We start from the raw sequence: 115343 nt of genomic DNA on the forward strand, positions 1-115343 counted from the left end.
CGACAAGCGTGGGTTGATACGTTTAGAATAGTGGCGAAAGTAATGAAGGATAAAGCTTACGGGTGAAGACAATAGACTTTAGGTGGCTTACACACTTCCGCAATAGAGACCCATAACCTAGCGATCCCTACCGACAGTACTAACGTTTAAGACTAACAACCAATACGATCACCTCCTCCGGCCCACTATCTTTTCTTTTCATAGTAATTCTAGAAAGTTAGAACCTAGAATATTGAAAAAGCAGTTGTCCCATATTACCTCAATGTATTCGCCTCACTCACACGCCTTATTAGCTACTCATTTTGTCAGTAAACTTATTTCTAACACCTTCAGTTTTTACCGGCTTTCCGTCTTCAAAACGTTGGGCATAAAGGAATTTTTTAGCGGCCTCTATAGAGGGTTCAAAAACACGTTTCGCACCCTCCCATTCAACTAAGGTAACATCTTGCGTGAATCCGAACTCATCGACACTATATTCAACAATTACGTAGCCTTTACGTCGACCATCTATCGCGGAACGTGGATATTTAGGTGATTTTGTGTATAGAGGGTAATAATCTTCAACGGCCGTTAGCGACGTAGCCAAATTATAGGTTAGCGCGGCAATATTTTTACCCTCCAGTTTAAAAACTGCCGAACCATGATTAAACGCTAACTGCGCATTGATGAGGGTACAATCTACATCGCCACTGTGAACGCATTCTGTATGGGCAGCATAGGCTTCTTTGAACGCCTCTAAGTCGTCTACAGCCTGCTCTGAATGAGCGAAGGTAATGGGTAACACGCCAACAACTATGGCTAAAACTATTTTTTTATCGTCGGGTACATCGTGCAATTCTTTCTCTATTAGTAATATTCATACGCTGCATGGCATTGTAGTTTTCTACTCAAAAATATGTCGATTTAAATCCTGTTCGAGCCAAAATGGCGACAACCCCAGAAAGCTCGGAACATACCTCTATAAAACGGCGTATTGAGTTCTTAAAGCGGCTAACACTCAACCCTTAACTCACTCCTCATTGGAGGATGTTCGCTCCCCTTAGAAAGGGTTTTTTGACGTTAAAACACTCTATATCCACACTTCACACCGACAATCAAAAACAGACAACTTTCAAACAAGTTCAACATAAAGATGATTCGGCGCTTTTTTTAGGGTGGCTGTGTTATTGCTTTGCTTTCGCAACTATTGTTCAGCCTATTGCACAATATAGATCACATCATCGTTCAATAAGGTCAGATTCTAGTTTTTCGACTTTATTGTTATCGGTTAGGCCATAATTCGATACAATTCAGCAATCAGATTCCTCCCAACTCCATCGCCATCATGCTTGCGGTTGAGCACTAAATAAACATTGAATCCGGCAAGTAAAACGGGATACAACATGATCGACCGAGCAAAAACCATCTCCCATCCGAAACATTCATTTTCCGTGCGGTCCACCGCATTATTTTTGCTGATACTCCTCTCCTCACTCTACCCACACGCTCTACGCGCGCAGAGTGCGATGACTAACATCGAATCTAGAAATACCACCAGCCTAAATGGTGAATGGAGCGCAATTATCGACCCCACCGGCACTGGCGATTGGCGGCAGGTTTGGCTGGAAAAGAAGCCAGAGAAGAAAACAGATTTCTTTGAGTACTCTTTTGAAGGCGGTCCGAAGCTACAAGTGCCCGGTGACTTCAACACTCAAATACCTGAATTAACCTATCTTGAAGGGGTAGTTTGGTATAAAAAGACGTTTGCTCTCACCCCAAGCTCAAACAAAAGGACATTTATTCACTTTGGCGCTGTTAACTATATTGCCACTGTTTACCTAAACGGTCAGTTGCTAGGCAAGCATGAAGGTGGCTTTACCCCATTTCAGTTTGAAATGACCAACAAAATTAAGAGCGGGCTCAACACACTGATCGTAAAGGTCGACAACAAACGCCTAAAAGATGGGTTACCGGGGCTTGGTTATGATTGGTTTAATTACGGAGGCATAACGCGAGACGTCAACCTTGTTGAAACGAACAACACCTATATTGAGGATTACCATATACAGCTGAAAAAACACTCAGCCAACGAAGTGCTAGGCTGGGTGCAATTAAACGGAAAGCTCAAATCGCAAAAAGTAACCGTTAGAATACCAGAACTCGGTATTAGCCACACTACAGCGACCAACAAAGATGGAATAGCCGAAATCAGCTTTGCTTCGACATTTGAACTTTGGTCACCAGACAGCCCGAAGCTGTACGATGTCATTATTGAGAGCAACACCGACCGCATTGAAGATGAGATAGGTTTTAGAAATATTGAAGTGAGAGGCAGTGAAATATTTCTAAACGACGCCCCCATAGTGCTGAAGGGAGTTAATATTCACGAAGAAAACCCACTCAAAGCCGCTAAGGCCTATTCCAAGGAAGACGCGCAAGTGCTTTTGGATTGGGCAAAAGATATGAATTGTAACCTCGTACGCCTTGCTCATTATCCGCACAGCGAACATATGGTAAAACTTGCAGAGAAAATGGGCATAATGGTTTGGAGTGAACTTCCAATCTACCAACACATTCAATTCTCAGCAGCTGACGTTCCCGACAAAATGGACCTAATGCTGAAAGAAATGGTGAGGAGAGATAGAAATAGAGCAGCGGTGATAATTTGGAGCCTCTCCAACGAAACCTATTCATTTACCGATCATCGCGATAAAGCGCTAACCGATTTAACCGCGAAATCAAGGCAGTTAGATTCAACAAGGCTGCTTACCCACGTGATAAACAATCAGGGGTACGACGACAATACATTTAACGTGTGGGACCCGTTATACAAACACGTAGACATACTATCGCTAAACGAATACTTGGGATGGTATGTTCCTTGGCAAGGAAAACCCGCCGAGACAAAATGGAAGATGATCGACAACGAAAAGCCGGTATTTATTTCCGAATTTGGCGGCGAATCTTTATACGGTAATAACGACGGCCCTATAAATGAAGCGGCGTCTTGGAGTGAGGAATACCAAAATCAAATTTATAAAGATCAAATCGAAATGTTTACCACGGTTCCAAACTTAGTTGGCGTTGCGCCATGGCTTCTTGTTGATTACCGTTCACTAGGTCGAATGCACCCAACCTATCAAAAGGGCTACAACAGGAAAGGCTTGCTTTCGGAAAAAGGTGAGAAGAAAAAAGCATGGTACACAATGCAAAAGTACTTCGAACAACACCCAACCAACAGCCCAGCATCCAAACTGGAAAATACGCATTAACGCTCCACCAGCCTGAGTTCATAATGAAAAAGCTATTGCGCCTACACGAGAATGACAACGTTGGTTTAGTACTGGAAGAAATCCTAGCTGGCGAGACCTGCTGCGAAAGTGATGGTGCCAGTTGGCAAGCCGTTGAGCCTATTCCCAGGCTCCACAAAATCGCTATTGTACAAATACCGCAAGGCGCTGCCATACTAAAATACGGGCAAACCATTGGCTATGCCATAAAACCAATTACAACCGGTGAACATGTACATTCTCACAACTGTAGTATTGGTGCGGTTAATAAAGATTACGGCTTCTGCCGCAATGCGCACGCCACCAACTTACTTCCGCTTTCGCAGCAACGCAGTTTTCATGGTTTTCGCCGCAGCAACGGTCGCGCCGGCACGCGTAACTATGTGGGCATACTAACAACGGTGAATTGTTCAGCCACAGTCGCAAAGCAGATTGCTGCACACTTCGCGTCAGACCAAATCATGGCCGAATGGCCGAATGTGGATGGCGTTGTAGCCCTAACCCACGACTCGGGTTGTGGTATGCAAGGGCAAGGAGAAGGCTATGACACCTTACGGCGCACATTTGAAGGATACTTACGCCACCCAAACTTTGGCAGCATTATGTTAGTTGGGCTTGGTTGCGAGACTATGCAAATTAACAAAGTGCTTCACGAATCTGGTTTCAATAGTGCCGACACAGTCTTTGCCTACAACATCCAAGACACCGGCGGCACTCGGCTGGCAATTGAAAAAGGTATCGCACACTTACAATCAATTTTACCCATCGCCAACAAATCTACACGTGAGCCTATTCCAGCCAGCGAACTGTCCCTAGCTGTTCAATGCGGAGGTTCGGATGCATTATCTGGTGTTAGCGCCAACCCCGCGCTGGGTATCGCTGGCGACATGTTAATTGAAAACGGCGGCACCGTGATTTATTCCGAAACTCCCGAAATTTATGGCGCCGAGCACTTGTTAACCCAACGCGCGAGCACACCCGAAGTTGCTGAAAATCTACTAGCCCGTGTTCGATGGTGGGAAAACTACACAAGTAAAAATGGTTTCGAATTGGACAACAACCCCTCCCCCGGTAACAAGCAAGGCGGGCTCACCACTATTCTAGAAAAATCCCTAGGCGCCCAAGCGAAAAGTGGATCGACCACTATGAAGGGTGTTTTCCTTTATGCTGAGCCGATAGTAACCAAGGGCCTCGTCTTTATGGATAGCCCTGGATTTGACCCCGTATCCGTTACTGGTCAGGTCGCCTCCGGCGCTAACATAATCTGCTTCACCACCGGACGAGGCTCAGCCTTTGGTTACAAACCCGTGCCCAGTATTAAGCTCGCCAGTAACTCTAGTCTGTTTACCGCAATGCAAGAAGATATCGATATCAACTGTGGAACCGTTGTAGATGGAAACCAAACCATGGAACAATGTGGCACTGAGATATTCGAGAGAATATTGTCCATTGCCTCCGGAGAAAAAACTAAAAGCGAACAACTCGGCTACGGCGACACTGAATTTACCCCTTGGAAAATTGGTGCGGTAATGTAGCTCTTGGCCTTTTCACATCGCTTGCTTAACTAACAGCCGTAAGGGTGGCTGTCTTATTACCTCCCCCCCACCCTCCAATAAACTCTACCTTTCTCGAGGCTAGAGTCGTCTGAAATGCAGAAGCAAAAATAATCGAAAAATAATCGGACACCCATGTTAACGCCGAGTTAAAACTAAGAGGCCTAATAAAAGAACATAACGGGCAATGGGGTCGCAGTTAAAAAGTGTGGCGTTTACCACATAAAGTAGTGCGTAAACTTGGTTTAGAGCACAAAGTGGTACTAGGCTTAAACGCGCCCTCAATTCACGAACTTTGACGTCGTACTGACATATATCCACGCTGTATAAATACTATTGCTATATGCCTAGATTTAGGTATATAAGTATAAGTGTTGTGGAAATGCGTCTTAACGACGTTGAATAAACTGTTATACGTAATTATGGATATCGAAGCAAAAATAATAGGTGGAGGAAGATCCGGAAGTGGTGAAAGTGAAATATCAGAAATATCGGATTCGCCTGCTGGATTGATTGTTATCGTCGAAGCTTATACGAAAGGTAAGGCTACTCAACGTCAAAAAATCACGTTTTCTTCTCATCGTGGTTATCGTGTATTGGATGAAGGTGATTTGATGCGGTATGAAAAATGTGAAACATTTCATCAGCCGTATTGCCTCTACCAAATAATTAAAGGTGGCTGGTCCAACGGGGAGATTACCGAACCAGATATACTTAATGTGTCCAAAGCAACTAGCGTAAGAGAATGGTTTATCGCTACTACAAATATGAGCATAAATGTCTTGTCAGATTGTAAACCTACCCTTGAAAACGTATAACAAACAAATCATGGCGCAGCAAAGCTGCTGGGACCTCCGTTCCGTCGCTTCGCTCCTCCACTACGGCCCCATATTTGGGCGTTAACTGTACTATGAAAATAATTGCCAAAATTCTAGCCGCACTTTTATTGATCACCGTTATTGGTGTTGTGTCGGGCTATACCTACTATGTTAGGGGGCAAAAAATTGAAATTGATTTTATGCCCCGCGAGTTTAATTATTGCGGTAGAGTTATTGCAGATATTGATCCTGAGTTCAAGGAAATCGTAAACTGGCTAAGAGAAAATAGCGAGGGCTGGTCTAGAGACTGGAATACTCAAATAGCGGGTCTCGTATATGGTTATCCCGCATTCTCAGTTGTTGTGTTTGAAGGGGGCGTCTCGGTAAGCTATAAAACTGATTCAGGCTATCCGAGATTTATAAAGTCTATTAAACATAGTCTTAAAACTTCTTGCGAGGGTAGCAGTTAACAAGGCAGTCAAATTGACGGCTATTTCGTCGCTTGTTTTTAGTGGCGGTCGCTACGCTGCCACCAAAAACAACCAACTACATAGCCGCAATTTACTGCGGCGTTAAATGCCTATGAAGAAAATCATCGCTAATATTTTTACCAGCGCCATTTATTCCTCGTTCTTGGGTAGAGTGGTGGTCTTTGTTGGTATGGTTGCATCGTTCTTGGCTGGTGGGTGGGATTTTATAGGTGACGCAATTGGTGGAGCTATACTGTTTTACTTTATTACAGCTATTGTTTCATGTGTTATAGCAACAGTTGTTGCTGGTCCAATTTACGTTGTACTCACTAAATATAAGCTTGCCAACTATTACACGGCATTTTTGCTGGGTCTTACTGTTACATTCTTTTGCTTTGGGTTTTCCACCTCGCTAGAGAATCTATATTGGAATTTGGCCGGTGGTATTACTGGTTTGCTGTTCCACTACCACTATATTAATAAGCCTAGTTGGGTGGGTAGTCCGCATTTAACAAAGCCATCAAATTGACGTCTTTTCCGTCGCTTTTTTGGTGGTTTAACGCTACGCTACCACAAAAAAATCAACTACAAAGCCGCAATTTATGGCGGCGTTATACGTAGGTAAAGAATGGAAGCAAAGTTCTACATCGAGTGTGGCGAGCCAAAAGTCCAGATTAATGGTGAATGGAACGCGTTGTCATTGTTTTTGGAGTCAGATTCTTCTTTTCCAGATGCAATTAAACACATTGAACTCAGAAAGCAAAAACAATGGATGGGTAATACATCAGTATTACGTATAGTATCGGGTAGTCTTTACGAGGTTTCTACTGAGCTGGATATATCACTTAAACCAGTACAGCTTTATCAGAAACAGTTACTTAAACTAGTTAGTGCTTGGTTCGCATTTGAGAAAGACAATGTGCCAAAAGTCATCAGCGTATAACCAGGCAATCAAAGATCGCCCACAAAGAACGTGGGCTGGACCGTCGCTGCGCTCCGGCCCTTTATTGCGGCGTTAGAAATAGGCCATGAAATTACTTACTAGCGTACTTTTTCTACTTGTTTTATCTGCGTGCGGTCCTATGTGGGAAGACGGTGAGTATGAAGTCTACTATATCGACGGTAATATTAATCTCGGGATAAAAATAGATGATTCTGGATCGTATCACGGTAGAGTAGATCACAAAGTTGTAGCCGTAGGTGCCGACGAAAAATATGTGGTCGCAAAGCAACTGGAGCCAGGAGTAACAGTGCCTTCGTATTTTTATATTGTAAGAGAAAAGGATAATATGTACCTCAACTCAGATGAAATTACGCAAGGGCCATTTTCCGAAGTTCGGTTTAACGAACTAAGCCAGAAGCTTGGGCTACCCAGCTTTAGCAAGGAGTTCTAGAAATTTCTAACAAGTGTGTCATAAGGACATTTTTTACTTCGCTTCGTTTTGGGGTGGCTACGCCACTTTACCCCAAAACTACACTACATAAAAAATGCCTCATACACAGGCGTTAGGCATAAAGCATGAAATGGATTATTTGCATATTATTGATATTTCCTCTTTTTACTTATGCTGACGACTTGGAATCTAATTGGAAGTCGTGGCAATCTAAAGATATTACAACGTATAAGTACAATCTGATTACTGGCGCAGGCCCATTCGGATATAGTCGATATAAAGTAAAGGTCGTAGATGGCGTTTGTAAGGCTAAAACGAAATACATTTTTAGGCGAACACCCTGGTTCTGGAAAAAGACCAGCTGTGAAAATATAATGTTTGCTGATCTCTATATGGCCATTCGACAGCAGATTGAAGCTGGTGTTCATAGTATGGATATTACGTATGATCAAAAATACAATTTTGTATCCAGTTTTTCAGTGGTGCCAGATACAAAAGAAGAAGATACAGATTGGTACTTTAAAGTAACTGATTTTAAAAATGAGTAAAATGCCTAACAAAGCCCATCAGGCTCGCCCGCAAGCGGGCTGGACCTCCGTTCCGGCGCTTGTTTTGCAGTTGTCGCTAACGCTACTGCAAAACATTCGCCTCCACTGCGGCCCCTGTGGGCGGCGTTAGGAGGCAAGTTCGAGTGTTGCTGATGTTCATATTTTCTCTCTGCTTCGTAGTTATCGGTTGGTCTGGAATATTGACGGCCAGATACTATTCTGCTGTAAAGAAGCATGAGCCCGAAATTTGGAAGAAAATTGGTGAACCCAATATCATAACTATGAGAGCGACATTTTATGGTTTAGAAAATTCACCCCTCTTTCTGGAAATAGCGAGTAAAGAAGTTTTGTCGCTAGCTAAGCGAAGTAAGCAATCTCAGAAAGTAGTATTGGTTTCCTTTTTTGTGCTTTTCTTAACAATAGGCTGGAGCGTACTAAATGTCTCCTAACAAGTTACTCCACCCGACGTTTTGGTCTACGCTCCATGTTGTACATGGCCTTCGGCCATTTTGCACAACATTCCACTTCAACCAAAACGCGGCTGAGTAAGGCGTTATACGCTATCAATATTTCCAAAATTGGGATGGTGTTTTGGATTATTTGGTTAAAGATCTCGTTTCTACAGATAAGCTTTATGAATGGGGGGCTGTTTGCTCCGAGGTAAAAGGGAAGGAGCGAAGCAAAGCATATAATCTAGCGGTTCCCTTATGGTTAGAGCGGATGGTTAACGAAGGAAAAATATTGCTTAATCCTGCAATTATTAAAGAATTGAAGTCCCTAAATTGGAGGCCAACAGATCTCCATAAAAAAATGATCTGGGCGAGTATTGTTTGTAAGCTTGACGCTAAAGTACAAAAGGAAGAAAAGGCTCGTATTAGAACTCTAATCCAGAAAAAATATGGAAACGATTGGTGGGAAGAGGTTTATTCTCGGGCAGGAAAAGTTTGGCCTGCATGGGATCGATATAGAAAGAACGTTTTATCTATGGGCCCAGGAGCGCAGATGTTAGCTATGCATTCAACAGTGTTTGGCGAAGCTATGCTGCACGAGCTAGACTCTGTATTAAATATGGTGCCGAAAACCTAAAAGGTGCGTATAACAATTCGCTCAAACACCGTTCCGGCCTTCGGCCTCCACTGGACGCCCAAAGCTCCGCTGGTTTGTGCATTTGCTTCGCAAATTATTGCACAAACCAGCTCCACTTTGTGCGCCGTTTAGCTATGCGTTAAATGGCAACCATGAATATCGAAGCAATTAAACAACAATTGAAAGACTGGATTAATGAAGGCTTTATCGAGGGTGAGCTTTCGGTGGAGCCAGAATGGTATATTTTGTGGCGTCCGGAAGAAATCGAAGAATTTAATCGCGACTATCAGTTGCCAGAATTTGCTCCAGGTTTCATAACTTTTGGAGGAAATGGTGGCGGTGAGCTTTTAGTGGTTAACGAGCAAGGTGAGGTGTTTTACATGCCGGCTATAGGCATGGCACCAGATACAGCAATAAAAATCGCAGGTAGCTTGCAAGAATTTAAAGGCTACATGCATCAATGAGAAAAGCATTTAACAAGGCCAGTCAATCTGACCTCCGTAAACTGTCTTCTTTTTTGCAAAAAGACGCAAAAAATCAGCCAATTCACTCCGGCAGTTGCTGGCGGCGTTATGCAAATGAGGATCTATGATCGAATACACGAATAAACTATATATTCGACAGCTGTGCGCAGTGATAGCAGTACTGCTCGTTTTCAATTTATATTTATTAGCTTTTAAGATTCAGCTTCTTGTGATAATTCCTATTTTACTTCAATCGCTAATGATTACTATGATAGTGAAACGTAGTAAACACATGATATTGCTAATAAAAATATGGGCGATACTCATGCTTATTGGTGGGGGATTCGGATTAATACAAGTATTAGCAGAATGGGGCCTTTACGCTCTTGGTGAAGAAGGTACACCGGGTGTTCTCTCAATATGGAATGTTCTAACTAAGGGTGTTCTAGTTGCGTATCCTATATACGTACTTATCGATTTGAAATCAATATTGGTTACGTTGTCACCAGAAGAGGTCGTAGTTTAGGCTATGCATAACAAGGGTAATCACGCTCGCCCTTCGGGCTGGACGTCGTCGCTGACGCTCCTCCGCCCGTGTTACCGGCGTTATGGCGGGTTTAAATAATTTGTAAATCGTTCCAGAATACTGTCCAATTTGAAAACTAGCAGTTTAGTAAGTGCAAACGTCGAGAAAGAGCAAATAGTTTCACTCGGCACAAGAATGTAGTGAAGTGGTTACAATAGAAAGCATTGGAATAAGGTGAGCGCAAACCTGTTCGTTCTTTGGTTTACCGTTTAAAAACCCACTGCGAAATGAAACAGGTAGTTCGCATCTTCAAGGCTCCATCAAGAAGGTGCGAATTGTTAGAATAGTGGATTAAACTGGTTGGGTTTTTAATAGGCTAAAGTTCCGCGTTCGCTCCACAAAGAGCGCTGTAGAAAGTAAGTGCTACCCAGCTCATAACAAATCGCTGCACTCGGACGCATATTGCTACGCTCGTTTTTATGTATGTCGCGGTGCTCCATTTTACATAAAAACGCTCTCCGCAATATGCGCCGGTGAGCTCGGCGTTAGATTTCAGTGAGGTATAGATTGCAGCCTATAAAATCAGGATCGATATGCCTTGCAATCAGTTTTATCGCATCGATTATTGGCTTTATTCTATCTTTTGTACTGTTAGGTGTATTACCAGTAATTGCAAAGTTGTACTACTGGCCTGCGTTAATAGTAAATATTGGCTTGAGCGGTGAGTGGCGTGAACAAATTTTGTGGCTGGCTAGAGCGTCAGGCGGCGGGCCTCACTTACTTGAAATATTCGTAGTCGTGGTATTTTGGTGGCCTTTGTACTACTTCCTAATTAGGCTTATATTTAAAAAGTATCGAAAAATCTAACAAGGCTATCATGCATCGCCAGCAAGCTGGCTGGACAAACTTTCCGGTGCTCGATTTTGTGGCGGAAAAAATGCCACAAAACAATCACCAAAAAGTTTGCCGCATATAGCGGCGTTATGCATAAGGAGGAGGTGTGAGTAACGAGAAGTTAGTATTGCATGGGTATATATGGTTTAAGCTTTGTCAATTTTTCATAATGCTATGGCAGGAGTCTTTAGGATTTTCGGTCTTCTTAAGGTTTGAGTTTATAGAATTATTATCTTCACTTCCGCTTTACATTATGTTTCTGTGTTACTTGTTTGAATTTAAGCTTAAGTTTAAATTAGTGTGGATAGCTCTATTTGTGATTGCTGTTTCTCATGAGCTCCTACTTTCATTAGAGCGATATGTGGGTGTAATGACATTTACTTCGGATGATTTTTATTTCGAATTTCTCATACTTGCCATTTTAGCGCCGTTATATCTCGTGGCATATAACTATTTATTTCGTAGCAAGGGTATTTGGAATAATGCATAACAAAGCTGTAAACCTGACCCAAATTACTACGCGATTTTATGCAATACGCTACGCGTATTTTCGCAAAAATGCTCCATAATTTGGGCCGGTTACAGCGGCGTTAAGTGTCACAAGGATTCAAAGCTCATATGATTGAAACTGTATCAAAAAACAACTTGGCCGAAGTGCTCCCTCTAATCCGAGCGTACCAAGAGTTTTATAAAGTTTCAGAAATATCCGATGATCGAAATTCGGAATTTTTTGCACAGTTCGGTGAATCTAGTCCTTCTGGTTGTCAGTTCATTTATAGAGAGGCAGGAAATGTTGTTGGGTTCGCTACAGTTTATTTTTCATTTGCATCAACTATTACAGAAAAGGTTGCGGTCCTGAATGACCTATATACTTTGCCAAATAGTCGCGGTAAGGGGATAGGCCGCCAGCTCATAGAACATTGCCGAGCCTATGCAGCTAATAATGGGGCTGCTCGCCTACAGTGGGTTACGGCTCCAGAAAACGAACAGGCTCAAAAGCTCTATGATTCAATGAATACGGGTAAAAGTAAGTGGCATTTTTATACATACAACACTTAACAAACATGTCAACCGGACAATTTTTTGCTACGCTCTTTTGTGAATTTCGCTGCGCTACATTTTTTCACAAAAGCTCTCCACAAAAAATCGCGCGGTTACATGGGCGTTAGATTAAAGGAGATAGTAAGTGCCAGACGTTTTTATTAGTTACTCAGTAAAAGATGAAAAGCTAGCAAAATTTGTCAGGGAGCACCTATTACAAAAGGAGCTTGATGTCTTTCTTGCATCGATTAGTCTAAATCCCGGGGAACATTGGACTCCTCAAATATTCGATGCTCTAAAGTCTTCTGATTGGGTATTTCTCTTAGCTAGTAAAAACGCAATGGAGTCTCCAAATGTCCAGCAAGAGTTGGGTGCGGCTTTATCGCATGGTAAAAAGGTAGTTCCGATAATGTGGGACCTTCAGCCTAGCGATCTGCCTCGTTGGGTTGCCGATTTTCAAGGCCTAATTCTTTCAGGAGCGACGATGGAGAATATAAATTTACAAATGTCACAACTCGCGGAGAGAGTAAAGTCAAATAAAGTTAAAGGTCAATTGGTCGCAGGCGCTGTATTTGCAGGCCTGCTTTACTTTTTGGCAAATTAATCTAACAAGGCGCACCAATCTGACAGTTTGCTCCGTAGTTTTTTTGTATTTCCGCTACGCTATAACACAAAAAAACCACTCCACAAACTGCAATTGTGCTTGGCGTTAAGTTCCATCAGTTGGAAGAGAAAATGAAGAAAATACATGCAGTAATTGCAAGCCTTAGGATAGATGGATTAACTAAATATTTTTTCATAAATTGCGGAGTGTTGTTCGTCATTCTAAATCTTAAGGCTTTGTATTGGCCTTCGGAAAAAGAGATTCTTAGTGGTTTTTATGGGCAATTGTTCCTCGCCTTGGTTCTTGCGATATCCGCCACGTATTTTTCAGGAAATAAATCAGAATCAAGCGGCTCAGGTGAAGGGAGTGATGCAAAAACTTAACAAGGCAATCTTGCCTCGTTCGCTTCGCTCACTGGACCTCCGTTTCGGCGCTTCGCGCCTACACTTCAGCCGCAAATTGCAACGTTATATTTCGGGAGTGGCGAATACTTGGAAGACATAAAATTTATTATATTTGGTTTGGTGTTCTTCCTTGTAGGAGGTGCCTTCGAATATTTTAGGCGTAATAAGCCATGTGAGAAGTGTGGCGGGAAGATGAAAGTTGTTGGCGTAAAAGATCCGCTAGGTAAGAATATTACAAAGACGACTACAATTGGGATTTCGCTGGGGTTCCCACATGATAAATTAGTCAAATTAAAGTGCAATAAATGTGGTCAAATCAAGAATGAAAAATGGAAGTCATAGTTAGCTGTTAACGCCAATGTAAAAATGACCCACTAACGCCAAACGAAAATTGACCCACCTGAGGCACTATAGCCGCCGGATTAATAGCTAGGCGGTGACATGATTACTCAGGAGATATTAGTGGATATTCACGTATTACATAGGCAAGGGCTTGGCATTCGCGCGATTGCAAAAAAGCTCAACCTTTCCAGAAATACCGTGCGAAGCTACCTTCGTGCACCAGCTAAAACACCAACATATTCGGAGCGAGAGCAGCGCCCTTCGATCCTAGATCCTTACAAGCCGTATTTGCTCGAACGTATTGAGGCAGCTAAGCCGCACTGGATACCTGCGACTGTTTTGCATAGAGAGATTCGTGAACGAGGGTACACGGGTGGCGTATCAACGATTAAGGTGTTTGTTCATGCGTTCAAACCCTCGGTTAATGACCCTGTCGTGCGATTCGAAACCGAACCTGGCGAGCAAATGCAGGTCGACTTTACGATCATTCGCCGAGGCCGAAATGCGCTTAAAGCCTTTGTCGCTACAATGGGGTTTAGCCGAGGCACTTACGTAAAGTTCTCTAGTTCTGAAAACCAGCAAGATTGGCTTGAAGGCATCAAGGGTGCGCTAGAATACTTTGGTGGTGTACCAAAGGAGATACTCTTCGATAACGCCAAGTCCATCATGATTCAGCGCGATGCGTACGGCAACGGTAAGCACCAATGGAATGCTCAATTACTAGATCAGGCAAACACCTATGGTTACCGACCTCGGGCTTGCCGACCGTACAGAGCTAAAACCAAAGGTAAGGTTGAACGCTTCAACTCTTATCTTAAGCAGTGTTTTGTCACACCGTTGTCTGCCACATTAAAGCAAGCTGGCCTGACTCTGAATGTTGAGGCCGCAAATGCCCATATAGGCACTTGGCTAAATGACGTAGCTCATCAGCGGACGCACGGCACAACTAATGTTAAACCCCAAATACGTATGGATAAAGAGCTGCAATATCTACAGCCGCTGCCATCTGAATACAAGACAGTAGATTCACCGGTTATTACAACTATACGACCACTTCCGGTAGAAAGCTTCCAGCACCCGCTGGACGTCTACGATCAACTGCTTGAGGTGGCTCAATGAACATTCAACACGAACGCATACGCAGTGCTTGCACGCAGCTAAAGTTGGAATCAATGGCCAGAGAGTGGTCGGCGCTAGCCGATAAAGCCAGCTCAACTGAGCAAACCCTAGCAGACTTCTTTGAGCAATTACTGCGCACCGAGCTAGATGCAAAAGCTGAACGTACGCAAGCGACATTACTAAAGTTTGCTGGTTTGCCAGCCCAAAAGCGCATAGAAGATTACGACTTCAAGTTTGCCTCAGGAGCCCCCAAAAAACAGATTCAGGAACTTGCTGGATTAGGTTTTTTAGAGCGGACAGAGAATGTGGTGTTACTTGGTCCAAGTGGTGTAGGAAAGAGCCATCTTGCAATCGCTTTGGCCTATAAAGCCATTTTGACGGGTCACAAAACGCGCTTTATAACCGCTGCCGACTTAATGTTGCAGCTTTCCACAGCAAAAGCGCAAGGCCGACTTGATGGTTATCTTAAGCGAAATATTATTGGGCCGAAATTAATGATCATTGATGAGATTGGCTATCTACCCTTTGGGCGAGAGGAGGCGAATTTATTCTTCAATGTCATAGCAAAACGTTACGAAAAAGGCAGCATTATCGTCACCAGCAATCTGCCGTTCTCACAATGGTCAAATGCCTTTGCTGACGATACAACACTAACCGCAGCACTACTCGATCGGCTACTGCATCACGCACACATTGTACAAATATCGGGAGAAAGCTATCGGCTAAAAAACAAAAAGCATGCGGGCATCGCCCCGCCACAATCGATCAATAATTAAACGGGGTGGGTCAGTTTTACTTTGGCGATAATCGGTAAAAGTGGGTCAGTTTTAAGCTGGCGTTGACAGTTAGCAATATTTTAAGAGTTAAATATAACAAATCCAGCCAAGCTCAGCCACTGCGTGGCTTGGACTTCCGTTACGGCGCTTCGCGCCTTCACTCCAGCCCTTGCTGGCGACGTTATGTTCTTGCACTGAATGGAAGTTGTCGATTGACTATGGAAAAGTAGAATGACAAAATTTAATGTAGTAAGAGAAGTTCGAGAGTTGAAAAATCAACTTTCTTATGCGAAACGATTTGGTTTCTTTTTTGGGGCAGGCACTTCATGTGCACTCGGGGTTCCGAATATTGCTATATTAACAACACAAGTCGAAAACACTTTAGATGAAAATTATAAGATTGATTTTATTAAGATCAAAAATGATCTGGAGACTACTCACCCCGAAAGATCGATTAATATCGAAGATATTCTAAATCAAGTTCGTCAAATTAGGTCAATAACTGGCGAACGAGAGGATAAGAATTATTTAGAAATATGCGGACAGTCTGCAAGTAAACTTGACAATGAAATCTGCAAAAAAATCTATACTATAATATCTGAAAGTGAATCTGGTACTGATTTATCGAATACCAAAAAGTTTTTAGCTTGGCTGAATATACAGAATAAAGACTTTACAAAAGAAATATTTACTACTAATTATGACTTAATAATTGAGAAATCATTAGAAGAAATAAGAGTGCCTTATTTTGATGGATTTGTTGGTTCATATGAACCATTTTTTTTACAAGAAAGTATAGAACGATTTGTCGACAAATCAGATTTGACGCAAAACTGGATTAGATTGTGGAAAATTCACGGTTCACTAAATTGGTTTTGGAAAGATAATAATACCACTAGTTCGCACAGCATTGTACGCGGGAGTAAAATCACTGATATTGAAAATATAAGCAACGAGTTAGTTATTTATCCTTCGAAAGAAAAGTATGATTCTTCAAAAAAACAACCATTTGTTGCATATTTTGATCGCTTAAAAAACACATTGCAAAATGGCGAGTTGCTCTTTATATTTTCTGGTTATTCGTTTTCAGATCAACATATTAACGAAATAATTTTCAATTCGCTTAGGCAAAATAATCGACTATCTATCGTAGTGTTTTTCTTTAACGATAAAGAAGTTGAGGACCTATACAGTGAATCATCGTCTTATCTCAATTTAACAGCCTTCGGCCCCACCAAAGCAATAATCAACGGTACGCTTTCAGATTGGGAATATAATACCGATGACTTAAAGCCTAATGAAAGTTCGGTTACATATTGGGACAGTGAAAAGAATGAGTTATTGCTTGGAGATTTCAATAAGCTATCTAATTTCTTTATAACAAACTCTGGTAGAAAAGAGCACATTGAGGTTCTCGCCAATGGATAGCGATATAACATACTTAGGAACAGTTATAAGAGTCGATTCTAGTACTGTTGAAGTGGAAATTTCAGATGAAATTCCCTCTTCAGCACCAATCATAAATGGACGTTTATATAAAATAGGACAGATTGGTACTTTTGTTAAGATGCCCATGGGGAATATAACAATATATGGAATCGTATCTTCTGTTAGCAATACCTCAAGTAAAGAGATGGATTCACAAATAAAGCAACTAGTTGGATCACGATTTTTGAGTGTTCAACTAGTCGGTGAAAAGGTTGGTGATGATGAGTTTGAAAAAGGGATTGGTACTTACCCGACAATAAATGATGAAGTACATATTGTAATTGAACGTGATCTTTTTGATATATATGGTGAGAAGAATGCTGGCTCTATAGAGGTTGGAAAACACTCATCATCCGATAATTTGAGTGTATACGTTGATATACATAAATTGGTATTGCGGCATTGTGCAATTTTGGGCTCTACAGGGAGTGGGAAATCTAATACAACCGTTAGCATACTGAAATCGATTTTGGGGGGGTATAATGGTTCGCGCGTGATGCTGATTGATCCTCATGGCGAATATTCATCGGCATTTCCAGATGCAATAACATTTAAAATAAATGATAAAGGCAAACCGCTGTACGTTCCTTTTTGGTTAATGAATTTTGATGAACTTGCTTTTTTTCTAGTTGGAGCAAAACCCGCTGATGATCAAAGACCCGAATATAGGTTGCTGAGAGAATGGATAACGAATTACAAAAAGAAAAATTTCAAGTTAAAGGCTGGTGATGTAAATCCAGATTTTATAACTGCCGATTCTCCAATTCCTTTTAGTGCGAGAGAATTGTGGTACGACATGAATTGTTGGCTAAATGCTAGTTTTAGTTCGACAAAAAAAGATGAACAAACGGATGTTAAAGAATTTCAAACTGATGAAGGCAACTTTGAGAATCTAAAGGGAGCAACTTTTACTTCCCATAAAACTACTACGAACGCCAATCCACCACATGTAAGTAAGCATCAAGAGTTCTACTCTTATGAAAAAAAGATTCTATCCAGACTTAAAGATTCAAGGTTTGACTTTATGTTTAACTCTGGTGAATACAAGGATGCGAGTTCATCAAAAGACTTACATGATTTATTAAAAGATTGGATTGGTAGTATTAATCAGCTAGCGATACTTGACCTAAGCGGTGTGCCATTTGAGGTTCTTGATATAGCAATAGGCCTAATCACAAGGTTTGTCTATGACAGTATGTTCTGGGGACGAAATGAAACTTATACTGGAAAAAACAGGCCGCTTTTACTTGCCTATGAAGAAGCTCATACATATCTAAGTAAAAACGATAGTAGTAGTTATTCAAAAACCGCTGTTGAGAGAATCTTTAAGGAAGGCAGGAAGTTTGGCATTGGTGCTTTGATTATATCCCAAAGACCATCCGAAATATCGGAGACAATTCTAGCACAACTAGGAACTTTAATTGCATTACGTCTAACAAATTCGAGTGATCAATCCATCGTTAAATCATCATCACCTGATAACTTGAATAGCTTAATCGATTTATTACCATCCTTAAGAATTGGTGAGGCAGTTATAGTGGGTGAGGCAATAAAAATACCGTCGAGAGTTAGAATAAAATTAAATAATCCGAGACCAGCCAGTGAAGATCCAAAACTTGTAGAGTGCTGGGAAAAGAAATATGAAGAATCTGATGAAAATTATAAATCAGTTGTCACAAAAATAAGAGAACAGCGAATTTAACTTTAATGAGGGATATCATGGATAGAAAAATTATAGAGTCATCAATGATCCGAAGTATTGGACATGACGCTGACAGTGCGATACTTGAAATAGAATTCAACAGCGGAGCTGTTTGGCAATATTTTGATTTTCCAGAATCAACTTGGTATGAGTTTGAAGGAGCAGTTTCACAAGGTAAATTCTTCCATAGTGATATTAAAAATCAGTATTCTGAGGCGCAGGTTGGATAAAACACATAACAAGTTTGTGAACTCGGACTTGGGCACGCTGTCACTTATTTTGCAAAAAGCACGCAAAAAAACCGCCAACATACCCAAGCCGGTTACAAAGACGTTACACCCGATGGGGGATATTGTGCCATATAGAAATAAAACATTCGTAAGTTTTGCAAGCGAAGATATTCACGCGTATAGATTGATGTGTGCATGGCGTAATAATCAAAACATTGCCTTCGACTTTCATGATGCGCACGATTTGAATACCGCCCGCGACACCAGCGCGCCGCAAACTATAAATAGACGGCTGAGGGAGCGACTCAACAATACAAAACAAGTCGTTATGCTCATTGGTGATGAAACACGAAGGAAAGCTGCAAGAAATTCATCTTTCATTAGTTATGAAGTTCGAGCTATACATGACCTAAACCTTCCTGTTGTGTTCGTAAATCTAAATAGTTCTCGTGCCTCTCAAAAGAATCGATTACCTACTATGCTTTCGGATCAGTTTTCTGTGTGCGTCTCGTTTCAGCCGAAGATAATCCAATACGCATTAGATAATTTTGTAGCTGAATTCTCATCAAGTCGAAGCAAACGAACTGCTGGCCCTCACTACTATAGAGCTGAGATTTACAGAGGTCTTGGTCTATGAAACAAGAGTTGCAACCTAAAGTAGGGAGATTTTGACGTGAGATATTTTATCGATACCGTAACGAGTTTTGCCTATTGGAGGTATGTTCTTTTTTCTCGACTAGGCCTTCAGTCAGCACTTGCAATTTTTGGCGCTCTGTATCTGTTTATCGGAGCGTTGGACTTCTTCAGTATCTACACAAAGGATAAATACTCGATCTGGGCTTTTCCTTTGGTCATTGGCATATCTATTTTTGTATCAATCCTTACTCGGAGGCCCATTACCTCAATCTCGGTAAGCTTGCCTAACCAAGATTCCTGTGTGGAGGTGAAAATTGGTGATATTTTTGATGAAGAAGGCGCGGTGATGATAAGCACGAATACCCTATTTGAGTCAGACGTCGCTGGCGGAAAAATTGCTCCTACTAGTCTTCAAGGGCAGTTTACTGGACGTTATTTCACGGGTAATCAAAATGAGTTGATAAGTTCAATCAATAGCCAATTCGGAGGAAGAAAGCCGCCTTTCAAAATGGGGACTACTTTTCCAGTAACAACACACGGAAAAACATTCTACTTCACAGCTATGGCGAAGCTTAATGAGTCTGGGAACGCATATACAACCCAATCAGATTTAAAAGAGGCTCTTATTGGACTTTGGGAGCACGTAAAAAATACAGGCGAACTCCAGAGACTGACTGTCCCACTGATAGGGACTGGGCGAGGGAGAGTCTCATTGACTCGAAGAAAAATTATTAGGCTAATTGTAGAATCATTTGTTGAGGCATCAAAAAACGGCCCAATCACGGACCATCTTATTGTCATCATTCGGCCTGAAGATGCCCGTAAATTTAAAGTAAATTTGTATGATATTAAGGACCATCTAAATCACATACTTTTCGGTTAGGTGTGTAACAAGCGTTTCCATTTGAGCGCTTTTAACTCCGGCCAAAAAAGACCGGCCTACATTAAAACCGCCAAATGAAACGGGCGTTACATGGCTAAAGGAGAATTCAGTGAGAATCTATGGTGATACCCAGTCTGGAAACTGCTACAAAATCAAATTACTCGCTTCTTTACTTGGTATCGAACATGAATGGATTCATATAGATATTCTCAATGGTGAAACTCACACGGCAGAATTTCTTGAGAAAAATCCGAACGCTAAAATCCCTGTTTTAGAGTTAGAGGATGGTCGCTATCTATCTGAGTCAAATGCAATCTTGAATTATTTAGCAACGGGTACTGAACTCCTATCAAGCGACCCCTATGAATACGGTAAAATTCAGCAGTGGCAGTTTTTTGAGCAGTACAGCCATGAACCATACATTGCAGTAGCAAGATTTATCGCAAAGTATCTGGGGTTGCCCGACGACCGAAGAGCAGACTATGAATCCAAACAGCAAGGTGGTCATAAAGCTCTTCAAGTTATGGAGCAGCAGCTGCAACAAACACCTTATCTCACAGGTTATAAGATGAGTACGGCAGATATATCATTGTACGGATATACTCACGTTGCAGACGAAGGTGGTTTTGATTTAGGCAAGTATCCAGCCATCATACAATGGATAGATCGAATTCAATCGCAACCCCAATACGTAGGCATGGCATAATCGCCGTGTAACAAGGCAATGGTGCGGGACTGCCTACACGCCGCTTCGCTTTGTTGCGGCAGCCCCACATTGCGGCGTTATGCACTGGAGCTATAACGGAATATAAATGGAAATATTCAACAATAGAAAAATGCTGTTTCATATGATTGAGCACGGGAGACCATTTATTGGGCTCTTAGGCACCTTTAATTTGGTATTTTTCAGCATCCCACTAAGCTCATCGAAAAGCACCTATGAAATAGTATGTCTTTGTCTTACTGCATCTACAACAATTTGGCTTTTAATTTCTTTTTGCTATTTAACGTTTATTTCGTTTGTTGAGGGCGCAGAAGAAATCGAAGATGAAGGGGATGATTTCTATGACCTTCCTTATCTTTCTGCAAAGGAAAAATTTGTATCGTTTGCGGTTAGTTCATACGGAGTATTAATGTTCTTTATTAGCTTGATCTGCAATTGTTTTAGAATGCATGTAGCTATAGGATACACCGCTATAGGAACTATCTTTTTAGTTTCATTTGTGGCTGGTGCAGCAGAGTTAGCGTTCAAGAAAATTAATAAAAATGCCCAGGTTATCAACTGAAGTGCAATGAAAGTGATTAACGAACATAGACGGCCTCCGGTGTTTCCATATTTAAACATTTTCTAGGTCGTCGGTTAAGTTTCATTGCAATTTTATCGCAATCCTTTTGAGTTATGCTCTTCATTGATTCTCCTTTAGGTAAATATTGTCGTATGAGACCGTTGGTATTTTCGTTTAACCCTCTTTCCCATGAGTGGTAGGGGTTGGCAAAGTAAAATGTTGAGTTAGTGACGTCTTCAATTTTTTTGTATTGATGAAACTCGGTACCGTTATCAGCGGTAATTGTTTTTACCTGATTAACCTGTTTTTTGATTAGCTGAATAACTTTTCGATTTAACTCGTCAGTAGTACGGTTCCTAATTTTGCCAATGATCGTGTATTTACTTTTTCGATCAACTAACGTGACAATTGAATGTTGATCGCGTGAACCATGAACGGTATCAATTTCGAAATGACCGATTCGGCTCTTATTTTCTGCCCCTAGAGGTCGCTCAGAGATATGGGCCTTATTGGCTAAAACGCCTCTAGAGTCAGGGCTTCTATATCTTTTTCGGCGTTTCTTGCTTGATTGACGTAAGTGCTTATAGAGATCCCCTGAATAAAACATGTTGTACCAAATATAGCGATAAATGGTCGAATGGCTGATCGATAATATATTGCACTTCTTAAGCCACAAGGAAACTTGTTCTGGGCTCCAATCGAGGCGTATTAAGGCGATGACCATCTGAAGCTCGGTATCATTGAATTGCCATTTACGACGAGACTCCCTCCGTATTCGAGAGGTACGTTTTACTGCTCGCGCTGCGCAGTATTTACCGTCTGGGCGACGATTTCGTTTTAACTCTCTGGAGATCGTGCAAGGATCGCGGCCTAAGGCCCGTGCAATATAGGCTTGAGATTTACGTTGCTTTAAATAGGCCGCTATAGTATATCTTTCATCAGTGGTGAGCTGGTGGTACATCATGAGGTTCCTCTTCTTGCCGGTCGAGAAAAACCATGAGTATCCCAGTTCACCCTATATAAAGGAAGATGCAGGCGTGTTGCACTTACTTTGCGAATTCGGCAATTGAACAAGGCCAGCCAGAGGGCCACAAAAACCGCCGCTTCGCTTTGGTTTTGGTGCCCCTGCTGGCGGCGTTATGTACCGTTGAGCTATGGAAAATATAAAAATGCGGATTCTATGTCTAGTTTTACTTCTACCAAGCCTCTGCTTTGCAACGGAAACTATAAATTGTCATTTTGACAAATTTCATCAAGCTAACCATGCAGCACCAGAGATGTCAGGCTATGTTTCGATTAGCCAAAGTTTAGAAATTATCAACGGTAAAACGTCTGATTCTACTCTTAGATTGGATGGAAAAAAACGTGCTGCTAATAGTAGCATTTGGATACTTCTAGAGCCTGATGGTTGGGATACATACTCTACAACCTATGCGGGCGATTTTGGTGAGGTTTTAACTGTTGAGCATGAATTAGGTGACAACAAAACTAAGTTAGATGGTTGGTTTAAGTCCCGTCTGGTAAGTTCAAATATTCATGCTACTCAAACTCAATTTGGTAAATGTTTAATAAGACGAAATACATAACAAACAGCGCAACTCTGACTTGCTAGATTTACAAACCAGACAGAAAATATGAGATATAGAAAAAATAATCGGACACCCATGTTAACGCCGCTGGGCTTCGCTATCTTGTGCTAGCTCGCCCCCGGAATAGGCCTTATATGATGTTTCTGTTCGTCAGCTCGTAGTTTTGCTAGCGGCTTCCTCTGCACCAAACCTCGCGGTTTCGCACTTGCCATTCGATAGTAGTTAACTGGTTATAGCGATATACTTTATCCATAACCGGTGATCCTCCTACAGGGGACTTTCACCCCATTAGTTCGCGCCCATGCCGGGCGTATACAATTTTGTCCAGCCGACGTTTTGGTCTACGCTCCTTTTTGTGCATGGCCTTCGGCCTTTTTTGCACAAAAAGGAGCGTAGACCAAAACGCGGCTGACAAAGGCGTTATAAGCTCTTGAGACGATGAAATATTTATTCCTAATTATTAGTTTATTAGCAATAGAATCTTGGGGAGAGGAAGATCTTTCATGTGATTATTCGCATGAGGGATCTGTTCCTATATTCGGAGATCATGATGTAATCCTTCTGGCTTCTGTAAAAGGTCGTAAATGCTATGAGGCAGCGCTGGATATCAAGCTTACGTATAAAGAGCGAGTCATATACAGCTATAGCGCTCCATTTAAACCTCACGTTGCGACCCATTGGGAAGATCTCGAATTGCGGGATGTTCAGGAGTATGTAGATAGTTTATTTGAGGGGTATAGGTTTACTTCGTGTGCGGAATTGTTGCCACAGAAACTAAGCCCAATAGACGGCTGGAACTACAATAATCTGCTGGTATCTGAAATTGAATATAGTAAGTATAAAGCAATGCCTTGCAAGTCATATACCCATCAAACTCACTACGAAGTGCATCGCCTAATTGTCTTCCCTATATCAAATAAAATAGGCGTTCCGGTTAGCGAGTATGGCTTATAACGCTAAGTGCAGCTGCATTTTGGTTGGTGTGAAGTTTTGTGTAACATGGCGTAGCCATACACAAAACGAAGCGCCGACCAAAATGTCAGCTGGCACGCCTTGTTATGGCTGGCAGGCAATTTCAATACTCTTAATTTTATCTTTACCACCAATACGATACCAACAACTGAATTCACCAGGTTTATAGAATTCCAAATATTCTTTTCCCTGCATAATTTTAGGGTAAGCTTTACCCCACACCTCACTAGCTGATCCCATCCTAACGCCAACGCATATATTGTTGTTGGCACACACACCTTCTTTTTCTGAGTATGCACCAATCAAACTTTCGCCTGAAAAATAAAAATCTATATCTATGTATTTGAATATGTCAGTTATCAAATCTGCCTGCTCGATTCTTTCGATAGGCTCCCCTTTTTTATCGAGAACCTGATCTTTACTCATCGAAAGAGTAAAATCGCCCAATCGAAGCTCTTCCGAATAAGAGCCATGAGAAAAAAAAGCGACGATTATAAATAGTAAATTCTTCATACTAGAGCCATAACAAACAGCTCAAACCGACCTCCATTGCGTTGCTCGTTTTGTGCTTTTCCGCTACGCTAGCACAAAACAATCAACTCCACTCCGGCGGCTTAGCTGGGCGTTACAACCTACTCACGAATCACGCTTAATCTCACGGTAAAAATTTTCGTGGGAGCCAAGCGCTATTAATTCAAGAGTAAGTGTACTACCGTCAAAGCTATAACCAAGTAGGGTTAATTGTTTATTCATCTTGAATTTATGCACACGAAGAAACGTGAGGTCGCCTTTCTTTTGGGTGCCGAGTGCTGGATTGGAAATAAGCGCCTTAACGATGGTATCAAGCTCCGCTTTTTGGTTTGCTTTAAGTTTTTTAACCGCTTTTCTAAAGGTAGGGGTCTGTAAAACGATCTTTGCCTTAGCCAAAGTCGTATGCCTCTAGCTTTCCTGCATCGCGTTCGGCCTGTGAAATAATGGCTTGTTTTACAAACTCATAAGGTAGGTCGGGGTTGTCTTCCATTATCTCCCCAATTTTTGCCCAGTGTTCTATTTGTTTAGGTGGTGTACGGTTAAGGGCTTTAGCCATAATAGTGGCTTTTTCAATAAGGTATTGGTCTAATCGTATGCTGGTTGTGGCCATTTCAGTGTCCTTGTGGCAGTTTGCGTCAATTGTAGCAATCCGCTACACCTGAGGCAAGTTGTAACAATGCTTAGGTTCGGACACCCATTTTAAGGGAAGTATGGTCAATTGATTGGATTTTGGCAGGACTAAATCTCTCGCAAAGAAAAGCAGAGTTAGACGTTACTGGCGGGTTGGTATGTCAGCGGTAGAAGGCTCCACAAAAGAGGAGGCCGATTTAATTTTTTATACAAGCGCTTTCGCAGCGCGCATAAGTGCTGCTTTGTTATCCAGGCTTAGGCGAAACTGGAAAGAGGTTGTCTTAAGCGCACAAAAAAAGCAGCCGAAGCTGCTTTTGGGTATAGAGCCTGTATTCTATTTTAACGTGCGCGCTTACGAATAGCCTGTAAGGTGCGCAGTTGAGCTGCAGCTTGTGCGAGCTGGGCGGCGGCTTTGGAGTAGTCCATGCCTTCGCCTTGATTCTGCAGGGTTTGCTCAGCTTCTTTTTTCGCGGCTTCAGCAGAGGCTTCGTCCATGTCGCCTTCGCGTAATGCGGTGTCGGCCAGTATGGTGACGGAATCGGGTTGTACTTCTAGGTAACCACCCGAAACGTAAAATACTTCTTCATCACCGTTTTGCTTTTTAAGGCGTACTGGACCAGGCTGCAAACCGGTTAGCAAGGGCGCGTGGCCGTAGCCAACACCTACATCACCTTCACTACCCGCGGCCACTAGCAGCTCGACTAAACCGGAGAATATCTCCTGTTCGGCGCTGACGATGTCGCAATGTATGGTTAATGCCATGTTTTTTGCCTTTTCACTTTGTCATTTCTGTGTGAACAGAAATTGTCTTTTATACTTGTATCCCCCGTTTTCACGGGGATGACGAAAGTATAATTAAGCGGCTTTTTCAGCCATTTTTGCTGCACGCTCTACGGCTTCTTCGATGCTGCCAACCATGTAGAAGGCTTGCTCTGGAAGGCTGTCGTAGTCACCCGCTAACAAGCCTTTAAAGCCTGCAATGGTGTCTTTCAAGCTTACGTATTTACCCGGTGAACCGGTGAATACTTCTGCAACGTGGAAGGGCTGTGATAAGAAGCGTTCGATTTTGCGTGCACGCGATACGGTTTGTTTGTCTTCTTCTGACAATTCATCCATACCCAAGATGGCAATAATATCTTTCAGCTCTTTGTAGCGTTGGAGTACAGACTGTACGCCACGGGCAACGTCGTAGTGTTCTTGACCGATAACCAATGGATCCAACTGACGTGACGTACTGTCGAGTGGGTCGATGGCGGGGTAGATACCTTTAGAAGCGATATCACGACTCAGTACAACGGTGGAATCCAAGTGAGCAAAGGTGGTTGCTGGCGATGGATCGGTCAAGTCATCTGCAGGTACGTATACGGCTTGAACAGAGGTAATAGAACCTGACTTGGTTGAGGTAATACGCTCTTGGAGTACACCCATTTCTTCAGCCAGTGTTGGCTGGTAGCCAACGGCTGATGGCATACGGCCGAGTAGGGCGGATACTTCGGTTCCCGCAAGGGTGTAACGGTAGATGTTATCAACGAACAACAGTACGTCACGGCCTTCGTCACGGAATTTTTCGGCCATTGTGAGACCGGTTAGGGCTACGCGTAGACGGTTTCCGGGAGGCTCGTTCATCTGGCCGTAAACCATAGCCACTTTGTCGAGTACGTTGGAATCTTTCATTTCGTGGTAGAAGTCGTTTCCTTCACGAGTACGCTCACCAACACCGGCGAACACAGACAAACCACTGTGCTCTTTGGCGATGTTGTTGATTAATTCCATCATGTTGACGGTTTTACCAACACCGGCACCACCGAACAAACCTACTTTACCACCCTTAGCAAACGGGCAGACTAGGTCGATAACTTTTACGCCAGTTTCGAGAAGGTCTGAAGAGGCTGACAGTTCGTCGTAAGCAGGTGCCTTACGGTGAATTGGCATGCGCTCTTTTTCACCGATATCACCCGCTTCGTCGATTGGGTTACCCAATACGTCCATGATGCGACCCAAGGTTTCGATACCAACCGGTACTGAAATAGGGGTGTTGGTGTTGGTTACTTCCAAACCACGACTAATACCTTCGGAACCACCCATGGCGATTGCGCGCACGACGCCGTCACCTAGTTGTTGTTGCACTTCGAGTGTTAGGCCTTTGCCTTCCACGTTTAGTGCGTCGTAAATACCGGGTACTGAATCGCGTGGGAATTCCACGTCGATTACGGCTCCGATGATCTGTACGATACGTCCGCTACTCATTTTCGCTTCCTCGTATTCCAAATTTTCAATTTTTGAATTCTGTTCTAGCCTGTGTTTTTCTACGGAGGTAGAAATGGCACATTGCCGTCATGCCCGCTTGCGCGGGTAACCCTGTGTTATACCGCTGCTGCACCGCTCACAATTTCAGATAGTTCTTGTGTAATCGCGGCTTGTCGCGCCTTGTTGTAGACCAGTTGAAGGTCGTCAATAAGGTCGCCAGCATTATCGGTGGCACTTTTCATGGCTATCATTCGGGCGGCTTGCTCACATGCTCCGTTTTCTACAACGGCTTGGTACACCTGTGATTCTATGTAGCGAATCATTAAACCGTCGAGCAATGTTTGTGCTTCTGGTTCGTAGATGTAGTCCCATGTGTGCTTATGGCTTTCGTCATTTTCAGCTGGTTGCAAAGGCAATAGCTGTTCGATAGCGGGGTTTTGCGTCATGGTGTTGACGAATTCATTACCCACTAGGTACAGCTTATCTAATTTGCCATTGGCAAAGGCATCGAGCATCACCTTTACGCTACCGATTAGGTCGGTAACGGAAGGTTTTTCACCAATATCGCGGACACTGGCAACAATGTTGCCGCCTACGCTATTGAAGAAGGATGCGCCTTTGGCACCGATAAGGCAGAGGTCTACACCTACGCCTTGATCAGCCCACTCTTTACTGTGACGAACAACGGCCTTGAACAGGTTGATGTTCAAACCACCACACAAACCACGGTCGGAGGAAACCACAATGTAACCCACGCGCTTCACTTCACGTTCGCTAAGGAACATGTGCTTATACTCGGGGTTACCGTTGGCAATATGGCCTACAACATTGCGAATTCGCTTTGCGTAGGGTTTGCCTGTTTCCATGCGGTCCTGCGCTCTACGCATTTTGGAAGCCGCAACCATTTCCATGGCGCTGGTGATCTTTTGAGTGTTTTTGATACTACCAATTTTGGTCCGTATCTCTTTTCCGCTCGCCATTTTTTATCTCACTTAACCTATGAAATTACCAGGTTTGGGTGGCTTTAAAGTTATCCAGTGCTGCTTTCAGCTTGGTCGCAATGTCGTCGCTGTAAGTACCGGTATTCATTTCGGCCATCAAATCGACTTCGCTGCTGCTCATGTAGGACAACAAGGACGATTCGAACGAACCAATTTTGGCAACGTCAACGTCTTGCAGATAGCCTTCGTTTGCAGCGTAAACCACAACACCCATCTCTGCTACAGACAGCGGAGAATATTGCTTTTGCTTCATAAGCTCGGTTACGCGGGCACCGTGATCTAGCTGTGCTTTGGTGGCGTCGTCTAGGTCGGAAGCAAACTGTGAGAATGCAGCCAATTCACGATACTGAGCCAAGGCTGTACGAATACCGCCAGACAGTTTTTTGATCACTTTAGTTTGCGCAGCACCACCAACACGCGATACCGATACACCGGCGTTCATCGCTGGGCGAACGCCCGCGTTAAACAGGTCAGTTTCTAAGAAGATCTGGCCATCGGTAATAGAGATAACGTTTGTGGGTACGAATGCCGAAACATCACCAGCTTGGGTTTCAATAATAGGTAGCGCGGTTAAAGAACCGGTTTTGCCTTTTACTTCACCATTGGTGAGTTTTTCGATGTGCTCAGCGTTTACACGGGCAGCACGCTCTAGTAAGCGGGAGTGCAAGTAGAATACGTCGCCAGGGTAGGCTTCACGGCCTGGTGGACGACGTAATAACAAGGAGATTTGACGGTAAGCCCACGCTTGTTTGGTGAGGTCATCATAGATAATAAGCGCATCTTCGCCACGATCGCGGAAATATTCGCCCATGGTACAACCACCAAACGGTGCAAGGAACTGCATAGACGCGGGGTCGGATGCGGTTGCTGCCACTACGATGGTGTGTTCCATTGCGCCGTGCTCTTCAAGCTTTCGCACAACAGCTGCAACCGACGCGGCTTTCTGGCCTATGGCCACATAAACACACTTAATACCGGTGCCTTTTTGGTTGATGATAGCATCAACGGCTACGGCTGTTTTACCGGTTTGACGGTCGCCAATAATCAGCTCACGCTGACCACGGCCGATTGGCACCATGGTATCAACCGCCTTCAAACCAATTTGGACTGGTTCATCTACGGATTGACGTGCAATTACGCCCGGTGCAATTTTTTCAATCGCATCAGTCGCTTTAGCGTTAATAGGACCTTTACCGTCGATTGGGTTACCCAAAGCATCGACAACGCGGCCTAGCAATTCGGTACCTACCGGTACTTCGAGAATTTTACCGGTACATTTACACGTTTGGCCTTCGGCCACGCCTTGATAGTCGCCCAATACGACCGCACCAACGGAGTCTCGCTCCAAGTTCAAAGCAATACCGTAAATACCGCCTTCAAATTCGATCATTTCGCCGTACATAACTTCGGCAAGACCATGGATACGAATAATACCGTCGGTTACGGAAACCACGGTGCCTTCGTTTTGTGCTTCAGTCGATACCGACAAAGAGTCGATACGCTGTTTAATAATTTCACTGATTTCAGAAGGATTCAGCTGTTGCATACTGTTCTTCCCTACCTGTTAGGGGTTAAATACGCCGCGAAAAGTGCAGCGGCCATTTAGAGTCTCGAATTTATACCTAGTTAGCCTTGCATGGCTTCAGCCAGCTTAGCTAATTTGCCACGAACTGAACCGTCGATAACGGTATCACCAGCGCGAATAATGGCACCACCCAACAAGCTCTTATCTACAGAGGTTTGAAGGGTTACCTTACGGTCTAGCTTGGCGGTTAGAGTTTTCGCCAATTTTTCTTCAATCTCTGAAGTCATCTCAAAAGCAGATTGAATATCAACATCAACCGCCTTTTCTTGATTGGCTTTGTAGAGTTCGAACAATTGCTGGACCTGCGGTAGCAAGCTCAAACGACCATTTTCAGCCAATACACTGATAAAGTTTTGTTGTGCGTCGTTTAAGGTGTCGCCACAGAGTTCAACCAAAGAGGCTGATTTCTGTTCCGCGGTTAGGTTAGGCGAGGATAAAAGTGACTTCACCTTATCTTGCCCGGTAACATTCGCCGCCAGAGTAAGCGCTTCAGACCACTCGGTTAACGCTTTCGCGTTGCGAGCTGCTTCGAAAGCGGCTTTGGCATAGGGTCGAGCGAGTGTTGTTAATTCAGCCATGATGCGCTCCGCTTATAGCTCTGCTGCGAGTTTGTCGAGCATGGCGTTGTGCTTGCCAGCGTCGATCGTGTCGCCCAGTACTTTTTCAGCACCAGTAAGCGCCAAAGCAGCAACCTTACCACGCAATTCTTCACGGGCTTGGCTAACTTCACGCTCAATTTCAGCTTCAGCGGCCGCTTTAATGCGCTCACCTTCACCACGTGCTTGCTCTTTTGCTTCTTCAACAATTTGGCTGGCACGCTTATTCGCTTGATCGATAATCACGGCAGCTTGCTCTTTCGCTTCGTGGATTTGTTGAGTGGCTTTTTTCTGGGCCAGTTCTAAATCCTTGTCGGCGCGAGTCGCAGCGTCCAAACCATCTGCAATGCGCTTCTCACGATCGGCCATAATACCGATCAGCGCTGGCCACACGTACTTCATGCAAAACAAAACGAATGCAATGAAAGTCAGTGATTGACCTATGAGAGTCAGGTTGATATTCACACCTACACCTCTTAATTTAGTTGCGGGTTAAAAGGGCGTACCGATTGATTGTTTTACGCATCAACCGGCAAATAGTTTTCGACTTAAGCGCCCAAACCTGGAGCAACAGCAAAGATTAAGTACATGCCGATACCTACACCGATCATTGGAACCGCATCCAACAGACCCGCCATAAGGAACATTTTGCCCTGAAGTGCAGGACCTTGCTCAGGTTGACGTGCAGAACCTTCTAAAAGCTTGCCACCCAAAGTACCGAAACCAATTGCAGTACCCAGTGCGCCCAAACCAATTAAAATAGCGGCTGCGATATAGACTAAAGCTTGTGCTTCCATTTGTTATCTCCTAATAAAAAGTATTTAAAGTTAAAAAGAAAAAATAATTGTGTGTTTCTGTCCTATCCGGATAGCCGAATAGCCAACTACTTGGATACCCGCCGGAGCGGGAATGACGAATTAGGTGTGTTAGTGGTCTTCCTCAACATCGTGAGCCATAGCCATATAAACTGTGGTTAAAACCATAAAGATGAACGCTTGCAGTGTGATAACCAATATATGGAATACTGCCCAAGCCCATTGAAGTACGCCACCAATTAGGCCTAGAACTAAACCGGTGCTAAACAATAACGCAATAAGAATAAAGATCATTTCACCAGCGTACATGTTGCCGAATAATCGCAGGCCCAATGAAATAGGCTTGGCAATAAGCGCAATACTTTCAAGTACAAAGTTGATTGGCACCAACAGAATATTCACGTACCAAATATGCTTGGGCGCAAAGAAGGGGTGGCAAGTAAGCTCTTTAATAAAGCCCCAAATACCTTTTTCTTTAATACTAAAGCCGATCATCAACAAGAAGACGGTAATGGACATACCCAACGTAACGTTTGGATCAGTTGTGGGCACTACTTTGAAGTAGATATGACTATCGCCGGAAATTAGTGCGGCCACTTGTGGTAACCAATCAACCGGAAGGAGATCCATGAAGTTCATCATAAAGACCCACGTAAAAATAGTGAGTGCCATGGGGGCTATCATGCGGTTTTTATGATGGAAAATATCGCTTACGGTGTTATTAACAAAGTCGAATACCAGTTCGATAAAACTCTGTAGGCCACGAGGCGTATCGGATGTGGCTGTAGTGGCCACTTTTCGGAAGATAAAACCGAGAAGTAAGGCTAGCGCGATACCCCAACCGAGGGAATCTACGTGTACCGCATTAAAGCCCATATCTTTGGCTTCTTGCGAGCTATGCGCCATAGTCCATGTATCGGCTTCTAGCACAACGTTTGTACCATCGGCATTGTGGCGTTCATAGCCAGCAGGCAATTTGCCGTAAGCCATATTCTGAAGATGGTGTTGGATATAGTCTGTCGCGGTAATTTTTTCGCTGCTTGCCATTAGAAGCTCTTACACCTTTCGATCAAAGATTTGCTTGCTTAGCTGCCCCCTACTGTTAATTAAACAGGGTTCAACTCCGTATAAAAGGCTGCAACTTACGGGTGTTCCTATCGTTTACGCCAATGTTTCTGAACGTAATAGGCAATCCACCACTGCAGTGCAACCATAGTACAAAAACCCACAAACAGCAGTGGTACATGCAACGGCGTAACAAAACGAAACGCCAACGCAAAACCTACTGCAACGAGTGCGAATTTTCCAGATTCTCCCCAACTGAAAGATTTAGCGGTCCACTGTGCAAAGCGGGCACCACTATAGCGAAAGGCGTAAAGGGTAAAGTAGGTGTTGGGCACTATAAATAGTAATGCACCGAGACCGAACGAATAAGCCGGCACTAACCCGTAGACGAGCATTATTAGGCACAGAGGTAAAGTGATACCCAGCTGCACTGTAATACCGAACAGCGCTGGAGATTTCATAACAATACCTATTCATACCAAACAAAAGCCGCCAGGCTAGAGTCGTAAAGCGAAGCCAACGCCAACAAATAGTTCTAAAGACCATTTTATGTTGGATTTCAGGGCCTTCCACTCTATTCGTAAACCATTTTCCTTCATCAAAACGCAAAAAAGCACAGCCGGCTAATATAGGACTGTGTTAATGATGATTTTGAGAAAGAATTCAGGCTGAACAGTGGAATCCTGAGATGCCTGCCCTGTGAGTGCCCCGGAGGGGAAAACTCGATTCTTTACACCAGTTACACCCCATTTCGCGCAAATTTTCAGCACAAATCGGGCGAAATGGATTATAGGGAGTCTATATCTCTTGATCAACCTCAAGTATTCGTTATTAAAGAGAATTCAACAGAAAAACAGTTATCTTAGTCACTAACCTCCCAATTCGTTTTTTTTGGCGGCAAAATTTGCTCTTTTTTCATACTGGACCTGTCGTGGTCTAGAGTTGCCGTCAAAAAACCGTCGAATCTCGCGTTAGTGAACACGACCGTGGAGCCGTTTCACAATTGCGGTTAATTTCTAAGGTATACTCGATGTAAACTCGCATGATAATTAATCAAAAGACTCAAATAGTGAAATTCTCCCCACTTCATCGCTGGTGTGTCACCGCTACACTCGTATCACTGTTAAGTGCTTGTGGCGGTGAAGACAACAACACAACACACGTACCATCACTTAACGGTGATATTCAGGCCACGCCGCACAAACCCGCACTGCCCTCGGACAGCGCTTTAACAGTTGTTCAACAGGTACTACAAGCTCAACACTCATTATTGGCTAATCGTGCATCTTATTTGGAAACCTTACTTCTCACTGATGGATCGCACACCAAAACGGTAAATTTGGGTGCGATTATTGGCTACACTGTTGATCTTGTTGCTCCTATTGGACAATACGCGTATACCCAAACAATTGGCTGTAATGGGGGCGGAATGGTTTCACTGGAACCATTCCTCGCTAACCCCGAAAACGGCTTGATGCCGGGTGATTATGCTCAAGTGCGTTTTGAAAATTGTACCGACCCGCAAGGTGTAAGTTTAACGGGTGGTGTTACAGCAATTTTCTCTTTCGTTTTGGGAGAGCTACGAGTAAGCCCGCAATACAGCTTTACTGCAGATATCGAGTTTTCAGACCTTCAAATAAGTGATTCTGCCAATTTTAATGCCCTTATTACTGGCGACTTAAGCCTCACTCAATACGTGTCTTCTTCAACGGTGACACAAGACATTATTAATAATTGGGTTGAGATTTCAGGTGGGCAACAACTTCAAATGAACGCCATCGATACCGCGCGTACAATTGAAAGGGAGAGAAACCAGTTTGTCTCCGAAGCCGCTGGACGCTTGGCCACCGGCCGCTTAAATCATGCGGTTACGTATGATACGAGTATTCCTTTTGAGGGAGGGATAAACCAACCCCCTGTAAGCGGTGCGATGGAAGTACTAACGGCCGATAATCAGAAAATCACCTTCTCAATACTCGAAAACAATAAGGTGGCTATTCGAAGAGAAGATAGACAAACGGGGATCACAGAAGAGGCTATTTCCGTCGACTGGGCTACGCTCCTAAATACATCTTCTGGCCCTTACTAACCTTTAGGGCGCATAGGGCGAAAGTTTGGTAGCTTTTCAATGCTATTAATCCAACGTTGAATATTGGGGTAATGAGTTAGCGTCAACCCCGCTTCATGTGCACGATGCGTATAGGCAAATAGCGATATATCTGCCACGGTGGGGCTATCGCTCACTAGAAATGCTGTGTGCGCTAACTGTTGCTCCATTACTTTTAACGCTTTTTCAGACCCCGCTTTTTTACTCTCATATTCGGCTTTTCTCGTTTCTGGTAACCCTTGATATAACTGAATAAACCGGCGAACGGCAATATAGGGTTCATGACTATATTGCTCGAAAAATTGCCATTGCTGGGTTTTAGCTAAGAGAAAAGCATCTTCGGGTAATAAGGCTGAGCCGGCTGCAAGAAAATTTACAATGGCGTTGGATTCCGAAAGACATCGGCCATCGCCTAGCACTAACAGTGGAATTTTGCCGTTGGGTGTTTTCTCTAAAAACTCCGGAGCCTGAGCCTCCCCTTTAAGAATATTAAGGGGAACCCACGTATAAGGAATATCTAAAAGGGCGCACACTAATTGTATTTTGTAGCAATTGCCCGAGATAGAATCTCCGTAAACTTTCATTTCCACTCCTTACCGTACGGACAGAATGTGCTTAGACAAACACGTTAGGGCTCATACCCCATGTGCGCCAAAATACCATCTAGCTCATCTAAACTGTTGTATTTCAACACTAATTTACCTTTACCTTTAGCCGTGTGCTGCACCATTACCGGTACGCCTACTTTTTCACCTAAACGCTCTTCCAGCTTTTTAATATCATGGTCGACAGTAGCTTCTGGTGCCTCGGGCGCGGTTTCTTGCTGTAAGGTTTTACGCGCTAACGCTTCAGCTTGGCGAACGGTCATGCCTTTAGACACAATTTGTCTGGCGACCCGTTTTTGCGGTGCACTTTCCAACGACAACAAGCATCGCGCGTGTCCCATTTCTAAATCGCCATGCTCCAGCAAAGTACGCACTTCTTCACTCAGGTTGAGCAGGCGCATTAGGTTGGTGACGGCAGTGCGAGATTTCCCCACCGCGTCGGCTACTTCTTGTTGGGTAAGTTCGAATTCATCCTGGAAACGTTTAAGAGCCATCGCTTCCTCAACAGGGTTTAAATCTTCGCGTTGAATATTCTCGATAAGCGCTAAAGCAATCGCAGTTTCGTCTGGAACCTCACGAATGACGGCCGGAATAGTATCTATTCCGGCTTGCTGAGTTGCTCGCCAACGACGTTCACCCGCTATAATTTCGTAGCGGTCATCACCAATGGGGCGCACAACTATTGGCTGCATAACCCCTTGCGCTTTAATAGATTCAGCCAGCTCTTCGAGAGCTTCTGGGTGCATATCTCGACGTGGCTGATATTTACCGCGTTGCAAAAGTTCTACCGGCAACACTTTAAGCATGCCGTCTTTACTGGTATTTGCTGAGGTTAGTTCGGCGGCAACTTCAGTTGCCGCTTTAATCGCTTCAGCCGGTGTTGAGTTGCTGGAGGAGCCCGATAAGAGCGCGTCTAGACCTCGGCCCAGTCCTTTACGTTTTGCCATGTTCGTATGTGCCTCAGAAACAGGGGTAAAAATTGAAGAATAGGAGGTTTGCCGGCCATTATATCGGTTACGGTAAATGAAAGGCTAAGTGTTGGTGTTATTTGACGATGAAAATCCACCATGATGAACACGACAAGCCGTGTCACCAATGGTTAGTGGTTTTAACTTGCGGTGGCTAACGTTGTATCGCTAACTTCATTGCGGCGTAATATCTCACCTGCAAGTGCAATGTAGGCAAGCGCGCCTTTAGACGCCTTATCATACGCAATGACCGGCATACCAAAACTGGGGGCTTCAGCCAGCCGGACATTACGCGGCACACACGTGCGATAAACCTTTTCGCCAAAGTGATTATGCAGCTGTTGAGACACATCACCCGTAAGGCTATTACGCGGATCATACATAGTACGTAGCAGCCCCTCTATTTTGAGGTTTGGGTTGAGCCTATCTTGAATGGTGTTAATGGTATTCACTAATGCCGACAATCCTTCCAGTGCATAGTATTCACACTGCATCGGTATGATGACCCCATCACAGGCGGTAAGCCCGTTAACCGTCAACATATTGAGAGACGGAGGGCAGTCAATCAATACAAAGTCAAACTGGTTACTGACTTCTGCTAACGCATTTTTCAACCGGTATTCGCGGTTATCTAAGGCCAACATTTCTACTTCGGCGGCCGTAAGATCACCATTAGCCGGCAATACAGAAAAGTGACCGTCTGGGGAAACCTGTAGTGAGCTTTCGAGACGCGTAAGCCCCATTAATACGTCATAGATAGAGAATTCAACACCGTTTTTATCGACGCCGCTGCCCATCGTGGCATTACCTTGTGGATCTAAATCAACAAGTAACACACGTTTTTTAGTAGCCGCTAGAGAGGCAGCCAGATTCACAGAGGTTGTTGTTTTACCAACACCACCCTTCTGGTTAGCGATAGCGTATATTTTTCCCACTTTATGGCCTTTAACTATTTGTTTTTAAATAGGTTTTTCTTTTTTCAATACAACTAAACAGCGCTGCTCATTGAGCCCTGGCACCTGCAAGGGAAAAGAGTTCTCGACCTTATAGTGTTTTTCGATTTCGCTCAACTCATGATCAGGAAAAACACCTTTCATTGCCCAGAAAACACCATTTTCATGAATAAGGTGATGACAGCCATCGGTCATATCTTTCAATGAAGCAAAAGCTCGGCTGATCACGCCGTCGTATAGGGTTTCGGGTTGATGGGTTTCCACACGACAGTTTTCGATCTGAACATTATCCAGGCTAAGTGTTTGTTTTACCTGAAAGAGAAAACGCGTTTTTTTACCGGCTGAGTCGAGCAAGGTAAAATGTCGGTCTGGGAAACAAATGGCAAGTGGTATGCCGGGCAAACCGCCGCCCGTTCCTACATCAATAAAACGTTGCCCTTCAATTAAGGGCGCAACCACTAAACTGTCGAGCAGATGCTTAACAATAATCCCTTCGAGATCGCGAATGGCCGATAGGTTGTACACCTTATTCCACTTGATAAATAGCTCAAGATACGTGCCGAGCGCGGTTATCTGTTCATCAGTGATGGGGTGCTTCAGTGAGAGGCAAGCAGAGCGCAATTGTGCGTGTAAAACGGCGTTAGTCACAGTAGGTAATTAGCCCGCAGAAAGGTGGTTAAAATTCTAATGAGCTTGGCATGATATAACACTAAGCCGAAGAGGGCGCGTTTTTCTCTTATGTTTACTAGGGTTTTTAACCGAACAGCGCTATTTTACCTTAAAGAACGGCTATCAACTTAGCGTAACCCGTACGGCTAATAGCGAATTGCTCGCCTGTTTTTAATACCGCCAGTTTGGTATCTTTACCTTCGGTTTCTATACCGGCAAGGTAGTCCAAATTAATAATAGAAGACCGATGAATACGGCAGAATTGTGAGGCGTCTAATAATTTCTCTAGGTTAGTTAATCGCGCCTGTTTAATATGGTTTTTTTCATTCGTGTGAATTACGACGTAATCATCTGCAGCTTCTATTGCCGATATATTATCTGTTGGAATAACAAAAACATCGCCTTTTTCTCGGATAAGAATTCGATTAAGCGGTGCGTTTTTCTGATTATGTTGCTGCAACAAGTTCTCGGATTTTGATGTGATATTTTCACTATCATCTATCAATGTTGCCATTCTAGTTTCGATTCTCTCAACCGTTTTGCGAAGCCTATCTTCTGCGATAGGTTTTAGTAGGTAATCAAGCGCGTTATTCTCGAAAGCTTGCAAGGCATATTCGTCGTATGCTGTTGCCAGTACTGTCAGTGGTGCGGCGTCGCCCAATAGGTCAAGTACATCAAAACCATCTAATTTGGGCATGTGTATATCAAGAAACATCACATCTGGCTTGCATTCATGAACAGCTTTAACGGCTTCTAGCCCATTTTCGCATTCAGCTATAATCGTAACATTAGGGTATTGCGCTAAACGGTGCTTAAGCGCTTCTCGAGCATGCCGTTCATCGTCAACAATAATTACGCTAATGGTCACAATATTCGTTTCCTGTCGTAGAGCCTTCGGGTAACGGGAGTAGTACTTTCACTGTAAAATAGTCTGAATCGCTCATTACGTTTACGCCACCTAGATCACCGTAGGTGTTTCTAATTCTTTTTCTAAGTGATGCTAAACCAATGCCTGTGCTGTTATTTTTTAGGCTATTTGCCTTCGTGCTTTCGTCATCATACGTATTTCGTACCGTCAATTGCATTCTGGTATTGATACGTTGAATATCCACAATTATTTCGCCAGGCTCTGTACTTGCATCAATTCCATGTTTAATACTGTTTTCAATAAGAGGAAACAAAATTAACGGTATAGTCGTTATCTCTCTACAGTTTTCTTCAATATTTAACCTATAACACAATCGATCACCAAATCGTTCGTGCTCTATACGTAAGTAGTTTTCGATATGCATTACTTCTTCATTTAACGTTACATATTTTTTTTTACTGTAATTGACACTGTACCGTAAAAAATCAGCAATATTGACACAAAAATCATGTATTTTTTCGGGTTGCACTAATGATAAGTTAGCCAACATATTAAGGCTGTTATATAGAAAATGTGGATGAACAGTCGCTCTAACTGTTTTTAGCTCTATTGTATTTAGTAATAATTTCTGTCTCAGTATATCGCTATTTTCTATTTCATTGTCATTTGCTATTAAATACACGTAATGAATCAGTATCCAAATAGCGTAGAGTATTGCCCCTAGTAAGTAGTTCGTTTCGAACATGTGCTGGTATAGTTCTAACGATACATTTAAGCCAAAGAGCGGAAGTTTTACCGCAAGGCCATATCCTATTAATAGCCACAACCCAATTGTTGCGGCTAGCACCACCAATTGGGTAATAATAAGCCGTACGGTATTGGTCGTTCCTATCGGTAGCCTTTGGCAAAGGTGATAATTTGTAAAACAGAAAAATATGAGAATAAAATACCAGGAAATTATTAGAGAGAAGCTTTCAATTAATGCGGTCTCATGCAAATAGGGTTGCATAGATTCAGTAACAAGTAGCGCTGCCAGTATTGAGATAAATAGCCAAAATATTAGTACCGCTTTAAATATTTTGGCTGACCCAAAGAGAGGATGCATATTTTAATAGCCGTATTAACGAAGGATATAGCAAAACACTAATGGTATTAGTTCCGTATTTCTATTCCACCCATAAAAGCGACACCCGATATTACGAGGTGCTTTTTCGGCATATTTAACTTATCCGCCAAGCAGGTCGTTTTATTCGAAATTCCGCCTAGAAAGGGCAACACTTTAACCGTTACCTGCCAATGCGGTGGTATTTTAAGTTCTATGCCCCCCATAAACGCGAGTACATCGAGCTCTATACGTTCCTGTTTTGTATCGGCTTCGCGAATATCAATATCGCCACCACCCATTACACATATTACGCTGCTATCGGTTAAGTTTTGAGAACGTGTACTAAAATACCCGCCACTTAATACGCTTACGATATCTATTTTAGTATCACTATCTTCATCGGAATGAATATCATCAATTTTATCAAAAAGTTCATAATCTTTAGTTTTATTGGAGATATCACTAAATGTTTTTTTCCAGTAAGTATTAAAATTATGTGTAGGGCGCAAAATATAGAAGCCAACCATTAATAGAATTAGCGGACCAATTATGGCGCCCATGCTTATGTTAAATATCTGATGTTGCGTTAGAAAGAATACAACGCCGAGCCCAATCAGTATAAAAGGTGCCGGGGTAGGTTTTTTGTTTTTAACTTTTTTGGTATTAAGTAGTATGCTGCCGCCTACAATAATTAATACGATAGGCCAATTAGAAATTATTAAACCGAAAAAGGTAAAACCAATATTATCGAAAAACATTAAGAGTGCCAACGCGATAATCCCTATACCCACAAGCATTCTGGGTGTCGTTTTACCGTTGTATTTTTTCATATAATACCTTCTAGACCTATAACAATATTTTTTGCGAGTGTACGAATACCAATTCCATCAAATATTAGTAGCGTGAAACAAACTGTTAGCGCCTTTGCTACGTTACATTCAGTGTGAAGCTTATCTTTCTTTTTTAAGACCAGGGCAACCGTTACCTTTTTTTATAAAGCCTCTACTATTGGCTAGTCTTTAGGCTCCATACGACTCTTAGTTTCTTCGGTTGCTTCAGCTTCGATGATTACGCCTTCTTCAGCGATTTCCTCTTCTTGGTGGGCAGGCCAGGAATCAAACGGAAAGGGTTTATTCTCGCTGTTATAACTTACAAAGAGTAGAGATTGTTGTATGAACCGCGTTAGTCCACTCGCTAGAATACGTAGGTTAGTATTGTCGGTACCCGTTCCAAGTACAAATAGAAACTGTACTACACATACCATCCACATAACGGCGCCCGCAAGATGCAGCAATATACTGTACAACATCATGTACGCTAACCTTATCCAATGACGGGTATTTTTGACGTTATTACTCAGTGCTTCTTGGTCGAGTGTTTGAGTATTCATTGCTAATCTCCTTTTGTTTGACTGCGTGCAGGTTACGCGCTCTAAATGCGGTAAGGGCGCTATTATCGGCCAACAGGCCTTTATTTTCGGTAAATGACGAGCGAGTGAGATTCTATCGATCAAACGAGCACTGTAGTAGTGTGCACGCAGAACGAATAGGCCGTTACAAAAAAATATAGGCGTTAACCGTCATCAACAAACAAGAATGAGGGAACGCCTTAGTAAAAGCTTAGCTGAGTAAGATTAACCTAAGGAAGCCAACTTTTGTTCTAACTTTGTGACCACAGCGTGCAATACTTCTAAGCGTGCACGATCTTTAAAGTCGGTATTAATAAGTACCCAGGGGGCGGCAGGCTTGTGGGTTTTATCCACCATATCACCTACGGCAACAACGTAGTGATCCCACTTGTCTCGGTTCCGATAGTCTTCTTCAGTAATTTTATACCGTTTGTGGGCGGTTCGTTCACGCTCCTGAAAACGCTTTAGCTGTTCATCTTTACTAATATTGAGCCAAAATTTCATGACTACGGCGTTGTGAATGGTTAACTGTTCTTCAAAGTCATTAATCTCTTGGTATGCTCGCTGCCATTGCTCTTGGGTAGCAAAACCTTCAACCCGTTCAACGAGTACACGACCGTACCAAGTTCTGTCAAAAATCATCATCTGGCCGTTACGAGGAATATTTCGCCAAAAGCGCCATAAATAATGATGTGCATTTTCTTCTTCGTTCGGTTTGGCGATGGGTTTTATTCGGTAGAAACCGGCATCCAATGGTTGAACAAGGCGCCTAATAGCACCGCCCTTACCAGCAGCATCCCATCCCTCAAACGCAAGCACGACGGGAATTCCTTGTTCACGAATCTTAAACATGAGTTTGCGTAAAGTCGTTTGCAGCGCTTTCAGCTCTGCTTTGCTTTTGGATTTATCGGGCCTGCGATCACGTGGCTCAGGTGGTATTTCGATAGACTTGGTGGTTAGCCGTTCAGTTATGCGGGGTGCATTAGCAGGTTGAACCGTGCCATCCAGCCAATCAGACAATTTCTCTTTAATGATATTAGCGACTTCAACGTTGCGCGTCTTTGCATGGGTGCCATCAACAATGTGCCACGCGTTACGCTGGCTGGAGGTTGCGTTTAAGGTCTTCTCTATCGCCAACATCGCATTAGGGTAATGTTTTAGCGCTAGTTCATCTTTGACATCAAAATAGGGCGTATCACGAATATCATCAACACGCTGCCGTAATACCGGTTCGTCTATATGTAACCAACACTTGATAATCAGTGCGCCCTCATCCATGTGTTTATTTTCAAAATTTTGAATGTAGGTTTCGCGCTTGCGGAGTTTATCTTCAGTTATCTCACCATTTAAAAACTGAACAATAGAGGTGCTCGTCCAATCTCTTAAATAGATAGCGATTTCACCTGCGCCGGGTAAATCTCGCCAGAAACGCCAAAAGAACGGATGAGCCTCATCTTCATGCTGGGAGGGGCCATAAGCGTTAACGGTCAAAAAGCGAGGGTCCATCCACGAAGCTAGGGTGTTTATCGTCTCGTGGCGGCCTGATCGGTCATCCCCCGCTATCACAATAATTACGGGCTTATCTTGTTCGGTTACACGTCTTTGGAGATGTTGCAGATCCGCCCGTAAACGTAAAACTCGGGCTTTATAGTCCGATTTTTTGAGGGCGACCGTCTTATTATGGCTGGAAAAGAGTATGTTCACGAGATTCCGTTTTCTGGCGAGGGTGGACTTTAGCATAGCAAAGCCACTCACTCCCCAGAAGGAAGCCCAATGCCAAACACGCAGAGCTTTGCTCTACATCATGATGGTTGTGATGCCCACTAGCGGTTATCGCGAAAGTGCTTTTGGTTTTTTGAGTAAGCCACGTTTTTTGAGGTAGATGAGCAACAATGAAATCGCGGCTGGGGTAATACCGGGGATACGCGACGCGCGCGCAATGGTATCGGGACGGAACTCGCTGAGTTTCTGTTTAAGTTCGTTGGACAAACCTTCAACAGACATATAATCGAACTCCGTTGGAATTAACGTATTCTTGTTTTGCTGCAAACGCGTAATTTCTTCCTGCTGACGGTCAATATAGCCTGCATACTTTGCCGCTATTTCTACTTGTTCCGCGATCTGAGGAATCAAACACGCCTCGCCCTTAAGCCCACCTAAATCGGAATAGCCGAGTTCAGGACGCTTCAGTAAATCCATTAGTGAGTACTCACGGTTCAGCGGAGACTTGAGTTTACCGGCAAGTTCATTCGCCTCTGCACTACCGGCTTGAATCCAAGTGCTGCGCATACGCTGAGTTTCACGTTCAACGGCTTCACGCTTGTCACAGAACGCACGCCAGCGCTTGTCATCAACCAAACCTAATTCCCGGCCTTTTTCTGTTAAACGCATATCCGCGTTATCTTCACGTAGCAGCAGCCGGTATTCGGCGCGGCTGGTAAACATGCGATAAGGTTCGCGCGTGCCCATTGTAATGAGGTCGTCAGCTAGAACCCCAATATAGGCTTGATCTCGCTCGGGGCACCACGATTCTCGCCCCTGAGCTTTCAATGCCGCATTGGTGCCAGCCAGCAAACCTTGAGCACCCGCTTCTTCATAGCCTGTTGTGCCATTAATTTGACCAGCGAAAAAGAGCCCTTGCAGAGATTTTGTTTCAAAACTGTAGCGCAAATCTTGAGGATTAAAATAATCGTATTCAATGGCATAACCTGGCCGCGTAATATGGGCATTTTCAAACCCTTTTATTGAGCGCACGAGGGCCAATTGAATATCAAACGGTAGGCTGGTTGATATTCCGTTTGGGTATAGCTCGTGAGTGGTTAAACCTTCTGGCTCAATAAAAATTTGATGGCTGTCTTTATCGGCAAAACGGTTAATTTTATCTTCGATAGATGGGCAGTAACGCGGGCCAACCCCTTCGATAATACCGGTAAACATAGGGGAGCGGTCAAATCCACTGCGGATTATGTCGTGAGTATTTGCGTTGGTGTGGGTGATCCAGCAGCACGTTTGTTCTGGGTGATCAGCGGCGCTGCCCATATACGACATAGCGGTAACCGGCGAGTCCCCCCACTGCTCTTCAAGTTCACTAAAATCTACAGAGCGCGCGTCGATACGCGGTGGTGTGCCGGTTTTAAGTCTATCTACGCGAAGCGGTAATTCTCGCAAACGATCTGCTAATGCAATGGAGGGAGGGTCTCCGGCACGCCCACCTGAGTGGTTTTCGAGACCAATATGAATTTTTCCACCCAAAAATGTACCTGCGGTTAACACCACACTAGGAGCCATAAACTTAAGGCCCATCTGGGTAATAACCCCTAGTACGCGGTCACCTTCAACAATTAAATCGTCGACAGATTGTTGAAAGATTAAAAGGTTTTCCTGATTTTCGAGAGTTTGCCGAACGGCAGCTTTGTAAAGAACTCTATCGGCTTGCGCTCTTGTGGCTCGAACAGCGGGGCCTTTACGGTTATTTAATACGCGAAACTGAATACCGCCTTTGTCCGTGGCTTTTGCCATGGCTCCGCCTAATGCGTCAATTTCTTTGACTAGGTGGCTTTTGCCAATTCCCCCAATGGCGGGGTTACAACTCATTTGGCCAAGTGTTTCGATGTTATGGGTTAACAACAGCGTTCGGCACCCCATACGTGCAGCGGCTAGGCATGCTTCTGTGCCGGCGTGTCCTCCGCCAATAACAATAACATCAAAATTTGTGGGGTAAATCATTTTAACAACTTGCCAGTAGGAGCATTAATTCGGTCGTGCATTATAGGGTTTGCGTTCAGAAATAGAACGGCTTTTTTATTTCAGAAATTTGAGGTGTTAATAGTAAAAATATAGATTAAGAATATATGAATATATAGATAAAGTTATTTTAGTTATTAATGTTAGTACCTTACTTTTTAGTGGATAACCCAATTTTATTCTTATATTTCAAGTGTTTATCGTAAGTGTAAGAGCACTATAAAAGAGGTATTAGCTGATGAACTGCTGCATACAAGCTGTAGTGAAAAACAGGGGTTACCCACGTGGTTAAAAATGCAGCATTATTTCGGTGGATAAAAAAAAATGTTCTCACCAACTTGTTAGGGGGTTATTAAGAGGTTGTTATATTTCGCACAAAATATCACCAGGGTGTTTGGCTAGCATGTGAGTTTCTTGTGTTTATCCTCTTATTTAAACGTTTAGCGTGTTTTTTTCGTGTGTTCGAATTGTGGATAAGCTGTGTCTTGGTGTGCATAAGTTTTATGAATGCATTTTTTTATTTCTAAAACAAATTTTTATAGGCGGTTAAACTTGCGTCCACGCATTGATGATTGGGGCGGTTTTATAGAAATGATTTGGCTTGAGGTGGGTTGGATAATTCAGCGTAACCAAGAAATGCGTGTATTCGAGTGAAAGGAGTGGAGGAGGGACCGTCAATTTGAGTGGGGAAGAGGTCTGTGTTTACTTGCCAATACAAAAACTTGAAAAGATCTTTCCTAGTAGGTCGTCTGGCGTAAACCGGCCGGTAATTTCACTAAGGTGATCTTGGGCAAGGCGAAGGTCTTCAGCCAAAAGCTCTCCGGCAGCGTGGGTTTCTAGCTGTATTTTACCGGCCTCAAGGTAAGTTTGGGCGTTATGTATGGCTTCTATATGGCGACGGCGAGCGCTGAAACCACCTTCTGTGACGGTTTGGTAACCCATAACCTGCTTAAGGTGATCGCGTAAAACTTCAAGGCCTTCACCGGTTTTGGCTGAAAGGGCTATAGTGTGATTGTCGTCGGCTGTCGCGGGGGAGGTAAAGCCACTTTCATCGACTTTATTGTAGATTAGCGTCACCTTATGGCGGCTTTCAGGGTGCTTCATGAGTTGCAGCCAGTAATCCTCCGTTTCGATTTCGACCTGTTCGTTGCTATCAATCATTAGTAGGATTCGGTCAGCTTGATCGATTTCTTGCCAAGCGCGCTCTATACCAATTTGTTCTACTTTATCGGGGCTATGACGTAAGCCCGCCGTGTCGATGACATGCAGTGGCATACCATCTATGTGTATATGTTCACGAAGAACATCTCGCGTAGTGCCTGCAATATCGGTGACGATGGCGACTTCGCGTTCAGCTAGCGCGTTTAAAAGGCTCGATTTCCCTGCGTTGGGACGACCCGCAATCACCACTTTCATACCTTCTCTTATTAATACGCCTTGCTTAGCGCTGTTTAGAATGGCTTTTGTGGTGTGGAGTAAACTGTTTAAATCGCCGAGTACTTTGCCGTCGCTAAGGAAGTCGATTTCTTCTTCTGGAAAATCAATCGCAGATTCAACATACATGCGCAAGTGTGTTATTTGGTCAACTAATGTATCGATCTTCTTTGAAAATTCACCCTTAAGGGAGTTTAGTGCCTGTTTTGCTGCGTGTTGAGAGCTGGATTCGATGAGATCGGCAATAGCTTCCGCTTGGGCAAGGTCAAGTTTATCGTTTAAAAATGCGCGCTCTGAAAATTCGCCAGGTAGTGCCATTCTCGCACCGCACTGAAGTATAACCGCCAGTAACATATCTAGAATTACAGGGCCGCCGTGCCCTTGAAGTTCGAGTATGTCTTCGCCGGTGAAGGAATGCGGGTTTTGAAAATACAGCGCAATGCCTTGGTCTAGAGGGGTGTGGTCAATATCATTAAATGGGGTATAGGTGGCTTCGCGAGGGTGTGGAACGAACCCCAGAAGTGATTGTGCGATAGAGCGTGTGTTGGGGCCGGAAATTCGAATAATTCCGACACCACCGCGACCGGGGGCTGTAGCTATAGCGGCAATGGTGTCGGTTGTCATAATGCAATGATTACGGTTGTTTAACTATTTTCAATCTTCTTCGTAATGAAGTATTGCTGAGTAATCGATAGGGTGTTGTTCACTACCCAATAAAGTACTAAGCCAGCTGGGAACATCATAAAGAGTGCTGTAAAGAATATGGGCATCATCTGCATTATTTTAGCTTGCATGGGGTCGGGTGGTGTTGGGTTCAATTTTTGTTGAATCCACATGGTTGCACCCATGAGCAATGGCAATACAAAGTAAGGGTCACGAACACTTAGATCGTGTATCCATAAAAAGAAAGGAGAGTGCCGTAACTCTACGCTTTCCATCAGTGTCCAGTAGAGCGCAAGGAAAACCGGCATTTGTAGCAGTACCGGTAAGCAACCGCCCATCGGGTTTACTTTCTCTTTCTTATAGAGCTTCATCAGCTCACCAGACATTTTCTGGCGGTCATCCCCGTAGCGCTCTTTTAGTTCAGCCATCAACGGTTGAACTTTGCGCATTTTGGCCATGGAGCGGTAGCTCATTGCGGAGGGGTAGAAGAAAAGCAATTTTATCGAGCAGGTTAGCAAAATAATGGCGATACCCCAGTTTCCTACCCAGCCATGGATTTTTTCTAGGCCGAAGAAGAGGGGTTTGGCTATCATCCACAACCAACCGAAGTCGATGGTAAGGTCGAGGTGAGGGGATATTGCCGACAGCGTACGAATGTTTTTAGGGCCCGCGTAGAATGATGCGCTTAGGCTGCCAGTGCTATTCGGTGCAATGGTGGTAGATTCACTTGTAAAACCAAGTAGATAGATATCAGACGAACGATTTTTACGTAAATTGAAGTGATTGGTTTTGTCGGCGTCGGGTATCCAGGCGCTGATAAAGTAGTGCTGGATCATTGCCACCCAACCGCCTACAAGTTCTTGTTTAACCGCTTTTTCGGCTAAATCGTCGAAATCAATTTTTTTGTAGTTGGTGTCTGGCGTTGTAATGGCAGCGCCCAGGAAGGGCTTCATACTAATACCGGTGCCAGTGGTTGGGTCGTAGCTGTCTCGCTTTATCTGGCCAAACATATTAGCCTGCCAGTCGGAGGCCGACTTATTCGTCACAATGTATTCGACGCTGACTAGGTGGCTGCCGCGGTTAAAGGTAAAACGCTTTGTGATATCGGCGCCAGCTTGTTGGAGATTTAGGTCTACCACCAGTTTGTCGTCATTTTCATCGAGCGAGAAAACTGTTTGGGCAACGGAGAACACGGGGCGTGTGGTATTGCCATCTGTTCCATTGGGCCCTACTAAACCGGATTGCGCAATATAGGTATGCGATTCAGTTCTGTTTAATAGAATGAATGGGTTGTCCGATTCGTTTAGCTTCGCGTTGTAATCGAGCAACGCTACTTTAACGATATCACCACCTTTAGTATCGATTAAAATCTGAGCATTGTCGGTATTGACCGTGATTAGCTGCGAATAAGCGGCTAAAGATGGGGATGTGTCGTTTGGGTTACCTTGTGCGGTACGTGCAACCGGAGCTTCGGGAATATCGGAAAGTTCAGCCGAACTAATCCCTTCAGGGGTTGTAGGGATATTAACCGGGTTATTGGGCGCAGGAGAGGCCGCCAATGTTGTCTCATTGCTTGAAGGTGCGCTGAGTTCTATTTGTTTTTCTTGAAACTCATTCCAGCGTATAAACAGCAAGAATAAAATAATTAATATGCCCCCAATGAGCGAATTTCGAAGCCAATTCATGGTGGATAAATACCGTTTTAGTGATGTTGATTATGGTGAGAAGAGCTTTTTGGATTGGGAACAGGGTCGTAGCCGCCTTTGTGCCAAGGCTGGCATCTTCCTATGCGTTTTAAAGAAAGCCAACTGCCGTGAAAAACCCCGTGCATGTGAATAGCGTCGATGGTGTAAGCAGAACAGGTAGGCTCGAAACGACACCGCGGTCCAATAAGAGGGCTGATCATATAACGATACGCGTAAACTGGAAGCAATATTAGGTGCTGAGCAATAGATCTGTCAGAGCGATTTAAGTTCGCTTTTCGGGATTTTGTGCTCTTTTGGCAACACGTTTCCATAGTTTTTCGAGAGTTTCGCGCAGTTCATTATTGGCGATTTGGTCGCCGCCCCGTCGGGCCAGAACTATAGCATCTATTGGTGGCAGATTGTGTTGTTTAAGGCGGAATGTCTCGCGAATAAGACGCTTTACGCGGTTGCGTTGAACGGCGTGGCGTATATTTTTTTTGGCAATAACTAAGCCCAACCGAGGGTGGCCGACCGTATTAGTTTTAGCGAGAATTAGAAAGTGTTGATGCGACGCTTTGAATAAAGCGTTATCGAAAACGGCAGAGAACGCGCCAGAATTTAAAAGTCTGTCGGTTTTTGTGAAAGATAATTCCTTCATCCGGTCAGAGGTTTCCACCCCGGCGTTCTGCGTGATACTTATTAAGCCGCTAGCTGCGCACGACCTTTTGCACGACGGCGAGCTAATACCTTGCGGCCAGCTTTAGTTGCCATGCGGGCACGAAATCCGTGGGTACGCTTGCGCTTCAAATTACTGGGTTGAAACGTTCTTTTCATTGCAGTTCACCTAGTTTGTACTGAGGAGAAAAACACTCCTCATATCAATAAAATCGGTTCTGGAAAGTTTACCTATAACAGTACACTCCCAAAGGACGCGCGATTGTATAGAACCCTAAGCGCAAAATCAATTAACACACGTAGTTTACACGGTGGTTTGGCCAATATCTCTAGCAGGAACAAAGGTCTTATGATGGGGGTAGGGGCTTATATTCGGGTAATTGACAGTTTTTACAGTAGTTATAAACAGGTTTATACACAGGTTCGTTGTTTTTTGGCGTTTGAAACACTTCATAAAATTTGTTTTATTTTTTGGGTTGGGTTTCGCTAACTGGCGGATTTAAAAGGAAAAATAAATATAGGGTGTTGGTTTTTAGTCTACTCACCTGTGGATAACACGATCATTTGGGAGTACACTAGCGGCCGCCTGTTGATAATTAGGCGTATCGGATTAGCCAAACACGCGGTAATTTCAGTGGTCGGTTCAGTGGGGCGTTGTCTTTCTGGGCTAAAAGCGTTGGTTAAGTGCTTTAGTAGGATTGGTAAAGGCGTTTTTTACCTGTTTTTAGCGTCTATAATAAGCGCCCAGAATTCGTGTTAATAAGAGTGGTTCCTGCAGCGCATGTATAATCGTGTGTTCTTTATTGTTTCGCCCTCCTTACCTATGGGTTAGTCGTGGGTAGTGTTGTTTTCGTTAATAGTAGTGATGGAGTTGATACTTGTCCGACATGTCGTGGGAATCTTGCGTTTCCTGTTTGCAGTCTGAGCTGCCTGCACAGCAATTTAATACCTGGATTAGGCCGTTAAAGCCTAGCGCAAGTGCCGGAAATAGATTGTCTCTCGTTGCGCCCAATAGATTTGTCCAGGATTGGGTAAATGATAAATACCGGTCTCGTATTGAAGAAATACTGGTACAGCAAGCGGGTGCCTTTCAGGCCATTGATATTAGTGTTGCGCCGCGTACCAATAACGGTTTTGTCGTTCCAGCACGCGCACCACAACCCGTTTCGTCGCGGCCAGCGCCTACTGTTGCACAGCCAGTGCAGGTTCCAGTCGGTAACAGTCAAGCTACCCATTCCGATTTTGATGATTTCTCCTTTCAAACCGATCTTTCTGTTCCACCGGCTGCGCCTCATCCTGAGCCAATCGCGGCGCCTAATGTTATTGCCGCTGGGCCAGAGACATTTAGAGCAGCGGGTGAATTGTTGGGTAACGATCCTCACGGTTCGGCGTCATTGCACGCTAAATTCGATGATATCGCCGCTAGTCGCGCAAGAAAGAAAGATGTAGAAGGCGGGATTCAGCATAAGAACAACCTTAACGCTAATTTTATCTTTGATAACTTTGTGGTGGGTAAGTCCAATCAGCTTGGTTTAGCAGCCGCAAGCCAAGTGGCTGAAAATCCAGGGGGCTCTTATAACCCGTTATTCATTTATGGTGGTGTTGGTCTAGGTAAAACCCACTTAATGCATGCTGTAGGAAATGCATTAGTGGAGCGAAAGCCTGGCGCGCGGGTTGTTTATTTACATTCTGAACGATTCGTTGCGGATATGGTTAAGGCCCTTCAGTTAAACGCCATTAATGAATTTAAGCGTTACTACCGTTCAGTGGATGCGTTGTTGATCGATGATATTCAGTTTTTTGCGGGCAAAGAACGCTCGCAAGAAGAATTTTTCCATACCTTTAATGCGTTGTTAGAGGGTGGCCAGCAAATTATCTTAACTTGCGATAAATACCCTAAAGAAATCAATGGGTTAGAAGAGCGATTGAAATCTCGTTTTGGTTGGGGGTTAACCGTCGCTATAGAGCCACCAGAACTTGAAACGCGTGTAGCCATTTTAAAACGCAAGGCCGAGTCTGTTTCTATACCTTTACCGAACGATGCGGCGTTTTTTATTGCGCAGCGTATTCGGTCAAATGTACGAGAATTGGAAGGGGCTTTGAAACGCGTAATAGCTAATTCACACTTTACGGGCCGTGATATCTCCGTTGAATTGGTACGCGAATCGTTAAAAGATTTATTAGCACTGCAAGATCGCTTAGTGAGTATTGATAATATACAGCGTGTTGTTGCAGAGTATTATAAAATCAAGGTTTCCGATTTACACTCAAAGAGGCGCAGTCGCTCTGTTGCGCGCCCAAGACAGGTGGCTATGTATCTTTCTAAAGATCTTACTCATCATAGTTTGCCGGAAATTGGCGATGCATTCGGCGGGCGTGATCATACGACTGTGCTGCACGCTTGCCGAAAAATAAAAGAACTTCAAGAGTCAGACGCTGATATTCGCGAAGACGTTAAAAACCTGTTGCGTACACTCACAACCTGATTACCCATCACCGCATTCTTGCGTAACCCGTTTAATAAAGAGAAGCTGTATGAAATTTGCCGTTTCGCGCGAAGCTTTAATCAAGCCTTTGCAATTGGTCGCTGGTGTAGTTGAGCGACGTCAGACACTGCCAGTATTGGCCAACGTACTTTTAGTGATAGAGGGCAGTCAGTTGTCTCTCACGGGTACCGATTTAGAAGTGGAGATAGTAGGGCGGGTTCAGTTAGATGGTGCGCCTGGAGACGGAGAGATTACTGTACCTGCAAAGAAGTTTTTAGATATATGCCGTGCCTTACCAGAAGGTTCAGTGATCGAATTTTCTCTTAAAGATCAAAAGGTTACTGTCAAAAGTGGTCGAACTCGTTTTACGCTATCTACGCTTCCGGCAAACGAGTTCCCAACCGTAGAGCAGGGGGCTGATGACATTAATTTCTCTAGTGAGCAGAAGGAAATTAAGCGGTTAATTGATCGCACCAGCTTCGCAATGGCACAGCAGGATGTTCGGTATTATTTAAACGGAATGTTGTGGGAGGTACGCCCTAACGAGCTACGGGTAGTCGCGACCGATGGGCATCGTTTGGCAATGTGTACGCGCCCTGTAGTCGGTATAGAGATTGCCGAGCCTAAACAAGCTATTTTGCCGCGCAAGGGTGTTATAGAATTGTCACGCTTACTCGTAGATGGCGAGGAGCCTGTAGAAGTTTCCTTGGGTTCTAGCCATATTCGTGCAACCACGCCGGAATATACCTTCACCTCTAAACTCGTCGATGGCAAATTCCCGGATTACGAACGCGTTTTACCGAAAGGTGGCGATAAGATAGTGCTGGGTAATCGCGCCGATCTTAAACAAGCTTTTGCGCGAACGTCGATCTTATCGAACGAAAAATACCGTGGCGTTCGCTTAGAGTTAGAGCAAGGCCTTCTTACTATTATTGCCAATAACCCGGAGCAGGAAGAAGCGAAAGACCAAGTAGTAGTTGATTATGTTGGTGATTCGTTAGAAGTTGGGTTTAACGTCAGTTATTTACAGGATGTCACTAACGTACTGGATTCCGAAAGTATAAAATTAACGCTTGCCGATTCTAATAGCTCTGCATTACTCGAAGAGCCCGAAAATTCGGATTCGGCCTACGTCGTAATGCCAATGCGTCTGTAGGTATAACTCGGTGTTTATGCGCGTCTATTCGGCTCTACATGCCCCATCTCAGTAAACTCAAGATACAGTCCTTCCGAAACCTTCGCTCTGTTGAAATACAGCCGAGTGAAGGTATCAATTTAATCGTAGGCCAAAATGGCTCCGGTAAAACTTCTTTGCTTGAAAGTATAAGTGTACTGGCCCATGGACGGTCATTCCGTACACACAAGTATCGACGATTGATCACTCATGATGAAACCGGTTTTACGGTATTTGGGGAGCTGGGGCACGGGCAAAGTGGTGTTCAGCAAAAGTTGGGTATTACGCGTGAGGCAAGAGGGGTTATCCGTATCCGTATTGATGGGAAACCAACCTACACCGCAGCGGAGCTTGCACAGCAGCTACCCCTTTTAATTTTAAACGCTTCCTCTTTCCAGTTGTTAGAAGGTTCCTCACGCCATAGAAGGCAGTTTTTCGACTGGCTGGTGTTTCACGTGAAACATGAGTATAAAAACTGCTGGAAGGACTACTCCAAATGCGTCAAACATCGGAATAGTTTGCTCCGATCTGGTAAAATTAGCGCCCCCGAGCTAGCCCCATGGGATAGGGAGTTAGTGCAGTTAGCGGAGCTAATAGAGGCTATGCGGGGCGATGTTTTTACCCAGTATAGAGAAGAGTTTTACCGGGTACTGAATACCTTTGAGTTTACGCACGATAAGAGCGGTGATATTGGCTCTAAAGACAGCCTTACGTTAAGTTACCACTCCGGCTGGAAAGAGGGCGTTAGCTATTCAAAGCAGCTAATCGCTAATCTGGATAGAGACACTAAGCTCGGTTACACCAGTGTTGGTTCCCACAAAGCTGATTTAAAAATAAGCTTAGGAAAGGTGCCAGCGGTAGAGTTGCTTTCTCGCGGCCAACAGAAATCCGTTATTACGGCTTTGTTTCTTGCAGAAGCTAACGTGTTTCATACGTTAACAGGCCGTAAACCGGTAATTTTGCTCGACGATCTACCGGCGGAACTTGATGCCGAAAATTTACAGACAGTGGGGGAGGCTATACGCCGGCTTTCTACACAAGTCTTTGTTACGGCTATTGAGCCAGAAATGATTACAGATTGTTGGCACCTGCCGACAATAGACACTTTAAAGATGTTTCACGTGGAACATGGGAAGGTCCAAGTTACCACCTAATGCACAAATAAGAGATGAACTCGAACTATGAGCGAAGAACATAACTACGACTCGTCAAGTATCAAGGTGTTAAAAGGCCTAGATGCCGTACGTAAACGCCCCGGTATGTATATCGGTGATACGGATGACGGAACTGGCCTTCACCATATGGTATTCGAAATTGTCGATAACTCGATAGATGAAGCGCTCGCGGGCCACTGTAGCGAGATTCGCATTGTCATCCATCCTAATGAATCGATCACCGTGTCTGATAATGGCCGTGGTATTCCAACCGAAATGCATGAAGAGGGTGTTTCGGCCGCCGAAGTAATTATGACCGTACTTCACGCCGGTGGTAAATTTGACGATAACACCTATAAAGTATCGGGTGGCCTCCACGGTGTAGGTGTTTCTGTTGTAAATGCGCTGTCAGCAAAACTAAAGCTCACTATCCGCCGCGGTGGACAAGTATGGGAACAGGTGTACAAGCACGGTGTTCCTCAAGCGCCACTAGCTGTAATTGGTGAAACCGATAGCAGTGGTACAGAAGTGCATTTTGTCCCCTCTGGCGAAACATTTACCAATATAGAGTTCCATTTTGAGCAATTAGCTAAGCGTTTACGCGAACTTTCTTTTCTTAATTCTGGTGTGCGTATCGTTCTACAGGATGAGCGTAGCGGGAAAGAAGAAGCCTATGAATATGAAGGTGGATTAAGAGCGTTTGTAGAGTACTTGAATCAAAACAAGAACCCCGTGAATAAGGTTATGCATTTTACAACGCAACGCGAAGAAGACGGCGTAGGCGTTGAAGTTGCAATGCAATGGAATGATGGTTTCCAAGAAAACATCTTTAGTTACACCAATAACATCCCCCAGCGCGATGGCGGCACACATTTGGCGGGCTTTCGATCGGCGCTTACGCGTGGTTTGAATACGTATATAGAGCGTGAAGGTATTGGTAAAAAAGAAAAAGTAAATACTACGGGCGATGATGCTCGCGAAGGCCTAACAGCTATTATCTCCGTGAAAGTACCAGACCCAAAGTTTTCTTCCCAGACAAAAGACAAGCTAGTGTCGTCTGAAGTAAAAACAGCTGTAGAGCAGGAGATGGGCGCATCGTTCAATGATTACTTGATGGAAAACCCACAAGAAGCAAAGCAAATTGTAGGCAAAATGATTGAAGCGGCCAGAGCGAGAGAAGCGGCGCGTAAGGCCCGTGAGATGACTCGTCGTAAAGGCGCTCTTGATATAGCAGGGTTACCGGGAAAACTGGCCGATTGCCAAGAAAAAGATCCAGCACTCTCTGAAATATACCTAGTGGAGGGTGATTCTGCGGGCGGTTCAGCTAAACAGGGCCGCGATAGACGCACACAAGCTATATTGCCGTTGAAAGGTAAAATCCTTAATGTTGAAAAAGCCCGTTTCGACAAAATGTTATCGAGCGTAGAAGTGGGTACGCTTATTACCGCATTAGGTTGTGGTATTGGCACTCAAGAATTTAATGCCGATAAACTTCGATATCACAGTATTATTATCATGACGGATGCTGATGTGGATGGTTCCCACATTCGTACGCTTTTACTGACGTTCTTTTTCCGCCAAACGCGCGAGTTAATTGAACGTGGCCACATCTTCATTGCGCAGCCACCACTCTACAAAATTAGTAGAGGCAAGCAAGAGCAATATATTAAAGATGATGAAGCGTTAATCGCTACTTTAACCAGCGCAGCCCTAGATACCTCCAAGCTGCATCTCTCGGCCGATGCGCCACCGTTAGCGGGAGACAAGTTAGAAACGTTGGTAAAAGACTATCGCGCAACTATGAGTGTTATTAATAAGCTCTCACGCGTATACCCAGAAGAAGTCTTGCAAGAGTTGGTCTATCTAGTGCCAATGGAAGCCGATACTATGGGCGAAAAAGCGCCGGTAGATGCTTGGGTGGTAAAACTTCAAGGTCGTCTCGATACTCTCAACGAACATTCTAAAACCCATAGTTTCAAAGCCCAGGTGATTGAAAATAAAGAGCGCGGTGAGTTCACGCCATTATTAACCGTAACGGCACACGGCGTAGACCACGACGTTCGTATGAGCTCTGAGTTGTTTGCCTCTGATGAATACCGAAACATCTGTGCGTTAGGTACACAGCTCGACGGGCTGTTTGAAGAGGGCGCCTATGTTGCAAAAGGTGAACGTCGTTTTGAGGTCGATAACTTTGCTGACGCGCTCGACTGGATAATGACCGAATCCAAAAAAGGCTACAATATTCAGCGTTATAAAGGGCTAGGGGAGATGAACCCAGAACAACTTTGGGAAACGACCATGGACCCAGAAACGCGCCGTATGCTGCAGGTAAGGGTTGAAGACGCCATAGCGGCTGATCAAATCTTCACGTGCTTAATGGGCGACCATGTTGAACCTAGGCGAGAGTTTATAGAAACGAATGCACTTGCTGTTGCAAACCTAGACGTTTAACCCAAGAGTAGCGGAGCAAGGATGCAGATATGAACATGAATGAAGACGATATTATTTACGGTGAAACCGTCAGTATTAAAAATAAAGTTTTCGCCGCAATACTGTGTTTTTTATTGGGTGTATTGGGTGTACACAGGTTCTATGTAGGCCGTGTAGTAACAGGTATTATTCAGTTTTTAACGTTAGGTGGTTTAGGTGTTTGGGCGTTTATCGATTTTATTATTATCCTCATGGGTAAGTTTGAAGATAGCGACGGCCTAAAATTAATTTGATACCCTATAAGTGTCATCATTAATTGCACAGTAAAAAGGCGAGTTTTTAACTCGCCTTTTTACCATTCGAATAAAAATAATTAGTTCCATTTTAATCAAAAATTATGAAAATAATAACCGCTAGTATTTTATTGTTTACGACATCTTTTAGTTGGGCCCATGGCGTATCGGAAGAAGCGTATGCCCGAATGGCTAACGCCACCGCTTTCGACTATATAGCACTCGGCGCGGAGCATATGCTAACGGGCTACGATCACCTGCTTTTTTTACTAGGTGTGGTTTTCTTTTTAGATAATGTAAAAGACATCGTAAAATTTGTAACAGCATTTACGTTGGGCCATTCACTAACACTTATACTAGCGACCGCTTGGGGTATACAGGCAAATTATTATCTTATCGATGCCGTTATCGCGCTAACGGTCTCGTATAAAGCGTTTGAAAACCTTGGTGGTTTTCAGCGCTGCTTACAGGTTCGATCACCCAATATTGTCGTCATGGTTTTTGTGTTTGGGTTAATTCATGGTTTTGGATTATCAACACGCTTACAACAATTACCGCTCAACAATGACGGTATTATCGCTAAGGCCATTGCTTTTAATGTTGGGGTCGAGATAGGCCAAATAGCGGTACTGTGCCTGTTTTTACTTATGCTGGCTGTTTGGCGCCGTCGCCAAAGTTTTATCGTATTTAGCCGAGTGGCGAATACCGTTTTAATATTGATGGGGGCTGTTTTATGTTTAATGCAATTGCACAGCTACCAACATAGTGCTTATGTAGATGACTTTCCTTTAAGTGACGATAATCACTATCACGCCCATGAAGATATCAATGCAGCGGAAAATAAAGAGCCTACGTTAAACTACCCAAAACGGGTGCACCTACCCAATGCACTGTTAACCCCGTCATCGGAAGCTTCTCCTGTTAGTCAGTAAACACTAAAGAGTAAAAACTATAATGAAAACATTTAATGCGATTGTAATTCTCGTGCTATTAACGTTCAGCTGCGCCAAAACAATAGCGCACGGTGATCACGACCATCATGAACCCATAACAGCCTCAAAAGCGAAAGAAATTGCGCTGTACATTACGGGCGAGTTTACGCAAAGAGATGTTGGCTTACCCTTTGGTCAATTACCGACTAGCTGGAAATCTTTGTCACAAGAATCCGCTGTGATCAAAGAACAAACGGACGAGTACTATATTGTAGCGATCGAAAATAAAGCTGTTGAAAAAACGTTGTTCATATTAATGGCGGCAACGGGCGAAGTGTACGATGCAAGTTTTGTGGGAGATTTTCCTTTACTGAACAAATAAGAGCGTAAAAATTATGGGGCCTGTTTGAAGGCCCCCGATTCTAGTGTTGGTTAAACCAGGTTTGGGTCTTTAACCAAGCGACTAGTTCATCAGCCATCTTTCGATGATTCTCAACACGAGGGTGCAAATTGTGCCAATGGTCGAATACATAATGGCTTAGCTGGCTATCTTCTGCTTCCATTTGCTTTACAACGGCCTTCCACGCAGTGATTAAACGCGTACTTTTTGCACCGCCAAACATACCACCACGAAGAATAACAATTCTACTATTGGGGTACGCGAGCCTCACCTCTCTTACCAAATCTGTGTAGCGTTTGGTGTAATCCGTTGGAAACGGAAGCTGTTTATTCGTCGTAAAGGAATCGTCGTTCTCACCAAAATTCATAAAAACAACGTGAGGGTTATAACTGCTTAAGTCAGCTTTTGGTGCGGTTGGGTCTGGATAATAACGGTCCCATACTTGGCCAATGCGATAAGCCTGATAACCCATGGAAATACCCACACCGCTAATGGCGATATTGCGATAATCGGCAGAGAAATCGCTTGCCACCATTGCGGCGTAACTTTTGGCGTTGTTATGAGTGGAGAAATCGCCCCATTGGTCTTCTTCCCCATCTTCGTTACAAGCACCTGCGGTAATGGAGTCACCGTAAAAGATAAAACGGTGTTTGGCATTAGAAGCCGGCAATGCAGCAACCTGTGCGCCATTATCGGTTACCACGCCTTCAAACCCTACATGCCCAACACTGGCTTCGGAACGCTTAAAGAGCGCTATAGTGTTCCAACCTTCCGATAAGGTTAGTGGGCTTTTAACTGTGCCATTCGTGGCTTTTAGTACGGCCTTGGTATCGCCAACCGTTAAGTCGAAATAAACATTACCTTCCAAACCGGAAAAGCGAAAGGCTAACGCGTTACCTTTAACCCGCGCTGTAACGGTCGAGCCCTGCCAAATAAGTACGGGCACCGCCTTATTCGCAAAATCTATACGACCCGAGTACTGAAAAGCACTGTTCGTGGCGTCTACGTTTTTCGCGACCGCCGTACCACTGCATAACAGCGTCGCCAGTAATGTAATGATGCCGCCAAATGTTGCAGCAAATTTTTTACGATTTTTTAACATAGCAAGTAAGCAATACGATACGTGTACCATTAACCTTTCCCTCAATGTGTTCTGGATTAGCGCAGAGTGAGATATTACGAACGGCGGTGCCGCGTTTGGCAGTAAACCCCGTTCCTTTTACGTCTAAATCTTTAATAATAGTGACGGTATCACCGCCGGCTAATAAAGCACCATTTGAATCTTTTGTTGCGACTAAATCATCGAAAAAGGCGGGATCACTTTGTGCCCACTCGAGCTTCTCGTCATCGATATACAGAACATCCAGAAGGTCGGATGCCCAAGCAGCTTGTTTATATTTCGTTAGTAACCGCCAAGCCATCACTTGCACAGCGGCCTCTGGGTTCCACATGGAATCTTTAAGGCAGTGCCAATGAGATTCGTCGAGGGTTACGGGGTTTGATAGCTGACCATGGCAAACCGCACATAACAGGATATCAACGTTTATTGAAACGTTGCCGGGAACCTCGAAACCGGTAAGTGAGTGTTCACTACCACATAGCTCACATTTGTTTCCACTGCGCGCTATTAATGTATCGCTTGATGACATGAGTGACTTCCTAACTGTTATGTAAATAAAGCGCGCGAGTGGCGCTGGTAATCCATAGTAGAGCGTTTAATAATTAGCGTATTCAACGTCCACTAAAAGTAGAGTTTAATGTCCTACCCATCGCCCGCGCATACTATCAATCCCGTGGTGGTTTTCCAATTAATGCCAGTATTAATGGTGATATTAGCGCTCGGTATTGGCGGCGGTATTGTTAACCCGCTGCTGGAATACCAACGTGATGCTATTTTAGAGGGAGAAATTTGGCGTGTTTTGAGTGGTCATCTTGTGCACCTAGGCGTAACACACACACTACTGAATCTACTTGGCTTTGTGTTAATCGCGTATATATTTAGAGCGCTAGTGTTGCCCATTGTCTGGTGGCTTAGTGTTTTCACGCTCGCCGTGGGAATTAGTATTTTATTGTTAATCTACAACCCCGCGTTACACTATTACGCAGGCCTTAGCGGCGTGTTACACGGCTTATTCGTTATGCTCGCAATTATAGCGCTATGGGCACCACGTGAATTTAACCGATTATCGTTGTTCACCATGCTTGTGTTTGTATTTGCAAAGCTCGTTTACGAACAAACAACCTACTATTCTGCAGGCTATATAGAAGCAGCGATGAACGCTCCCGTGATTGTTGATTCTCACCTCTATGGCGCGTTACTTGGTTTCGTTATTGGTTTTGTGAATGTTGCCTTTAAGCACGGATATAAGCGTGCCCTGAAAATGGCCGGTTAAAATGCTGTCATGCAGCATGTAATGCGCTAAACTTTATCTACCCCTCCACACCCGCCTACCCAATGGCCGGTTATGTGAAGTTCTACTAGTAACCCTAATAGGAGCTTTACCATGCTTTGGCAACCCGATGACACACGCGTTCAGCAGTCGGAGATGTGGCGTTTTATTGCCTATATTGATAACGCCCACTCGCTAGAAAAGCCCGACTACGCCTCCCTTTATACTTTTTCGATCGAAAATCCCGCTTTATTCTGGACTGAGCTCTTTCACTTTTTTCAGGTGACATTCGAAGGTGAACTGATACCTGCGGTAACCGATATTGGGTTCCATCATTACGGCTGGTTCCCAAACGTAAAACTGAATTTTGCCGAAAATTTATTGGCTAAAGGTGAAGATAAAACCGTAGCGATACAATCGTTGTTAGAAAACGGCGAAAAACAAAGCCTAACCTATGCCGAGTTAAAGCAACAGGTAGCCAGCTTACAACAACAATTGAACGACGTGTTTAAAGAAGGCAATGTGCTTGCCTGCTACATGCCGAATATTGCCGAAACCGTTATCGCAATGTTGGCGACTACCGCACTGGGAGGTGTGTTTACCTCAACGAGCGCCGATTTTGGAATTGAAGGGGTTATTGATCGTTTTGGCCAATCAAAGCCAACCGTACTTATTGCGTGTGCAGGTTATGAATATGGTGGCAGATATTTTGACTGTACCGCCAAGATAGCCAGTATCGTAGAACAGATACCCTCTATCAAAAAAGTGATTGTGGTTGACCGCTACCACTACCAACCCAACATCGGCAGTATACAGAATGCTGAATTTTGGCAACCCCAACCGGTAGGTGGCCGAACGGCCATTACGTATAAACGCAGAGCATTCAACGCACCGCTCTACATCGTGTATTCCTCCGGCACTACCGGCAAACCGAAGTGCATCGTACACGCCAATGGTGGCGTGTTACTTCAGCACATAAAAGAAATTGGCCTACACTGTGATCACAATGCTGATAAAACCCTGTTCTTCTTCACAACCTGTGGGTGGATGATGTGGAACTGGCTCGTTAGCTCACTTTATTTTGGCGGCACCACAATACTCTACGAAGGCTCGCCAGCTTACCCAAGCTTCGAACGTTTTATCCGGATTATCGACGACGAAAAAATCAATATATTTGGAACGTCACCTAAATACCTAAAAGCATTAGAAGACAGCAAGGTCGATCTAACCACGTTTAACTTTGGAACACTCGAAACAGTGTTGTGTACCGGTGCGCCGCTGTTACCCGAACAATTCGATTTTGTGTATAACCGGTTGAAACGGGATCTTATGTTGGCCAGCATCTCGGGTGGCACCGACATACTGGGCTGCTTTTTTCTCGGTAACCCAACCTTGCCGGTGTACCGCTCCGAATTACAGTGTGCAGGCCTAGGTATGGATTTAGCCTGCTTAAAACCCGACGGCACAACCGCAGCAAAAGAGCAGCAAGGTGAGCTGGTGTGTCGAAAAAGCTTTCCATCAAGGCCGCTATATTTTTTAAACGACCCAGGCAACGACACCCTATGCGCCACGTATTTTAATACCTACCCGGGCGTGTGGTATCACGGAGATTACATTGCAATAACCCGTCACGGCGGCGCAATATTCTACGGCCGAAGTGACGCAACCCTAAATCCAGGTGGCGTAAGGATAGGTACAAGTGAAATTTACCGCCAAACCGAAACTCTAGGCTATATAGAAGACGCAGTGTGTGTAGGCCAACACAAAGAGGGCGATATAAATATTGTACTATTTGTAAAAATGAAACTGGCAGAGCATTTGTCTGACGGGCGAATAGCTGAAATAAAACAGCGCATAAAAATGAATACCACGCCGCGACATGTACCTAGCGCCATCTACGCTGTACACGACATTCCCTATACGCGGTCGGGCAAAAAAATAGAACTTGCCGTAACACGCGTTATCAATGGCCAGCCTCTCACCAATAAAGAGGCAATCGCCAACCCCGAATGCCTAGAAGAGTATGCAAATTACTACTGCACGGCTGAAGCATAAAGCACGCTAGCCTACGCGAATAACACCGAATAGGCAGCGTGAAGCAGTTAAGCCAAAGGTAAAAAAAATAATGAAAGCGGTAGATTACTGAAAGTTACTGACGACGCGAAAAAAGCGTTAATCTCAATGTGTTTGAACCGTAGAAAAGGAGACTACCGTCATGAACCCATGGCTACTCTTATCTTGGGCACCGACTATTCATTTTCCACTCAGCGGTGATGTTGAACAAGACCTTCACCCAAACAACCACCAATTTTTTCAAGCCATACAAAAGCATGCTGGTGATAAAGTTATTGAAGAAAAAGTCTTTAATATTGCTACCTATGGACACCAACTAGCCCTACTAACAGACCTGGTTACCGAACTAGCGGCTAGCCAAAATAACCTATCGCCCAAAGCGGCTAAAGCCCTCGCTTCAATTCAAGACATTAAGCAACAGATAGAGCATTGTAAAAAAACTGAATATCAAACGCGTACGGAAACGTTACAAGCAGAACTGGCCGAGCTAACCCATAAAATAAGGACACCACCGTTGCAACGAGAACCATCCGAAAAACGCCATACGCCAGCACACCGTAAAGGCTAACGATTAAAGGGGCAAACTATGGATTTATTGGTATCGGTTATCACCAGCGGCATTGTATCGGGTCTTGTTGTTTTCCTATCGAAAGGCTTAGTAACACAACATTTTAAAAAAGATTTTGAAAAATTTAAAGTTGAACTACAAACCACCCAAAAGCTCGATATCGAGCGAAAAGTTCACCTTTATAAAGAAGAACAAATAAAACTCAACGAACTATGGATGATGATAGTTGATTTAACTGAAAAATACGGTGCCCTAGATCCTAATAAAAAAGATATAGAAACCGCCATAGATAATGTTGAAAAATATGTAGTCGGTAACGAAATCTATCTATACGAAGCGTTACTAGAAAAAGTAAAAGCATTATTGATAAAAATAGAAACCACGGAAGGCAAGGAAGATAACCTTAACGAAATTCATCAACTACGCAAAGAAATAGTGCACTTAATTAAGGTAAGAATAATATTTGAGTCATAAGGGAGACTGAGCGTGCATACCAAAATAAGACGAGACTTAAAAAAAATATTCGATAGAGAATTGGTATCGCCCAACTTTTTCTCTAACCGAGAAAAACAAAGCCTGAAAGGCCCGTATGCTTACCCTTCGGACCACGAACAGATAAGGAAAAATTTATTGGGTGGTCACAACCACGAAAAAATAAACAGCATCTTCTTGGAAGAAAACGAAGTTGAATTTCTAACAAGCCAAGAAGATTTTAAAAGCCTAATTGACAATGGTAGTTTCAACCCCTACAGCGACTACAAATTATGCGAATATTTTGTTAAAACAAAAACCATTAAGCTGCTCGATATTGTTTACACCTTTAAAGATAACCCTAAGCTAATAAAAAACGTTGTACATATTGGTAACAAAGGCTCCGGTAAAACAGCCCTACAAAATATTTGGCTAAAACAAAATAACGAAAAATTAGAAAGAAACAATATATTCTGGGTGAGATGTGATGGCCACAAACTATACCAACTATGGCTGGGCTTTCAAAAAGAACTCGAAGAAAACGACAATCAATACGAAATAATAGATGAAACCAACGATCTTAGTAGCCTTACGGTGAAACGGCTAGTCGATATAGACGAATATCTCGACATTCAATTTCTATATGTTTTCTCAAAATATTGCATGGACGAAAAAAGACCATTTTTTGAAAAAATTCTCAAAAATATGCAGAACGAAAAGCCAGTTGTAGATTACCCCGTTAGTAGAAACGATAGAACAACACAACCAAAATTATTGTACAGCTGCATAACCGACATCCGAACAACGATTAAAAAAGAAGAGGTAGATGAAGGCACCAACTATAGCTATGCTTATAAATGTGTTATGAAAGGTTCTATTGATACCTCCCAACTTGAAAAAAGGCGGTGGATAGCGATCTCCAAAAAATTACAGGCATACTTCCATCAACATGATATATGGATACTAAAAATTGTTGATGGCGTAGACAACGTGCATATCAATGAAAAAAGCGCAGAACCCTACTATAAGCACATGCTTACCGAAGCGCATAAGTTTAGTCGAAGGCGCCCAAAAGAGAAAAATATCCATTACATGGCACTAAGGGAAAGAACCCTAATAGATATTCTGGTTGGCCACCCCATTCAATTGGATACAAAGCTTTACTTAGAACAGCACTCCATTCACCACAGCCCAGCTTGTTTTAAAGAAATTATTACCCAGCGCTATGCCTTTTCAAAAGACAAACATTTTAAGACAGGTGGGCTATACGACCAAATAGCCCGGTCAATTGTGAGCAGTGTTAGCCCTGATGTTGGAGACCAAAGCCATAATAACGCAAGGGAATTCCTCCATAATAAATTAACCTTAATTTCACAAGTGTATTACCGTATAAAGCAACTGAACAAGCGCAACGTAAACCTAGAGTCACATATAAAAACGCTTAGGCCGAGAAATCGTTATCTAAATGGCAGGCTGTTTCTCAATACCAAAAGGCAATGGGGAGATCTCAATACAGAACCCGGTGTATGCTGTATGAATCTCTTCTATTTCGATCTCGATAACTACCCGTGTATGAGCCAAAACGACTGGGTTGGCCTCTGTAAAACCCGAATATTACAGATGCTTAATAAAAATAGCACGATTTCTGAAGCGCTAATAATTAACTACCTCTCTGAAGTATTACTTTACCCAAAAGCGTTAGTGCTCGATGACATAAAACACCTAAGAGCGTTTGGAATGATCGACTCCAAATACGACAAAGCCATAATGTATGTGATTAGTAAAAAAGGCCGGCGGTATTTGGAACACGTGTATTCCGACATCGATACGCTGTACTACTTTGCTTTAGATTCAGCGCTACCAGTAAAATTTATAGACAATCAGCTAGTGATAGGCCATAACAACTCATTGAGTACCAGAACATTCTATCCGTCCTGTGCGATTACAACGGTCACCTCTTTCGCGTTTTTTCTAATGAGAAAAAATGCATTAGAAGAAAAGGACAGAAATGAGTACGCCGGAGAAATATATGATTATCTAGGTAAAGTAGAACTGCCGTTATCAGACAGAAGCACTTATGCACACCTTTTAATAAGTACCAACCGCCTAGTAAAATCGATGGATGCTTCTGAGGCAAGAAAGGTTAGAGAAAGGCTAGAAAATATTAGCGCCGATTGTACGCGTTGCTAGTATAGAAAAAAGCGGGAGAGAGCAAGGTCTAGCACCATACCGCTAAACTGTAATAATTCACTATGAAAATAGCGAAATAAGATTATGCAAAACCAAAAAGTCTTTAGAAGCGCAAAAAAAACCATACGACAAAAAATCGGTAACGCAAACGCGTGGCTAGTTTATTGTTGTCTTCTATTTGTCATATGTTGTTCACTACACACGCAGACCAGCGATTACCACAATAAATAGTTCCAACAAAATCAATCACTTCCCGTGTATTACCGGCAATACTTATCCCAACAAGTAAACGTAATAAAGCATCGTGCATTGCCATTTCTTTAGGTTTTCTTCAGGTAATTAAGATTGCACTGCGCCACTATTTTTTAGCGTTAGGGCGGTATTTCATTAAACCGTACCAATACACGCAATATAGGCAGGCATTACCAGAGTAGAAACAAGTGTATTCAACGTTATGCCTCACCCCTGACCCTAAAAAAAAGGAAATAGCATGTCTTACAACCAACCAACCCATCGTTCCATACAATTCTGTGTAGGTGTTCTTTTCGTCTGTTTTGGCCTCACTGCGCAAGCAAGCGATACGTTAGACCCTAATGAAAGGCTTTACAGCGGTGATTACTTGTTATCGAATAACGGAAATTATAGGGCCACCTTGCAGGGAGACTCAAACCTAGTGGTACGTTCAACGGCAGATGGCACCGTTGTCTGGTCCTCGGGCACCAAGACTGATCGAAATACTTATTTCACTATGCAGGGGAACGGGAATCTTGTGCAATACAATTTAGAATCGCAGGCCATTTGGAGTACTGGCACAGGTGGCAACAGTGGCGCCAAACTGGTATTGGAAGACGATGGAAACCTCGTAATCTATGACAGTAACAATAACGAGATATGGGCGCTAGAAACAAATAAGCTAACGGGAAGGTTAAATCCAGGGCAAAAACTAACGTCCGAAAATAACAAATACATCCTGACTATGCAATTGGATGGCAACGTAGTATTACGCCGAACATCAGACGGAAAAGCCCTGTGGTCTACCGCTACTAATGTAGGCAAAGCGTTTCTTTCTATGCAAAATGACGGCAACCTTGTGGTATACCGTACGAACGGAACTGCCTTATGGGCCTCCAATACTAATGACTCTTCTGGCCTGTATGTAATACTAAAAAATGACGGCGACCTCGATATTAAAAACGCAAGCAACACCACGATATGGTCTACTAATTCCCGTGAAAAAGTGTGTACTACGAGCCTAGTACGTTACTGGGGAGGTGGTTACCAATGGGGTGAAATAAGCTATAACCCAAGCCAGTCTTGCTACGTTAACGTACCGGTATATTATTATAATCCGTATTCAATATCGATATTCGGCTGTTCTGTTTTCCCAGAATATAAAGGCTTTACTAATCGCACCATTTGCCAATAGTCACGCGTGAGTATTAACACCATGAGAGGTAACTATAGTTCCTCTGTGTAACCGCCCAGTACATCGTGGCTTGCAAAAGCTTTCTCTTATTATTTAGGAGAAAGCTTTTTTGGTCAATAGAGCAATGAATCACCCCGTAAAACGTATACTGTTTATTGAGTGCGTTTAGTGTTTATGACCGCAATCCATTGGATAATTACCCTCGCCGCGCAACGCATAATCCACCACTTCTCACCCGTACTTTATAGTGGCCCCAATTTTTTTGGCAGAAACATATTCACGCTGCGCCTAATAAATAATTTAAACGCCGCCCCCTATGTTGACACCACATTCTCGCAGCCGTGAGAACATCCAAAGGTTAAGCCTTACTAACGCTACAATAATATAATACAACGCGATGGAGGTTATGAATGCCGTAACACGTGGCTAAACGTGCTAGCAAGCGACAAGTTTGGTAGGGCAGGGCGCAGCTGATAAGTGTAAAAATTATCGTGAGTGCGTACAGGTAAAATAGTGTTAACGTTCTAGTGGCGCTTTAACGAAGGTTCGCAGACGGGTTCACTACGCGCGTGTTAATGTTGCTATTGCCTATATTGCCACGTGTAGCGGGGCACATAGGTTTAGACTGAGATAGATCTAGGTGTATAGGTTGAAGCGTGGAAAGTTGGGCGTTGTTCATAAACGTCCTAGGGATACTGAAAATAATTAGGGATAATTGGATATGAGTGCCATTGAATTTAGTTGTTTTAACCGCGTTAAAGCGGAAGATCTTATGCGTGTAATTAACGAAGATTCTCTGAGAACGCATTTAATTGATCATCCGTATTTTGATACCAACAGCACTCAAGCATGGATGAAGGGTAAGATTAAAACAGATGCGGTACAGGGTTGCCGTATTCGAGTAGTGTATATAAATGGCGTGGTCGCAGGCTGGTGTGGCATTCAGCCAGATGATAATGGCTTTGAGCTTGCGATTGTAATTTCACAAAAATTCTGGGGCTTTGGTGTATCAATATTTAAAACACTCATGCGATGGGCTAAGGAACTCGGCCATAAAGAAGTGCTTTTTCACCTGCTTGAAAGTAGGCCTGAATACAAAGCACTCCATAAAATGTCCACCAAAGTAGTTAAAACAGAAATGGCAGGCCGATACTTTACAACTTACCATGTCTCAGTTGGTTAAGAGTATCCGCGAAATATTTTGACAGGTAACTCCGCCTAACATTAGCCCTGTCGCGCATAGCCTGCGGGGGGGGAAGAGCTTAGGAGCGTTGAACTAATTGTTGCATTCCACCCAAAAACCACTCCACAAAAAACATTTTTTAATAACGGCGTTAGAACCGATTTAGGGTAACTGACTTTCTCCGTATCTAAATAGTGTGAACCATGCTCAATAATTATACTTACTATATGACGGGGATATGAAATTCCATTTAAGATGAGCGTTATAAAGTTGATAAATTTTATAGCGCTCTCGCATAACATCAAATTACACACACGTTGATATGGAAAATCCTATGTATAACCCGTTAAGCTTTTTAAGTAGCTTGTCGTTCTACAGTAATAAAAAAAATGTAACCTTACGGATTACTTATCAAGTACTGACGTTGATAATATCGTATGTTATTTCTACAAGTGCATTTGCACAAACTAACACTGCACCCACGATATCGAATATTGGTGACAAATTAATATTTGTGAATACATCGTTAACAATTCCGTTTTCGATTTCTGACGCAGAAACGCCTGTTGCTAATCTAAGAGTATTCAAGTCGGGGGGAGGGTCGACTTTTTCAAGTCCTATTTCTTACACTTTTAGCGGGACGGGAAATAACCGGACATTAACTATTACGCCTGCTAGTAACGATACTGGAAGAGTCTCGGTGTCAGTAGTTGTACAGGACGCTGGAGGTAAGACGGCCTGGACGAGCTTTGTATTTACCGTACAGGCAAATACAAACACTCCCCCGACAATCACGAGTATTGTTGATCGGACCATAACGCAGGGGGGATCTGCGGTTATTCCGTTTAGTATAAACGATGCAGAAACACCTTCGGGTGAGCTGCGCGTATTTAAATCGGGTGGCGGTTCAACCTTTCATACGGAACCGACTTACGTCTTTTCTGGGGCAGGTAATTCTCGTACTCTTAAAATAACACCTGCATCAAATGACTTTGGCAGCGTATCGTTAACTGTCGTTGTTCAGGACTCTGAAGGAAGAACTGCTTGGACCACGTTTAAGTTTACAGTTAATTCTAAACCGACAATTAACGATCCGGCTGATGTAACGCTCTTTGAAACGCAAAATGTAATTGATATTCCATTTGTGATAACTGATGTTGAAACACCAGTATCAATTTTAAATGTCTCTCTGTCCACCAACAGCTCAACCTTTAGCAGTACGCCTAGCTTTACGTTTATTGGTAACAGTTCTAGTCGAGTACTGAGGGTTACTCGGCAGCCAAATGATTCAGGCACGATCAATGCGACAATAATTGTTAGAGATCAGAAGAATGCTACGGACTTTACAACGATTAAAATTACTGGTCTCTTGGCGAGTCCTCCGAGTGATATTAATCCTGCGCGATCTCTCTTTATCCGAGATTTGAATACGCTTGAGTCTTCAAGACTAGACCTCGATCTAGGAACGGTTCTAGACCAACTTGCCACCCAGCTAAACGCAATAAACAGTACTGACCCTGTTTCTGCGGAGTCGCTGTTCGCAAGATTGTGGGATACGCAAAATCCTGTTGGGCAATCTTTTGTTAATGAGGGAATTAAATGTACTGGCAGTGTCAACGGATTCAATGCTACTTGCAGACCAGCGGAAGGTCAGCAAGCTGCGAATCCAGCAATCTCATTAAACAACTATTCACCTATAGCGCTTGTAAACCGGTTTGATTTACGTGATCAGACTACTTTTGGTAATTGCGGTGAAGCCAGAATCGTTTATGCAAAAACCAGCGGCGGGGGGAGAAACTATGTGATTTTTGAAGCAAAACTTCCAAACCCTACTCCTGGCAACGCTAGTGGTTGTCGCCCAATTGCGGAGTTTTGGGCATTTCTAACTGACGATAATGATGCCGATAGCCGAGCTGCGAAGCTTAATGATTTCTTTATCAATGGGTTGAGTAATTTTGGACCAGTAATCGATGTTAACAATTTCGCTCAAAATAGCGGCCAGATTCGCACAAATATGTTCATGGATACTTCCGCATGGATTTTAAGTGAGTTTAAAATAGCGCAGGCAAATGGCGATAGCGTATTCCTGCCTGTATCAGTTAAAAGTAATCCATTCGGGGAATTGTTTAGTGGAAATAGGACCGATAGTCTAGCTGATCAATTTAGAGATGACTTTATTGATAATATGGACGCTCTTTTATTAGATACGGATAGCTTCTTCTTGCACGTTGCGAGTGATACGCATAACAACGCGCAAAGTCATGCATCTGGTGCTCGTCGGGGGGAGAATAATTTCTTGAACTTCGCTTCTAACAGCAGTAGTAACAGCGTCTTTAGAAGCCAGATACAGGCGAAGTTAAACGCTAGTTCATCCAATTTAACTGTAAATCAAGTTTTGAATCGGGCTACAGCAATGACTTGTGCAGGGTGTCACAATCCTCAAGCCTTTAGTCTTACAGGTGCAAACAGTATTGGCCCGGGCGTGAGCTGGCCGGTGTCAGTTGATTTTGTTCATGTTAGCGAGCAATCGATTAATGGTAACTTTAGGATCAGCCCTGCACTATCAACAACGTTTATTCCTGCTAGGGAAGAAGATTTAGAAGGTTTCTTACTCAACGCTAATCGCACAAGTAGTACTACATCGGCTACAGGTGTTAAGAAAACCAGTGTTCCTGTTTTGAGCGGAGGACGTTCTGGTTAACTAATTCATTTACCGGTTAAACATTATTGTGTGGATAATAGGTCTCTTGTAAATCTGTTATCCACTTTTTTTTGGCCTGAAATGTCTTTCAGGCCTTTGATTTAAATGATGATTCTTTTCATCCACGTCAACGCATTACTGCACTACACTTTCGATGTATTTGATAAGTATTAAAGATTCTGCGCGGCTGGATTGACGGATTCATCGTCAACGCCAATCCAACTACAGGCTTTTAATTTCCCACGGTATCAGTGACTCTACATCGGCAACGCTTTTCGCTTGAGGCAGCTTTTCAAACACAACCTTTAAATACTCGTACGGATTCAAGTCATTGCCTTTTGCCGTTTGGATCAGGCTGTACAGGTTTGCGCTGGCTTTCGCGCCGGCAGTGCTGTTGCTAAACAGCCAGTTTTTTCGCCCAATGGTGAACGGGCTGATCGCATTTTCCGCGAGATTATGATCAATCGGGTGCGCGCCGTTCTCCGTGTAGCGGATTAAACGTGGCCACTGGTTGTGTAAATACCTCAGCGCTTTGCCTAAGGTGTTGCTCGGCGGGGTGTGCTGTAGAATTTTTTCGAGCCACTTCTTAATTTTGTCGAGAGTCACAAAGCACCTATATTTTGTTAATTAAATGTAACAAAGTACATTAATGCGCAGCCTTCGGCTGCTGAACCTTGCTACCGCTTGGTCGTTGTGTTTGGCGTTACAACTCTAAACTCGGATAGTCATATACTCAAAAGATGATATAAATCCTTTAGATTTCAAAAGGTATTTAGCCATTAATGAAAAAATGTATTTCGGGTCGCGTGGTGCAAACCCTTACTCCATTACCTCTCATATTGCTGAGGCAGCACTGATATTAGGTGGCTCAAACGTACATATCGATCATATAGATGAATGGTGGTTTGTATCTTCTAAAACTGATTGGTTGAATGTGGAGCGACAAGGTGGGGTTTGTTGAGCGCTTACCGGTTTTATACGTTTTTACCTATTCGCAGTGTTAGGTGGGTGTGATGAAGGTATCTATTCCGTCGTTCTTTATATCGGTTATGAACTGATCCCATGCTTGCTGTTTAGTTGCGAACTGTTCGTCGGCACTCGTTGAATTGCCATAGCCATCCAGAATTTCCAAGATCCACCCTGCATCGTCGTCGCCTTTATAGGTGTTAACACCCAAGGTTTAGTCGTACACCGTTACAGAGCTTTTAGAAAACGCGGTTCTTTAGTTATCAATATCGTCTGTGTCAATTTGCCCTGTAATTTTGCGGCGAATATGAGACCACGAAATGCCGAAGGCTAGTACAAGGGCTAGCAGTAACAGTACCACCCAGCTAAAGACGGATACATTTTCGAGGCTTAGCCAGCCTAGGTCTACGAATAGCCACACTAAACAGCCGAAGAAGACACTGGCGAGTATTAGGCCTATAAACCCAAGAGAGCGTATAGAGGCTCGTAAATAGATGGCCCAACCAATGAGTAGTGCTGAACCCACTACGGCGAGCAGTGGTGTTACTGACGGGAATATGTCGGCAACCCAGTGAGCGAAAGAATAGCCGCTGGGGTTGTAGGAAAAAAACACTAGGACTAGGGCAAAAAGAAACCGATATCCAAATTGTGCGAGGCCAAAATTTTGTAGGTTCGACATGGGGTGTCCTTAGGGCTTTAACGTGTCCATTGTAGATTCTATCCAGTTTTCGACTTCTAGTATTAGTGCTTTACTGGTTTTTCCCTCCGGGGATATCGCAGGGCCAATGGCCACGGTGATACAGCCGGGTTTTTTCTTAAAATCTTTGGGTGGCCAGAAAAGGCCTGAGTTGACCGCAACCGGCACAATAGGTGTTGAAGATGCTATGGCGATATCGGCACCGCTGCGTGCATATTTTCCTTTTGTTCCGGCCGCTACACGTGTGCCTTCGGGGAAGAGTAAAACGTTGTAGCCGCTGTTTAGCCGGTGAACACTTTTCTGTTTGACTAGTTTGAGGGCTGCGCGCGGGTTGTCACGGTCTATGGGAATAGGGCGTAGTGCCGCTAAGCCCCATCCAAAAAATGGAATATGGAGAAGCTCACGTTTAAGTACGGTAGATGCTGGCCAAAATAACCCTTGGAGGAAGAGTGTTTCCCAGGTGCTTTGGTGCTTAGACATAACGATAACGTTTTTACCTCGTGCTGGTAAGTTCTCGGCACCAATTACGCGGTAACGTACGCCGCAAATGACGCGAGCGAGAAATACGGCGAAGGTTGTCCAGCTAATAATGATTTTGTGGCGAAAACGTAACGGTAGCGGTATTAGTAGAACGGAGAGTGCGCCGTAAAAGATTGCGGAAAGGTTATAGATAACGGTAAATATGAGAGAACGGGATTTAATTAACAAGCGTTCTGTTCCTTTTAAATACATCGTAAAGAAGCGATTGACAATTTATTGCGCGCAAACGAGCAGCGCAAAAAGAATAGTAGGCCCACCCTACTATTCTTAGGCTGGTAGTGATTGTTAGTTTTTCACGGCGAGTAATGAAATATCAGCTACTTCCAGGAAGAGCTGCCGCAGTGTGTGCAGTAACGCTAACCGATTTTCGCGAACGTTTAAGTCGTCGGTCATTACCATGACATCGTCAAAGAAGGTATCGACGGGTTCGCGTAAGGCCGCGAGTACTTTCAGTGCATCGGTATAATTAGCGCCGTTAATTAAAGGTTTAACGTCGGCTGAGAGCGCTGCGAGTGTTGTAGCAAGGGCTTTCTCGGCGGGTTCAACCAGTAGAGATGAATCGATATTGTGCGCCGGTGCGTGATCGAGTTTGGCGAGAATATTCGAAACACGTTTGTTAGCGGCTGCAAGCGCTTGTGCTTCTGGCAGCTTACTGAATTCGGCGACGGCATATACGCGTTGGTTAATATCCAGCGGTGTGGATAAGTTTTTGGCGCTGACCGCTTGGAAAACTTCTGCCGAAATACCCGCTTCTTCATACCATGATTTAAAGCGTTCGATCATATAGGCAATAACGTCTTCTTCCACCGTATCGCTTGCGGGAAGCGAAGAGAAGTTACTTGCCGCTGCGTTGATTAATTCGCGTAGGTCTAGATTTAAGTCTTTTTCTACTAATATACGTAAAGCACCTAATGAGGCGCGTCGCAACGCAAACGGGTCTTTAGAGCCGGTGGGCTTTTGGCCAATACCAAATATACCGGTAATGGTGTCTAGGCGATCGGCGAGCGCAATAATGGCGCCGGTTGCTGTGCTTGGTAGCGCATCGCCGGCAAATTTAGGCATGTACTGCTCTTGCATGGCTTGCGCAACGTCCTGGTGTTCGCCATCGTTCTGCGCGTAGTGATAACCAGCAATGCCTTGCATGTCGGGAAATTCGTAAACCATGCTGCTGACTAGGTCAGATTTACAGAGCTTGGCCGCTCTTGTTACGTGGGTTGTGTCTGCGCCAAGTTTACTGGCAATGAGTGCACCGAGCTTTTCGATGCGTTCAGTTTTCTCGTAAATGGTGCCAAGCTTGGCTTGGAATACAACCGTTTTAAGGCGCTCGCGCTGTGCGGTAAGGTTCGTTTTTTTATCCGTGTCGAAAAAGAACGCGGCGTCGGCGAGACGTGGACGAATCACACGTTCGTTACCGTCGATAACTTGCGCGGGGTCTTTGCTCACAATATTGGATAAGGTAATAAAGTGAGGTAGTAATTGACCATTGTTGTCGACAACATGAAAATATTTTTGATGTTCTTTCATGGAAGAAATGAGTGCCTCTGCCGGAACCGACAGAAAACTTTCGTCGAACTTTCCAGCGAGTGCAACAGGAAATTCAACCAATGAGGTGACTTCGTGTAAGAGGTCTTCACTTATGACGGCGTTGCCACCAAGCGCGTGTGCTGCGGCGTTAACCTGTTCTACGACGGCTGCTTTTCGGGCGTCGTAGTCGGCCATTACGTGGCCAATATCGGCGAGGCTGGCAGGGTAATCATTTGTGGTGGCGAGTGTAATGGGTTGGTTGCAATGGAACCGGTGGCCGCGCGTGGTGTTGCCGGCGGTTACGCCCAATATTGTGCCGTTTAATACAGTGTCGTTTAACATCATAACGAGCCAATGAACGGGGCGTACGAATTCGGTACGGCTAGCGCCCCAGCGCATACGTTTATTTATAGGCAGGTTGGCAAGCGATGTTGAGACTATATCGCATAATAAGGTTTCAGCGGCTTCGCCACCGGCAGAGGCGTTGTGTACCAGTTTATCGATTTTACCGTCGTTTTCGGTGGTTAAATCACTGACCGCAAGGCCATTTTTTTTGGCGAACGCTTCTGCGGCTTTTGTAGGGTTGCCCTCGGCGTCGAACGCAATTTTGGCCGGCGGGCCCCACACTTTTACGTCTTCTTTGGGTGTGGTATTGGCTAGGCCGTTTACCAGCATGGCTAAACGGCGCGGCGTGGCGAACGGTTGAATGGAATCAAACGCTAATTTTTTTGCTTTTAAACCCTGCTCTACGCCTTTAACAAAGGCATTGGATAACGTTTTTAAGGCGGTAGGGGGTAGTTCTTCTGTACCCAATTCAACAAGAAATTGTGATGACATAATTATTCTCCAGCCTCCGCTTTAACACGATTGACTACTTCGTCTCGTAACGCTGTTGAAGCAAGAGGAAAGCCCAATTTTAAGCGGGCATCGAAATACGCTTGTGCAACATTGCGAGCCAAGGTGCGAACACGCAAGATAAAACGTTGCCGTTCGGTAACGGATATAGCCTGCCGCGCGTCGAGTAGGTTAAACGCGTGAGACGCTTTCATGACCATTTCGTAGGCGGGAAGTGGTAATCCTTTTTCGATTAAACGACTAGATTCGGCTTCACACACGTCAAAGGTTTGAAAAAGAAACTCGACGTTTGCTTCGTTAAAGTTGTAATCCGACATTTCAACTTCGTTTTGGTGGAAGACATCACCGTAGGTCACTTCTGTACCGTCTGGGCGTACTGTCCATACCAAATCGTATATTGAATTCTTGTTTTGTAGGTACATGGCGATGCGCTCAAGACCGTACGTAATTTCGCCCGTCACCGGGTAGCATTCGAGACCGCCCACTTGCTGAAAGTAGGTGAACTGTGTGACTTCCATACCGTTGAGCCATACTTCCCAACCTAGGCCCCACGCTCCAAGTGTTGGCGATTCCCAGTTATCTTCTACAAAGCGTATATCGTGAATACTGGTGTCGATACCCAATTGTTCGAGTGAGCCCAAATACAATTCTTGGATATTATCGGGAGAGGGCTTAAGTACGACTTGGAACTGGTAATAGTGTTGCAGCCGATTGGGGTTTTCACCGTAACGGCCATCGGTGGGGCGTCGGCAAGGCTGAACGTAAGCGCTGTTCCATGTTTCGGGGCCAATGGCACGAAGGAATGTTGCGGGGTGAAAGGTGCCGGCGCCAACTTCCATATCCAATGGTTGGAGTACGACACAGCCTTGTTCGGCCCAGTATTGTTGCAGCGCCAATATTAGGCCCTGAAAGGTTGAAACATCGGGTTTAGACACGGTGAATGCTCTCGGGTGGTCTTTATGAATTTTAAAGGTCGGCAATTATACCGGTATGAGGGATAATCAGCCATCATGCGATCAGGTAAGTTGGTAAGTACTTACATTTAAAATGCGTGGAATACCCCCTGCGCAGTAGCGATAATATATAACATGTAATCTTCATAGTTGAGGTGAGGCGTATCAAAGCGCGTATTATTCTGGGGTTAATAACCCTTTTAGGTAAATTACCCCTGCCCATGGCACGTGGGCTTGGTGGTGGTATTGGTAGGCTCGCATGGCGAGCGAATTCACGCGAAGTAAAAGTAACGCGGCATAATATTGCGCTGTGCTTCCCGGCAATGCCTGCCGATGAGCAGCGAGAATTGGCGCGCTTGAGTGTGATTGAATCCGGAAAGTTGTCGCTCGAGGTTTTGCTGGTGTGGCAACGCAGTAAAGAGTGGTTATTGCAGCGTGTTGTTAAGGTGCGGGGCGCGGAGCTGTTTAGAGGCGAAAAAGACGATAAGCGCGGCATGATATTGCTGGCCCCTCATATTGGTAATTGGGAGGTGTTGGGTCTTTATGCGTCGACGCTACGTGACATGGCGAGCCTTTATCAGCCGCCGAAACAAGCGTTTTTAGAACCGTTAATGACAAAGGGCCGTGAACAATACGGTGCAAAGTTATTGCCTACCGATATGAAAGGTGTTGCGGGTGTTTTGAAATACTTAAAACGCGGTGCTGCAACAGGTATTTTACCGGACCAAGTACCCGCGGAGGCTGGAGGGCAATTTGCCGATTTTTTTGGCCAACCTGCGTTTACCATGTCCTTAATTTGCCGGTTAATCGACAAAACCGGATGCCGTGTGGTGGCCGGTGCAGCATTGCGCACTAAAGAAGGTTTTGAGGTTATTTTTCAGGAAGTGCCGCAAGAAATTTTTAGCCTGGATGAAAGTACAGCGATTACCGCCATGAATAAAGCGGTGGAAGAGGTGGTTGCACTTTGCCCTGAGCAGTACCAGTGGGAATATAAACGTTTTAGAAAAGTCCCCAAGGGGGCCCCAAAGCAGTATCGGTTTTAGTTGCGATATTAATAGGGTCGGGTACCGTTTAGGGGCGTTTGATGCAGAATAAAAGCGGTGGGCTATATCGCTAATACTACCGACAAGCCCACGCGTGGTGTAGAAGAGGGCGGTTAACCGCCCTTAATGTGTAACGCGAGTGCGTTACTGAGACTCGCAGGTAGAAACTGAAATACAGCTTTGCGAGTTTTCCCATCCCCACCCACTCGTGGTGGTTTCACACATAGGGTAGTCGGTGCCGTACCAGTTACAAACGCTACCGGTGTCTGGAGCAGGTGTTGGTTGTGTTGTTGGTACTGGTGTCGCCGTAGGTGTACTTGATCCCGATACTGTGCCAAAACCAATTGAGCCGTCGCAGTGCATCATTTCTGTAAGGGTGCCGCCGCCACAAGAATCGTTGCCATAAGCGGCCGTATTATCGTCTTGGTCTTCGGCTTGGCGAACATCACCGTTAATACTAACGTAATCAACCTGTACGTCGTTATCGCCGCCGTCGTTACGGAAGACAACTCGTACTTCACCGGTTGCGTTGGTGTTTACCGCGTACTCTTGCATTGCGGTACTTAACGTCCACGTTTCGATAGTGGCCCCGCTAACGTCAAGGCTTACCGACTCTTCACCGGTTACGCCGGTCATACGGACTACGATTTCGTTATCGCCGCCGGGTAGTGGTGTTGGCTCGCTTGTGGGTACTGCCGTTGGTTCAGCGGTGGGCGTAGGCGTAGGTTCAGCGGTGGGCGTAGGCGTAGGTTCAGCGGTGGGCGTTGGTTCAGCCGTTGGAGCAGGTGTTGGGCTACTGCCGGAAACATCGCCGAAACCGATTGAGCCGTCACAGTGCATCATTTCGGTGAGTGTTCCGCCGCCGCATGAGTCGTTGCCGTAGGCCGCGGTATTATCGTCCTGGTCTTCTGCTTGACGAACGTCGCCGTTTACACTCACGTAATCGACTTGAACATCGTTGTCGCCACCGTCATTGGTGAAGGCTACGCGAATGTCGCCGGAGGCGTCGGTGTTCACCGTGTAGTTCGCCATAGAGGCTGTGAGTGTCCAAGTGGCGATGGCTGCGCCACCTATTTCCAAGCTCACAGACTCTTCGCCTGTTTCGCCACTCATGCGAACGATAATTTCGTTAGCGCCGGTTGGTTCAGATGTTGGGGCTGGCGTTGCGCTAGGTGTGGGGGTTGGCGCTGTAGTAGGTTCCGGCGTAGGTGAAGCACCATCAAAATAAGATTTTAACCACGTCATGGCTTGGCTTTCGTTGCCGCCAGACGAGACAATACCGGTATTATCTTTCCATGTTTGGCCAGAAATATAGCCCCAGAGCGTGACACCTGCGACAGATGAATGCTCCCAAAATGCGGGGAATTTGTCGGCGTAGCGGTCGCGCTGGCTGCTTTCAGAACCATTCGCACCGCGAATATCCAGTTCAGCAACATAGATGGGTAGGCCTGTTTCGGCGAGTAAATCTAAGTTTGAGGTAATCTGTGAGCCTGACATGTCATCAACGTTAAAACAGTGGGCTTGAATACCTACGCCGTCGATTAGCCCACGGTTGTCGAGAATGCGAACGACATCGTTATAGCGTGAGATTAGGTCGCGATCGTTAATGACGCCGTATTCGTTGATCAGTAGTTGTGCGTTGGGGCAATGTTGGCGTGCTTTTTCAAAGGACCATACCACCCAATCCCACCCCGTGGAACCATCACCACCAAGGGCTTCTCTATAAGAGGCCGGTGCGTGAAACAATTCGTTTACCACGTCAATATATTCAGTATCGGGGTAGCGGTTACAGTAGGCTTGCATTTGCTCCTCTACTTCTTCTCTTTGTTCGCTTTGGGAAAGGTTACCTATCCAGCTGGGTTCTTGAGAGCCCCAAACAAAGGTATGTTGCTTAAACGGAAAACCGTTGCTGCGCGCATAATTGTAGGCTGTATCAACCCCGCCCCAGCTCATGTTGTCACGGCTAGGTTCGGTAGCTTCCCACTTACCGGCGTTTTCCGGCGTTACTTGGTTCCAGTAGTTACTGAAATTACCCGGCACTGAACCTGCAATAATATTCCCTAAAAATTTACTGTCACCATTCGCTAGTTGAGCGTTAGCCGAAAATGCGAGGGTGCTGACAATGGCGGCCGTTAGTAATTGGGCCCCACGTAAAATAGAAGTCTTATTTTTCATAGCATCGATACTCAGCGTAATTTTTTATTATGTAAGTAATCGGTCTCGCCCTGGCGTTATGTGTTGTCTAGCAACAGAACTCAACAGTGATTACGACTTTGTCAGCAAGGTAATCCTGAAACAAAGCGAGGTGTGTGAATAGAGGCCGATAGGCAATGATTTCCATTCAGCGCATCGATTATTCGTGCGCGATCTTATATTGTCAAATTGACTAAAAGAGGCGTGCGGGAGAAAGGAGAGAGCAAGGTTTGGTTGCGATAGCGATAAAAGAGCTGCTGATATCCTTGTATAGCAAGGTGGTTGAACGGATTGAGATGCGGCATGGAATAGGCTGTTAAATATTTTTATATTACAAATAAGTGTATTAAATGCCACTAACCTATAGTGAATGGATCTAAAAAATCGTCGATGTTGGGCTAATTTGTATGACGAATGTGAGTGTTGATAGGGAAAAGCGAGCTTAAGAAGGTTAACGTCGCCAAAACATGGGCGTGAAAAGCACGAGTAAGGTGAAGACTTCGAGGCGTCCTAGCAGCATCGCGAAACATAAAATCCACTTAGCGGCGGCATTAATATTGCCGTAGTGAGCGGACACTTCGCCTAGACCTGGGCCGAGGTTATTTAAGCAGGCGCCAACGGCGGTAAAGGAGGTTATAAAATCTAAACCCGTGCCAAGGAGTAATAAAAACATGACTAAATAGGCCACCACATAGACCGCGAAAAATCCCCATACAGCTTCAACAACGCGGTCGGACACGGTTTTTTTACCGATTTTTATGGGGATTACCGCATTGGGGTGAATGAGGCGGTGAATTTCTCGCAGGCCTTGCTTAATAATAAGCAGTACGCGAATCATTTTAATGCCGCCACCGGTGGAGCCTGCACAACCACCCATGAACGCGAACAGGAATATGAGATAGGGTAAGAAGGTGGGCCACACGGAGAAGTCTGCAACACCAAAACCGGTGGTAGTTAAAATGGAAATCAGTTCGAACACACCGAACAACACGCTGGATTGTAAATCGTAGGTGTTAGATGACGCTAGATACCCAACGGTTATCGCCATACCCAGCAGAATCATGCTGGCGTAAAAACGAAATTCTGGGTCATCAAAATAGTGCAGTATGCCTTTGCTTTGCCAAGCGAAAAAATGGAGGGCGAAATTGATACCTGATAGCACCATAAAAAAGCTGCACACCAGCATGATAGGCCCGCTGTCGTAGTAGCCTATGCTTTGGTCGTGCGTAGAAAAGCCGCCAATCGCAACGGTGGAAAACGCATGGCTAATGGCTTCGAAAGGCGGCATGCCAGCCAGCCAGTAGGCGAAGGCGCAGGCTAATGTAAGTGCTAAATAGATAAGGAACAACGCTTTGGCTGTTTCCGTAATGCGCGGTGTGAGCTTGCTATCTTTAACGGGGCCGGGCGTTTCGGCGCGATAAAGCTGCATGCCGCCTACGCCGAGCATGGGTAAAATGGCTACGGCGATCACAATAATACCGATGCCGCCCAGCCACTGGAGCTGTTGGCGATAAAACAAAATTGAGCGAGGCAGCTGATCAAGCCCTGTTAAGACTGTTGCACCCGTGGTGGTAAGCCCCGAGAGTGATTCAAATACTGCATCGACCACCGACATTTGTGTAGCGTCGGCCAACATTAACGGCAACGAACCGAAAAGCGCGAGTACCGTCCAGAATAGTGAGGTAATTAGAAAGCCATCGCGCGTACTTAAATCTTGCCGTATACGGTAAACCGGTAACCATGCAATGAGACCGGTGGAAAAGGTAATGCCAAACGCGAGAATAAAGCTGTCGTATGCGCCGTCGCCGTACCACAGCGACACAAATACGGGCGGCATTAGCGTTAAGCTGAACAGCATCAGCAAAATACCGAGAACCTTGGCGATAATGGCGTAATGCATTAGAAGAAGGTGAACCCGACTTGGAATAGCCGCTCAATATCGCGGGTGTAGCGTTTATCAATAAGAAATACGATGACATGATCACCGGACTCGATAACAACATCGTCGTGTGCAATTAGCACTTCTTGAACATTCTGGCGGCTACCTATGGTTGAAGCGCTCAGCGCTACATTGCCGCCGTGCAGGGTTGTTTCTTGACTGCCGTCTATTTCGCGCACAATGGCGCCAATGGTCGCGCCTTCGGGTAAGTCGATATCTTCAATGGCGCGGCCTACTACGCGAGAGGTTTTTGCGTCGCCGTGGGCGATTACTTCAATAGCTTCTGCTGCACCGCGACGAAGAGAATGTACGTTAACAATGTCGCCGCGTCGAACGTGCGTTAAAAGTGTACCTATGGTTGCTAATTGTGGCGATATAGCTATATCTATCTCGCCGCCTTGCACGAGATCTGCGTAGGCGGGGTTGCTGATTAAGGTTAATACTTTTCGTGCGCCCATGCGTTTTGCCAGCATAGACGACATGATGTTGGCCTCGTCGGAATTGGTGACAGCGAGAAAAACGTCGGTGTCATCAATATTTTCTTCTTGCAGTAATTCTTGGTTCGATGAGTTGCCCAGTAACACTATGCTATTGGTGAGGCTTTCGGTTAGCTCGTAACTGCGGGCTTTATTCTTTTCGATTACTTTTACCGAATAGTTGCTTTCCAGTTTTTGAGCGAGACGTAGGCCTATGTTGCCACCACCGGCAATAATAATGCGTTTGTAGGGCCTGTCTACGCGGCGTAACTCGCTCATTACGGCACGAATATCGGCGCGAGCGGCAATAAAAAAGACTTCGTCATCGGCTTCGATAACGGTAGAGCCGCTCGGCGTTATTGGGCGGTTACGGCGGTAAATGGCGGCTACGCGGGTGTCTACATTGGGCATGTGCTTGCGTAAAAACCGCAACTCTTGGCCAACGAGTGGGCCGCCGTAAAATGCCTTGACCGCTACGAGTTGCACGGCACCCTCGGCAAAGTCCAATACTTGGAGCGCGCCTGGCTGCTCGATAAGACGGTAAAGGTAATCGGAAACGATTTGTTCGGGGCTAATAATTACGTCGACGGGTATTGCGTCGTTATGAAACAACCCTTCGTAGTTTGCGTAGGCTTGTGAGCGAATACGGGCAATTTTGGTGGGGGTACGGAATAGACTATGGGCGATTTGGCAGGCGACCATATTGATCTCATCGACCCCTGTTACGGCAATTAGCATGTCGGCGTCTTCAATGCCGGCGCGCAATAGTACTTCCGGATGGGAGGCGTGGCCGCCTACAACGCCTATATCGATACGGTCTTGTAGCTCGCGCAATTGGGTATTACTGCGGTCTACCACTGTAATATCGTTTGCTTCGTTGGCAAGGTTTGCGGCCAGTGTGCCACCTACACGTCCGGCGCCAAGAATAATAATCTTCATAATGGTCCGTTAACCGGTAATTTAATCCGGTTCGCTTCCTTTAGCTTTACACAATCGAGCATAGTAAAAACCGTCGTGGCCACCCACTTGGGGAAACAACTGTCTACCAATGGGCCGAGCAATTCCCCAGCTTGCCGCTATAGGCAGGTGCGTAGCGTCGGGTTGTTGCGCAAGGAACGCGGTAATAATGCGTTCGTTTTCTATCGGCAATACTGAACAGGTTGCATAAACCAGCACCCCACCGGGCGCCAACGTTTGCCACAAGGCCGTTAACAGCTGCAATTGTAAGCCACCAAGCTTAGCAAGATCGCTAGGGCGGCGCAGTAGTTTTATATCGGGATGCCGGCGTATAACGCCAGTAGCGGAGCAGGGCGCGTCCAGCAATATGCGATCGAAAAGTCGTGAATCCCACCAAGCGTCGGTGTCGCCAACGTCCGCCACTTTCAGTGTGGCTTTTTCGGTGAGTCTCAGACGCGCAAGATTTTGTTCGACGCGCTTCATTCTATTTGCTTCAAGATCAACGCAAGTAAGGGATGAAATAGCGGGTTGGCGCTCGAGGATATGACAACTTTTTCCGCCCGGCGCTGCGCAGGCATCTAAAACGCGATCGTTAGCTTGGCAATCCAGTAAGGTTGCCGCGAGTTGGGCCGCTTCGTCTTGTACCGAAAAATGGCCTTGTTCAAAACCTGGGAGCGTACGAATGTCGATACTTTCTAGTAGCCGTATACCTTCGGGTGCGTATGTGAGCGGCTCGGCTTGAATGCTTAAGGCGTTAAGCTGTTGCACATAATGATCGCGTGAATTGAGCGTAGTATTGATACGCAAGCAAACTGGCGGTTGCAGGTTATTGGCGTTAAGAATAGCAGCGTAGTGGTCTGGCCAGCTTGATTTTAACTGATCGAAAAACCACTGAGGGTGACTAAAAAGATACGCGTTATCGTGTGTTAGCGTTGTTTCAATTTCCGCGCGGTTACGTAAAAAATTACGTAACAAACCGTTAATAAGTTTACTTGCCCACGTTTTTTTTAGTTTTCGGCTAGCGTTGACGCTTTCCGAAATGGCAGCATGATCGGGTGTGCGTAAATGAATAATCTGAAACAATCCAATTAAAACCAGCATATAGACGTCGGTGTCTTTAGTGCGCAGCGGCTTATCCAATAGTGTCTGTGTGATGGCTTGCAGCTGATGGAAATGCCGCAATGTTCCGAAGCACAATTGCTGGAAAAGCCCGCGGTCGCGTGCGTCTACCTGTTCTAGTGCGGGTTCAAAAAGTGTATTTAGAGATTGCCCTTTGGTAATAACAGGGACCAATGTTTTTGCCGCTAATGCGCGTATATTGGGGTTGTTCACGCGTTAAGTGCCATCGGTAAAGAGGCTGCCAACAGGGCAAACGTTGCTATGGCCGTTCGCAAACTCGGCAAGTGACATGGCTTTTTTCCCCGGTATTTGTAGGCGTAAAATGTCGAGCGTTCCGTTGCCGCAAGCAACACGAAAATGTTGTCGGTCGGCCGCGAGTACGGTGCCGGGTTCGGCTTCGCTTAACGTATTGCTACAACGCGCGTCATGTATTTTAAAGCGTTCCCCGTTCAATAGCGTATAACAAATAGGGAAGGGGTTGAACGCCTTGACCTTGCGTTGAATGAGTTCGGCCGGTTCCTGCCAATTGATGCGCGCCTCGATTTTTTCAATTTTATGGGCGTAATTGGCGAGCGCATTGTCTTGTATTTCTGGTGTGGCCGTACCGTTCTCTAATTGCTCTAATACGGCTAGTAGAGCCGGTGGGCCAATATCCGCCAGGCGGTCGTGCAGCTGGCTAGCATCATCATCTTCGGTAACGGGGCATTCTTGTTTTAGCAGCATATCACCGGTATCTAGGCCAATATCCATTTGCATAATTGTTACACCAGAAACGGTGTCGCCCGTTTCTATCGCACGCTGTATAGGCGCAGCCCCTCGCCAGCGAGGCAATATTGATCCGTGGACGTTTAAGCACCCCAAGCGTGGCGCGTCGAGCACGGCTTGTGGTAACAACAAACCATAGGCCACCACAATTAACACGTCGGCTTCGAACGCGGCGAGTGTTTGTTGGACATCTTCACTTTTTAAATTAACCGGTTGTAGAACGGTAAGGCTGGCCTCCAAGGCTACTTGCTTAACCGCGCTGGGTGTTAGTTTTTTGCCGCGACCTGCTGGTCTATCGGGTTGGGTGTACACCGCGAGTATCTGATGTTCACTATTAAGAAGAGCTTGCAGGTGGCGGGCAGCGAATTCGGGCGTGCCGGCGAACAGTATTTTCAAGAGGTGTTACCTGAATGGGGAGGTCAATGAAGTAAAGAGTGAAAGGCCCGAACGCAATGCGTATCAGGCCTTGGAACGATGTTGTTTTTCGAGTTTGGTACGAATACGTTGCCGCTTAATGTTCGATACATAGTCGACAAATAACTTACCTTTAAGGTGGTCGATTTCATGTTGAATACAGACAGCGAGTAGGCCGTCGGGCTCTAGTGTGAAGGGCTTGCCATCACGCCCTAGCGCGTTAACTTTCACATGGCTGGGCCGCGTAACCTCTTCGTAAAATCCGGGTACCGAAAGGCATCCTTCTTCGTAGCCGAGCAGGTCTTCATCTAGCACCTCGATTTCAGGGTTGATAAACACGAGTGGTTCGTTTTTATCTTCGCTGGTATCAATAACAATGATCTGCTCGTGTATATTGACTTGTGTAGCGGCCAAACCAACGCCTGGCGCGTCGTACATCGTCTCGAACATATCATCAATAAGGGTGCGAATACGGTCATCTACCTGTGCAACAGGTTTTGCAACAGTGCGTAATCGAGGATCTGGGAATTCTAATATCGGTAACAATGCCATTACGTGACAAACTTCTAGTAACTAGCTAACTTTCGCTGCTAACATTATGATCAAACAGGAGTTATACTGTTTTTGTTAAGCCGGACGCAAGGGGTTTATGCAACTACCTGCGCGACTGTGCGGGGTTCGTTGACTATTATAACGGTTAATGGGCTTTAGCGCCGAATTGGAACAGGATTCTTTAGATGAAAAAGCAAATTTCGGGCTTGCTCGCTGCTCTGGCCCTGACGACAGCGCAAATATTGCCCACGGTTACAGCAGAAGAACCCCAATTACGCGATACCGTTCCAACAATCCATACGGTTGTTAAAGGTGATACATTATGGGATATATCGGCTAGCTTCCTTAAAAATCCGTGGATGTGGCCAGAAATCTGGCATGTAAATTCCCAAATTGATAACCCCCATCTTATATACCCTGGCGATGTTATTCGCTTGATCTACCTAGAAGGTAAGCCCCGTTTGACGCTCGAAACGGCTGGCCGAATCTACAAACTCAGCCCAGAAGCCCGCGTGTTAACACAGGGTGAAGCGATTAAAACCATTCCTCTCGATGCCATTAATGCCTTTCTTTCGCGTAGCCGCATTACCGAAGAGAAAGAGTTGGACGCTGCACCTTACGTGTTATCCGGTATGGATGAGCACCTTATTGTTGGTGCTGGCGATAAATTGTATACCCGCGGCACTTTTGTTGATGGGCCACGCGTTTACGGTGTGTACCGTAAAGGCGAGGAATTTATAGACCCCGAAACGAACGAGAAACTCGGTGTACTGGCAGAAGATATAGGCACTGCAGAGCTGCTAACCATCGCGGGCGAAATTGGCACTATGAAGGTGTCGCGTACTACTGAAGAAATTCGCGCCGGTGATCGCTTGCTACGTCATGAAGAGCGTTCTATTGCCTCTACTTTCTTTCCCTCTCCTCCGTCTAAAGATATTAACGGCGTTATTTTAGCGGTAGAAAAAGGCCTGCACCAAGTAGGCAACATGGATGTTGTGGTGCTCAATCGCGGTAATCGCGAAGGTATGGCAGCCGGGAATGTAATGGCTATATACAAGCGTGGCGGTAAAATCCGAGATCGTATTACCGGTGAGCGTGTGCAACTTCCCGACGAGCGCGCTGGTGTATTGATGGTTTTCCGCGTTTTCGAAAAAGTTAGCCTAGGTATTGTTTTAGAAGCCTATCGTGGCATTTCGGTTGCAGATTACGTACGTAACCCCTAATATCTCATTTTACTAACATAGCTACAGGGCGACCCCCGTAGCTATGATTTTAGTCCAATCAGCGCAAGATGAACTTACGCTGCACGCCTGTTGTTTTGGCTATGGTTTGTACGCTTTACGCCACTTCCTTCGCCTCTGGGTACCTAACATCGCCCCAACAGAAATTTTCAGGGATGGAATACGCGCGTTATGTTAACGGCTGTCGAACAAAAGTTGCTTTTTCAACACCTTCCCGGCGTTGGCGCGGCGAGTTATTGGAAGTTAATGGAGCGGTCGCCAAGCCTTTCCAGTGTACTTGAATCTCCCCCCGATACTTTTTCTGATGTCTTTTCTGAAGAGGCTCGCCAAATGTTGCGCGAACTTCAACATACCGGTGAAAATTCCGATATTGTGCGTTTAGTACGTGCCGATCTGGAATGGGCCGACCGACACTCGGTACAAGTACTCGATACTGACCATCCTCAATACCCTGAAATGTTGCGTGAGATTAAGCGCCCTCCGCCAGTTCTATACGTTGCTGGCGACGTCTCGCAGCTGTCTTTTCCTCAGGTTGCCATTGTCGGTAGTCGAAACCCAACGCCTTCTGGTCGTGGCTCCGCGTTTGACTTTAGTAAAGCACTTGCGGCTAATGGCTTTACCATTACTAGTGGCTTAGCCTTGGGTGTAGATGCCGCCGCTCATCAAGGTGCGCTGGCATGCCAAGGTAAAACGATTGCCGTACTTGGCACGGGTATAGATCAAGTTTATCCGCAGCGTAATAAACAAATTGCCGATCAAATAATTGCCAATGGTGGCGCGCTTGTGAGTGAATTCCCTCTGGGTACAACGGCCAAACCCGCCAACTTCCCACAGCGTAATCGTATTATTAGTGGCCTTAGTTATGGCACATTGGTCGTAGAAGCGGCGGTGCGAAGTGGTTCTCTTATTACGGCGCGCTACGCATTGCAGCAAAACCGAGAGCTGTTTGCCATCCCAGGTTCTATTCATAACCCGCTTGCACGTGGTTGTCATAGCTTAATAAAAGACGGTGCGAAGCTCGTAGAAAGTGCAGACGATATAGTTGAGGAACTTAAAGGCTTTCTTCAGCTAAAGTGGGAACAAGTCAATCTCGATATTGTGCCCGACACTCACAGTATTGCGACCGAAATAGTATCCAATGAACAAGAGGATTTCGTCCTTGATCAGCTGGGTTACGAGCCAACGGCCATCGATCTGCTCACCGAGCGCACGTCGCTTCCTGTTGGTGATGTTATGGCTTGTCTGCTCACGCTAGAGCTCAAAGGCCTTGTCGCAAATGTGGGTACTGGATACATGCGCATAAGGGGTTCATCGCGCGGGCTTGTCCTTTAAACCGAATTAGAGTAATTTGCCGCCCTCGTATAGGCCCATAAGGGCTTTTACTTTCACTAGTTTTATTTCAATGAGCTGCCATTCTAGTGGCTCGTTAACCGTTTGAGTTTTTTCGGAGTACTCGCCATGACCAAACCGTTTGTTGCAATTTTAATGGGTTCAGATTCTGACCTTCCTATTATGGAAGCTTCTTTTGATGTGTTGAGCAAGCTGGGTATCGCGTTTGAAGCCAAGGTTACATCGGCTCACCGTACACCTGCTGCCACTCACGACTATGTTGTCGACGCTGATAAGCGTGGTTGTGCAGCCTTTATCTGTGCAGCAGGAATGGCCGCTCACCTCGCGGGCGCGGTGTCTGCCACCACATTAAAGCCTGTTATTGGCGTACCTATTAATGGCTCATTAGATGGATTAGACGCATTGCTATCCACCGTTCAAATGCCTGGTGGCATCCCAGTTGCAACTGTAGCGATAGGCAAAGCGGGCGCGAAAAATGCTGCTTATCTCGCCGCTCAAATTATTGGTGTTGCTGATGCCGAGATGCATCAAAAGCTGATCGCAGAGCGTGCTGAAAATGCACAAGCTGTGTTGGATAAAGATGCGGCTCTACAAGAAAAGCTGAAAAGCCGCTAAGCAGAACGCTTTTATTGTGGATTACCGTTACCATCCTGCCACGATACGGTGCGTCGCCGAGCTTAATGCCGGCGGCGTAATCGCCTATCCGACTGAAGCCGTGTGGGGGTTGGGGTGCGACCCATGGAACGGGCATGCCGTTAAGCGAATTTTACAGTTAAAGCACCGTCGTCCAGAAAAAGGGTTGATCTTGGTCGCTAGTCATACGGGCCAATTTGGCGAATTGCTGCAGGCATTGCCTCCTGAGCAAAAACGTTTGCTAGAGCAGTCTTGGCCAGGTCATATTACGTGGCTTATACCGCACCGTAATGCTGTACCTGAAAATGTCCACGGAGCGCATGATACGATTGCTGTTCGTGTGAGTGCCCACCCTGTTGTAAAAGCCCTGTGCGATAAATTCGGAGGCCCCATTGTGTCGACCTCCGCTAACCCACAGGCTTTACCGCCCGCCAAAAACGGCACCACTGTGCGACGCTATTTTGGTCGTTCTGGTATTACCGTAGCCGCAGGTACTATTGGTGGGAAAACGTCACCGTCTATCATACGTGACCTTGCTAGTGGCACCACTCTTCGCGGTTAGCCTCGACACCCAAAATCGTTATCTCCCCCCTATAAACCATCAAGGACCACTCATGTCTCACCCGGATAAAGCCGCTGTAAAAGCGTACCTCTTGGATTTGCAAAACCGCATTTGTGCGGATTTAACGGTCGTGGATGGGGAACAGCAATTCGTGGAGGATCAATGGCTTCGCGAAGAGGGCGGTGGTGGACAATCTCGCGTGCTGGTTGAGGGTGCTGTTATCGAAAAAGGCGGCGTGAATTTTTCACATGTAATGGGTAAGCAAATGCCAGCTTCGGCAACGGCGCACCGCCCCGAACTCGCCGGACGCAGCTTCGAAGCCATGGGCGTTTCGTTGGTTATACACCCCACCAATCCTTATGTGCCGACTAGTCACGCCAATGTTCGGTTCTTTATTGCCGAAAAAGAAGGCGAAGCACCCGTGTGGTGGTTTGGAGGCGGTTACGACCTTACGCCTTATTATGGCAACCAAGACGACTGTACACATTGGCATGAGACCGCAAAACGAGCCTGTGAACCGTTTGGAGGGGAGGTATATCCGCGCTACAAAAAATGGTGTGACGACTACTTCTACTTAAAACACCGAAATGAGCCCCGTGGAATTGGCGGCCTATTCTTCGATGACCTTAATGAGCCGGGTTTTGAGCAAAGTTTTGCGCTTATGCGAGCCATTGGCGACAGCTATACAGCCGCCTACGTGCCTATTGTTGAACGCCGCAAAAATATCCCGTACGGTGAGCGGGAGCGCGAGTTTCAATTGTATCGTCGTGGTCGTTATGTTGAGTTTAATCTTGTCTACGATCGCGGTACCCTGTTTGGCTTACAAACGGGCGGGCGCACAGAATCAATACTGATGTCCTTGCCACCGCTAGTGCGATGGCAATATGACTGGCAGCCCGAAAAGGGCAGTGCTGAAGCGGAATTATACGATAAATACCTGCAACCCACGGAGTGGCTGGCGTGAATACAACAATAACGAAGGTTGATTCCTACTGTGTTTTTGGCAACCCCATAGAGCATTCAAAATCACCTGATATCCATCGCGCGTTTGCGTCGCAAACCGCTCAATCGTTGGAATACACACGAAAACTTGTCGAGCCCGATGACTTTACCATCCAAGCCACACGCTTTTTTGAAGACGGCGGAACAGGCGCGAATGTGACCGTACCGTTTAAACAAGATGCCTTCGATTTCGCTGATAGGCTTACCGATAGAGCACGTATAGCGGGGGCCGTTAATACCCTCGCTAAACTTGAAGATGGCCAAATTATTGGCGACAACACTGACGGAATTGGCCTCGTTCGCGACATTACACAACGTTTGAAGTGGGCCATAGAAGGTAAGCGAATACTTATCCTAGGCGCTGGTGGTGCGGTTCGCGGGGTGTTGTTACCGTTATTGCAAGAAAAGCCGGAACTCGTCGCAATCGCCAATAGAACGAAATCCAAAGCAGAAGAGTTATCAGTAATATTTAGCGAATACGGTAACCTGCAAGGGTACAGCTACAACACGTTACCGAACGAACCGTTCGATATTATTATTAACGGAACCTCCGCTGGTTTTAGTGGCGATGTGCCCCCCGTACACTTTGGTTGCTTCACGAGCGAAACCGTTGTCTACGACATGATGTATAGCGATGAACCTACGGAATTTCTGCGTTTCGCTATTGATATGGGCGTTACGCAATGGAGTGACGGGGTAGGCATGCTTGTGGGGCAGGCCGCCGAATCTTTTCGTTTATGGCGCGGGGTAGAACCGAAAACCCAACCTGTAATTGACCAACTTTCCGAGCCTGCTTAACGAAGCGAATTAACGACAATGCGATTCATTCTATTTTTTTTGGTCGCGTTCTCGTTGGGGTGGTTTAGCCACGCGGTATATCTATCGTTTTCTCCGGGGCCGCTCTTAGTCAATGCCTTAAAACCTCCTTTACCTCATAGCTCGCCACACCACGAAAATAGTGTGCCGGCCCTTTCTCGAGAAAAGGCAACTACACTACCGCAAGCCCAACTTCAGGTGCCTCAGGTACAAACGCAGCACACTGCGTTGGATGAGACTCTTACCCTCCAAGTTTTCAGTGAGCTTCTAAGCCAGTATAGGTTTCAAGACGCGGTGAATATGTATGGTGAGGCAGAGCCGGTACTTTCAACAAACGAACAACAGCAATGGCGAAGCGTGCTGCTCGACTACTTGTCGCGCCGAATTAATAGTGGTGAAACCGTCCTATTCAGCGAACTCGCTGAAATTTGGTTGCAAGTACATTACAACGACGTTGATGTACTGTTACAGCAAGCACGCTTTTACCGTGTAAAAGGCTACTACGGCGAAGCGCTGCAAACCTACATGCTAGCGAAAACCTACGCTTATTACAGCGAGCAAAAAGCGAATGTCTTTCGCGAGCTACAAAGCTTTGTCTTTCAACGCGATTCAGATTGGTCTGGTCAGGGCGACTGGCATGAATTACTAAATTTCTATGCGCAACTCGAACAGTTCGACATTAGTAATAAAGCACAACAGTTTCGCTACGCTGAATTATTATTGATGCATAACGATGAGAGATCCGCCGAGGCGATTTTAGACGCATTAATGCAATTTAGAGGCTGGAAAGAACGCGTTACGACGTTACGCGCACATTATCAACGCGAAGGCGAATATCACGCGGGTACTTCAACGGCACCTGGGTTTCAAACGGCACTGCCTATAAAACCCGTGGGTAGTCACTACCTTATGCGTGTTCGTATCAATACCGACGAAACCCCTACTACTTTGCTGCTCGACACAGGCGCATCTATAACAACCGTCACTGTTGAGGCATTTGCAGGTATGGTGCAAGCAGAGGGTTGGCGAGATTTAGGTTGGCATCTGTTTAATACGGCAAACGGGCCCGCACAGGGTAAGTTAATGGAAATAGAACAATTTACTATGGGTGACTACACTCTCCGCAATCTAACGGTTGCCGTTTTAGACACCAACCTTGGTGACGGCGTGCAAGGGTTATTGGGTATGAATGTGCTCAGCCAATTTCATTTTCAAATTGATCAAGATAGTCACCGATTATTGCTTACACCCCGAGATTGATTTTTAACGGCGCGAAAATATACATCTTGAAATAAATTTGTTGCGCGTATATCGCCGTATCGGTGCTTCTCCGTACGCATAAAAATAATAAAACCGGTATTGAAATGGCTGGTAAATAACGCATCATATTAAGCGTGACAAGGTGTAAACAGTGGGCGCTCTTATCGGCATCTTAACGACCCTTCAACAATAACTACTGTATAGCAGGCTGTGCTGATTATCCTTAATTATGCGTAACCCACCTGAAAGTGGATATTGCGTAAAACGCTTTGTTCGGTTTAACTGTATGGCCAGCGAAGCCGTCGTTTTGAACGATATATTTGCTATGTTATTTTCCTATTGTTGCAAGCGCAGGTTTAATAGGAGGAGAGTTATGAGGGCCGACGTTCTAGGTTAACGATACAAATATAGTGGGTTTTCACGTTAGGGTTTAATTAGGCTAGCCCCAACGATTGTTATTGTTCTACGGAAGCGAGCGATAAATTATGGATGAGAAAACACAAAAAGGTGCGTCTACGATTAGCGCCGAAAACGAAAAGCAACGCGACTACGAGCGTAAGCAGGAAGAGTATAAACGTCGATTTTCTGGACTCTACGCAAAAGAAAAATTCTTTCCTGCCATTATTGCGGCTAGAGCCGCCATGCGCGTATTTCCTACGGTGGCGCAGGAAGGGCATTTTGAATTCTGGATGGATAAAAAATCTGAAACTGGGCCAGCCGATAGGCGCGTAAGACATTTAACCGCTATGGTCTACGCCGTTCGGTTGATACAAAAAGCGTGTCTTGAGGACGTAAGTAAAGAGGAGCTAAAAGCTGCGGCTGCGGCCACTTCCGTATTCGCGGCTACACTGTCTCCTCCACTCGAATCCGAGGCTACTTCAGCACCATCCTACGTCACTGCATCTGAGGCTGTTTTATTTGCGTCTACGTTCGCATCCGCTGCTGCGTCAGAGGCCTCGGCCTCACTCTCAGCTGCGGTCTTTGCGCTCGATGCCTCCGACGCAGCGTCTGCTTACGCTACTTCCGCGGTATTGGGTGAGCGTTATTTTGCTGACAATATCGAGCAGGACATTACGGCAGCTGAAACGTCCACGTCCATTGTTGATCTAGCCAATCAGGCGCTCTGGTACGAGGCCGTACCCGAGGAAATAGTGTCACTCTTTGAAAGTAAATTTGTTCCCGCTGTTGAAACGTTAATCGAAGAGACCATAACTCCTGCAAGCCAGCGTGCACTGCAAAAAATAATCGCTGATTATCGCGCGCTACTTATACCGGGCCCAGCACTTGCACGTTACACCCCAACCAATGCTGTAGCGCCCGAAACAATACAAGTAAAAATTGATAGGCTTAACCGTGAAAATTTGGTGAACGGTCTTGCGGATATTCTTTCCCATCCTGCTAACAACCAACATCAAACCATCGGTTTATTGGGCCATTGGGGAAACGGTAAAACCGCGGTGTTAGATTTACTCAAAGAAAAACTGAAAAAGAAATATGTGAAGGCACCACATTTTCCGGAAAGCCGAGAATTCTTATTTGGTGAATTTAATGCGTGGGCTTACGAGCATGTAAAAAATAGCCAAGCCGCTATGGCCCACGAAGTGATTACAAGCCTCACTAGCTATCAAGAAACTTCAGACGCCGAAGACTTGCCGTTCTTGCGCCGTTTTGCGCACTATGCACGCAACGCCTTCTTTGGTGTAATGTGGCAAATATGTGTGCGAGCACGTATTACTGTGGGCTTTGCCATTCGAAAATACCCAACCCGTTTAGTGTTGTTATTGTTGTGGATGATGGTTGCGATATACGCCGCGCCCATAGCGTTGGGGCTTGCAACGGATGCTAAAACTTGGCCAGCCGTTACGGCCCTAGGTGGTGTATTGTTGTCGTTGTTTCGTATTTTTCGCGATGGCCGTACGCTCTTCGCGCAACCCTTTACAAAGGAATTATTAACCTACGTAAAATTGCCTAGCTACGCGCAACACTTAGGTGAAGTTGCCCAGATGCGGGGGGACATCGCACTTATGTGTAACTTACGTTTACGCCCCAATGCCGGCGCCAATACGTTTGGGCTAAAGTTGCCTTTCCGTGAAAAACGTTTGCTTTTTGTAGTGGATGATCTTGATCGATGCGACCCGCAAGGCATCGTTAAAACGTTTGAAGCGGTACGCTTAATTCTCGATATTCCCCAGGTTACTGTCGTTATCGCCATTGATCAGCGTATTGCTCTGGCTGCTTTGGCGCACCATTACAAAGACCTGGAAGAATTCCATACGTTGCGCGATGCCAAATCGATAGCGCGAGATTATCTTGGTAAAATGTTGCACTACCCCATTGTGCTCAAACCATTAGATTTTGAAACCTCAAAAACGTATATGAGTGCGGTGTGGAAGGACAAGACCGAAGAGGAGAAAATGGCATGGGAAACGCTTCTAGAGGGCCCAACGTTGAATGCTTCGCGAATAAAAGATCCAATAACCGATAGCGAAATTGCGTTGGAAGTTAGCGATGGCGAGGACATAAAAGCGTTAACAGAGAACGAGTTAGTCGGACTGGTAAATGCGCTGCCTTCCCCTAATGCCAATGCGGATGACGAAAAATTAATTGGGCTGAGCCCGAAACAAAAAGCCTCGTTCGTGTTGTGGTGCGACAAACTTCAGCTGAATAACCCTCGACAACTAAAGCGTATGCTGAATAGTTACAACCTTTTACGTAAAGTGCGTTCAGTGCCCGATCCAGAAATTTTAGACGATGGAAACGAGCAAAGCCTACCAAGCTTTGGTTGGTTAACCGCTATGCTGGTCTTAGAGTTTATTAATAATGAGGTTAGCGACGTTAAGCGGGCACACTATTGGGCGTATATACAAGGCAGCGCACACGAATGGGTAGAACAACAGGAATGGGCCAATGCCTTTGAAGAGGCGAAGCATGTAATTGAAAAGGCTGCCGCACACGATCCCGAGTTTGCAGAAGTTGAAATGTGTTCGCCTAAAGAAGCCTTGTTGGCATGGGTAAAACTGTTTGTATTACCCGCTATTGGAGATGAAGAGCAGATAGCAACTGAGGGTGCAGCCTGTGACGCTAGAGCTTAAAAGTGGGGACAAAACAGGTAATACAGCCGGATGTCTTCGCTTAAGCCTGTCCAGATGCCGTTTACCCGTTATCGCCTGTCGCGCAGCAGCTATCAGTTCTAACCAAAGCGCCACAATTGGAGCGGTATTGTCAGCATAGGCGAAACGACTCATTACTGCAGCGCGTTGAAAAGATGGGTGTCACATTCATACCTGGTTGTGTGACTGGTTGTGTGACAGCGATAAAAGCCGCTGCCTAGGCGCGCTTTGTCAAACTACCTAAAAACAAAACGGCAGCAGCGAGAACAACTGCTGGGCCTGCGGGCAAATCGAAGAGAACCGAGGCGAATAGACCTCCCGCTACAGCTATCACACCCATAATGGCGGCCACGGCCGCCATTGCTTCGGGAGAGCGTGTGAGGCGACGGGCGCTAGCGGCAGGAATAATGAGTAGAGCGGTAATCAATAATACGCCCACGAGCTTCATTGCAAGTGCAACAACGGTGGCCATTAACACCATTAGCAACAACCGCAGCTTTTCGACAGGCAGGCCTTCCACGCGCGCGAGATCTTCGTCGATAGCGGCCATAACCAGCGGTCGCCAAAAAACTAGAATAACGGCGAAGCACAGGCCACCGGCCAGGTATATTAGGAGTAAGTCTTCACTTCCTACCGTTAATAGGTCGCCAAATAAATAGCCAAATAGGTTGATGCGATTGCTCGACAGTAGGCTAACGCACACCAAACCCAGCGCTAAAGCACTATGAGAAAGAATGCCGAGCAAGGTGTCGGAGGCGAGAGTAGAGCGGTGCTGCAAGCGCCATAAGGCGACACTCACAATGAGCCCTGCCAAAATCATAGAGACGGTTAAATTCCAATCGGCGAGTACGCCAAGCGCAACACCTAACAGTGCCGAATGTGCGAGCGTATCGCCAAAATACGCCATGCGTCGCCACACAACAAATGTCCCTAACGGCCCGCTGATTAGGGCAATTCCAATACCGGCTAATAAAGGCATAACCAATAGCGGTAACAAACCCAACAGGTTATCCATTGTGATCGTGCCCGCAGTTGTGCACGACATCACCGTGGAGGTCGTGCTGGTGGTCGTGATGGTGGGTATAAACGGCCAAGTCGTCGGCCACGGCTCCGCCAAATAAACGCAAATACTCTGGGTGCTGGCTGACACTTTCGGGCTTGCCGTGACAGCATACATGTTGGTTTAAGCAAACAACTGAATCGGTTTGTGCCATGACCAGATGTAAATCGTGGGAAACCATAACTATGGCGCAGCCAAGGCTATCGCGCAGGCTCGCAATTAATCGATATAAGCTGGCTTGGCCGCTTACATCGACGCCTTGCAAGGGCTCGTCTAGCACTAATAATTGTGGCTTGCGTAACATTGCACGGGCGAGCAAAACCCGCTGTAGCTCGCCACCGCTGAGGCCATGTATTTGTTGTTCACTAAGGTGCGCGATATTCAGCTGCTGTAAAGCCTGCTGGCGATGTTCTCGAGAGCGATCGGCGAAGCTTAGAAAGCGGCTTACTTTTAGCGGCATACTGGCATCGAGGCGTAATCTTTGGGGTACATAACCGATTGTGAGGGCAGGGCTGCGCGTAATAGTGCCACTATCGGGCTGTAAAAGGCCGGTCATTATGTTAACTAGCGTGCTTTTCCCTGCGCCATTTGGGCCTATTAAGGTGCAAATTTCACCTTTTTGCAGCGTAAAATCAATGGATTGCAGTACAGGTCGCCCTGAAAAGGCGACTGTAATATTGCTTAGCGTAAGGAGTGCTGTCATTTGGCTCGTGTCCTACAGTCACTGCAATAACCGGTTATCTCGAGCACCTTGTTCGCTACGGTAAAGTGTTGTTGCGAGGCGCTAAGGTTAATGGCTTGTTGAATAGTATTGCTGGGCACTTCTTCCGTTACGCCACACGTTAGACAAATAAACAACGCGTCGGTATGAATGCGTTTTGGGTGTGTGCAACCGACGTATGCATTTAAAGAATGAACTTTGTGTACAAGACCTTGTTCAAGTAAAAAATCGAGCGCGCGGTAAACCGTGGGCGGTGCAACGCGCTTACGCTCTGAATTTTGTTCGAGCATTTCCATCAGCGCATAAGCTCCGAGCGGGGCGTGTGATTGCCAGATAAGTTCAAGTACTTGCCGTCGCAGCACCGTTAAGCGTGCACCGGCTTTATGGCAAATTCGGTCAGCGTCTGCCAGTGCAGTATGAATACACTGACTGTGGTCGTGACTTGCATCGCGAATGGAATCGGGTTTGTTCACGGAAAAATGTCCACCGTTACGGGAGTAATAGTTATGTTATCATATAACATAACTATTACTGAGAGAGTTTGTGTGAACTTACGAACGTTTAGATTGAACCGGTATGTCTTACAAGTGACTTTTATCTTTTTGTGTGGCATGCCCCTTGTCATGGCGAAGGGCGTGCAGGCGACAATACCGGACGTGCCTATAACGTTACTTGCCAGTATTCGCCCGCTGGCATTGATAGCGAATGACTTTGTGATGCTGGCAAAACTAAACGACCGCGTGAAGGTAGAGGTGCTATTACAAGCGGGCGCTTCTCCGCATCATTTCGCGTTAAAAGTTACGGATATCAAGCGTATCCAAGAGGCTGATACCGTTATTTGGTCGGCTCCAACGTTAGAGCATTTCCTGATTAAAGCGTTAAGAGAGCATCGTAAAAATAGCTCGGACCTACAGTTGAGCAGTTTTAGCAGGATTCCGTTTCAAGAGGACGATGAGGGCCGCCACAGCCATCAGCATGATCATACTGATGCTGATGCACACTTATGGTTAGATCCTGCCAATGTCGATGCTTTGATTGCAGCACTTAGCTTATCTTTGCAGCGCGTTTTTCCGAATGGGCATAAGGCGATTATAGAAGCTGAAGTAGAGTATCGCACGGTGCTGGAGTCACTGGAGAGAAGCCTTCAGCAACGCATGACGGCGGCGAATGCACTGAAAGGCGGAATTGCTGTGTATCACGATAGCCTGGGCGCCTTTGTGAATCGTTTTCACGTTCATCAGGTGGCCGCTTTAACCGCGGTGCCCGAGGAGCAAATGGGATTGCGTTCACTACTCGCGCATAAACAGGGGCTTAAGCCTAGCTGCTTACTGGCAGACAAAGGTGAGCTAGGAATGGCTCAAAGATTTGCGGCAACACTGGAATGGCCATTGGTGGCGTTCGATTTACTGGCTCAAAATGAAGAAGTAAACACTTACCCAGCGTACATGAATGCCATTGCAGCTTCGATTGAGCAGTGCTTGAAAAGCAGATAAAAAAAAGCCTCTGCATCTCTTTATGGGAAGGAAGATACAAAGGCATAGAGTTAGCAAAAAGCTACAAGAGAGTCTAAATTAATCTACAAAATTACAAACATAACAAAGGCTGTATGAGGCTCAAGCGGTCGACCTCGACATCTACGCCCTTAATACTGCAAAGAAGCTTTTACCGTTTTTTCAACTAAAATCGATAGTTCTGAATTCATTGTGGTGTTGATGGAATCAATATGCGCGTACAGTTTTTTAAGTTGACGCGAACTAACATTTTCCTGGACAACATAGTTGTCCAGAAGAGATTCCCAGCGGTCGCTAGTACCTATCTCCGCAAGAGCAACGTTAACGCTTAACGCTGCTTTAGATGTTCTTGGATCTAGGGCACCAACCTCACCGGCGATTACACCGTTTGAAACCAGCGCAAGTGCAATTAATGCTGCGAAAGTTTTCATTTAAAGGTACTCCTTATAAGAGGGATGGTTGATACCGAACGCCTGAAGGATCTCTTCAGGCTTCCGACAAGGCTTGTTGTTACCTTGTGGTGCTAATTGTAACCAGAGGTAACACATTTGGCAAATATTAATTTTGTTACTTGTTACATACGTCACATATGAGACCGGTTCCCATTTAGTGGCTAGCCCACATAGTGTGTGTTTTTCCTCACGCTGCCCCTCTATAGTGTGCTTGGCAGCTAGATCTACGGGCCAGCCTAATTGAAATAAAATGTTCTGCCTTGGCGATTACATTCGTCTGGCGGGGAATTTCGACGCCATCACCACAGTATTGTCGCCTGGTTCCTTCGGTAACACTTTTTTTGCTCTGCAGGTTATATAAAGTCCTCTATTATTGACTAACTAAGTGCGTCACTGGGCAAGTGCGTCACTGGGCAAGTGCGTCACTGGGCAAGTGCGTAACAGGCTGCTTGGCCAACATAAGGCACCCAGAGTTAACCCAATAAAAAAAGGAACGATTTATGACCATTATTCATACTCCCAATAGGCTCCTAATGGCGATATCTGCCGTAGCGGTATTAGTGGGTTCTACAGCAGCAAACAGTGATACTGAGTACGAGGTGGGTGCTGGTATTAACTATTTTATGTTTGAAGACGACTTTAATGTGGCAGACGATGTGGGCTTCCGGGGTTATGGTGGCCTGCGCTTTGATGAGCATTGGGGATTGGAATTGGTATGGGATAAGCTAGCGACAGAAACGGACCCTACTGATTTAGGCTTTGACTTAAGCCAGTACTACCTTAGTGGCTTGTATCATTTTAATCAGACCGAAACACTGCAGCCTTACCTTTCATTAGGGTGGGGCCAAGGTGATTTTGAGGTTAGCGATGTTGGTTATAGTGCGACCACTACCTCTACAAATATAGGTGCGGGCCTAAAATGGTTTGTCAATGAACATTGGGTGGTGCGGCCATCGATCAACTATTTTATGAACACTGAAATTGACGAAGATTTTACGACATTAGGTCTAACCCTAGCGTACGTCTGGGGAGGAGGTTCGACTCCTGCACCGGCTCCGGTAAGAGCAAAAGCGCCGGCCGATACCGACGGAGATGGTGTTGTTGATACGTCTGATCGCTGTACTGCGACACCTGCCGGTGTGCGGGTGAATGCACAAGGTTGCCCGCTAGATAGTGACGGTGATGGCGTGTTCGATCATCTCGACAACTGCCCCGATACCGGTAGTCGATTAAAGGTCGATGTAAAGGGTTGTCCAATGCAGCTTAGTGAAACCGTGGCCATTGATCTTAAGGTGAATTTCGACTCGAATAGCGATGTCGTTAAAGCGGAATATTTTGCTGAAATTCAGCGCGTCGCAGATTTTCTCGCGCAGTACGAAGGTACTAGTGTGGTAATTGAAGGACATACGGACACCAGTGGAGCGGCCACCTATAATAAGGCGCTCTCGCAGCGACGAGCGAATGCGGTTGCGGCTGTGCTGGTCAATCGCATGAACGTACCAGCAGGCAGAGTCAGTGCAAAGGGTTACGGCGAAGAGCGTCCCATAGCTGACGAGTCGACACGCGCTGGTCGTGAGGCGAATCGTCGCGTTGTTGCCAAAGTGGCTGCTGTAGCGAAAAGTATGGAGCTAAAATAACAACATCAAATCGTGAGTGAACAAGGGCGTACGCACAGTACGCCCTAATTAATTGCCTTTCGGCCAGCTATTCCTCCGCAAATTCGCTAGAATCCCCTCCTCGCGAACGATAACACTCCGGATACACATTCTATGACTACCAAGCCCCTGCTATTGGTTGATGGCTCCTCGTACCTTTACCGTGCATTCCATGCCATGTACAAAGCGGATTTGCGCAACGCAGAAGGTTTTCCTACGGGGGCCATTCGCGGCGTAGTCGCCATGTTAAAACGCTTAGAAAAAGATTACCCCGAGAGCCCAATAGCGGTAATTTTTGATGCGAAAGGTAAAACCTTTCGCGACGAGATATACAGTGAATACAAAGCGAATAGGCCGCCTATGCCGGATGACCTGCGTCTGCAGGTAGAGCCTTTGCATGCCATCATTCGGGCAATGGGTTTGCCGTTAATCATTATTGATGGTGTAGAGGCCGATGATGTTATTGGCACGCTCGCACGCGAAGCCACAGAAAAGGGCTTGCCTGTAGTCGTCTCGACGGGCGATAAAGATATGGCTCAACTAGTCAATGAGCATGTGACGTTGGTTAATACAATGACGGAAACGGTGATGGATATTGCCGGTGTTACGGAAAAGTTTGGCATTCCGCCGAACCTCATTATCGATTACTTAGCCTTGATGGGCGATAAAGTCGACAATATTCCAGGTGTGCCGGGCGTTGGCGAAAAAACCGCATTAGCTTTATTGCAGGGTTTGGGCGGAATTGATGATATCTATAGTCACCTGGACGACATTGCGAGCTTGAGTTTTCGTGGCGCAAAAACCATGGCCGTAAAATTGGAGGCTAACAAGGACGCAGCGTACCTATCGTATAAACTTGCGACCATTAAAACAGATGTTGCACTAGAACAACCTATTGAAGCGCTGACGCCTACTGAAATTGATGGCGAGACACTGACAAAATGGTTTACGGAATTAGAATTTAAGGGTTGGATTAACGATATTAATCGTGGCAGTCATTCGCCGGTGGCTCCAGCGGCAGTAGAACCCGCTATTGAAACCACCTATGAGACAGTTCTTACGGAGTCGCGCTTTAATGAATGGCTTATGCTGTTAAGCGGCTCTACATTGTTTGCCTTCGATACCGAAACCACCAGCCTTAATTACATGGAGGCAGAGATCGTAGGGGTTAGCTTTGCCATAGAAGCGGGCAAAGCTGCCTACGTGCCCGTGGCGCATGATTATCTCGGCGCCCCAGACCAGTTAACCCGTGAACAGGTATTACATTCGCTCAAGCCGTTACTTGAAAATAGCGAGCTTAAAAAAGTAGGGCAAAATCTCAAATACGATTCGAGTGTGTTGGCGAACTACGATATTCACATGAAAGGAATTGCCTTCGATACTATGTTGGAATCCTATGTGTTTAATAGCACGTCCAATCGCCACGATATGGACACATTGGCAATGACGTATTTGAATCATGGCACCATTCATTTTGAAGATGTCGCAGGCAAAGGTGCAAAACAATTAACCTTCAACCAAATACCATTGGAAGAGGCCGGCCCTTACGCCGCTGAGGATGCTGATATAACATTGCGGTTGCATAATAAAATTTGGCCACAATTAGAAAAAGAATCTGGTTTGCAGCATGTATTTAACGATATCGAAATTCCGCTGGTGCCGATTTTATCGAAAGTAGAACGTAATGGAGCACTTATCGACATAATGGCCTTGGGCCAGCAAAGTCATGAGCATGGACAGACCATGGAAAAGCTTCAGCGCGAAGCCTTTGAATTAGCAGGAGAAGAATTTAATTTAAGTTCTCCTAAACAGCTCGGCGCAATTTTATTTGAAAAATTGAATCTGCCCGTGTTGAAAAAAACGCCAAAAGGCGCCCCTTCAACAGCGGAAGAAGTGTTACAAGAATTGGCGTTGGATTACCCGCTGCCCAAATTACTTATGGAGTACCGTGGGCTCGCCAAATTAAAAAGTACCTACACCGATAAGCTACCGATAATGGTAAACCCACGTACCGGTCGGGTGCATACGTCTTACCATCAAGCGGTCACGGCAACCGGGCGACTATCCTCTAGCGATCCTAACTTACAAAATATTCCTATTCGTACGGAAGCGGGCCGACGTATTCGCCAAGCATTTATCGCGCCTACAGGTTATAAAATTCTGGCTGCGGATTATTCGCAAATCGAGCTGCGGATTATGGCGCATTTATCGGAGGACAAAGGTTTACAGGATGCCTTTGCAAAAGGCTTAGATGTGCATAAAGCCACAGCTGCAGAAGTGTTTGGTGTGTCATTAGAGGACGTAACCGTTGAGCAGCGCAGAAGCGCTAAAGCGATTAATTTTGGTTTAATTTATGGCATGAGTGCGTTCGGTTTGGCAAAACAATTGCACATTGGCCGCTACGATGCGCAGCAATATATTGATACGTATTTTGAACGCTATCCCGGTGTTGCCACTTATATGGACAGTATACGCAGCAGCGCTTCTGAAAAAGGTTATGTTGAAACCTTATTAGGCAGACGGCTATATTTGCCGGAAATTAATGCGAGTAATGGTCAGCGGCGGCAAGCGGCTGAACGCACAGCAATTAATGCACCTATGCAAGGCACGGCAGCTGACATTATTAAGCGTGCGATGATTGATGTGGACGCGTGGCTGGAAAAAGAGAATATAGACGCCCAGATGATAATGCAGGTGCATGACGAATTAGTATTAGAGGTTAAAGAGGAAGTTGTAACGGAAGTATCAGAAATGCTGTGCAAAATTATGGCCGAAGCGGTCGAACTGTCGGTACCGCTATTGGTAGAAGCGGGAATCGGGAATAATTGGGATGAGGCTCACTAATAAGTCTTAATTTTGTAGGAATAGCGAGGCAATACTGATTGACTTTCAATCAAAGCTCTATAGACTGCCCATTCAGCAAGAAAGCAAGCGTTCTATTTATTTTCTCGACCCGAAATTTTTTAATCTCGACCTGAAGTTTGTAAGTACCGGCCTTATTTCCTGCTTCCCCAGACCATCCTTGGTGGTCAAATTTTTATTTTATATTTAGGAAGTTACTATGTCTGACGTCGTTACCGGAACCGTTAAGTGGTTCAACGAATCAAAAGGTTTTGGTTTTATTGAGCAAGAGTCTGGCCCTGATGTGTTCGCTCACTTCAGTGCTATTTCTGGTTCGGGTTTCAAAACCCTCGCTGAAGGCCAAAAAGTACAGTTTACTGTTACTAGCGGTCAGAAAGGCCCACAAGCAGAGAATATCGTTGTTGTATAACAACTAGCTCTCTAGCAAGCTATTTCAAAAGGCAAGCCATCGGGCTTGCCTTTTTCGTTTCTGGTTACAGCTTTTTACAACCCACTACACTTTCGCAACAGAGCCCTGTTGTGAGCCGGTATAAACTAAGCGAATATTGGCAATGGTTACGTAATGGTGCGTGAGGAGAATCATCATGAAATATTGGCTTATCCTAATAATGTCAGGTTTACTTTGCGCCTGTGGCGGGAGCAATACTCAAACACTGCCAACCGATCCAGATCCTAATATTACTGTCGTACCGTATCAGAATTTATTTGTTCCTCCCCCCTCCGCAGAAGTACTCCATTATGCCAACGGTGAACGCTTAGAGCGGTTGTTAAAAAATGGCGCCAGAATGGGTGTCTCCGGTTCACGACAATTTACCGAGGACCTTGCCGTACAATCATCAGCCAACGCGGTTGAGAATGCGCTCTCTGTTGCACAGCCAAGTTTAACGAATTTTTCAGAAACGAATGTACAAGTGAGCGGTGTAGCAGAAGCCGATTATGTAAAATACGACGGCCACTATTTATACGTACATGCATGGCCGGAAAACCAGATGGATGGTGACGGAGAGCACCGAATACGTGTGCTGCAAACGGAACCCGAACGTGCGAGTGCGGTTGAAGTGAGTCATATTCCGTTACCACAAGCGGGTTCTTATGAGCAGGTCGAACTCTATCTCCAACAGGGCGCGGCGGCGGAGGCTTTGGTTGTGTTAAGTAGTGGCGGTGTTGTTGATTTTGCATCAATTGACGCCTTCCCCCCGAACGATTATCTCGCTACTAATCACAGTTTCAATGTTGATGTGTACGACCTAGGCAACCCTGCTATGCCAACTTATGGGTGGGGTGTCGAGATAGACGGCCAGGTGCATACCAGTCGTAAAATGGGTAATACACTGTATGTGGTGAGCAGTTATAGGCCTCATAACGGGGTGTTAGGCCGAACGCTGTTAGAATCGCCTGATGAAGACACAACAGAAGCCGCTTTGGCGGACATAAGCGTTGAATCCCTCATTCCTACCTATAGCATTAATGGCGAAGAGCCTCAAATGCTCCACGATTCGGGCGCTTGTTTGGTGGGCAATGAACAAAGTAGTAATGCTGGTTATTCGAACCTTCACTACGTGATAGCGATTGACCTAACCGCTAGCGCCCTAGCGGACGTCGTTTGTATTGCGAGCCCAGTAACGGGTGTCTACAGTTCGACAGACGCCATTTATTTAAGTGCATCGGTGTACGATAGGAATTGGGTGGAGAGCTTTACCGTTTTGCATAAATTAAATGTGGGCGAAAGCGGCGTAACCTACAGTGCAACGGGCGCAGTTCCGGGGCATTTAGGCTGGAGTAGCCCGTCGTTTAGAATGGATGAAAATGAAGGGTTCCTACGCGTACTGTCTAGCGCTCAGAATGAGAGTGGTGAACCCGATCACCGTCTTTGGGTGCTTGAGCAGCACGAATCTGAACAAACCCTTGAGATCGTGGCGCAGCTGCCAAATGACGGGTTACCGGCACCTATAGGACACCCTGGAGAGGAGGTGTTTGCCGTGCGATTTTTTGGCGAACAAGCCTACATCGTAACGTTTCGTCGTACAGATCCTCTATATGTATTGGACCTCTCTAACCCCCTTGAACCCATAATAGCTGGAGCCGTAGAGCTACCGGGTTTCTCCACCTACCTGCATCCTTTCTCAGAAGGGTATATGTTTGGCTTTGGTCGAGAGGCCGATGAAAACGGTCGGGAGCAGGGGTTGAAAGCGGCCCTCTTTGATGTGCGGCAATTGGACAACCCTCAAGTAGTGTCCGAAATTGTATTGGGCGGAAATGCATCGTGGAGTGATGCGCTTTACGATCATCGAGCGTTCAACTTTCTGCGAACAGAAGATGGCAATGTGCGCATAACCTTTCCCGCTACACTGGCGTCTACAGACAATGGGGCTGATCCAAACCTAGAGGTGTTGACGGTTGCAAATGATTACACGCGGGCATTGGTGCTGCTTGAAATAGACGGTCTCGCCGGCGAATCGCCAGAAATGCACGTACACGGTACCGTTCAAAAACCGGATGTTGATGAACGTGAGTGGTTCAATTACAGCGTGTTCGGGCGTGGTATTTTGCATGGAGATGCGATTTTCTATGTAGAAGCACCCGACGTATGGGGGGCGCGTTGGTCAAACCTTAATACTATCTCGGGCCCTCATTAACCGGAGGGTTAAAGAGCCGACTAGTGTATGAGGTTACTTTGCGGGTGCTGTTTTAGCTTGAGTGATATGGCGGAGTCTCCTGCGAGACAAGGCCATCTTTCGATGGCATGCTGCCAGTTGTTATTGTTGTGATGGCGCAAATAATCTTCAAAATGGGCGTTACGGAAAAAACTGTCTGTTTCAAAGAGTGACTCGATTGAGTAGTGAACGGCAAGATCTAACTGGTTAGCGAACTCGTCCCCTAATATATCGTGTACAACAATATTCGATAAGGTCATATCCATAGGCGCGAGAGGTAAACCGCTGGCCATCATCACACGATCATTAACCTCTTCGATGAGCCTATGAGCCAAGTAAGCTTCGTCTACTAAGGCCAAAAGGCCGTCTCGCCCTTGCAATAATTCGGGAGGTTCGAAGAAGTAATCTTCGGCGATGGTTAGAAACGTTTTAGCGTATTTGTAAACGCCCGCCGATTTCGTTAATTCGTAAAGCGCCTCTATAAAGTCGGGCACATGCTCAATGTAATGGGTAACAAATTGCAACAGAGCATCTAGCCCGTTGCCATTGGGCAGGGTGATGGCACTATGCAGCTCCGGCAGCTTTGTTTCCAAGAAATCTCTCAACCTATGATTCTTGGCCTCTATCCGATGCGCTTCTGCTATGGATTCTCGGATGTACACAATTCTAGGCTCGGTCATAAAAGAAAAGACTGACACAAAAGGTTAAATGAATGGGATGACTACTTACTGTAGCAGTGACGACCGCAGCAGGTCGTAAAAATATGTATAGCAAACGGCGTTGATACTGCTAAGGCTCACTCGTCGAACAGTGTTCTTCAAGGGCACGGCTACCACTCTAAAACCATTTATGCCTCGCAGTCAGAGTATAGAAGGCTCTACCCAATGTTGCTCCTCGGATCGCGTTAAATATAACGAAACTCATCCACAATCCGTGGTTCCCCCAAGTGGTCGATAGCCACCAAAGCGGTAAAAAACCGAAAAATACCGAAATACACATTGTTTTAAGCATGATGCGAGTTTTGCCTGCCCCAATAAAAATTCCGTCGAGAATATAGGTCCAAATACTTACAACGGGAAACAGCAGTAACCAATAAAAATGCACGCTTACGGCCTGGGCGACGGGCTCAATATCGGTAAACAGTGTAATGATTGTGGCTTTGCATGCAGTGAAAAAAAACACGATACAAAAGGCTAAGGCCGCACCGGCTGAAACACTGGCGGCACAGGCCTTCATGAAATTGGACTGGCTGCCGCTGCCAAGTGCTTTAGCGCCCATTGCTTCCGCTGCGTGGGCGTATCCGTCCAGGCCAAAGGATTGAAAAAGTACCAACTGTATGAGGATAGCGTTGGCGGCGAGCAGCGTTGGGCCAAGCTGAGCGCTCTGGGCAATGAAAAAATTGAATACTAAAAGCAGCAATGCGGTGCGAACGAAAAGGTCACCGTTAAGCCGCATTAATAACGCCCAACGACTGACATTGAAGAGATGGGCGAATGGTGGCCAACGCAGTGCCGCACCAAAGTGATGGTGTAAAGCCCGAAAGCCCAGCCAAACTGCCAAAATAGCGCCTAATATTTCCGCGATCAAGCTAGCGTAGGCCGCGCCTTCGCTATTCCAGTTATAAACCACGATAAAAAGATAATCGAGCGCAACGTTTAGCCCGTTTGCAACCACGGTAATCACCAGTGGAAGGCGGGCATTTTGCAAACCGATTAACAGCCCAATAATGACAAAAGTAAGAAAGGCTGCTGGGGCTGCTGTTATACGGATGTGGCAATATCGACTGGCCAATTCCGCCATCTCAGGTGGCGGGTTCATTAGGTGTATCACCAGCGGTATAGTGATCCACTGAGTAAGTATCATAAAAAGGCCACAAAGTAGCGCAAGTGCAATTGTTTGCCCCAGTTGGTGCATTAATTCAACGCTGTCACCAGCGCCAACGGCTCGGCCCACAAAACCGGTAGTACCCATACGTAAAAAGGCGAACATCCAAAGCAGCAAAGCCAGAATGTTCGACCCAATCGCTACTGCTCCAAGGTAAAGAGCGCTATCGAGGTGGCCGAGCATCGCCGTATCAGCTATACCCATCAACGGGGCTGAAATATTACTGATTATCATCGGCCACGCCATGTTAAAGGCTTGCTTGTGAGGTAACCCTTTGAAATAAATGGTTTTTGTATGCTTTATTGGGCTAATGTCTGGCTCACTTAGCGAGTACGCAATACCGAATGAGTGGTCGTTTAAGAAAAAAATCCTTAGACGAAAGTGGATGTACACTTACTTTCTGACACGTGGTGCCGTTATAATCGCCGCCTGCGGTAAATGGCCGCACCTTATGCGTGCGTTTTTACGTTGATTTGGCGCAAGAGTTAACAATAAAACTGTACATTAATAAAATTAAAACGGAGATGGGGCGATGTTAAGTTTTTCCCAGCGGTCGCTCGCTCTGCTATTGGCTTTCGTTGCTGCGGTATTACCTACTGCAGTTGGTGCTAGCGAATGGCAGCTCAATATGACCGAAGGCGTTACCTCTGTCAGTCAGGAAGTTTACGGCCTGCACATGACGATTTTTTGGTGGTGCGTCGCCATTGGTGTTGTAGTGTTTGGAGTAATGTTCTACTCCATGTTTGCACACCGTAAGTCCCGCGGCGCTAAAGCCTCGAATTTCCACGAGAGTACAACGTTGGAAATTATTTGGACGGTTATCCCCTTCATTATACTTGTGATTATGGCTTTTCCTGCCACAAGTACCCTGAAGAAAATTTACGATACCGATAATGCTGATGTCGACGTGTTGATAACGGGTTATCAGTGGAAGTGGAAATACGAATATCTTGGCCAAGATGTTAGCTTTTTCTCCAATCTGAAGAAAGACTCTGTCGACCAAATTCGTAATGGCGAAGCCAAGACGGCAAACTACTTGCTGGAAGTGGATGAGCCCATGCTTATTCCTGTTGGCAAAAAGGTCCGTTTTCTTGTGACGGCCGCGGATGTTATCCACAGTTGGTGGGTGCCCGATTTGGCGGTTAAGCGTGATGCGATTCCTGGTTATGTTAACGAAGCGTGGACACTTGTAGATAAGCCCGGTGTATACCGTGGCCAATGTGCAGAACTCTGCGGTAAAGATCACGGTTTTATGCCAATTGAAGTCCATGCGGTTCCGCAAGCGGAATACGATGCGTGGTTGGCCAAAAAGCGTAAAGCTGCATTAGCGATAGCTGAAGCAGCCAAGCAAACACTGACCTTTGATGAGCTTTACGCTCAAGGTGAAGTCGTTTACAACGAACGTTGTGCGGCATGTCACCAAGTTCAAGGTGAAGGTGTTCCTGGTTTATTCCCCGCTATAGCAGGCAGTACTGTTGCAATGGGCGAATTGAGTGGGCACTTAGATGTCGTACTTAACGGTGTTTCGGGTACAGCGATGCAAGCTTTTGCAGAGCAACTTACACCCGTTGAATCTGCGGCGGTTATTACTTTCCAGCGTAACGCTTTTGGCAACAATATGGGCGATACTGTCCAGCCAATAGACGTTGTGAATTTCAAGCAAGGCCAATAAGGGGGTCGACACTATGGCACATGGTCCTGCTAAAGGTATCACGCGTTGGTTGTACACAACCAACCACAAAGACATAGGTAGCATGTACCTATGGTTTTCGTTCGCCATGTTTTTTCTTGGCGGTATTTTTGCTCTGGTAGTACGTGCTGAATTATTTCAGCCGGGCTTACAGATCGTTGAGCCGAATTTCTTTAATCAGATGACCACTATGCACGGTCTGGTTATGGTCTTCGGCGCGGTAATGCCTGCTTTTGTGGGCTTAGCTAACTGGATGATACCAATGATGATTGGTGCCCCCGATATGGCTTTACCGCGAATGAACAACTGGAGCTTTTGGATTTTGCCCTTCGCATTTTCCATGTTGGCTTCCACCCTGTTCATGGAAGGCGGTGCACCTAACTTCGGTTGGACGTTCTACGCACCACTTTCCACCACTTATGCTCCTGCGTCTGTTACCTTCTTTATTTTCGCTGTGCATATTATGGGTGCGAGCTCCATCATGGGCGCTATCAACATTATTGCGACAATCCTCAATATGCGTGCTCCGGGCATGACATTGATGAAGATGCCATTGTTTGTATGGACGTGGTTGATCACCGCTTACTTGTTAATTGCTGTTATGCCCGTATTAGCAGGCGTTGTAACAATGATGTTGATGGATATTCACTTCGGTACTAGCTTCTTCGATGCAGCCGGTGGTGGTGACCCCGTATTGTTCCAGCATGTGTTCTGGTTCTTCGGTCACCCAGAAGTGTACATCATGATCTTGCCAGCCTTTGGTGTGGTCTCAGCTATTATTCCGACGTTCGCGCGCAAGCCGTTGTTTGGCTATAGCTCCATGGTATACGCGACAGCCTCCATTGCATTTTTAAGCTTTATTGTGTGGGCGCATCACATGTTTACCGTGGGAATGCCGCTTTTCGGCGAACTCGTATTTATGTACGCGACCATGCTGATTGCGATTCCTACGGGTGTAAAAGTGTTTAACTGGGTGACAACAATGTTTAAAGGTTCTATGACCTTTGAGACGCCCATGTTGTTCTCTATTGCGTTTGTGATTCTGTTTACCATTGGTGGTTTCTCTGGCTTGATGCTGGCGATAGCCCCTGCAGATTTCCAGTATCACGATACTTATTTCGTTGTAGCGCACTTCCACTACGTACTAGTGCCTGGTGCAATCTTCTCTATTACGGCAGCCGTGTACTACTGGCTACCGAAGTGGAGCGGCAACATGTATGACGAAACATTAGGTAAAACGCATTTCTGGTTAGCGTTTATAGGCTTGAACGTTACATTCTTTCCTATGCACTTCTCGGGTTTGGCCGGTATGCCTCGTCGTATTCCAGACTACAACCCACTGTGGGCGGATTGGAACATGATCTCTTCTGTTGGCGCATTCCTATTTGGTGCCGCACAAGTCTTGTTCCTCTACATTATTATTCGCGCCATAGTGAGTGGCAAGAAAGCCACGGCTGAAGTATGGGAAGGATCGCACGGTTTAGAGTGGACAGTTCCTTCGCCTGCTCCATACCATACGTTTACGACGCCGCCTGAAGTAAAGTAACGAGATAATCATGGCAAGTGGTAACGACAACAACGGCATTAAAAGGACTATTGTTAAATCAGTCGCATTGGTGGTGAGTATGTTTGTTTTTGCGATTTGGGTGATGCCTCCTCTCTACACATTGTTTTGCGAAGTCACTGGTCTTAACGGTAAAACGAAAGGCCAGTACACCGCCGTTTCTGCGGAGATCGATACCTCGCGTACGGTCGTCGTCCAGTTTGTGGGAACCAATAACGAAAACATGCCTTGGGGTTTCAAACCTAAAGATTTTTCGTTAACGGTACATCCTGGCCAAGCGGTGGTAACAGATTTTATCGCACATAACCCAACCGATAACATCATGGTGGGGCAAGCGGTACCAAGTTTGGTACCGCACAATGCTACGGATTACTTTTTTAAGACCGAATGCTTTTGTTTTAATCAGCAAGCACTCGGGCCAGGTGAAACAGCTGATTTAGGGCTGCAGTTTATCGTTGACCAAGAGCTTCCCAAGGGCGTTAACACCATAACGCTCTCGTACACTCTGTTTGATGTTACTGACATGTCACCAGACGCTGTTACGCAGAAAGCGCTAGAGCTACGTGAACAAGATTTGAATAAACAAGACCCGGATTCAACCGGTTCGCAAACTTTAACCGCACGTTAAAAGCGGAGTATTAATTCATGGAACAACAACACGAAACCTATTACGTTCCCGAGCAGAGCAAGTTGCCTATCTTGGCGTCTATAGGTCTGTTTTTGACTGTATTTGGTCTGGCGAATTGGCTAAACGACGTAGCCGCCGATAAAGACGGTAGCGGTGCGCTCATATCACTGCTGGGTTTTATTCTCTTGTCGGCCGTACTCTTTAACTGGTTTGCGTCGGTTATTGATGAAAATATGAAAGGCCTTAACAGTGCCCAAGTAAAACGCTCTTATGTTTGGGGCATGGGCTGGTTTATTTTTTCTGAGGTTATGTTTTTCTCGGCATTCTTTGGTGCCCTTTGGTACCTGCGAAATATGTCGTTACCGCTATTGAGCGAAGGCCCTACCAGCGAATTATTGTGGAACGGCTTTAAGGCTGATTGGCCATTAATGACCACTCCCGATATGGCTGCGAACGGTGCTGCTGCCGTGGTGAATGGCCCTGACCAAAATATGAGTAATCCTGGTGTTAGTAACTGGGCCGGATGGCTACCATTCTGGAACACCGCCGTATTATTAATCTCTAGTTTTACGGTTCATTTTGCACATACGGCGCTTAAGAAAGACGACAAGAAGAAATTCAACATCTGGTTAGGTATAACGGTAGCGTTGGGTTTTATCTTTTTGGTTTTACAAGTAGAAGAATATCTTCACGCGTATAACCACATGGGCTTAACGCTCGAAACGGGTGTTTACGGTACCACCTTCTTTATGTTGACGGGTTTTCACGGTTTACACGTCACCATGGGTACGTTCATGTTGTTAGTGCAATGGTTGCGATCAATTAGCAAAGGCCATTTTAGTCACGCTGATTGTTTCGGTTTCGAAGCCTCAAGCTGGTACTGGCACTTTGTCGATGTGGTATGGGTTGGCTTGTTCTTATTTGTGTACATTCTTGGCTAAAGTCTACGTAAGGCTAGGCTCCTGTCGGAGCCCAGCCTTATTTGCTTTATTCTTGGCTAGCCGCCTGGCGATGATTTCCCCAAGGCGCAGTATTTGATAATTTACCGCTGTAAATTCCGTAGCCGATAGTTAATAGCAAGGCGGCTGCGAGTATAATCCTCACGCCTAGGGCAATAAGCGCGCGTTTAGATTCCGCTACGCCCATATCCTTCATTAAAAAAACTAGGCCACTACTCAGGCTGCCGACAACGGCAATAAACAGTATTATGATAGTTATTTTTAAGGCCAAAAGGCTCATAAAATAATCTCCGTTCGAACAATTAAATATGGCTGGCGCTAGCAAAATCACATTTCACATAAACTGGAAGATAACAGCCTTTTCGACACTGTTGCTGCCAGTATTGCTGAGCCTTGGATTCTGGCAGCTCAGCCGTGCGCAAGAAAAGCAGACCTTACAGGAAAGCTGGCAGCTACAGCAAGCATTGCCAACTCAGGCCTACACCGATACGGACACCTTATTGAATCGCCGTATTTTTGTGGAGGGTCATTTCGAAACAGCGCATTATTGGCTGATTGAAAATAAGCGGTTGGATGGTCAATTGGGTTACCACGTAGTGATGGCCTTTATAGCAGCGCCGTCTCACGGCACAGACAAGGCTTTGCTTATTAACCGCGGCTGGGTTGCGGCAGGGCAGTATCGTCACGATAACCCTGTGATCAAAACACCTAAAGGCCGCCAACGCATTACGGGTACGCTTAAAATACCGAGCGACTCACGGTTTATAGAAGCACCAAAGCTTGCCGAGCAGGTTTGGCCGTACCGGCTACTGGAGGTGAATACAGATTTTATGGCGACACAGCTGAATCGAGTATTATCCAATAAAATTGTATTGTTAGATGCAGACAGTGCAGGGGCTCTAGCCGTAAGCTGGCAACCTATTAATATGCGCGCTGAAAAGCATCATGGTTATGCCGTGCAGTGGTTTGGAATGGCCCTCGCCTTGATCGTTCTTTGGTTGCTGAGCAACAGCAATGTGAAAGCTTTGCTACGCAGAGAACCCTAAACTTCAACTTCAACAATAGCTAGAAACTCATGCAAACGTCCGATAAACCTAACGAGATCAAATTTAACAAAGGCAAATTGACCCTTATAGCGCTTTTGAGCGTGTCAATACTGCCTATTGCCGCCGCCTACATTATGTTTTTTACGGGTATTGGTGTACCGGATAACACCGTCAATGCCGGTACCATTCTGCCGAAGGCTGTCAATCTATCGACCTTACTCGACGATCAAAGCGATTTTGCTCGGCAATTAAAAACAGAAAAAAAATGGCGATTACTCATCCCGCTGCCCGCCGTGTGTTCGTCTTCGTGCGAACAAAACTTTTATACCACTCGCCAAGTACACATACGCCTTTCTGAAAAAAGTGCGCGT

Annotated in this window: 112 protein-coding genes and 1 pseudogene (2 of these 113 only partly in view); 62 read left to right on the forward strand and 51 right to left on the reverse strand. The window is 45.3% G+C overall.

Annotated elements, in window-relative coordinates:
* Positions 1-66 carry the 3' end of a globin family protein gene (locus tag H5647_RS03365; RefSeq protein ID WP_045856298.1) on the forward strand. It extends 348 nt beyond the left edge of the window, so 66 of the gene's 414 nt are visible here — the last part of the coding sequence; its start codon lies beyond the left edge, outside the window; the stop codon is at positions 64-66.
* A 223-nt stretch (positions 67-289) separates the two neighbouring features.
* Here the strand turns inward: H5647_RS03365 and H5647_RS03370 are convergent, their stop codons facing one another.
* Positions 290-835 carry an energy transducer TonB gene (locus H5647_RS03370; protein ID WP_052691849.1) on the reverse strand — a complete coding sequence of 182 codons (546 nt, stop codon included), beginning with the start codon at positions 833-835 and terminating at the stop codon, positions 290-292.
* A 670-nt stretch (positions 836-1505) separates the two neighbouring features.
* Here H5647_RS03370 and H5647_RS03375 point away from each other — a divergent pair.
* The 23 genes from H5647_RS03375 (at position 1506) to H5647_RS03485 (ending at position 21533) form a co-directional block, all read left to right on the forward strand.
* Complete coding sequence (locus H5647_RS03375) at positions 1506-3251, forward strand: glycoside hydrolase family 2 protein (protein WP_052691850.1); 1746 nt, start codon at positions 1506-1508, stop codon at positions 3249-3251.
* A 23-nt stretch (positions 3252-3274) separates the two neighbouring features.
* Entirely contained in the window at positions 3275-4804 is a 1530-nt protein-coding gene (locus H5647_RS03380; RefSeq protein ID WP_045856300.1) for a UxaA family hydrolase, read from the forward strand.
* A 440-nt stretch (positions 4805-5244) separates the two neighbouring features.
* On the forward strand, positions 5245-5640 hold the full coding sequence (locus H5647_RS03385) for a hypothetical protein (protein ID WP_045856303.1): 396 nt from the start codon (positions 5245-5247) through the stop codon (positions 5638-5640).
* A gap of 92 nt (positions 5641-5732) precedes the next feature.
* Complete coding sequence (locus H5647_RS03390; RefSeq protein WP_045856305.1) at positions 5733-6110, forward strand: hypothetical protein; 378 nt, start codon at positions 5733-5735, stop codon at positions 6108-6110.
* Between the two features lie 112 nt (positions 6111-6222).
* Positions 6223-6639: a hypothetical protein gene (locus H5647_RS03395; RefSeq protein WP_045856307.1), complete on the forward strand. Its 417-nt coding sequence runs from the start codon at positions 6223-6225 to the stop codon at positions 6637-6639.
* Positions 6640-6738: 99 nt separating this feature from the next.
* Positions 6739-7053 (forward strand): hypothetical protein, encoded by a 315-nt coding sequence (locus H5647_RS03400; RefSeq protein WP_045856308.1) that lies wholly within the window; start codon positions 6739-6741, stop codon positions 7051-7053.
* Positions 7054-7138: 85 nt separating this feature from the next.
* A complete protein-coding gene (locus H5647_RS03405) occupies positions 7139-7504 on the forward strand; it encodes a hypothetical protein (protein ID WP_045856309.1) in 366 nt (121 codons plus the stop codon).
* Positions 7505-7629: 125 nt separating this feature from the next.
* A complete protein-coding gene (locus H5647_RS03410; protein WP_045856311.1) occupies positions 7630-8052 on the forward strand; it encodes a DUF6174 domain-containing protein in 423 nt (140 codons plus the stop codon).
* A gap of 591 nt (positions 8053-8643) precedes the next feature.
* On the forward strand, positions 8644-9138 hold the full coding sequence (locus tag H5647_RS03415; RefSeq protein WP_162926273.1) for a hypothetical protein: 495 nt from the start codon (positions 8644-8646) through the stop codon (positions 9136-9138).
* Positions 9139-9290: 152 nt separating this feature from the next.
* Entirely contained in the window at positions 9291-9602 is a 312-nt protein-coding gene (locus H5647_RS03420; protein WP_200911622.1) for an SMI1/KNR4 family protein, read from the forward strand.
* A gap of 274 nt (positions 9603-9876) precedes the next feature.
* Positions 9877-10128 (forward strand): hypothetical protein, encoded by a 252-nt coding sequence (locus tag H5647_RS03425; RefSeq protein ID WP_200911623.1) that lies wholly within the window; start codon positions 9877-9879, stop codon positions 10126-10128.
* Between the two features lie 1512 nt (positions 10129-11640).
* Positions 11641-12081, forward strand: coding sequence for a GNAT family N-acetyltransferase (locus H5647_RS03430; protein WP_045856324.1), 441 nt, complete (start codon positions 11641-11643; stop codon positions 12079-12081).
* Positions 12082-12208: 127 nt separating this feature from the next.
* A complete protein-coding gene (locus H5647_RS03435; RefSeq protein WP_045856325.1) occupies positions 12209-12667 on the forward strand; it encodes a toll/interleukin-1 receptor domain-containing protein in 459 nt (152 codons plus the stop codon).
* Between the two features lie 131 nt (positions 12668-12798).
* Positions 12799-13050, forward strand: a complete 252-nt coding sequence (locus H5647_RS03440; protein WP_045856326.1) for a hypothetical protein — start codon at positions 12799-12801, stop codon at positions 13048-13050.
* Positions 13051-13512: 462 nt separating this feature from the next.
* Positions 13513-14532 (forward strand): IS21 family transposase, encoded by a 1020-nt coding sequence (gene istA / locus H5647_RS03445; RefSeq protein WP_045856331.1) that lies wholly within the window; start codon positions 13513-13515, stop codon positions 14530-14532.
* A complete protein-coding gene (istB, locus tag H5647_RS03450; protein WP_045855575.1) occupies positions 14529-15308 on the forward strand; it encodes an IS21-like element helper ATPase IstB in 780 nt (259 codons plus the stop codon). The genes istA and istB overlap by 4 nt, the downstream gene beginning before the upstream one ends.
* A 231-nt stretch (positions 15309-15539) precedes the next feature.
* A complete protein-coding gene (locus H5647_RS03455) occupies positions 15540-16736 on the forward strand; it encodes an SIR2 family NAD-dependent protein deacylase (RefSeq protein ID WP_045856333.1) in 1197 nt (398 codons plus the stop codon).
* A complete protein-coding gene (locus tag H5647_RS03460; protein ID WP_045856335.1) occupies positions 16729-18498 on the forward strand; it encodes an ATP-binding protein in 1770 nt (589 codons plus the stop codon). Before H5647_RS03455 ends, H5647_RS03460 begins: the two co-directional genes overlap by 8 nt.
* Positions 18499-18515: 17 nt before the next feature.
* On the forward strand, positions 18516-18728 hold the full coding sequence (locus H5647_RS03465; RefSeq protein WP_045861039.1) for a KTSC domain-containing protein: 213 nt from the start codon (positions 18516-18518) through the stop codon (positions 18726-18728).
* A gap of 124 nt (positions 18729-18852) precedes the next feature.
* On the forward strand, positions 18853-19365 hold the full coding sequence (locus H5647_RS03470; RefSeq protein ID WP_045861040.1) for a TIR domain-containing protein: 513 nt from the start codon (positions 18853-18855) through the stop codon (positions 19363-19365).
* A gap of 36 nt (positions 19366-19401) precedes the next feature.
* Positions 19402-20247, forward strand: a complete 846-nt coding sequence (locus H5647_RS03475) for a macro domain-containing protein (RefSeq protein ID WP_045856336.1) — start codon at positions 19402-19404, stop codon at positions 20245-20247.
* Between the two features lie 109 nt (positions 20248-20356).
* On the forward strand, positions 20357-20953 hold the full coding sequence (locus H5647_RS03480; RefSeq protein WP_045856337.1) for a glutathione S-transferase family protein: 597 nt from the start codon (positions 20357-20359) through the stop codon (positions 20951-20953).
* Positions 20954-21059: 106 nt separating this feature from the next.
* On the forward strand, positions 21060-21533 hold the full coding sequence (locus H5647_RS03485) for a hypothetical protein (protein WP_045856340.1): 474 nt from the start codon (positions 21060-21062) through the stop codon (positions 21531-21533).
* A 16-nt stretch (positions 21534-21549) separates the two neighbouring features.
* Here H5647_RS03485 and H5647_RS03490 read toward each other — a convergent pair whose 3' ends face one another.
* On the reverse strand, positions 21550-22497 hold the full coding sequence (locus H5647_RS03490) for an IS30 family transposase (protein ID WP_045856342.1): 948 nt from the start codon (positions 22495-22497) through the stop codon (positions 21550-21552).
* A 190-nt stretch (positions 22498-22687) separates the two neighbouring features.
* Between H5647_RS03490 and H5647_RS03495 the strand changes: the two genes are divergently transcribed.
* Positions 22688-23119, forward strand: coding sequence for a hypothetical protein (locus H5647_RS03495; protein ID WP_045856344.1), 432 nt, complete (start codon positions 22688-22690; stop codon positions 23117-23119).
* A 441-nt stretch (positions 23120-23560) separates the two neighbouring features.
* Positions 23561-24076, forward strand: a complete 516-nt coding sequence (locus H5647_RS03500; RefSeq protein ID WP_045856346.1) for a hypothetical protein — start codon at positions 23561-23563, stop codon at positions 24074-24076.
* A 102-nt stretch (positions 24077-24178) separates the two neighbouring features.
* Here H5647_RS03500 and H5647_RS03505 read toward each other — a convergent pair whose 3' ends face one another.
* The 12 genes from H5647_RS03505 to H5647_RS03560 form a co-directional block, all read right to left on the reverse strand.
* Positions 24179-24607 (reverse strand): hypothetical protein, encoded by a 429-nt coding sequence (locus tag H5647_RS03505; RefSeq protein ID WP_045856348.1) that lies wholly within the window; start codon positions 24605-24607, stop codon positions 24179-24181.
* A 123-nt stretch (positions 24608-24730) separates the two neighbouring features.
* Entirely contained in the window at positions 24731-25021 is a 291-nt protein-coding gene (locus H5647_RS03510) for a type II toxin-antitoxin system RelE/ParE family toxin (protein ID WP_045856350.1), read from the reverse strand.
* Positions 25014-25235 (reverse strand): TA system antitoxin ParD family protein, encoded by a 222-nt coding sequence (locus tag H5647_RS03515; RefSeq protein ID WP_045856353.1) that lies wholly within the window; start codon positions 25233-25235, stop codon positions 25014-25016. The genes H5647_RS03510 and H5647_RS03515 overlap by 8 nt, the downstream gene beginning before the upstream one ends.
* A gap of 359 nt (positions 25236-25594) precedes the next feature.
* A complete protein-coding gene (locus tag H5647_RS03520; protein WP_045856357.1) occupies positions 25595-26017 on the reverse strand; it encodes a F0F1 ATP synthase subunit epsilon in 423 nt (140 codons plus the stop codon).
* 93 nt (positions 26018-26110) lie between these two features.
* On the reverse strand, positions 26111-27502 hold the full coding sequence (gene atpD / locus H5647_RS03525) for a F0F1 ATP synthase subunit beta (RefSeq protein WP_045856359.1): 1392 nt from the start codon (positions 27500-27502) through the stop codon (positions 26111-26113).
* Between the two features lie 116 nt (positions 27503-27618).
* On the reverse strand, positions 27619-28482 hold the full coding sequence (atpG, locus tag H5647_RS03530) for a F0F1 ATP synthase subunit gamma (protein WP_045856361.1): 864 nt from the start codon (positions 28480-28482) through the stop codon (positions 27619-27621).
* 25 nt (positions 28483-28507) lie between these two features.
* Positions 28508-30049: a F0F1 ATP synthase subunit alpha gene (atpA, locus tag H5647_RS03535; RefSeq protein WP_045856363.1), complete on the reverse strand. Its 1542-nt coding sequence runs from the start codon at positions 30047-30049 to the stop codon at positions 28508-28510.
* Between the two features lie 80 nt (positions 30050-30129).
* Positions 30130-30666 (reverse strand): F0F1 ATP synthase subunit delta, encoded by a 537-nt coding sequence (locus H5647_RS03540; RefSeq protein WP_045856365.1) that lies wholly within the window; start codon positions 30664-30666, stop codon positions 30130-30132.
* Positions 30667-30678: 12 nt separating this feature from the next.
* A complete protein-coding gene (locus H5647_RS03545; RefSeq protein ID WP_045856368.1) occupies positions 30679-31149 on the reverse strand; it encodes a F0F1 ATP synthase subunit B in 471 nt (156 codons plus the stop codon).
* A gap of 83 nt (positions 31150-31232) precedes the next feature.
* Complete coding sequence (gene atpE / locus H5647_RS03550; protein WP_045856370.1) at positions 31233-31481, reverse strand: F0F1 ATP synthase subunit C; 249 nt, start codon at positions 31479-31481, stop codon at positions 31233-31235.
* Positions 31482-31610: 129 nt separating this feature from the next.
* Positions 31611-32546, reverse strand: a complete 936-nt coding sequence (gene atpB, locus H5647_RS03555) for a F0F1 ATP synthase subunit A (protein ID WP_045856372.1) — start codon at positions 32544-32546, stop codon at positions 31611-31613.
* A gap of 107 nt (positions 32547-32653) precedes the next feature.
* Positions 32654-33025 carry an ATP synthase subunit I gene (locus H5647_RS03560; protein WP_045856374.1) on the reverse strand — a complete coding sequence of 124 codons (372 nt, stop codon included), beginning with the start codon at positions 33023-33025 and terminating at the stop codon, positions 32654-32656.
* A 608-nt stretch (positions 33026-33633) separates the two neighbouring features.
* Between H5647_RS03560 and H5647_RS03565 the strand changes: the two genes are divergently transcribed.
* Positions 33634-34653 carry a hypothetical protein gene (locus tag H5647_RS03565; protein WP_162926275.1) on the forward strand — a complete coding sequence of 340 codons (1020 nt, stop codon included), beginning with the start codon at positions 33634-33636 and terminating at the stop codon, positions 34651-34653.
* Here H5647_RS03565 and H5647_RS03570 read toward each other — a convergent pair.
* From H5647_RS03570 to rpmH, 15 genes are all read right to left on the reverse strand, one after another.
* Positions 34650-35255 (reverse strand): glutathione S-transferase family protein, encoded by a 606-nt coding sequence (locus H5647_RS03570; protein ID WP_045856378.1) that lies wholly within the window; start codon positions 35253-35255, stop codon positions 34650-34652. The two genes, H5647_RS03565 and H5647_RS03570, sit on opposite strands and share 4 nt — an antisense overlap.
* A gap of 44 nt (positions 35256-35299) precedes the next feature.
* Positions 35300-36223 (reverse strand): ParB/RepB/Spo0J family partition protein, encoded by a 924-nt coding sequence (locus H5647_RS03575; RefSeq protein ID WP_045856380.1) that lies wholly within the window; start codon positions 36221-36223, stop codon positions 35300-35302.
* 161 nt (positions 36224-36384) lie between these two features.
* Positions 36385-37179: a ParA family protein gene (locus H5647_RS03580; RefSeq protein ID WP_045856383.1), complete on the reverse strand. Its 795-nt coding sequence runs from the start codon at positions 37177-37179 to the stop codon at positions 36385-36387.
* Positions 37180-37203: 24 nt separating this feature from the next.
* Positions 37204-37845: a 16S rRNA (guanine(527)-N(7))-methyltransferase RsmG gene (gene rsmG / locus H5647_RS03585; RefSeq protein ID WP_082086944.1), complete on the reverse strand. Its 642-nt coding sequence runs from the start codon at positions 37843-37845 to the stop codon at positions 37204-37206.
* 130 nt (positions 37846-37975) lie between these two features.
* Complete coding sequence (locus tag H5647_RS03590) at positions 37976-38734, reverse strand: LytR/AlgR family response regulator transcription factor (RefSeq protein ID WP_045856385.1); 759 nt, start codon at positions 38732-38734, stop codon at positions 37976-37978.
* On the reverse strand, positions 38724-39839 hold the full coding sequence (locus H5647_RS03595) for a sensor histidine kinase (RefSeq protein WP_045856387.1): 1116 nt from the start codon (positions 39837-39839) through the stop codon (positions 38724-38726). Before H5647_RS03595 ends, H5647_RS03590 begins: the two co-directional genes overlap by 11 nt.
* 47 nt (positions 39840-39886) lie before the next feature.
* The gene (locus H5647_RS03600; protein ID WP_045856389.1) at positions 39887-40669 is read right to left on the reverse strand and encodes a LiaF transmembrane domain-containing protein; all 783 of its coding nucleotides are present in this window, start codon (positions 40667-40669) and stop codon (positions 39887-39889) included.
* A 182-nt stretch (positions 40670-40851) separates the two neighbouring features.
* Positions 40852-41229 (reverse strand): DUF4389 domain-containing protein, encoded by a 378-nt coding sequence (locus H5647_RS03605; RefSeq protein ID WP_045856392.1) that lies wholly within the window; start codon positions 41227-41229, stop codon positions 40852-40854.
* Between the two features lie 243 nt (positions 41230-41472).
* A complete protein-coding gene (locus H5647_RS03610; protein WP_236074753.1) occupies positions 41473-42951 on the reverse strand; it encodes a polyphosphate:AMP phosphotransferase in 1479 nt (492 codons plus the stop codon).
* A 126-nt stretch (positions 42952-43077) separates the two neighbouring features.
* On the reverse strand, positions 43078-44973 hold the full coding sequence (gene mnmG / locus H5647_RS03615; protein WP_045856393.1) for a tRNA uridine-5-carboxymethylaminomethyl(34) synthesis enzyme MnmG: 1896 nt from the start codon (positions 44971-44973) through the stop codon (positions 43078-43080).
* 720 nt (positions 44974-45693) lie between these two features.
* Entirely contained in the window at positions 45694-47049 is a 1356-nt protein-coding gene (mnmE, locus tag H5647_RS03620; RefSeq protein ID WP_045856394.1) for a tRNA uridine-5-carboxymethylaminomethyl(34) synthesis GTPase MnmE, read from the reverse strand.
* A gap of 20 nt (positions 47050-47069) precedes the next feature.
* The gene (gene yidC, locus H5647_RS03625) at positions 47070-48773 is read right to left on the reverse strand and encodes a membrane protein insertase YidC (RefSeq protein ID WP_045856395.1); all 1704 of its coding nucleotides are present in this window, start codon (positions 48771-48773) and stop codon (positions 47070-47072) included.
* 17 nt (positions 48774-48790) lie between these two features.
* The gene (yidD, locus tag H5647_RS22055; RefSeq protein ID WP_082086946.1) at positions 48791-49105 is read right to left on the reverse strand and encodes a membrane protein insertion efficiency factor YidD; all 315 of its coding nucleotides are present in this window, start codon (positions 49103-49105) and stop codon (positions 48791-48793) included.
* On the reverse strand, positions 49057-49431 hold the full coding sequence (gene rnpA / locus H5647_RS03635; RefSeq protein WP_045856397.1) for a ribonuclease P protein component: 375 nt from the start codon (positions 49429-49431) through the stop codon (positions 49057-49059). The genes yidD and rnpA overlap by 49 nt, the downstream gene beginning before the upstream one ends.
* 41 nt (positions 49432-49472) lie before the next feature.
* The gene (gene rpmH / locus H5647_RS03640) at positions 49473-49607 is read right to left on the reverse strand and encodes a 50S ribosomal protein L34 (RefSeq protein WP_045856399.1); all 135 of its coding nucleotides are present in this window, start codon (positions 49605-49607) and stop codon (positions 49473-49475) included.
* A 728-nt stretch (positions 49608-50335) separates the two neighbouring features.
* Between rpmH and dnaA the strand changes: the two genes are divergently transcribed.
* The 7 genes from dnaA (at position 50336) to H5647_RS03675 (ending at position 58299) form a co-directional block, all read left to right on the forward strand.
* Positions 50336-51934, forward strand: a complete 1599-nt coding sequence (gene dnaA, locus H5647_RS03645) for a chromosomal replication initiator protein DnaA (RefSeq protein WP_082086947.1) — start codon at positions 50336-50338, stop codon at positions 51932-51934.
* Between the two features lie 49 nt (positions 51935-51983).
* The gene (gene dnaN, locus H5647_RS03650; protein ID WP_045856404.1) at positions 51984-53090 is read left to right on the forward strand and encodes a DNA polymerase III subunit beta; all 1107 of its coding nucleotides are present in this window, start codon (positions 51984-51986) and stop codon (positions 53088-53090) included.
* 38 nt (positions 53091-53128) lie between these two features.
* On the forward strand, positions 53129-54262 hold the full coding sequence (recF, locus tag H5647_RS03655; RefSeq protein WP_045856406.1) for a DNA replication/repair protein RecF: 1134 nt from the start codon (positions 53129-53131) through the stop codon (positions 54260-54262).
* A 27-nt stretch (positions 54263-54289) separates the two neighbouring features.
* Positions 54290-56713 (forward strand): DNA topoisomerase (ATP-hydrolyzing) subunit B, encoded by a 2424-nt coding sequence (gene gyrB / locus H5647_RS03660; protein ID WP_045856408.1) that lies wholly within the window; start codon positions 54290-54292, stop codon positions 56711-56713.
* 29 nt (positions 56714-56742) lie between these two features.
* A complete protein-coding gene (locus H5647_RS03665) occupies positions 56743-56985 on the forward strand; it encodes a TM2 domain-containing protein (RefSeq protein WP_200911624.1) in 243 nt (80 codons plus the stop codon).
* Between the two features lie 104 nt (positions 56986-57089).
* Positions 57090-57917, forward strand: coding sequence for a HupE/UreJ family protein (locus H5647_RS03670; RefSeq protein WP_045856410.1), 828 nt, complete (start codon positions 57090-57092; stop codon positions 57915-57917).
* A gap of 22 nt (positions 57918-57939) precedes the next feature.
* Positions 57940-58299, forward strand: coding sequence for a DUF6488 family protein (locus tag H5647_RS03675; RefSeq protein WP_045856412.1), 360 nt, complete (start codon positions 57940-57942; stop codon positions 58297-58299).
* A gap of 40 nt (positions 58300-58339) precedes the next feature.
* Here the strand turns inward: H5647_RS03675 and H5647_RS03680 are convergent, their stop codons facing one another.
* Positions 58340-59449: a GDSL-type esterase/lipase family protein gene (locus tag H5647_RS03680; protein ID WP_082086948.1), complete on the reverse strand. Its 1110-nt coding sequence runs from the start codon at positions 59447-59449 to the stop codon at positions 58340-58342.
* Complete coding sequence (locus tag H5647_RS03685) at positions 59403-59966, reverse strand: PhnA domain-containing protein (protein ID WP_045856416.1); 564 nt, start codon at positions 59964-59966, stop codon at positions 59403-59405. Before H5647_RS03685 ends, H5647_RS03680 begins: the two co-directional genes overlap by 47 nt.
* A gap of 108 nt (positions 59967-60074) precedes the next feature.
* On the opposite strand from H5647_RS03685, the gene rrtA reads away from it, so the two are divergent.
* The 5 genes from rrtA (at position 60075) to H5647_RS03710 (ending at position 66009) form a co-directional block, all read left to right on the forward strand.
* Positions 60075-60710: a rhombosortase gene (rrtA, locus tag H5647_RS03690; RefSeq protein ID WP_045856418.1), complete on the forward strand. Its 636-nt coding sequence runs from the start codon at positions 60075-60077 to the stop codon at positions 60708-60710.
* A gap of 111 nt (positions 60711-60821) precedes the next feature.
* Entirely contained in the window at positions 60822-62762 is a 1941-nt protein-coding gene (locus H5647_RS03695; protein WP_045856420.1) for an acetoacetate--CoA ligase, read from the forward strand.
* Between the two features lie 160 nt (positions 62763-62922).
* Positions 62923-63348, forward strand: a complete 426-nt coding sequence (locus tag H5647_RS03700) for a hypothetical protein (RefSeq protein WP_052691851.1) — start codon at positions 62923-62925, stop codon at positions 63346-63348.
* Between the two features lie 18 nt (positions 63349-63366).
* Entirely contained in the window at positions 63367-63822 is a 456-nt protein-coding gene (locus H5647_RS03705; protein ID WP_045856422.1) for a hypothetical protein, read from the forward strand.
* Positions 63823-63834: 12 nt separating this feature from the next.
* Positions 63835-66009, forward strand: a complete 2175-nt coding sequence (locus H5647_RS03710) for a hypothetical protein (protein WP_045856424.1) — start codon at positions 63835-63837, stop codon at positions 66007-66009.
* Positions 66010-66190: 181 nt separating this feature from the next.
* On the opposite strand, the gene H5647_RS22300 is transcribed toward H5647_RS03710, so the two are convergent.
* A complete protein-coding gene (locus H5647_RS22300) occupies positions 66191-66319 on the reverse strand; it encodes a hypothetical protein (RefSeq protein WP_268871339.1) in 129 nt (42 codons plus the stop codon).
* A 180-nt stretch (positions 66320-66499) separates the two neighbouring features.
* Here H5647_RS22300 and H5647_RS03715 point away from each other — a divergent pair, with 180 nt between their 5' ends.
* The 3 genes from H5647_RS03715 (at position 66500) to H5647_RS03725 (ending at position 71319) form a co-directional block, all read left to right on the forward strand.
* On the forward strand, positions 66500-67435 hold the full coding sequence (locus H5647_RS03715) for a PQQ-binding-like beta-propeller repeat protein (protein ID WP_052691852.1): 936 nt from the start codon (positions 66500-66502) through the stop codon (positions 67433-67435).
* A 721-nt stretch (positions 67436-68156) separates the two neighbouring features.
* Positions 68157-68618, forward strand: a complete 462-nt coding sequence (locus H5647_RS03720; RefSeq protein ID WP_045856426.1) for a GNAT family N-acetyltransferase — start codon at positions 68157-68159, stop codon at positions 68616-68618.
* A 334-nt stretch (positions 68619-68952) separates the two neighbouring features.
* Positions 68953-71319: a hypothetical protein gene (locus H5647_RS03725; protein WP_045856429.1), complete on the forward strand. Its 2367-nt coding sequence runs from the start codon at positions 68953-68955 to the stop codon at positions 71317-71319.
* A 222-nt stretch (positions 71320-71541) separates the two neighbouring features.
* Here the strand turns inward: H5647_RS03725 and H5647_RS03730 are convergent.
* From H5647_RS03730 to glyQ, 6 genes and pseudogenes are all read right to left on the reverse strand, one after another.
* A pseudogene (locus tag H5647_RS03730) lies at positions 71542-71919 on the reverse strand (IS66 family transposase); the annotation flags it as partial.
* A gap of 400 nt (positions 71920-72319) precedes the next feature.
* A complete protein-coding gene (locus H5647_RS03735; protein WP_162926276.1) occupies positions 72320-72496 on the reverse strand; it encodes a hypothetical protein in 177 nt (58 codons plus the stop codon).
* 45 nt (positions 72497-72541) lie between these two features.
* Entirely contained in the window at positions 72542-72964 is a 423-nt protein-coding gene (locus H5647_RS03740) for a DUF6524 family protein (RefSeq protein ID WP_045856432.1), read from the reverse strand.
* 9 nt (positions 72965-72973) lie between these two features.
* Positions 72974-73690 carry a lysophospholipid acyltransferase family protein gene (locus H5647_RS03745; protein ID WP_236074756.1) on the reverse strand — a complete coding sequence of 239 codons (717 nt, stop codon included), beginning with the start codon at positions 73688-73690 and terminating at the stop codon, positions 72974-72976.
* Between the two features lie 117 nt (positions 73691-73807).
* Positions 73808-75883: a glycine--tRNA ligase subunit beta gene (gene glyS, locus H5647_RS03750; protein WP_045856436.1), complete on the reverse strand. Its 2076-nt coding sequence runs from the start codon at positions 75881-75883 to the stop codon at positions 73808-73810.
* Positions 75884-75885: 2 nt separating this feature from the next.
* Positions 75886-76836 (reverse strand): glycine--tRNA ligase subunit alpha, encoded by a 951-nt coding sequence (gene glyQ / locus H5647_RS03755; RefSeq protein ID WP_045856438.1) that lies wholly within the window; start codon positions 76834-76836, stop codon positions 75886-75888.
* 173 nt (positions 76837-77009) lie between these two features.
* Here glyQ and H5647_RS03760 point away from each other — a divergent pair, with 173 nt between their 5' ends.
* Entirely contained in the window at positions 77010-77897 is an 888-nt protein-coding gene (locus H5647_RS03760; protein ID WP_268871340.1) for a lysophospholipid acyltransferase family protein, read from the forward strand.
* Between the two features lie 144 nt (positions 77898-78041).
* Here the strand turns inward: H5647_RS03760 and H5647_RS03765 are convergent, their stop codons facing one another.
* The 6 genes from H5647_RS03765 to def all read right to left on the reverse strand — a co-directional run bounded on the left by H5647_RS03765 (position 78042) and on the right by def (position 86312).
* Entirely contained in the window at positions 78042-80072 is a 2031-nt protein-coding gene (locus H5647_RS03765) for an endo-1,4-beta-xylanase (protein WP_082086949.1), read from the reverse strand.
* A 469-nt stretch (positions 80073-80541) separates the two neighbouring features.
* Positions 80542-81990 carry a TrkH family potassium uptake protein gene (locus H5647_RS03770; RefSeq protein ID WP_045856440.1) on the reverse strand — a complete coding sequence of 483 codons (1449 nt, stop codon included), beginning with the start codon at positions 81988-81990 and terminating at the stop codon, positions 80542-80544.
* A complete protein-coding gene (trkA, locus tag H5647_RS03775; RefSeq protein WP_045856441.1) occupies positions 81990-83444 on the reverse strand; it encodes a Trk system potassium transporter TrkA in 1455 nt (484 codons plus the stop codon). The genes H5647_RS03770 and trkA overlap by 1 nt, the downstream gene beginning before the upstream one ends.
* A 21-nt stretch (positions 83445-83465) precedes the next feature.
* Positions 83466-84794 (reverse strand): 16S rRNA (cytosine(967)-C(5))-methyltransferase RsmB, encoded by a 1329-nt coding sequence (gene rsmB / locus H5647_RS03780; protein WP_045856443.1) that lies wholly within the window; start codon positions 84792-84794, stop codon positions 83466-83468.
* A 3-nt stretch (positions 84795-84797) separates the two neighbouring features.
* Positions 84798-85742, reverse strand: a complete 945-nt coding sequence (gene fmt, locus H5647_RS03785; protein ID WP_045856445.1) for a methionyl-tRNA formyltransferase — start codon at positions 85740-85742, stop codon at positions 84798-84800.
* A gap of 63 nt (positions 85743-85805) precedes the next feature.
* Positions 85806-86312 (reverse strand): peptide deformylase, encoded by a 507-nt coding sequence (gene def, locus H5647_RS03790; protein WP_045856447.1) that lies wholly within the window; start codon positions 86310-86312, stop codon positions 85806-85808.
* Between the two features lie 185 nt (positions 86313-86497).
* On the opposite strand from def, the gene H5647_RS03795 reads away from it, so the two are divergent.
* The 8 genes from H5647_RS03795 to H5647_RS03830 all read left to right on the forward strand — a co-directional run bounded on the left by H5647_RS03795 (position 86498) and on the right by H5647_RS03830 (position 96268).
* Complete coding sequence (locus tag H5647_RS03795) at positions 86498-87535, forward strand: LysM peptidoglycan-binding domain-containing protein (RefSeq protein WP_045856449.1); 1038 nt, start codon at positions 86498-86500, stop codon at positions 87533-87535.
* A 189-nt stretch (positions 87536-87724) separates the two neighbouring features.
* Positions 87725-88885, forward strand: a complete 1161-nt coding sequence (gene dprA / locus H5647_RS03800) for a DNA-processing protein DprA (RefSeq protein ID WP_045856450.1) — start codon at positions 87725-87727, stop codon at positions 88883-88885.
* Between the two features lie 126 nt (positions 88886-89011).
* Positions 89012-89518 carry a 5-(carboxyamino)imidazole ribonucleotide mutase gene (gene purE, locus H5647_RS03805; protein ID WP_045856452.1) on the forward strand — a complete coding sequence of 169 codons (507 nt, stop codon included), beginning with the start codon at positions 89012-89014 and terminating at the stop codon, positions 89516-89518.
* 16 nt (positions 89519-89534) lie between these two features.
* Complete coding sequence (locus H5647_RS03810) at positions 89535-90098, forward strand: L-threonylcarbamoyladenylate synthase (protein WP_045856454.1); 564 nt, start codon at positions 89535-89537, stop codon at positions 90096-90098.
* A 52-nt stretch (positions 90099-90150) separates the two neighbouring features.
* A complete protein-coding gene (gene hemF / locus H5647_RS03815; protein WP_045856455.1) occupies positions 90151-91062 on the forward strand; it encodes an oxygen-dependent coproporphyrinogen oxidase in 912 nt (303 codons plus the stop codon).
* Positions 91059-91898: a shikimate dehydrogenase gene (gene aroE / locus H5647_RS03820; protein WP_236074758.1), complete on the forward strand. Its 840-nt coding sequence runs from the start codon at positions 91059-91061 to the stop codon at positions 91896-91898. Before hemF ends, aroE begins: the two co-directional genes overlap by 4 nt.
* An 18-nt stretch (positions 91899-91916) precedes the next feature.
* Positions 91917-93176, forward strand: coding sequence for a retropepsin-like aspartic protease family protein (locus H5647_RS03825; RefSeq protein WP_052691853.1), 1260 nt, complete (start codon positions 91917-91919; stop codon positions 93174-93176).
* Positions 93177-93661: 485 nt separating this feature from the next.
* Positions 93662-96268: a KAP family P-loop NTPase fold protein gene (locus H5647_RS03830; protein ID WP_045856458.1), complete on the forward strand. Its 2607-nt coding sequence runs from the start codon at positions 93662-93664 to the stop codon at positions 96266-96268.
* 235 nt (positions 96269-96503) lie between these two features.
* Here H5647_RS03830 and H5647_RS03835 read toward each other — a convergent pair whose 3' ends face one another.
* The 3 genes from H5647_RS03835 to H5647_RS03845 are packed head-to-tail and all read right to left on the reverse strand — an operon-like array spanning position 96504 to position 98540.
* Positions 96504-97301, reverse strand: a complete 798-nt coding sequence (locus H5647_RS03835; protein WP_045856460.1) for an iron chelate uptake ABC transporter family permease subunit — start codon at positions 97299-97301, stop codon at positions 96504-96506.
* On the reverse strand, positions 97294-98049 hold the full coding sequence (gene znuC / locus H5647_RS03840) for a zinc ABC transporter ATP-binding protein ZnuC (protein ID WP_045856461.1): 756 nt from the start codon (positions 98047-98049) through the stop codon (positions 97294-97296). Before znuC ends, H5647_RS03835 begins: the two co-directional genes overlap by 8 nt.
* Positions 98046-98540 (reverse strand): Fur family transcriptional regulator, encoded by a 495-nt coding sequence (locus H5647_RS03845; protein ID WP_200911625.1) that lies wholly within the window; start codon positions 98538-98540, stop codon positions 98046-98048. Before H5647_RS03845 ends, znuC begins: the two co-directional genes overlap by 4 nt.
* 72 nt (positions 98541-98612) lie before the next feature.
* Here H5647_RS03845 and H5647_RS03850 point away from each other — a divergent pair, with 72 nt between their 5' ends.
* Entirely contained in the window at positions 98613-99560 is a 948-nt protein-coding gene (locus tag H5647_RS03850; protein ID WP_162926277.1) for a metal ABC transporter solute-binding protein, Zn/Mn family, read from the forward strand.
* A gap of 149 nt (positions 99561-99709) precedes the next feature.
* On the opposite strand, the gene H5647_RS03855 is transcribed toward H5647_RS03850, so the two are convergent.
* Positions 99710-100009, reverse strand: a complete 300-nt coding sequence (locus tag H5647_RS03855; RefSeq protein ID WP_045856462.1) for a hypothetical protein — start codon at positions 100007-100009, stop codon at positions 99710-99712.
* Positions 100010-100530: 521 nt separating this feature from the next.
* Between H5647_RS03855 and H5647_RS03860 the strand changes: the two genes are divergently transcribed.
* The 4 genes from H5647_RS03860 (at position 100531) to H5647_RS03875 (ending at position 107183) form a co-directional block, all read left to right on the forward strand.
* Positions 100531-101667: an OmpA family protein gene (locus H5647_RS03860; RefSeq protein ID WP_045856463.1), complete on the forward strand. Its 1137-nt coding sequence runs from the start codon at positions 100531-100533 to the stop codon at positions 101665-101667.
* A 132-nt stretch (positions 101668-101799) separates the two neighbouring features.
* On the forward strand, positions 101800-104529 hold the full coding sequence (gene polA / locus H5647_RS03865; RefSeq protein WP_045856464.1) for a DNA polymerase I: 2730 nt from the start codon (positions 101800-101802) through the stop codon (positions 104527-104529).
* Between the two features lie 217 nt (positions 104530-104746).
* Complete coding sequence (locus tag H5647_RS03870; RefSeq protein WP_045856465.1) at positions 104747-104956, forward strand: cold-shock protein; 210 nt, start codon at positions 104747-104749, stop codon at positions 104954-104956.
* A 175-nt stretch (positions 104957-105131) separates the two neighbouring features.
* Positions 105132-107183 carry a beta-propeller domain-containing protein gene (locus H5647_RS03875; protein WP_045856466.1) on the forward strand — a complete coding sequence of 684 codons (2052 nt, stop codon included), beginning with the start codon at positions 105132-105134 and terminating at the stop codon, positions 107181-107183.
* A 20-nt stretch (positions 107184-107203) separates the two neighbouring features.
* On the opposite strand, the gene H5647_RS03880 is transcribed toward H5647_RS03875, so the two are convergent.
* The gene (locus tag H5647_RS03880; protein ID WP_045856467.1) at positions 107204-107881 is read right to left on the reverse strand and encodes a hypothetical protein; all 678 of its coding nucleotides are present in this window, start codon (positions 107879-107881) and stop codon (positions 107204-107206) included.
* A gap of 157 nt (positions 107882-108038) precedes the next feature.
* A complete protein-coding gene (locus H5647_RS03885; protein WP_236074760.1) occupies positions 108039-109319 on the reverse strand; it encodes an MATE family efflux transporter in 1281 nt (426 codons plus the stop codon).
* Positions 109320-109617: 298 nt separating this feature from the next.
* Here H5647_RS03885 and coxB point away from each other — a divergent pair, with 298 nt between their 5' ends.
* Genes coxB through H5647_RS03905 form a run of 4 tightly spaced genes read left to right on the forward strand, consistent with a single transcriptional unit; the run spans position 109618 to position 113908 of the window.
* Positions 109618-110757, forward strand: coding sequence for a cytochrome c oxidase subunit II (gene coxB / locus H5647_RS03890; protein WP_045856468.1), 1140 nt, complete (start codon positions 109618-109620; stop codon positions 110755-110757).
* Between the two features lie 13 nt (positions 110758-110770).
* On the forward strand, positions 110771-112321 hold the full coding sequence (gene ctaD, locus H5647_RS03895) for a cytochrome c oxidase subunit I (RefSeq protein ID WP_045856469.1): 1551 nt from the start codon (positions 110771-110773) through the stop codon (positions 112319-112321).
* 10 nt (positions 112322-112331) lie between these two features.
* On the forward strand, positions 112332-112967 hold the full coding sequence (locus tag H5647_RS03900) for a cytochrome c oxidase assembly protein (protein WP_045856470.1): 636 nt from the start codon (positions 112332-112334) through the stop codon (positions 112965-112967).
* 17 nt (positions 112968-112984) lie between these two features.
* Complete coding sequence (locus H5647_RS03905) at positions 112985-113908, forward strand: cytochrome c oxidase subunit 3 (protein ID WP_045856471.1); 924 nt, start codon at positions 112985-112987, stop codon at positions 113906-113908.
* A 46-nt stretch (positions 113909-113954) separates the two neighbouring features.
* Here the strand turns inward: H5647_RS03905 and H5647_RS03910 are convergent, their stop codons facing one another.
* The gene (locus tag H5647_RS03910) at positions 113955-114206 is read right to left on the reverse strand and encodes a DUF2909 domain-containing protein (RefSeq protein WP_045856472.1); all 252 of its coding nucleotides are present in this window, start codon (positions 114204-114206) and stop codon (positions 113955-113957) included.
* A gap of 28 nt (positions 114207-114234) precedes the next feature.
* Here H5647_RS03910 and H5647_RS03915 point away from each other — a divergent pair, with 28 nt between their 5' ends.
* The gene (locus tag H5647_RS03915) at positions 114235-114972 is read left to right on the forward strand and encodes an SURF1 family protein (protein WP_045856473.1); all 738 of its coding nucleotides are present in this window, start codon (positions 114235-114237) and stop codon (positions 114970-114972) included.
* 29 nt (positions 114973-115001) lie between these two features.
* Positions 115002-115343, forward strand: the 5' portion of a protein-coding gene (locus H5647_RS03920; protein WP_045856474.1) for a hypothetical protein. 282 nt of this gene lie beyond the right edge of the window; the window shows 342 of its 624 coding nt (coding positions 1-342); its start codon is at positions 115002-115004; its stop codon lies beyond the right edge, outside the window.

The sequence above is a fragment of the Teredinibacter purpureus genome (assembly GCF_014217335.1).
GTDB lineage: Bacteria > Pseudomonadota > Gammaproteobacteria > Pseudomonadales > Cellvibrionaceae > Teredinibacter > Teredinibacter purpureus.

Excerpts from the sequence above, each read along its gene's own strand:
- H5647_RS03410 (WP_045856311.1), top strand. The coding sequence starts at position 7,630 with ATGAAATGGATTATTTGCATATTATTGATATTTCCTCTTTTTACTTAT.
- yidD (WP_082086946.1), bottom strand. The coding sequence starts at position 49,105 with ATGGAAACGTGTTGCCAAAAGAGCACAAAATCCCGAAAAGCGAACTTA.
- H5647_RS03460 (WP_045856335.1), top strand. The coding sequence starts at position 16,729 with ATGGATAGCGATATAACATACTTAGGAACAGTTATAAGAGTCGATTCT.
- rnpA (WP_045856397.1), bottom strand. The coding sequence starts at position 49,431 with ATGAAGGAATTATCTTTCACAAAAACCGACAGACTTTTAAATTCTGGC.
- atpD (WP_045856359.1), bottom strand. The coding sequence starts at position 27,502 with ATGAGTAGCGGACGTATCGTACAGATCATCGGAGCCGTAATCGACGTG.
- dnaA (WP_082086947.1), top strand. The coding sequence starts at position 50,336 with ATGTCGTGGGAATCTTGCGTTTCCTGTTTGCAGTCTGAGCTGCCTGCA.
- H5647_RS03770 (WP_045856440.1), bottom strand. The coding sequence starts at position 81,990 with ATGCATTACGCCATTATCGCCAAGGTTCTCGGTATTTTGCTGATGCTG.
- H5647_RS03885 (WP_236074760.1), bottom strand. The coding sequence starts at position 109,319 with ATGATAATCAGTAATATTTCAGCCCCGTTGATGGGTATAGCTGATACG.
- H5647_RS03685 (WP_045856416.1), bottom strand. The coding sequence starts at position 59,966 with ATGTCATCAAGCGATACATTAATAGCGCGCAGTGGAAACAAATGTGAG.
- purE (WP_045856452.1), top strand. The coding sequence starts at position 89,012 with ATGACCAAACCGTTTGTTGCAATTTTAATGGGTTCAGATTCTGACCTT.
- H5647_RS03395 (WP_045856307.1), top strand. The coding sequence starts at position 6,223 with ATGAAGAAAATCATCGCTAATATTTTTACCAGCGCCATTTATTCCTCG.
- H5647_RS03595 (WP_045856387.1), bottom strand. The coding sequence starts at position 39,839 with ATGCATCCTCTCTTTGGGTCAGCCAAAATATTTAAAGCGGTACTAATA.
- H5647_RS03855 (WP_045856462.1), bottom strand. The coding sequence starts at position 100,009 with ATGAAAACTTTCGCAGCATTAATTGCACTTGCGCTGGTTTCAAACGGT.
- def (WP_045856447.1), bottom strand. The coding sequence starts at position 86,312 with ATGGCATTGTTACCGATATTAGAATTCCCAGATCCTCGATTACGCACT.
- recF (WP_045856406.1), top strand. The coding sequence starts at position 53,129 with ATGCCCCATCTCAGTAAACTCAAGATACAGTCCTTCCGAAACCTTCGC.
- gyrB (WP_045856408.1), top strand. The coding sequence starts at position 54,290 with ATGAGCGAAGAACATAACTACGACTCGTCAAGTATCAAGGTGTTAAAA.
- H5647_RS03725 (WP_045856429.1), top strand. The coding sequence starts at position 68,953 with ATGTATAACCCGTTAAGCTTTTTAAGTAGCTTGTCGTTCTACAGTAAT.
- H5647_RS03715 (WP_052691852.1), top strand. The coding sequence starts at position 66,500 with ATGTCTTACAACCAACCAACCCATCGTTCCATACAATTCTGTGTAGGT.
- istA (WP_045856331.1), top strand. The coding sequence starts at position 13,513 with ATGATTACTCAGGAGATATTAGTGGATATTCACGTATTACATAGGCAA.
- H5647_RS03520 (WP_045856357.1), bottom strand. The coding sequence starts at position 26,017 with ATGGCATTAACCATACATTGCGACATCGTCAGCGCCGAACAGGAGATA.
- H5647_RS03540 (WP_045856365.1), bottom strand. The coding sequence starts at position 30,666 with ATGGCTGAATTAACAACACTCGCTCGACCCTATGCCAAAGCCGCTTTC.
- H5647_RS03465 (WP_045861039.1), top strand. The coding sequence starts at position 18,516 with ATGGATAGAAAAATTATAGAGTCATCAATGATCCGAAGTATTGGACAT.
- H5647_RS03560 (WP_045856374.1), bottom strand. The coding sequence starts at position 33,025 with ATGAAATCTCCAGCGCTGTTCGGTATTACAGTGCAGCTGGGTATCACT.
- atpA (WP_045856363.1), bottom strand. The coding sequence starts at position 30,049 with ATGCAACAGCTGAATCCTTCTGAAATCAGTGAAATTATTAAACAGCGT.
- H5647_RS03380 (WP_045856300.1), top strand. The coding sequence starts at position 3,275 with ATGAAAAAGCTATTGCGCCTACACGAGAATGACAACGTTGGTTTAGTA.
- istB (WP_045855575.1), top strand. The coding sequence starts at position 14,529 with ATGAACATTCAACACGAACGCATACGCAGTGCTTGCACGCAGCTAAAG.
- H5647_RS03390 (WP_045856305.1), top strand. The coding sequence starts at position 5,733 with ATGAAAATAATTGCCAAAATTCTAGCCGCACTTTTATTGATCACCGTT.
- H5647_RS03495 (WP_045856344.1), top strand. The coding sequence starts at position 22,688 with ATGGAAAATATAAAAATGCGGATTCTATGTCTAGTTTTACTTCTACCA.
- H5647_RS03765 (WP_082086949.1), bottom strand. The coding sequence starts at position 80,072 with ATGAAAAATAAGACTTCTATTTTACGTGGGGCCCAATTACTAACGGCC.
- H5647_RS03455 (WP_045856333.1), top strand. The coding sequence starts at position 15,540 with ATGACAAAATTTAATGTAGTAAGAGAAGTTCGAGAGTTGAAAAATCAA.
- H5647_RS03675 (WP_045856412.1), top strand. The coding sequence starts at position 57,940 with ATGAAAACATTTAATGCGATTGTAATTCTCGTGCTATTAACGTTCAGC.
- H5647_RS03420 (WP_200911622.1), top strand. The coding sequence starts at position 9,291 with ATGAATATCGAAGCAATTAAACAACAATTGAAAGACTGGATTAATGAA.
- H5647_RS22300 (WP_268871339.1), bottom strand. The coding sequence starts at position 66,319 with ATGCACGATGCTTTATTACGTTTACTTGTTGGGATAAGTATTGCCGGT.
- atpG (WP_045856361.1), bottom strand. The coding sequence starts at position 28,482 with ATGGCGAGCGGAAAAGAGATACGGACCAAAATTGGTAGTATCAAAAAC.
- mnmG (WP_045856393.1), bottom strand. The coding sequence starts at position 44,973 with ATGATTTACCCCACAAATTTTGATGTTATTGTTATTGGCGGAGGACAC.
- coxB (WP_045856468.1), top strand. The coding sequence starts at position 109,618 with ATGTTAAGTTTTTCCCAGCGGTCGCTCGCTCTGCTATTGGCTTTCGTT.
- H5647_RS03910 (WP_045856472.1), bottom strand. The coding sequence starts at position 114,206 with ATGAGCCTTTTGGCCTTAAAAATAACTATCATAATACTGTTTATTGCC.
- atpE (WP_045856370.1), bottom strand. The coding sequence starts at position 31,481 with ATGGAAGCACAAGCTTTAGTCTATATCGCAGCCGCTATTTTAATTGGT.
- rpmH (WP_045856399.1), bottom strand. The coding sequence starts at position 49,607 with ATGAAAAGAACGTTTCAACCCAGTAATTTGAAGCGCAAGCGTACCCAC.
- H5647_RS03440 (WP_045856326.1), top strand. The coding sequence starts at position 12,799 with ATGAAGAAAATACATGCAGTAATTGCAAGCCTTAGGATAGATGGATTA.
- glyS (WP_045856436.1), bottom strand. The coding sequence starts at position 75,883 with ATGTCATCACAATTTCTTGTTGAATTGGGTACAGAAGAACTACCCCCT.
- H5647_RS03575 (WP_045856380.1), bottom strand. The coding sequence starts at position 36,223 with ATGGCAAAACGTAAAGGACTGGGCCGAGGTCTAGACGCGCTCTTATCG.
- H5647_RS03720 (WP_045856426.1), top strand. The coding sequence starts at position 68,157 with ATGAGTGCCATTGAATTTAGTTGTTTTAACCGCGTTAAAGCGGAAGAT.
- H5647_RS03705 (WP_045856422.1), top strand. The coding sequence starts at position 63,367 with ATGGATTTATTGGTATCGGTTATCACCAGCGGCATTGTATCGGGTCTT.
- H5647_RS03670 (WP_045856410.1), top strand. The coding sequence starts at position 57,090 with ATGAAAATAATAACCGCTAGTATTTTATTGTTTACGACATCTTTTAGT.
- H5647_RS03490 (WP_045856342.1), bottom strand. The coding sequence starts at position 22,497 with ATGATGTACCACCAGCTCACCACTGATGAAAGATATACTATAGCGGCC.
- H5647_RS03880 (WP_045856467.1), bottom strand. The coding sequence starts at position 107,881 with ATGACCGAGCCTAGAATTGTGTACATCCGAGAATCCATAGCAGAAGCG.
- mnmE (WP_045856394.1), bottom strand. The coding sequence starts at position 47,049 with ATGACAACCGACACCATTGCCGCTATAGCTACAGCCCCCGGTCGCGGT.
- H5647_RS03905 (WP_045856471.1), top strand. The coding sequence starts at position 112,985 with ATGGAACAACAACACGAAACCTATTACGTTCCCGAGCAGAGCAAGTTG.
- hemF (WP_045856455.1), top strand. The coding sequence starts at position 90,151 with ATGTCTCACCCGGATAAAGCCGCTGTAAAAGCGTACCTCTTGGATTTG.
- atpB (WP_045856372.1), bottom strand. The coding sequence starts at position 32,546 with ATGGCAAGCAGCGAAAAAATTACCGCGACAGACTATATCCAACACCAT.
- H5647_RS03915 (WP_045856473.1), top strand. The coding sequence starts at position 114,235 with ATGGCTGGCGCTAGCAAAATCACATTTCACATAAACTGGAAGATAACA.
- H5647_RS03825 (WP_052691853.1), top strand. The coding sequence starts at position 91,917 with ATGCGATTCATTCTATTTTTTTTGGTCGCGTTCTCGTTGGGGTGGTTT.
- rrtA (WP_045856418.1), top strand. The coding sequence starts at position 60,075 with ATGTCCTACCCATCGCCCGCGCATACTATCAATCCCGTGGTGGTTTTC.
- dnaN (WP_045856404.1), top strand. The coding sequence starts at position 51,984 with ATGAAATTTGCCGTTTCGCGCGAAGCTTTAATCAAGCCTTTGCAATTG.
- trkA (WP_045856441.1), bottom strand. The coding sequence starts at position 83,444 with ATGAAGATTATTATTCTTGGCGCCGGACGTGTAGGTGGCACACTGGCC.
- H5647_RS03835 (WP_045856460.1), bottom strand. The coding sequence starts at position 97,301 with ATGGATAACCTGTTGGGTTTGTTACCGCTATTGGTTATGCCTTTATTA.
- polA (WP_045856464.1), top strand. The coding sequence starts at position 101,800 with ATGACTACCAAGCCCCTGCTATTGGTTGATGGCTCCTCGTACCTTTAC.
- H5647_RS03740 (WP_045856432.1), bottom strand. The coding sequence starts at position 72,964 with ATGTCGAACCTACAAAATTTTGGCCTCGCACAATTTGGATATCGGTTT.
- H5647_RS03375 (WP_052691850.1), top strand. The coding sequence starts at position 1,506 with ATGACTAACATCGAATCTAGAAATACCACCAGCCTAAATGGTGAATGG.
- H5647_RS03505 (WP_045856348.1), bottom strand. The coding sequence starts at position 24,607 with ATGAAGAATTTACTATTTATAATCGTCGCTTTTTTTTCTCATGGCTCT.
- H5647_RS03485 (WP_045856340.1), top strand. The coding sequence starts at position 21,060 with ATGGAAATATTCAACAATAGAAAAATGCTGTTTCATATGATTGAGCAC.
- H5647_RS03515 (WP_045856353.1), bottom strand. The coding sequence starts at position 25,235 with ATGGCCACAACCAGCATACGATTAGACCAATACCTTATTGAAAAAGCC.
- H5647_RS03400 (WP_045856308.1), top strand. The coding sequence starts at position 6,739 with ATGGAAGCAAAGTTCTACATCGAGTGTGGCGAGCCAAAAGTCCAGATT.
- H5647_RS03875 (WP_045856466.1), top strand. The coding sequence starts at position 105,132 with ATGAAATATTGGCTTATCCTAATAATGTCAGGTTTACTTTGCGCCTGT.
- H5647_RS03605 (WP_045856392.1), bottom strand. The coding sequence starts at position 41,229 with ATGAATACTCAAACACTCGACCAAGAAGCACTGAGTAATAACGTCAAA.
- ctaD (WP_045856469.1), top strand. The coding sequence starts at position 110,771 with ATGGCACATGGTCCTGCTAAAGGTATCACGCGTTGGTTGTACACAACC.
- H5647_RS03830 (WP_045856458.1), top strand. The coding sequence starts at position 93,662 with ATGGATGAGAAAACACAAAAAGGTGCGTCTACGATTAGCGCCGAAAAC.
- H5647_RS03385 (WP_045856303.1), top strand. The coding sequence starts at position 5,245 with ATGGATATCGAAGCAAAAATAATAGGTGGAGGAAGATCCGGAAGTGGT.
- dprA (WP_045856450.1), top strand. The coding sequence starts at position 87,725 with ATGTTAACGGCTGTCGAACAAAAGTTGCTTTTTCAACACCTTCCCGGC.
- H5647_RS03500 (WP_045856346.1), top strand. The coding sequence starts at position 23,561 with ATGAAATATTTATTCCTAATTATTAGTTTATTAGCAATAGAATCTTGG.
- H5647_RS03860 (WP_045856463.1), top strand. The coding sequence starts at position 100,531 with ATGACCATTATTCATACTCCCAATAGGCTCCTAATGGCGATATCTGCC.
- H5647_RS03700 (WP_052691851.1), top strand. The coding sequence starts at position 62,923 with ATGAACCCATGGCTACTCTTATCTTGGGCACCGACTATTCATTTTCCA.
- H5647_RS03870 (WP_045856465.1), top strand. The coding sequence starts at position 104,747 with ATGTCTGACGTCGTTACCGGAACCGTTAAGTGGTTCAACGAATCAAAA.
- znuC (WP_045856461.1), bottom strand. The coding sequence starts at position 98,049 with ATGACAGCACTCCTTACGCTAAGCAATATTACAGTCGCCTTTTCAGGG.
- H5647_RS03600 (WP_045856389.1), bottom strand. The coding sequence starts at position 40,669 with ATGAAAAAATACAACGGTAAAACGACACCCAGAATGCTTGTGGGTATA.
- H5647_RS03680 (WP_082086948.1), bottom strand. The coding sequence starts at position 59,449 with ATGGTACACGTATCGTATTGCTTACTTGCTATGTTAAAAAATCGTAAA.
- yidC (WP_045856395.1), bottom strand. The coding sequence starts at position 48,773 with ATGAATTGGCTTCGAAATTCGCTCATTGGGGGCATATTAATTATTTTA.
- H5647_RS03405 (WP_045856309.1), top strand. The coding sequence starts at position 7,139 with ATGAAATTACTTACTAGCGTACTTTTTCTACTTGTTTTATCTGCGTGC.
- H5647_RS03695 (WP_045856420.1), top strand. The coding sequence starts at position 60,822 with ATGCTTTGGCAACCCGATGACACACGCGTTCAGCAGTCGGAGATGTGG.
- H5647_RS03430 (WP_045856324.1), top strand. The coding sequence starts at position 11,641 with ATGATTGAAACTGTATCAAAAAACAACTTGGCCGAAGTGCTCCCTCTA.
- H5647_RS03570 (WP_045856378.1), bottom strand. The coding sequence starts at position 35,255 with ATGAAAGTTTACGGAGATTCTATCTCGGGCAATTGCTACAAAATACAA.
- H5647_RS03900 (WP_045856470.1), top strand. The coding sequence starts at position 112,332 with ATGGCAAGTGGTAACGACAACAACGGCATTAAAAGGACTATTGTTAAA.
- H5647_RS03665 (WP_200911624.1), top strand. The coding sequence starts at position 56,743 with ATGAACATGAATGAAGACGATATTATTTACGGTGAAACCGTCAGTATT.
- H5647_RS03795 (WP_045856449.1), top strand. The coding sequence starts at position 86,498 with ATGAAAAAGCAAATTTCGGGCTTGCTCGCTGCTCTGGCCCTGACGACA.